Source organism: Streptomyces sp. NPDC088706 (assembly GCF_044752765.1).
Taxonomy (GTDB): domain Bacteria; phylum Actinomycetota; class Actinomycetes; order Streptomycetales; family Streptomycetaceae; genus Streptomyces.
Genome location: NZ_JBIVLW010000001.1, coordinates 626,512 through 741,854, shown reverse-complemented (window position 1 = coordinate 741,854; position 115,343 = coordinate 626,512). Strand labels below are relative to the sequence as shown.

98 protein-coding genes, 3 tRNA genes and 4 pseudogenes (2 of these 105 only partly in view) are annotated in these 115,343 nt (G+C 69.8%); 63 read left to right on the top strand and 42 right to left on the bottom strand.

The window, feature by feature from the left end; all coding sequences use genetic code 11:
* Positions 1 to 694, top strand: the 3' portion of a protein-coding gene (era, locus tag ACIQAK_RS03445; RefSeq protein ID WP_366387993.1) for a GTPase Era. It extends 281 nt beyond the left edge of the window; the window shows 694 of its 975 coding nt (coding positions 282-975); its start codon lies beyond the left edge, outside the window; it ends in the stop codon at positions 692 to 694.
* Positions 695 to 713: 19 nt separating this feature from the next.
* Here the strand turns inward: era and ACIQAK_RS03440 are convergent, their stop codons facing one another.
* Together ACIQAK_RS03440 and ACIQAK_RS03435 are read right to left on the bottom strand one after the other, a co-directional pair.
* The gene (locus tag ACIQAK_RS03440) at positions 714 to 983 is read right to left on the bottom strand and encodes a protealysin inhibitor emfourin (RefSeq protein WP_366387994.1); all 270 of its coding nucleotides are present in this window, start codon (positions 981 to 983) and stop codon (positions 714 to 716) included.
* A 59-nt stretch (positions 984 to 1,042) separates the two neighbouring features.
* Entirely contained in the window at positions 1,043 to 2,119 is a 1,077-nt protein-coding gene (locus tag ACIQAK_RS03435) for a M4 family metallopeptidase (protein WP_366387995.1), read from the bottom strand.
* A 293-nt stretch (positions 2,120 to 2,412) separates the two neighbouring features.
* Here ACIQAK_RS03435 and leuA point away from each other — a divergent pair, with 293 nt between their 5' ends.
* The 4 genes from leuA (at position 2,413) to ACIQAK_RS03415 (ending at position 6,821) form a co-directional block, all read left to right on the top strand.
* Entirely contained in the window at positions 2,413 to 4,197 is a 1,785-nt protein-coding gene (gene leuA / locus ACIQAK_RS03430) for a 2-isopropylmalate synthase (RefSeq protein ID WP_366387996.1), read from the top strand.
* Positions 4,198 to 4,402: 205 nt separating this feature from the next.
* Positions 4,403 to 5,107 (top strand): TerB family tellurite resistance protein, encoded by a 705-nt coding sequence (locus ACIQAK_RS03425; protein WP_366387997.1) that lies wholly within the window; start codon positions 4,403 to 4,405, stop codon positions 5,105 to 5,107.
* 59 nt (positions 5,108 to 5,166) lie between these two features.
* Entirely contained in the window at positions 5,167 to 5,913 is a 747-nt protein-coding gene (gene recO, locus ACIQAK_RS03420) for a DNA repair protein RecO (protein WP_366387998.1), read from the top strand.
* Between the two features lie 62 nt (positions 5,914 to 5,975).
* Positions 5,976 to 6,821, top strand: a complete 846-nt coding sequence (locus ACIQAK_RS03415; protein ID WP_366387999.1) for an isoprenyl transferase — start codon at positions 5,976 to 5,978, stop codon at positions 6,819 to 6,821.
* Positions 6,822 to 6,887: 66 nt separating this feature from the next.
* Here the strand turns inward: ACIQAK_RS03415 and ACIQAK_RS03410 are convergent, their stop codons facing one another.
* From ACIQAK_RS03410 to ACIQAK_RS03395, 4 genes are all read right to left on the bottom strand, one after another.
* On the bottom strand, positions 6,888 to 7,322 hold the full coding sequence (locus ACIQAK_RS03410) for a transcriptional repressor (protein ID WP_366388000.1): 435 nt from the start codon (positions 7,320 to 7,322) through the stop codon (positions 6,888 to 6,890).
* Between the two features lie 65 nt (positions 7,323 to 7,387).
* Positions 7,388 to 8,287 carry a metal ABC transporter permease gene (locus tag ACIQAK_RS03405; protein WP_366388001.1) on the bottom strand — a complete coding sequence of 300 codons (900 nt, stop codon included), beginning with the start codon at positions 8,285 to 8,287 and terminating at the stop codon, positions 7,388 to 7,390.
* A complete protein-coding gene (locus ACIQAK_RS03400) occupies positions 8,287 to 9,084 on the bottom strand; it encodes a metal ABC transporter ATP-binding protein (protein ID WP_366388002.1) in 798 nt (265 codons plus the stop codon). The genes ACIQAK_RS03405 and ACIQAK_RS03400 overlap by 1 nt, the downstream gene beginning before the upstream one ends.
* 29 nt (positions 9,085 to 9,113) lie before the next feature.
* Positions 9,114 to 10,115, bottom strand: coding sequence for a metal ABC transporter substrate-binding protein (locus tag ACIQAK_RS03395; RefSeq protein WP_366388003.1), 1,002 nt, complete (start codon positions 10,113 to 10,115; stop codon positions 9,114 to 9,116).
* A gap of 230 nt (positions 10,116 to 10,345) precedes the next feature.
* On the opposite strand from ACIQAK_RS03395, the gene ACIQAK_RS03390 reads away from it, so the two are divergent.
* Positions 10,346 to 11,728, top strand: a complete 1,383-nt coding sequence (locus tag ACIQAK_RS03390) for a glycine--tRNA ligase (protein WP_366388004.1) — start codon at positions 10,346 to 10,348, stop codon at positions 11,726 to 11,728.
* A gap of 258 nt (positions 11,729 to 11,986) precedes the next feature.
* Positions 11,987 to 12,202, top strand: a complete 216-nt coding sequence (locus ACIQAK_RS03385) for a DUF6243 family protein (RefSeq protein WP_366388005.1) — start codon at positions 11,987 to 11,989, stop codon at positions 12,200 to 12,202.
* Positions 12,203 to 12,352: 150 nt separating this feature from the next.
* Here ACIQAK_RS03385 and ACIQAK_RS03380 read toward each other — a convergent pair whose 3' ends face one another.
* From ACIQAK_RS03380 to ACIQAK_RS03360, 5 genes are read right to left on the bottom strand one after another with little or no spacing between them, the layout of a single operon-like run.
* Complete coding sequence (locus ACIQAK_RS03380; RefSeq protein WP_366388006.1) at positions 12,353 to 12,739, bottom strand: hypothetical protein; 387 nt, start codon at positions 12,737 to 12,739, stop codon at positions 12,353 to 12,355.
* A complete protein-coding gene (locus ACIQAK_RS03375; RefSeq protein WP_366388007.1) occupies positions 12,736 to 13,173 on the bottom strand; it encodes a hypothetical protein in 438 nt (145 codons plus the stop codon). Before ACIQAK_RS03375 ends, ACIQAK_RS03380 begins: the two co-directional genes overlap by 4 nt.
* Before the next feature lie 24 nt (positions 13,174 to 13,197).
* The gene (locus tag ACIQAK_RS03370; RefSeq protein ID WP_366388008.1) at positions 13,198 to 13,587 is read right to left on the bottom strand and encodes a hypothetical protein; all 390 of its coding nucleotides are present in this window, start codon (positions 13,585 to 13,587) and stop codon (positions 13,198 to 13,200) included.
* On the bottom strand, positions 13,584 to 13,895 hold the full coding sequence (locus ACIQAK_RS03365) for a hypothetical protein (RefSeq protein ID WP_366388009.1): 312 nt from the start codon (positions 13,893 to 13,895) through the stop codon (positions 13,584 to 13,586). Before ACIQAK_RS03365 ends, ACIQAK_RS03370 begins: the two co-directional genes overlap by 4 nt.
* The gene (locus tag ACIQAK_RS03360; protein ID WP_366388010.1) at positions 13,892 to 14,155 is read right to left on the bottom strand and encodes a hypothetical protein; all 264 of its coding nucleotides are present in this window, start codon (positions 14,153 to 14,155) and stop codon (positions 13,892 to 13,894) included. The genes ACIQAK_RS03365 and ACIQAK_RS03360 overlap by 4 nt, the downstream gene beginning before the upstream one ends.
* A 104-nt stretch (positions 14,156 to 14,259) precedes the next feature.
* Here ACIQAK_RS03360 and ACIQAK_RS03355 point away from each other — a divergent pair, with 104 nt between their 5' ends.
* From ACIQAK_RS03355 to ACIQAK_RS03330, 6 genes are all read left to right on the top strand, one after another.
* A complete protein-coding gene (locus tag ACIQAK_RS03355; protein WP_366388011.1) occupies positions 14,260 to 15,099 on the top strand; it encodes a helix-turn-helix transcriptional regulator in 840 nt (279 codons plus the stop codon).
* Entirely contained in the window at positions 15,096 to 15,305 is a 210-nt protein-coding gene (locus ACIQAK_RS03350) for a DUF397 domain-containing protein (RefSeq protein ID WP_366388012.1), read from the top strand. The genes ACIQAK_RS03355 and ACIQAK_RS03350 overlap by 4 nt, the downstream gene beginning before the upstream one ends.
* 270 nt (positions 15,306 to 15,575) lie before the next feature.
* Positions 15,576 to 15,785: a DUF397 domain-containing protein gene (locus ACIQAK_RS03345; protein WP_366388013.1), complete on the top strand. Its 210-nt coding sequence runs from the start codon at positions 15,576 to 15,578 to the stop codon at positions 15,783 to 15,785.
* Positions 15,786 to 16,081: 296 nt separating this feature from the next.
* Positions 16,082 to 17,050 carry a glutaminase gene (locus ACIQAK_RS03340; RefSeq protein WP_366388014.1) on the top strand — a complete coding sequence of 323 codons (969 nt, stop codon included), beginning with the start codon at positions 16,082 to 16,084 and terminating at the stop codon, positions 17,048 to 17,050.
* Positions 17,051 to 17,292: 242 nt separating this feature from the next.
* Complete coding sequence (rph, locus tag ACIQAK_RS03335) at positions 17,293 to 19,893, top strand: rifamycin-inactivating phosphotransferase (protein WP_366388592.1); 2,601 nt, start codon at positions 17,293 to 17,295, stop codon at positions 19,891 to 19,893.
* A gap of 299 nt (positions 19,894 to 20,192) precedes the next feature.
* Positions 20,193 to 20,468, top strand: coding sequence for a hypothetical protein (locus tag ACIQAK_RS03330; protein WP_366388593.1), 276 nt, complete (start codon positions 20,193 to 20,195; stop codon positions 20,466 to 20,468).
* Between the two features lie 161 nt (positions 20,469 to 20,629).
* Here the strand turns inward: ACIQAK_RS03330 and ACIQAK_RS03325 are convergent, their stop codons facing one another.
* From ACIQAK_RS03325 to ACIQAK_RS03315, 3 genes are all read right to left on the bottom strand, one after another.
* The gene (locus tag ACIQAK_RS03325) at positions 20,630 to 21,163 is read right to left on the bottom strand and encodes a hypothetical protein (protein ID WP_366388015.1); all 534 of its coding nucleotides are present in this window, start codon (positions 21,161 to 21,163) and stop codon (positions 20,630 to 20,632) included.
* A gap of 378 nt (positions 21,164 to 21,541) precedes the next feature.
* A complete protein-coding gene (locus tag ACIQAK_RS03320) occupies positions 21,542 to 21,667 on the bottom strand; it encodes a hypothetical protein (protein ID WP_366388016.1) in 126 nt (41 codons plus the stop codon).
* Positions 21,668 to 21,702: 35 nt separating this feature from the next.
* Positions 21,703 to 25,038 (bottom strand): RHS repeat-associated core domain-containing protein, encoded by a 3,336-nt coding sequence (locus ACIQAK_RS03315; RefSeq protein WP_366388594.1) that lies wholly within the window; start codon positions 25,036 to 25,038, stop codon positions 21,703 to 21,705.
* Between the two features lie 386 nt (positions 25,039 to 25,424).
* On the opposite strand from ACIQAK_RS03315, the gene dusB reads away from it, so the two are divergent.
* A complete protein-coding gene (gene dusB / locus ACIQAK_RS03310; RefSeq protein WP_366388017.1) occupies positions 25,425 to 26,573 on the top strand; it encodes a tRNA dihydrouridine synthase DusB in 1,149 nt (382 codons plus the stop codon).
* A gap of 249 nt (positions 26,574 to 26,822) precedes the next feature.
* Here the strand turns inward: dusB and ACIQAK_RS03305 are convergent, their stop codons facing one another.
* On the bottom strand, positions 26,823 to 27,578 hold the full coding sequence (locus tag ACIQAK_RS03305) for a GntR family transcriptional regulator (protein ID WP_366388018.1): 756 nt from the start codon (positions 27,576 to 27,578) through the stop codon (positions 26,823 to 26,825).
* 254 nt (positions 27,579 to 27,832) lie between these two features.
* On the opposite strand from ACIQAK_RS03305, the gene ACIQAK_RS03300 reads away from it, so the two are divergent.
* From ACIQAK_RS03300 to ACIQAK_RS03265, 8 genes are all read left to right on the top strand, one after another.
* Positions 27,833 to 29,011, top strand: a complete 1,179-nt coding sequence (locus ACIQAK_RS03300; protein ID WP_366388019.1) for an extracellular solute-binding protein — start codon at positions 27,833 to 27,835, stop codon at positions 29,009 to 29,011.
* Positions 29,011 to 29,928: an ABC transporter permease subunit gene (locus ACIQAK_RS03295; protein WP_366388020.1), complete on the top strand. Its 918-nt coding sequence runs from the start codon at positions 29,011 to 29,013 to the stop codon at positions 29,926 to 29,928. The genes ACIQAK_RS03300 and ACIQAK_RS03295 overlap by 1 nt, the downstream gene beginning before the upstream one ends.
* Complete coding sequence (locus tag ACIQAK_RS03290; protein WP_401362594.1) at positions 29,916 to 30,983, top strand: ABC transporter permease; 1,068 nt, start codon at positions 29,916 to 29,918, stop codon at positions 30,981 to 30,983. Before ACIQAK_RS03295 ends, ACIQAK_RS03290 begins: the two co-directional genes overlap by 13 nt.
* Positions 30,984 to 30,989: 6 nt before the next feature.
* The gene (locus ACIQAK_RS03285) at positions 30,990 to 32,162 is read left to right on the top strand and encodes an ABC transporter ATP-binding protein (protein WP_366388021.1); all 1,173 of its coding nucleotides are present in this window, start codon (positions 30,990 to 30,992) and stop codon (positions 32,160 to 32,162) included.
* Positions 32,159 to 32,890 (top strand): HAD family hydrolase, encoded by a 732-nt coding sequence (locus ACIQAK_RS03280; RefSeq protein ID WP_401362591.1) that lies wholly within the window; start codon positions 32,159 to 32,161, stop codon positions 32,888 to 32,890. Before ACIQAK_RS03285 ends, ACIQAK_RS03280 begins: the two co-directional genes overlap by 4 nt.
* A gap of 340 nt (positions 32,891 to 33,230) precedes the next feature.
* Positions 33,231 to 35,942, top strand: a complete 2,712-nt coding sequence (ppdK, locus tag ACIQAK_RS03275; protein WP_366388022.1) for a pyruvate, phosphate dikinase — start codon at positions 33,231 to 33,233, stop codon at positions 35,940 to 35,942.
* 534 nt (positions 35,943 to 36,476) lie between these two features.
* Complete coding sequence (locus tag ACIQAK_RS03270; RefSeq protein ID WP_366388023.1) at positions 36,477 to 37,514, top strand: winged helix-turn-helix domain-containing protein; 1,038 nt, start codon at positions 36,477 to 36,479, stop codon at positions 37,512 to 37,514.
* A 143-nt stretch (positions 37,515 to 37,657) separates the two neighbouring features.
* Positions 37,658 to 38,068, top strand: coding sequence for a VOC family protein (locus tag ACIQAK_RS03265; protein WP_366388024.1), 411 nt, complete (start codon positions 37,658 to 37,660; stop codon positions 38,066 to 38,068).
* Between the two features lie 78 nt (positions 38,069 to 38,146).
* Here ACIQAK_RS03265 and ACIQAK_RS03260 read toward each other — a convergent pair whose 3' ends face one another.
* From ACIQAK_RS03260 to ACIQAK_RS03245, 4 genes and pseudogenes are all read right to left on the bottom strand, one after another.
* Positions 38,147 to 39,313 (bottom strand): alkaline phosphatase PhoX, encoded by a 1,167-nt coding sequence (locus ACIQAK_RS03260; RefSeq protein ID WP_366388025.1) that lies wholly within the window; start codon positions 39,311 to 39,313, stop codon positions 38,147 to 38,149.
* A gap of 137 nt (positions 39,314 to 39,450) precedes the next feature.
* A pseudogene (gene nirD, locus ACIQAK_RS03255) lies at positions 39,451 to 39,801 on the bottom strand (nitrite reductase small subunit NirD); the annotation flags it as partial.
* Positions 39,801 to 42,374: a nitrite reductase large subunit NirB gene (nirB, locus tag ACIQAK_RS03250; protein WP_366388026.1), complete on the bottom strand. Its 2,574-nt coding sequence runs from the start codon at positions 42,372 to 42,374 to the stop codon at positions 39,801 to 39,803. The gene nirB and the pseudogene nirD, both read right to left, overlap by 1 nt.
* A 1-nt stretch (position 42,375) precedes the next feature.
* The gene (locus ACIQAK_RS03245) at positions 42,376 to 43,581 is read right to left on the bottom strand and encodes an FAD-dependent oxidoreductase (RefSeq protein ID WP_366388027.1); all 1,206 of its coding nucleotides are present in this window, start codon (positions 43,579 to 43,581) and stop codon (positions 42,376 to 42,378) included.
* A gap of 147 nt (positions 43,582 to 43,728) precedes the next feature.
* Between ACIQAK_RS03245 and ACIQAK_RS03240 the strand changes: the two genes are divergently transcribed.
* Positions 43,729 to 44,520 carry a TSUP family transporter gene (locus tag ACIQAK_RS03240; RefSeq protein WP_366388028.1) on the top strand — a complete coding sequence of 264 codons (792 nt, stop codon included), beginning with the start codon at positions 43,729 to 43,731 and terminating at the stop codon, positions 44,518 to 44,520.
* 15 nt (positions 44,521 to 44,535) lie between these two features.
* Here ACIQAK_RS03240 and ACIQAK_RS03235 read toward each other — a convergent pair whose 3' ends face one another.
* From ACIQAK_RS03235 to ACIQAK_RS03210, 6 genes are all read right to left on the bottom strand, one after another.
* Positions 44,536 to 45,168: a class F sortase gene (locus tag ACIQAK_RS03235; protein ID WP_366388029.1), complete on the bottom strand. Its 633-nt coding sequence runs from the start codon at positions 45,166 to 45,168 to the stop codon at positions 44,536 to 44,538.
* Positions 45,169 to 45,329: 161 nt separating this feature from the next.
* Positions 45,330 to 45,875: a hypothetical protein gene (locus tag ACIQAK_RS03230; protein ID WP_366388030.1), complete on the bottom strand. Its 546-nt coding sequence runs from the start codon at positions 45,873 to 45,875 to the stop codon at positions 45,330 to 45,332.
* Between the two features lie 392 nt (positions 45,876 to 46,267).
* A complete protein-coding gene (locus ACIQAK_RS03225) occupies positions 46,268 to 46,726 on the bottom strand; it encodes a DUF5990 family protein (RefSeq protein ID WP_366388031.1) in 459 nt (152 codons plus the stop codon).
* A 322-nt stretch (positions 46,727 to 47,048) separates the two neighbouring features.
* Positions 47,049 to 47,870: an aminotransferase class IV gene (locus ACIQAK_RS03220; RefSeq protein WP_366388032.1), complete on the bottom strand. Its 822-nt coding sequence runs from the start codon at positions 47,868 to 47,870 to the stop codon at positions 47,049 to 47,051.
* 41 nt (positions 47,871 to 47,911) lie between these two features.
* Complete coding sequence (locus tag ACIQAK_RS03215; protein ID WP_366388033.1) at positions 47,912 to 48,451, bottom strand: hypothetical protein; 540 nt, start codon at positions 48,449 to 48,451, stop codon at positions 47,912 to 47,914.
* Positions 48,369 to 49,232: a MauE/DoxX family redox-associated membrane protein gene (locus ACIQAK_RS03210; protein ID WP_366388034.1), complete on the bottom strand. Its 864-nt coding sequence runs from the start codon at positions 49,230 to 49,232 to the stop codon at positions 48,369 to 48,371. The genes ACIQAK_RS03215 and ACIQAK_RS03210 overlap by 83 nt, the downstream gene beginning before the upstream one ends.
* On the opposite strand from ACIQAK_RS03210, the gene ACIQAK_RS03205 reads away from it, so the two are divergent.
* The 6 genes from ACIQAK_RS03205 to ACIQAK_RS03180 all read left to right on the top strand — a co-directional run bounded on the left by ACIQAK_RS03205 (position 49,231) and on the right by ACIQAK_RS03180 (position 53,563).
* Positions 49,231 to 49,392: a hypothetical protein gene (locus ACIQAK_RS03205; RefSeq protein WP_366388035.1), complete on the top strand. Its 162-nt coding sequence runs from the start codon at positions 49,231 to 49,233 to the stop codon at positions 49,390 to 49,392. The genes ACIQAK_RS03210 and ACIQAK_RS03205 overlap by 2 nt on opposite strands.
* Before the next feature lie 129 nt (positions 49,393 to 49,521).
* Positions 49,522 to 51,435 (top strand): ABC transporter ATP-binding protein, encoded by a 1,914-nt coding sequence (locus ACIQAK_RS03200; protein WP_366388036.1) that lies wholly within the window; start codon positions 49,522 to 49,524, stop codon positions 51,433 to 51,435.
* Positions 51,436 to 51,438: 3 nt separating this feature from the next.
* Entirely contained in the window at positions 51,439 to 51,885 is a 447-nt protein-coding gene (locus ACIQAK_RS03195; protein ID WP_366388037.1) for a S26 family signal peptidase, read from the top strand.
* A 60-nt stretch (positions 51,886 to 51,945) separates the two neighbouring features.
* Positions 51,946 to 52,563, top strand: coding sequence for an NAD(P)H-dependent oxidoreductase (locus ACIQAK_RS03190; RefSeq protein ID WP_366388038.1), 618 nt, complete (start codon positions 51,946 to 51,948; stop codon positions 52,561 to 52,563).
* Between the two features lie 62 nt (positions 52,564 to 52,625).
* Positions 52,626 to 52,967: a divalent-cation tolerance protein CutA gene (cutA, locus tag ACIQAK_RS03185; protein ID WP_366388039.1), complete on the top strand. Its 342-nt coding sequence runs from the start codon at positions 52,626 to 52,628 to the stop codon at positions 52,965 to 52,967.
* Positions 52,964 to 53,563, top strand: coding sequence for a gamma-glutamylcyclotransferase family protein (locus ACIQAK_RS03180; RefSeq protein ID WP_366388040.1), 600 nt, complete (start codon positions 52,964 to 52,966; stop codon positions 53,561 to 53,563). The genes cutA and ACIQAK_RS03180 overlap by 4 nt, the downstream gene beginning before the upstream one ends.
* Here the strand turns inward: ACIQAK_RS03180 and ACIQAK_RS03175 are convergent.
* Positions 53,526 to 55,407: pseudogene (locus ACIQAK_RS03175) on the bottom strand (molybdopterin oxidoreductase family protein). The gene ACIQAK_RS03180 and the pseudogene ACIQAK_RS03175 overlap by 38 nt on opposite strands.
* A 172-nt stretch (positions 55,408 to 55,579) precedes the next feature.
* Positions 55,580 to 56,320, bottom strand: a complete 741-nt coding sequence (locus tag ACIQAK_RS03170; RefSeq protein WP_401847758.1) for a vancomycin high temperature exclusion protein — start codon at positions 56,318 to 56,320, stop codon at positions 55,580 to 55,582.
* Between the two features lie 382 nt (positions 56,321 to 56,702).
* Here ACIQAK_RS03170 and ACIQAK_RS03165 point away from each other — a divergent pair.
* The 6 genes and pseudogenes from ACIQAK_RS03165 (at position 56,703) to ACIQAK_RS03140 (ending at position 64,327) form a co-directional block, all read left to right on the top strand.
* A pseudogene (locus tag ACIQAK_RS03165) lies at positions 56,703 to 57,586 on the top strand (sirohydrochlorin chelatase).
* 53 nt (positions 57,587 to 57,639) lie between these two features.
* Positions 57,640 to 58,998: a deoxyguanosinetriphosphate triphosphohydrolase gene (locus ACIQAK_RS03160; protein ID WP_366388041.1), complete on the top strand. Its 1,359-nt coding sequence runs from the start codon at positions 57,640 to 57,642 to the stop codon at positions 58,996 to 58,998.
* Positions 58,999 to 59,123: 125 nt separating this feature from the next.
* Positions 59,124 to 60,383 carry an FAD-dependent oxidoreductase gene (locus ACIQAK_RS03155; protein WP_366388042.1) on the top strand — a complete coding sequence of 420 codons (1,260 nt, stop codon included), beginning with the start codon at positions 59,124 to 59,126 and terminating at the stop codon, positions 60,381 to 60,383.
* Positions 60,384 to 60,460: 77 nt separating this feature from the next.
* Positions 60,461 to 61,000: a helix-turn-helix domain-containing protein gene (locus ACIQAK_RS03150; RefSeq protein ID WP_366388043.1), complete on the top strand. Its 540-nt coding sequence runs from the start codon at positions 60,461 to 60,463 to the stop codon at positions 60,998 to 61,000.
* A gap of 143 nt (positions 61,001 to 61,143) precedes the next feature.
* Positions 61,144 to 63,063, top strand: coding sequence for a DNA primase (dnaG, locus tag ACIQAK_RS03145; RefSeq protein WP_366388044.1), 1,920 nt, complete (start codon positions 61,144 to 61,146; stop codon positions 63,061 to 63,063).
* Between the two features lie 148 nt (positions 63,064 to 63,211).
* Positions 63,212 to 64,327, top strand: a complete 1,116-nt coding sequence (locus ACIQAK_RS03140; protein WP_366388045.1) for an RNA polymerase sigma factor — start codon at positions 63,212 to 63,214, stop codon at positions 64,325 to 64,327.
* Between the two features lie 17 nt (positions 64,328 to 64,344).
* On the opposite strand, the gene ACIQAK_RS03135 is transcribed toward ACIQAK_RS03140, so the two are convergent.
* From ACIQAK_RS03135 to ACIQAK_RS03120, 4 genes are all read right to left on the bottom strand, one after another.
* Positions 64,345 to 66,273 (bottom strand): ABC transporter ATP-binding protein, encoded by a 1,929-nt coding sequence (locus ACIQAK_RS03135; RefSeq protein WP_366388046.1) that lies wholly within the window; start codon positions 66,271 to 66,273, stop codon positions 64,345 to 64,347.
* Complete coding sequence (locus ACIQAK_RS03130; RefSeq protein ID WP_366388047.1) at positions 66,273 to 68,006, bottom strand: ABC transporter ATP-binding protein; 1,734 nt, start codon at positions 68,004 to 68,006, stop codon at positions 66,273 to 66,275. Before ACIQAK_RS03130 ends, ACIQAK_RS03135 begins: the two co-directional genes overlap by 1 nt.
* A gap of 145 nt (positions 68,007 to 68,151) precedes the next feature.
* The gene (locus tag ACIQAK_RS03125; RefSeq protein ID WP_366388048.1) at positions 68,152 to 69,597 is read right to left on the bottom strand and encodes an FGGY family carbohydrate kinase; all 1,446 of its coding nucleotides are present in this window, start codon (positions 69,595 to 69,597) and stop codon (positions 68,152 to 68,154) included.
* Positions 69,598 to 69,657: 60 nt separating this feature from the next.
* Positions 69,658 to 69,960 carry a YtxH domain-containing protein gene (locus ACIQAK_RS03120; RefSeq protein WP_366388597.1) on the bottom strand — a complete coding sequence of 101 codons (303 nt, stop codon included), beginning with the start codon at positions 69,958 to 69,960 and terminating at the stop codon, positions 69,658 to 69,660.
* 181 nt (positions 69,961 to 70,141) lie between these two features.
* On the opposite strand from ACIQAK_RS03120, the gene ACIQAK_RS03115 reads away from it, so the two are divergent.
* The 3 genes from ACIQAK_RS03115 (at position 70,142) to ACIQAK_RS03105 (ending at position 70,638) form a co-directional block, all read left to right on the top strand.
* Positions 70,142 to 70,214: transfer RNA gene (locus tag ACIQAK_RS03115), tRNA-Asn, on the top strand.
* A 5-nt stretch (positions 70,215 to 70,219) separates the two neighbouring features.
* Positions 70,220 to 70,292: transfer RNA gene (locus tag ACIQAK_RS03110), tRNA-Asn, on the top strand.
* A gap of 269 nt (positions 70,293 to 70,561) precedes the next feature.
* Positions 70,562 to 70,638, top strand: a tRNA-Ile gene (locus ACIQAK_RS03105).
* Between the two features lie 116 nt (positions 70,639 to 70,754).
* On the opposite strand, the pseudogene xerC reads toward ACIQAK_RS03105, so the two are convergent.
* A pseudogene (gene xerC / locus ACIQAK_RS03100) lies at positions 70,755 to 72,271 on the bottom strand (tyrosine recombinase XerC); the annotation flags it as partial.
* Positions 72,272 to 72,678: 407 nt separating this feature from the next.
* Between xerC and ACIQAK_RS03095 the strand changes: the two are divergent.
* The 3 genes from ACIQAK_RS03095 to ACIQAK_RS03085 all read left to right on the top strand — a co-directional run bounded on the left by ACIQAK_RS03095 (position 72,679) and on the right by ACIQAK_RS03085 (position 74,654).
* Positions 72,679 to 72,942: a helix-turn-helix domain-containing protein gene (locus tag ACIQAK_RS03095; protein ID WP_401847757.1), complete on the top strand. Its 264-nt coding sequence runs from the start codon at positions 72,679 to 72,681 to the stop codon at positions 72,940 to 72,942.
* Positions 72,939 to 73,175 (top strand): hypothetical protein, encoded by a 237-nt coding sequence (locus ACIQAK_RS03090; protein ID WP_366388050.1) that lies wholly within the window; start codon positions 72,939 to 72,941, stop codon positions 73,173 to 73,175. Before ACIQAK_RS03095 ends, ACIQAK_RS03090 begins: the two co-directional genes overlap by 4 nt.
* Positions 73,176 to 74,114: 939 nt before the next feature.
* Positions 74,115 to 74,654 carry a hypothetical protein gene (locus ACIQAK_RS03085; protein WP_366388051.1) on the top strand — a complete coding sequence of 180 codons (540 nt, stop codon included), beginning with the start codon at positions 74,115 to 74,117 and terminating at the stop codon, positions 74,652 to 74,654.
* A 615-nt stretch (positions 74,655 to 75,269) separates the two neighbouring features.
* On the opposite strand, the gene ACIQAK_RS03080 is transcribed toward ACIQAK_RS03085, so the two are convergent.
* Both ACIQAK_RS03080 and ACIQAK_RS03075 read right to left on the bottom strand, forming a co-directional pair.
* On the bottom strand, positions 75,270 to 75,683 hold the full coding sequence (locus ACIQAK_RS03080; protein WP_366388052.1) for an NUDIX hydrolase: 414 nt from the start codon (positions 75,681 to 75,683) through the stop codon (positions 75,270 to 75,272).
* Complete coding sequence (locus ACIQAK_RS03075) at positions 75,680 to 76,339, bottom strand: NUDIX hydrolase (RefSeq protein ID WP_366388053.1); 660 nt, start codon at positions 76,337 to 76,339, stop codon at positions 75,680 to 75,682. Before ACIQAK_RS03075 ends, ACIQAK_RS03080 begins: the two co-directional genes overlap by 4 nt.
* 408 nt (positions 76,340 to 76,747) lie before the next feature.
* Here ACIQAK_RS03075 and ACIQAK_RS03070 point away from each other — a divergent pair, with 408 nt between their 5' ends.
* The 7 genes from ACIQAK_RS03070 (at position 76,748) to ACIQAK_RS03040 (ending at position 82,025) form a co-directional block, all read left to right on the top strand.
* Positions 76,748 to 77,257, top strand: a complete 510-nt coding sequence (locus ACIQAK_RS03070; protein ID WP_366388054.1) for a nucleoside-diphosphate kinase — start codon at positions 76,748 to 76,750, stop codon at positions 77,255 to 77,257.
* A gap of 80 nt (positions 77,258 to 77,337) precedes the next feature.
* The gene (locus ACIQAK_RS03065; protein WP_366388055.1) at positions 77,338 to 77,637 is read left to right on the top strand and encodes a hypothetical protein; all 300 of its coding nucleotides are present in this window, start codon (positions 77,338 to 77,340) and stop codon (positions 77,635 to 77,637) included.
* 164 nt (positions 77,638 to 77,801) lie between these two features.
* Entirely contained in the window at positions 77,802 to 78,386 is a 585-nt protein-coding gene (locus ACIQAK_RS03060; protein WP_366388056.1) for a CYTH domain-containing protein, read from the top strand.
* A 40-nt stretch (positions 78,387 to 78,426) separates the two neighbouring features.
* Complete coding sequence (locus ACIQAK_RS03055) at positions 78,427 to 79,191, top strand: hypothetical protein (protein ID WP_366388057.1); 765 nt, start codon at positions 78,427 to 78,429, stop codon at positions 79,189 to 79,191.
* Positions 79,192 to 79,193: 2 nt separating this feature from the next.
* Positions 79,194 to 80,588 carry a hypothetical protein gene (locus ACIQAK_RS03050; protein WP_366388598.1) on the top strand — a complete coding sequence of 465 codons (1,395 nt, stop codon included), beginning with the start codon at positions 79,194 to 79,196 and terminating at the stop codon, positions 80,586 to 80,588.
* A gap of 59 nt (positions 80,589 to 80,647) precedes the next feature.
* Positions 80,648 to 81,385 (top strand): methyltransferase domain-containing protein, encoded by a 738-nt coding sequence (locus ACIQAK_RS03045; RefSeq protein ID WP_366388058.1) that lies wholly within the window; start codon positions 80,648 to 80,650, stop codon positions 81,383 to 81,385.
* Between the two features lie 13 nt (positions 81,386 to 81,398).
* Positions 81,399 to 82,025 carry an ATP-binding protein gene (locus ACIQAK_RS03040; protein WP_401847756.1) on the top strand — a complete coding sequence of 209 codons (627 nt, stop codon included), beginning with the start codon at positions 81,399 to 81,401 and terminating at the stop codon, positions 82,023 to 82,025.
* 118 nt (positions 82,026 to 82,143) lie between these two features.
* On the opposite strand, the gene aspS is transcribed toward ACIQAK_RS03040, so the two are convergent.
* Complete coding sequence (aspS, locus tag ACIQAK_RS03035) at positions 82,144 to 83,460, bottom strand: aspartate--tRNA(Asn) ligase (protein WP_366388059.1); 1,317 nt, start codon at positions 83,458 to 83,460, stop codon at positions 82,144 to 82,146.
* A 643-nt stretch (positions 83,461 to 84,103) separates the two neighbouring features.
* Between aspS and ACIQAK_RS03030 the strand changes: the two genes are divergently transcribed.
* The 3 genes from ACIQAK_RS03030 to ACIQAK_RS03020 all read left to right on the top strand — a co-directional run bounded on the left by ACIQAK_RS03030 (position 84,104) and on the right by ACIQAK_RS03020 (position 93,164).
* Positions 84,104 to 87,322, top strand: coding sequence for a helicase-related protein (locus ACIQAK_RS03030; protein ID WP_366388060.1), 3,219 nt, complete (start codon positions 84,104 to 84,106; stop codon positions 87,320 to 87,322).
* A gap of 122 nt (positions 87,323 to 87,444) precedes the next feature.
* On the top strand, positions 87,445 to 90,198 hold the full coding sequence (locus tag ACIQAK_RS03025; RefSeq protein WP_366388061.1) for a hypothetical protein: 2,754 nt from the start codon (positions 87,445 to 87,447) through the stop codon (positions 90,196 to 90,198).
* Between the two features lie 8 nt (positions 90,199 to 90,206).
* The gene (locus ACIQAK_RS03020; RefSeq protein WP_366388062.1) at positions 90,207 to 93,164 is read left to right on the top strand and encodes a DUF499 domain-containing protein; all 2,958 of its coding nucleotides are present in this window, start codon (positions 90,207 to 90,209) and stop codon (positions 93,162 to 93,164) included.
* Between the two features lie 342 nt (positions 93,165 to 93,506).
* On the opposite strand, the gene ACIQAK_RS03015 is transcribed toward ACIQAK_RS03020, so the two are convergent.
* The gene (locus ACIQAK_RS03015) at positions 93,507 to 95,051 is read right to left on the bottom strand and encodes a caspase family protein (protein WP_366388063.1); all 1,545 of its coding nucleotides are present in this window, start codon (positions 95,049 to 95,051) and stop codon (positions 93,507 to 93,509) included.
* Positions 95,041 to 95,424: a hypothetical protein gene (locus tag ACIQAK_RS03010; protein ID WP_366388064.1), complete on the bottom strand. Its 384-nt coding sequence runs from the start codon at positions 95,422 to 95,424 to the stop codon at positions 95,041 to 95,043. The genes ACIQAK_RS03015 and ACIQAK_RS03010 overlap by 11 nt, the downstream gene beginning before the upstream one ends.
* Before the next feature lie 1,203 nt (positions 95,425 to 96,627).
* Here ACIQAK_RS03010 and ACIQAK_RS03005 point away from each other — a divergent pair.
* The 9 genes from ACIQAK_RS03005 (at position 96,628) to ACIQAK_RS02965 (ending at position 106,189) form a co-directional block, all read left to right on the top strand.
* On the top strand, positions 96,628 to 96,813 hold the full coding sequence (locus ACIQAK_RS03005) for a hypothetical protein (protein WP_366388065.1): 186 nt from the start codon (positions 96,628 to 96,630) through the stop codon (positions 96,811 to 96,813).
* 256 nt (positions 96,814 to 97,069) lie between these two features.
* Positions 97,070 to 97,834, top strand: coding sequence for an FAD-dependent thymidylate synthase (gene thyX, locus ACIQAK_RS03000; RefSeq protein WP_366388066.1), 765 nt, complete (start codon positions 97,070 to 97,072; stop codon positions 97,832 to 97,834).
* A gap of 19 nt (positions 97,835 to 97,853) precedes the next feature.
* Positions 97,854 to 98,414: a TIGR00730 family Rossman fold protein gene (locus tag ACIQAK_RS02995; RefSeq protein WP_366388067.1), complete on the top strand. Its 561-nt coding sequence runs from the start codon at positions 97,854 to 97,856 to the stop codon at positions 98,412 to 98,414.
* A gap of 17 nt (positions 98,415 to 98,431) precedes the next feature.
* Positions 98,432 to 99,484 (top strand): 2OG-Fe(II) oxygenase family protein, encoded by a 1,053-nt coding sequence (locus ACIQAK_RS02990; RefSeq protein WP_366388068.1) that lies wholly within the window; start codon positions 98,432 to 98,434, stop codon positions 99,482 to 99,484.
* Between the two features lie 165 nt (positions 99,485 to 99,649).
* Positions 99,650 to 100,864 (top strand): MFS transporter, encoded by a 1,215-nt coding sequence (locus ACIQAK_RS02985; RefSeq protein ID WP_366388069.1) that lies wholly within the window; start codon positions 99,650 to 99,652, stop codon positions 100,862 to 100,864.
* Between the two features lie 60 nt (positions 100,865 to 100,924).
* Positions 100,925 to 102,160, top strand: coding sequence for an ATP-grasp domain-containing protein (locus ACIQAK_RS02980; protein ID WP_366388070.1), 1,236 nt, complete (start codon positions 100,925 to 100,927; stop codon positions 102,158 to 102,160).
* 2 nt (positions 102,161 to 102,162) lie between these two features.
* The gene (locus ACIQAK_RS02975) at positions 102,163 to 103,449 is read left to right on the top strand and encodes an ATP-grasp domain-containing protein (protein ID WP_366388071.1); all 1,287 of its coding nucleotides are present in this window, start codon (positions 102,163 to 102,165) and stop codon (positions 103,447 to 103,449) included.
* A 50-nt stretch (positions 103,450 to 103,499) separates the two neighbouring features.
* On the top strand, positions 103,500 to 104,723 hold the full coding sequence (locus ACIQAK_RS02970) for an ATP-grasp domain-containing protein (protein WP_366388072.1): 1,224 nt from the start codon (positions 103,500 to 103,502) through the stop codon (positions 104,721 to 104,723).
* 122 nt (positions 104,724 to 104,845) lie between these two features.
* A complete protein-coding gene (locus ACIQAK_RS02965) occupies positions 104,846 to 106,189 on the top strand; it encodes a solute carrier family 23 protein (RefSeq protein WP_366388600.1) in 1,344 nt (447 codons plus the stop codon).
* Positions 106,190 to 106,221: 32 nt separating this feature from the next.
* Here ACIQAK_RS02965 and ACIQAK_RS02960 read toward each other — a convergent pair whose 3' ends face one another.
* A complete protein-coding gene (locus ACIQAK_RS02960) occupies positions 106,222 to 107,238 on the bottom strand; it encodes a LuxR family transcriptional regulator (RefSeq protein WP_366388073.1) in 1,017 nt (338 codons plus the stop codon).
* A gap of 284 nt (positions 107,239 to 107,522) precedes the next feature.
* Here ACIQAK_RS02960 and ACIQAK_RS02955 point away from each other — a divergent pair, with 284 nt between their 5' ends.
* Both ACIQAK_RS02955 and ACIQAK_RS02950 read left to right on the top strand, forming a co-directional pair.
* The gene (locus tag ACIQAK_RS02955) at positions 107,523 to 108,287 is read left to right on the top strand and encodes an alpha/beta hydrolase (RefSeq protein WP_366388074.1); all 765 of its coding nucleotides are present in this window, start codon (positions 107,523 to 107,525) and stop codon (positions 108,285 to 108,287) included.
* A 191-nt stretch (positions 108,288 to 108,478) separates the two neighbouring features.
* Positions 108,479 to 109,756, top strand: a complete 1,278-nt coding sequence (locus tag ACIQAK_RS02950) for an MFS transporter (RefSeq protein WP_366388075.1) — start codon at positions 108,479 to 108,481, stop codon at positions 109,754 to 109,756.
* Positions 109,757 to 109,761: 5 nt separating this feature from the next.
* On the opposite strand, the gene ACIQAK_RS02945 is transcribed toward ACIQAK_RS02950, so the two are convergent.
* Positions 109,762 to 111,231 carry a carboxyl transferase domain-containing protein gene (locus tag ACIQAK_RS02945; protein ID WP_366388076.1) on the bottom strand — a complete coding sequence of 490 codons (1,470 nt, stop codon included), beginning with the start codon at positions 111,229 to 111,231 and terminating at the stop codon, positions 109,762 to 109,764.
* On the bottom strand, positions 111,221 to 112,726 hold the full coding sequence (locus ACIQAK_RS02940; RefSeq protein WP_366388077.1) for an AMP-binding protein: 1,506 nt from the start codon (positions 112,724 to 112,726) through the stop codon (positions 111,221 to 111,223). Before ACIQAK_RS02940 ends, ACIQAK_RS02945 begins: the two co-directional genes overlap by 11 nt.
* A 164-nt stretch (positions 112,727 to 112,890) precedes the next feature.
* On the opposite strand from ACIQAK_RS02940, the gene ACIQAK_RS02935 reads away from it, so the two are divergent.
* Positions 112,891 to 113,322, top strand: a complete 432-nt coding sequence (locus ACIQAK_RS02935) for an Lrp/AsnC family transcriptional regulator (RefSeq protein ID WP_366388078.1) — start codon at positions 112,891 to 112,893, stop codon at positions 113,320 to 113,322.
* Positions 113,323 to 113,567: 245 nt separating this feature from the next.
* On the opposite strand, the gene ACIQAK_RS02930 is transcribed toward ACIQAK_RS02935, so the two are convergent.
* Positions 113,568 to 115,181 (bottom strand): GAF domain-containing protein, encoded by a 1,614-nt coding sequence (locus ACIQAK_RS02930; protein WP_366388601.1) that lies wholly within the window; start codon positions 115,179 to 115,181, stop codon positions 113,568 to 113,570.
* Between the two features lie 48 nt (positions 115,182 to 115,229).
* On the bottom strand, positions 115,230 to 115,343 hold the 3' end of the coding sequence (locus ACIQAK_RS02925) for a rod shape-determining protein (RefSeq protein WP_366388079.1). 924 nt of this gene lie beyond the right edge of the window; only the last 114 of its 1,038 coding nucleotides appear in the window; its start codon lies beyond the right edge, outside the window; it ends in the stop codon at positions 115,230 to 115,232.

Genomic DNA, 115,343 nt, shown 5'->3' with positions numbered 1-115,343 from the left:
GAACGACGTGGTGCGCACCACCTGGGCCGAGGTCGACGTCATCGGCTTCTGCCTGCCCGCCGACCAGAAGCTCGGTCCGGGCGACAAGTACATCGTCAAGGAGCTCGCGGGGATCAGGAAGACCCCCAAGATCGCCATCATCACCAAGACCGACCTGGTCGAGTCGAAGGCGCTGGCCGAACAGCTCCTCGCGGTCTCCGCGCTCGCCGAGGAGCTCGGCTTCGAGTGGGCCGAGATCATTCCGGTGTCGGCGGTCAAGGACCAGCAGGTGAGCCTGCTGGCCGATCTCATCGCCCCGCTGCTCCCCGAGAGCCCGCCGCTCTACCCGGAGGGCGACCTCACCGACGAGCCGGAGATGGTCATGGTCGCGGAGCTGATCCGCGAGGCCGCGCTGGAGGGCGTACGCGACGAGCTGCCGCACTCCATCGCCGTCGTGGTCGAGGAGATGCTGCCGCGCACGGACCGTCCGGCGGACAAGCCGCTGCTGGACATCCACGCCAACGTCTACATCGAGCGCCCCAGCCAGAAGGGCATCATCATCGGCCCGAAGGGCAAGCGGCTGAAGGAGGTCGGCACCAAGTCGCGCAAGCACATCGAGGCGCTGCTCGGCACACCCGTCTTCCTCGACCTGCATGTGAAGGTCGCCAAGGACTGGCAGCGCGATCCGAAGCAGCTGCGGAAGCTGGGCTTCTAGCAGAGCCCGGGGGCCGGTCTCACGCGCCCTCCTTGAGGACACGTGAGACCAGCGTGCGCTGGGCCCCGGTCAGATCGGGGTCAGCGCAGTACACGGTGCGGTCGCCGACCGTGATCGCGTACCGGAATCCGTCCGGCACACCGGACGGCGGTGGTGCGTCCGGGGTGGAGGCGAGGAGTTCCTCGACGAGCGACTCCCACTCGGCGGCGTCCTCCCGCTCCTCGGTGTCGACCTCGTGCTGGCGGGAGATGCCGGCGAAGCCGCCGGTACGGGTGACCTGAATACGCATGGGGTCCCATCTGGCCGGGGCCGGTCGAACGCTCAAGGATGCCTCGTGAGCCTGCCCTGCTACACGGTGGGTACGCCCACCTCGGACCAGGCCTTCAGGACCGCCTCCCTCTCGCCGCGCTCCCCGAAGCGGGCGCCGGCCGCCGCGACCGTCAGCCGGGCGAACTCGGCGAAGTCGGCGGTGGCCGACAGCTCGCCGCCGGTCAGCACGTCGAACCAGATCTGTCCGGCCCGCTCCCAGGCGTTGCCGCCCAGCGCGGTGGCCAGCAGGTGGAAGGCGCGGTTGGGGATGCCGGAGTTGATGTGGACCCCGCCGTTGTCCTCCTCCGTCTCGACGTACTCCTCCATCGACGCGGGCTGCGGGTCCTTGCCGAGCACATCGTCGTCGTACGCCGTGCCGGGGGCCTTCATCGAGCGCAGGGCGTCGCCGGTGACCCGGGGCGCCAGCAGCCCCGCGCCGATCAGCCAGTCGGCCTGCTCCGCGCTCTGGCCGAGTGAGTACTGCTTGACCAGCGAGCCGAAGACGTCGGAGACGGACTCGTTGAGCGCGCCCGACTGGCCCTCGTAGCGCAGGTTGGCGGTGTACTGGGTCAGGCCGTGGGCCAGTTCGTGGGCGATGACGTCGATGGCGTAGGTGAAGTCGAGGAAGATCTCCCCGTCCCCGTCCCCGAAGACCATCTGCTCGCCGTCGAAGAACGCGTTGTTGTACTCGTGGCCGTAGTGCACGGAGCCGACGAGGGGCAGGCCCTTGCCGTCGATCGAGCTGCGCCCGTAGGCGGAGAGCAGCAGTTCGAAGGTGGCGCCGAGTCCGGCGTACGCGCGGTTGACGCTGGCGTCCGAGGTGGGCTTGTCGCCCTCGTCGCGGACCTGGGTGCCCGGCAGGGAGGTGCCGTTCTCGCAGTCGTACAGGGTGCGGTGGGGCCTGGTGGGGACCGCGCCCGCGGTGGGGGCGGCGGGCGTCGCGGCCAGGGCCGTCAGCCGGCGGCGGGCGCGGCGGAGGCCGTCGGCCTCCAGGGTGCGGCGGGCCGGACCGGCCAGCCGGGGGTCACCGGAGTGGGACAGCTTGTCGAGGAGGTGGGGCGGCACGATGGTGCAGAAGACGGGGTGGCGCCCGTCCTCATCGGTTCGAGGGTGCATGGAGACAACTGTGGCACTCCGTCACCGCGCTGTCACTGGTTGCGACGATGATTGACGAAATGGAGTGATGAGTCACCGTTTTCCCCTCATCGATGCCCGGTCCCGCATACTGATACGGACCGACACCCCGGGCCGCCCTCGGCTACGCTCGTCGCATCATGCGTTTCGGGCTGCTTCTGCTTAGCTGCCGCGGCGAGGGCCTGTAGTCGTAGGCCGACCCCCTCCCCGCGGAGTGTGGTGGTGCAGCGACACCGTCGGCCGACCCCATGTCGGACCCCCAGGAGCCCTACGTCATGACCACCGTGAACCCCGCCGGTAACGCTGTCGGCCGCCCCACGCCGATCACCAACGCGACGCAGCTGCAGAAGCCGTCCGGGATGCCGGTCCACAAGTACCGCGGTTACGAGGCCGTGGACATCGCCGGCCGCACCTGGCCCGACAACCGGATCACCGCGGCGCCCCGCTGGCTGTCCACCGACCTGCGCGACGGCAACCAGGCGCTGATCGACCCGATGTCCCCGGCCCGCAAGCGCGAGATGTTCGACCTGCTCGTACGCATGGGCTACAAGGAGATCGAGGTCGGCTTCCCGTCCTCCGGCGAGACCGACTTCGCCTTCGTCCGCTCCATCATCGAAGAGGGCGCGATCCCCGAGGACGTGACGATCTCCGTCCTGACGCAGGCCCGCGAGGAGCTGATCGAGCGGACCGTGGAGTCGCTGGCCGGCGCCCGCCGGGCCACCGTCCACCTGTACAACGCCACCGCCCCCACCTTCCGCCGCGTGGTCTTCCGGGGCTCGAAGGAGCAGGTCAAGCAGATCGCGGTGGACGGTACGCGGCTGGTGATGGAGTACGCCGAGAAGATCCTGGGCCCCGAGACGACCTTCGGCTACCAGTACAGCCCGGAGATCTTCACCGACACCGAGCTGGACTTCGCCCTGGAGGTCTGCGAGGCGGTCTGTGACGTCTGGCAGCCCGAGGAGGGCCGCGAGATCATCCTGAACCTGCCCGCCACCGTGGAGCGCTCCACCCCCTCCACCCACGCGGACCGCTTCGAGTGGATGTCGCGCAACCTGACCCGTCGTGAGTTCGTCTGCCTGTCGGTCCACCCGCACAACGACCGGGGCACCGCCGTCGCCGCCGCCGAGCTGGCCGTCATGGCCGGCGCCGACCGCATCGAGGGCTGCCTGTTCGGGCAGGGCGAGCGCACCGGCAACGTCGACCTGGTCACCCTGGGCATGAACCTGTTCTCGCAGGGCGTGGACCCGCAGATCGACTTCTCGCAGATCGACGAGGTCCGCCGCACCAGCGAGTACTGCAACCAGATGGAGATCCACCCGCGCCACCCCTACGCGGGCGATCTCGTCTACACCGCCTTCTCCGGCTCCCACCAGGACGCCATCAAGAAGGGCTTCGACGCCATGGAGGCCGACGCGGCCGCCCAGGGCAGGACGGTCGACGACATCGAGTGGGCCGTGCCGTACCTGCCGATCGACCCGAAGGACGTCGGCCGCTCCTACGAGGCGGTCATCCGGGTCAACTCGCAGTCCGGCAAGGGCGGTATCGCCTACGTCCTGAAGAACGACCACAAGCTGGACCTGCCGCGCCGGATGCAGATCGAGTTCTCCCGGATCATTCAGGCCAAGACCGACGCCGAGGGCGGCGAGGTCACCCCGCAGCAGATCTGGTCCACCTTCCAGGACGAGTACCTGCCCAACCCCAAGGACGCCGCGGCTCGTTGGGGTCGCGTCCAGATCCGCTCCGGCCAGACCACGACCGACACCGACGGCCAGGACACCCTGACCGTCGAGGCCACCGTGGACGGCACCGACACCGTGCTGACCGGCACGGGCAACGGCCCGATCTCCGCGTTCTTCGACGCGCTGCAGGCCATCGGCATCGACGCCCGGCTGCTGGACTACACCGAGCACACGATGAGCGAGGGCGCCAGCGCCCAGGCCGCCTCGTACATCGAGTGCGCGATCGACGGCAAGGTGCTGTGGGGCATCGGCATCGACGCCAACACCACCCGCGCCTCGCTGAAGGCGGTCGTCTCCGCGGTCAACCGCGCCTCCCGCTGACCCGGCCGGACGCCCTCGCGTACGGACGTCCGCTTTGACCCCGTACGGGACCTGCCCGCGAACCCCGACCGCCCGCTCCGGGCGGTCGGGGTTCGGCCATATCCGAGGGTTGTGACCTCCGGGATACTGACGCCGCCTCGCGCATGTGGCTAACATCACGTCCAACACACGGCAGTGTTGCCGGAGCGTTACGGAGGTGTGCGACGTGCGGTCAGCCAAAGGACAACGCGCTCTGAGGCCGGTCCTCTGCGGCATCCGCACGGTCTGGGACGCCGTCGGCGACGGCGCCTTCTTCTGCTCCGGCTGCGGAGGCGACCGCAACTACCGCCGCCTCACCGGCCGCCGCCGCCTCACCGTCCTCGGCATCCCGCTGGCCCGCCGGGGCGAGACCGGGCCCGTCGTGGAGTGCACCGCCTGCCGCGCCCGCTTCGCCCCTGACGCCCTGGACCACCCCACCACCACCCGGTTCTCCTCGATGCTCCGGGAGGCCGTCCACACCGTCACCCTGGCCGTCCTCGCGGCCGGCGGGACCACCTCCCGTACGGTCCTGGACACCGCGGTCGGGGTCGTCCGCGACGCCGGGCTCGACGACTGCACCCAGGAGCAGCTGTACACCGTGGTGGAGGTGCTCGCCGCCGACACCGGGTACGGCTCCGGGTCCGGCCCGGCGGCCGAGGCGTGCGGCCCGACCCTCGCCATCGAGCTGCACGAGGTGCTGGCCCCGCTCGCCCCGCACCTGGCCACCGGGGGCCGCGAGTCGGTCCTCCTCCAGGGCGCCCGGATCGCGCTCGCCGACGGCCCCTACAGCCCGGCCGAGCGCGAGGTCCTCACCACGGTGGGCGGCGCCCTGAAGCTCCCCGCCGACGACACCGCCCGCCTGCTGGCCGCCGCCGCGCGCACGCCCTCCTAGAGGGCCCATAGGACCTCCTGGAGGCGTACAGGCGTCCGGGTGTGGGCGACAATGGGCCCATGAGCTTGTTCCGGGACGATGGCGTCGTACTGCGTACGCAGAAACTGGGCGAGGCCGACCGGATCATCACGATCCTGACCCGCGGCCACGGCCGGGTCCGCGCCGTCGCCCGGGGGGTGCGCCGCACCAAGTCCAAGTTCGGCGCCCGCCTGGAGCCCTTCTCCCACGTCGACGTGCAGTTCTTCGCCCGGGGCAGCGAGCTGGTCGGCCGCGGCCTGCCGCTGTGCACCCAGAGCGAGACGATCGCCCCGTACGGCGGCGGGATCGTCGCCGACTACGCCCGGTACACGGCCGGCACCGCGATGCTGGAGACCGCCGAGCGGTTCACCGACCACGAGGGCGAACCGGCCGTCCAGCAGTACCTGCTCCTCGTCGGCGGCCTGCGCACCCTCGCCCGGGGCGAGCACGCCCCCCACCTGATCCTGGACGCCTTCCTGCTGCGCTCGCTCGCGGTGAACGGGTACGCGCCGAGCTTCGAGGACTGCGCCAGGTGCGGAATGCCGGGTCCGAACCGGTTCTTCTCCGTCGCGGCGGGGGGCGTCATATGCGGTGACTGCCGGGTCCCCGGCAGCGTCGTACCCTCGGCACAGGCCCTGGGGCTGCTGAGCGCGCTGCTCAGCGGCGACTGGGCGACGGCGGACGCGTGCGAGGCGCGTCATGTCAGGGAGGGGAGCGGGCTGGTGTCCGCGTATCTGCACTGGCATCTGGAGCGCGGCCTGCGCTCGCTGCGGTACGTCGAGAAGTGACGCGGTGCGTCGGGCAGACGACGCGGCGCGTGGAGAAGTGACACAGGGAGACTGAGAAGCTCATGGCAGTACGCGGGATCCTCGGCGGCCGTAACCGGCGCACGTACAAGACCCCCGAGCCGCACCCCTCGGGCGCGACACCGCCGAGGATCCCCGGCGAGCTGGTGCCCCAGCACGTCGCCGTCGTGATGGACGGCAACGGCCGGTGGGCCAAGGAGCGGGGTCTGCCGCGCACCGAGGGCCACAAGGTCGGTGAGGGCGTCGTCATGGACGTTCTCAAGGGGTGCATCGAGATGGGCGTCAAGAACCTCTCGCTCTACGCCTTCTCCACGGAGAACTGGAAGCGCTCGCCGGACGAGGTGAAGTTCCTGATGAACTTCAACCGCGATGTGATCCGCCGCCGCCGTGACGAGATGGACGAGCTCGGCATCCGCATCCGCTGGGTGGGCCGGATGCCCAAGCTGTGGAAGTCCGTCGTCCAGGAGCTCCAGGTGGCCCAGGAGCAGACCAAGGACAACGACGCGATGACGCTGTACTTCTGCGTCAACTACGGCGGCCGCGCCGAGATCGCGGACGCCGCGCAGCGCATCGCGCAGGACGTGGCGGCCGGGAAGCTCGACCCGTCCAAGGTGAACGAGAAGACGTTCCAGAAATACATCTACTACCCGGACATGCCGGACGTGGACCTCTTCGTGCGGCCCAGCGGCGAGCAGCGCACCTCGAACTACCTGATCTGGCAGAGCGCCTACGCCGAGATGGTCTTCCAGGACGTTCTGTGGCCGGAATTCGACCGTCGGGACCTGTGGCGGGCCTGCCTGGAGTACGCCCAGCGCGACCGCCGCTTCGGCGGGGCGGAGGCGGTGGAGGCCGCGAAGGCCGCCGAGGCCGCCGAGGCCGCCAAGAAGTGACGTAAAGGATGACGTGAAAGAGGGCCCGGTAGGCATACCGGGCCCTCTTTCCGTGTGTCTGCTCGCCTACGCCTTGGTCTCGGCGCACTCCACACAGGTGCCGAAGATCTCGACGGTGTGCGCGACGTTCACATAGCCGTGCTGGGCGGCGATCGTCTCGGCCCACTGTTCGACGGCGGGACCCTCGACCTCCACCGCCTTGCCGCAGAGCCGGCAGACCAGGTGGTGGTGATGGTCACCGGTCGAGCACCGCCGGTAGACGGCCTCGCCCTCGGTGGTGCGCAGGACGTCGACCTCGCCCGCGTCGGCGAGGGACTGAAGGGTCCGGTAGACCGTGGTCAGGCCCACGGAGTCGCCGCGGTGCTTGAGGACGTCGTGCAGCTCCTGGGCGCTGCGGAACTCGTCGACCTCGTCGAGGGCCGCCGCCACCGCCGCCCGCTGCCGGGTGGACCGGCCGCGTACCGGCGCTGCGTTCGTGCCACTGATCGGCGCCGTGGCCACAGGTGCCTCCTCGTGTCGCCCGTACATGTGTCGGGCCATTGTGCCAGCCCGCCCGGGCGCCGCACTCAGACGTGCACGTCACCCGGGGACCGGCGGGCCGCCGGTACCTCCAGGGTGCACTCCGCCCCCTTCGCCGCGCTCGCCCGGGCCCGGCGCCTGGCGAGCGGAGCGGCGAGCGCGGTCAGCGCGACGAACACCGCGATGGCCAGCAGCACGATCGTCGCGCCCGGCGGAACGTCCTGGTAGTACGAGGTCACGGTGCCGGCCAGGGTCACGGCGGTACCGATCACCACGGAGAGCACGAAGGTCACCTTGAAGGACCTGGTGATCTGCTGCGCGGCCGCCACCGGCACCACCATCAGCGCGCTGACCAGCAGCAGCCCCACGACCCGCATCGCGACGGTCACCGTCACGGCGGCCACCACCGCGATCAGCAGGTTCAGCACCCGCACCGGCAGCCCGGTGACCCGGGCGAACTCCTCGTCCTGACTGACCGCGAACAGCTGCCGCCGCAATCCCACGGTGACCAGCACCACGAAGGCGGCCAGCACGCAGATCGCGATGACGTCGGACTCGGAGACGGTGGAGAGCGAGCCGAAGAGGTACGAGGTCAGGTTGGCGTTGGAGCCGGTGTCGGACAGGTTGATCAGCATGACGCCGCCCGCCATGCCCCCGTAGAAGAGCATCGCCAGGGCGAGGTCGCCGCGTGTGTGCCCGTACCAGCGGATCAGCTCCATGACGACCGCACCGGCCACCGCGACGGCGGTGGCCATCCAGACGGGGCTGGTGGAGAGCAGGAAGCCGAGGCCGACGCCGGTCATCGCGATGTGCCCGATGCCGTCGCCCATCAGGGCCTGCCGGCGCTGCACCAGGTAGATGCCGATGGCGGGCGCGGTGATGCCGACCAGCACGGCCGCGATGAGCGCCCGCTGCATGAAGGGAGGGGTGAGGAATTCGAGCAGCATCAGGTCAGCAGTCCCGTCCGTACGGGCTCGGCGGCCGCGTGGGGGTGTACGTGGTCGTGGCCGGGCAGGGCGTGCTGGCCGAGCGCCTCGGGCGGCGGCCCGTCGTGCGTGACGCAGCCGTCGCGCAGGACCACGGCCCGGTCGATCAGCGGCTCCAGCGGGCCCAGCTCGTGCAGCACCAGGAGCACCGAGGTGGTCAGGGCCACCTGCTCGCGCAGGGTCGCCGCCAGGATCTCCTGGCTGGCCAGGTCCACCCCGGCCATCGGCTCGTCCATGATCAGCAGCTCCGGCTCGGCGGCCAGGGCGCGGGCGATCAGGACCCGCTGGTGCTGGCCGCCCGACAGAGCGCTCACGGAGTCCTTGGCGCGATCGGCCAGGCCCACCAGCTCGATGGCCCGGTCCACGGCTCTCCGGTCCGCCTTCCCGGGCCACCGCAGCCCGGTACGGGCCAGCCGGCCGGAGGCGACGACCTCGCGGATCGTGGCGGGGACACCGCCGGCGGCCGTGGTGCGCTGGGGCACGTAACCGATCCGGCCCCACTGGCGGAAGCGGCGCAGCTCGGTGCCGAACAGCTCGACGGAGCCGCCGGTCAGCGGGACCTGGCCGATGGCGGACCGTACGGCGGTGGACTTGCCGGAGCCGTTGGCGCCCAGCAGGGCGACGACCTCGCCGCGGTGCACGGTGAGGTCCACCCCGCGCAGCACGGGGCGCGCGCCGAGGGTGGCCGTGGCGCCGCGCAGGCGGACCACGGGCTCGGCGGCCACGGGCTCGCGGGTGGTGCTCTCACGCTCCGGCATGAGCGCCTCCGATCGGAATGTGGTGCGGATCACTTCGTGCCGAGCGCCTTCTGCAGCGCGGTGAGGTTGGACTCCATGACCTCGATGTAGTCAGCGCCCCGGGACTTCTCGGTGATTCCCTCCAGCGGGTCCAGGACGCCGGTCTTCAGCCCGGTGTCCTGCGCCAGGGTCTTCGCCGTCCTGTCGCTGGCGAGCGTCTCGAAGAAGACCGTGGTGGCCTTCTCCTTCTCCGCGACGGTGTGGATCTCCTGAATGCGTGCGGGGCTCGGCTCGGCCTCGGGGTCGATGCCCGCGATGCCCTGCTGGGTGAGTCCGTAGCGCTCGGCGAGGTAGCCGAAGGCGGAGTGGGTGGTGATGAAGGTCTTGGTGGCGGTGTTCCGCAGCCCGGTCTCGTACGCCGTGTTCAGCTCGTCCAGCTCGCCGACCAGGGCCTCGGTGTTCTTCCGGTAGTCGGCGGCGTGGTCGGGGTCGGCCTTCTCCAGGGACTTGCCGACCCCCTTGGCGACCTCGGCGTACTTCACCGGGTCCAGCCAGATGTGCGGGTCGGCGCCGCCTTCCTCGCCGTGGTTGTGGCCGTCGCCCTCCGCGTGCTCCTCGTGGCCGTGCTCCTCCTCGCCCTCCTGGCCGTGGCCGTGGCCGCTGACCTCGGAGCCGTGGTTCTCCAGGGTGGTGAGGGTCGCGGCGTCGACGGTGTTCTGCACCCCGGACTGCGCGATCGCGTCGTCCACGGCGGGCTGGACGCCCTTGAGGTACAGCACGTGGTCGGACTCGCTGATGGAGCCGATCTGGCGGGGGGTGAGCTCCAGGTCGTGCGGCTCGACGCCCGGCTCGGTGAGGCTGGTGACGGCGACATGCTCGCCGCCGATCCGCTCGGCCAGGAACTGCATCGGGTAGAACGACGCGGTCACCTTGAGCTTGTCGCCGCCGTCCCCGTCCGCTGCGTCGGAGGTGGAGCAGGCCGGGAGAGCGGTCAGACCGAGGACGACTGCTCCGGCGAGGGCGGTGGTGGGTATGAGGCGGCGTACGTTCATGACAGTCATTTTCAACAAAAGTGGAAACGATTGTCAACAAGGCTGATGAGATGCCCGGAAGGTCACATAGCGGCAGCGGGGGAACCCCCCGCGCCCCCATCGATTTGATCCTGGGGGTGCGCCCGCCGGTAATCTGAGTCATTCGCCCGCCCGTCTCCCGATCACCACCCCCCACCGAGGCGCTTCGCGCCGCACCTTTCCCCATTCCATCGTCGTATGAAGAGAGCACCGTGGCCGCCGACAAGATCGACAGCATCGTCAGCCTGAGCAAGCGCCGTGGCTTCGTCTACCCCTGCAGTGAGATCTACGGTGGCCAGAAGGCCGCCTGGGACTACGGGCCGCTGGGTGTGGAGATGAAGGAGAACCTGAAGCGTCAGTGGTGGCGCTACATGGTCACCGCGCGCGAGGACGTGGTCGGCATCGACTCGTCGGTCATCCTGGCCCCCGAGGTCTGGGTCGCCTCCGGCCACGTCGCCACCTTCTCGGACCCGCTGACCGAGTGCACCTCCTGTCACAAGCGCTACCGCGCCGACCACCTGGAGGAGGCGTACGAGGAGAAGCACGGCAAGCCGCCGGTCAACGGCCTCGCCGACCTCAACTGCCCCAACTGCGGCAACAAGGGCACCTTCACCGAGCCCAAGCAGTTCTCGGGTCTGCTCTCCACCCACCTCGGCCCGACCCAGGACTCCGGCTCGGTCGCCTACCTGCGCCCCGAGACGGCCCAGGGCATCTTCACCAACTTCGGCCAGGTGCAGCAGACTTCCCGCAAGAAGCCGCCGTTCGGCATCGCGCAGATGGGCAAGTCCTTCCGGAACGAGATCACTCCGGGCAACTTCATCTTCCGGACCCGCGAGTTCGAGCAGATGGAGATGGAGTTCTTCGTCAAGCCGGGCGAGGACGAGGAGTGGCAGCAGTACTGGATGGACCAGCGCTGGAACTGGTACACGGGCCTCGGCATGCGCGAGGAGAACATGCGCTGGTTCGAGCACCCGCAGGAGAAGCTGTCCCACTACTCCAAGCGCACCGCCGACATCGAGTACCGCTTCCGCTTCGGCGGCAGCGAGTGGGGCGAGCTGGAGGGCGTCGCCAACCGCACGGACTACGACCTCAAGGCGCACTCCAAGGCCTCGGGCACCGACCTCCACTACTACGACCAGGAGGCCGGTGAGCGCTGGACGCCGTACGTCATCGAGCCCGCGGCCGGTGTCGGCCGCGCGATGCTGGCGTTCCTCCTCGACGCGTACATCGAGGACGAGGCGCCCAACGCCAAGGGCGTCATGGAGAAGCGCACCGTGATGCGCCTCGACCACCGCCTCGCGCCGGTCAAGGTCGCGGTCCTGCCGCTCTCCCGCAACCCGCAGCTGTCGCCGAAGGCCAAGGGCCTGGCGACGGACCTGCGCAAGAACTGGAACATCGAGTTCGACGACGCGGGCGCGATCGGCCGCCGCTACCGCCGCCAGGACGAGATCGGCACCCCGTTCTGCGTCACGGTCGACTTCGACACCCTCGACGACAACGCGGTGACCGTGCGCGAGCGCGACTCGATGAAGCAGGAGCGCGTCTCCCTGGACCAGATCCAGGCGTACCTCGGCGCCCGCCTGCTCGGCTGCTGACGGCTCCCGTACGCTTCTGCGCGCGCGTGAGGCCCCCGGTTCCGGGTACGGAACCGGGGGCTTCGTCGTCCACCGGAGCCCCCGCCGAAAATCTGGTGCGGGGTGCTCCGGGAGCGGGGTACCGTTTCGGCATGTATTCGTTCTTCCAGATCTACGAGTGAGAGCGCGGCGGGGGTCCGACCGCCCGCCGCCCACCGGATCGATCTCGATCACCCGATCACTTCCTTCCTCACTTCTCACCACGCATGGGAGAACGCCGTGGCCAAGAGCCGCAACAACCTTCTCGGCGTCGGCGGACAGCGCAAGAAGCTGTCCCGCGCCGAACAGCAGGGCGCGGGTTCCGCGCGAGGCGCCGACCGCAAGGCCGAGGACAAGAAGCAGGAGCTGGTGCGCAAGATGCGCGAGCGCGCCGAGGCCCAGGCGGCCACGACCGCCGAGCCGGCCGAGCAGGACCCGAAGCCCGCGCAGAGCTGACGCCTGACGCCCCAGCAGCACCCCGTACGACGGTGGGCCCGGATCATCCGTGATCCGGGCCCACCGCCGTACCCGGTCGCTACCGGGGGCGCGCCTGGTGAGGACCCTCCCTGCTCCCGGCTGGTCGATCGCACCCGCCGGTGATCCTGCTCAGCCCCCGCCTCCCTCCCTGTGCTCGGGGAACAGGTGGGGGTGCTGCTCCGCGAGGGCCCGCGTGATCGCTGCGTCGGTGGGGTCGGTGACCTCCCAGCTGTGCGCGGGCGGGTGCCCGGCGAACAGCTCGCAGGCCGCGTCACGGGTGTCGAGGGCGGAACACCAGGGGAACGGCACCAGTTGGGTGCGCTCGGTGTTCCACCGGGCCCAGACGGCACTTCCGGGGCGGCCGCCCTCGTCCCAGAGCATCGCTGCGTGATCGCCCTCGTGTTCCTCGCCGAGTTCGCAGAGTACGTGCGCGGGTTCGGGGCGGTCGCCGGGGACCGATAGGGCGACCACGTGGTCAGGGGGCGGGAGCAGTACGACGGCGGTGCACTGGTTCACGATGGGGGCCGCCTTCCCGGGTCGTCGGTGGCGTCGTCGGAGGCCACCGGCCCGGCGATCAGGTCGCCGAGCGGGTCGGTCACCCCCCAGGAGTGGGACGCGGCGTGGCGGTCGAAGAACGCGCACTGCAACACGGCGCCGGTAGCGAAGTTGCGGAGGACGGCGGGGCACCAGGGCACGGTGACGACCCGGTGAACGCGGTCCTCCGGGCCGTCACCGGTCCAGAAGAACCACAGGGCGGGCTTGCTGGGCACCTCGGCCGGCCAGAGGAGCGCGGCGTGCTCGGTGCGGGCGTCGTGCTCACCGAGTTCGCACAGGAGGTAGTAGGTCAGGGCGAGGGCCTGCGGCGGGTCGTCGGGCCCGCCGTCCATGGTGACCAGGGCGTCCAGCACGTCGCTGAGCGGAACCCGGGTCACGGCGGTGCATTGCAGCACGTCGGTCTCTTCTTCGGAGGGGGCCTACGGGCCGGCCGCGGAACCGCGCCACCCGGCGAGGCTCAGGCTCAGCCCGACTGCCGGGTCGACTACGGTGAACAGCAAGGGAAAGCCTGCTTCCAGGGCGCGTATCGCGTCGTCCTGCTTCCGGCCGTCGGTCGCCCAGAACCGCAACTCCTCCGGTGCGTCGGAGCCGTGGAAAAGGACGGGCCGCACGTCGCCGGGTGACTCGTCTCGCACGGTGTGCCCGTGCCCGTGCCCGTGTCTGTGCCCGTGCCCGTTGGCGAGGCGGAGCGCCTGCCGCCGGAGCCACAGGAGTACGAGACGCCGGTTCCGTACGGTGACACCGCCGAGCGAGGCGACCCGCTGCCCGTCCGACACGGTGACCTCGGCGGCGTAGCCCACGCGCGTCATGCGGCACGCTCGTGGTCGCCGGACCGGATCAGGTACCGGAGCCGTTCGGCCGCCGACTCGATCTCCTCCACCACGGCGGTGCGCGCCGCCAGCCGGTCTTCGAGCGCCGCGTCCAACGCGGCGCAGAACAGGGCCCGGTAGGCGGGGTCGGACTCGATGCGGACGAGTTCGGCGAAGGGCGGGTCGGGTCTGGCCGGGCCCCGGGTGAGCGCCCCCACGAGGCGGGGGAGCCGGAGCCGCAGACGGACCTCGGCGGCCCCCAGGGCGAGGACGAGCCGAACCCGTGACCGGACGAGAAGACTGCTCACAGCACCTCACCCCGGCTGCGTGCGTTGGCCCGCGCGGTACGGGCGCGCAGCTGCTCCATGAGCAGCGCGGGCCGTACGTGCCGGGGCTCGACCTCCCACTCGATGCCGCCGCCCACGGGCCGGAGGGACCAGTAGAGGCCGGCGACCCCTCGGAACTCACCGACGCGGTTGTTGCGGCTGGTGTCGACCAGGAGAGTGCCGGGGGCGGGCAGGTCAGGGGATGGTTCCTCGGGATTCGGACGAACGTTCACGCCGTACACCTATCGCTCCTCTCTGTAGCTGAATGGCTACCGGGGCGATTCAGAGTGACCTACCGTGAAGAACCCTTCAACTGACTGAAGTTGAAGGAAGAATAAGGAGCGGCATGGTCAACATCAAACAGCTGAACCCCGACAGCAGCCCGCAGGCGGCCTACGGTGCCCGTATCCGGCGGTACCGGGAGGAGCGGGGGTGGAGCCAGGATGTGCTGGCCCCGAAGATCGGGTACTCCAGTCAGCACATTTCGGCCGTGGAAACTGTTCGCAAGCCGCCGACTCTGCGGTTTTCGAGGAAGTCTGACCAGGCATTTGGTACGACGGGCACGACTGATTCGTTCGAGCGCGAATGGGCTGAGCTGCGGAACGGCTCGCTGCTGGAAGGCTTCCCGGAGTACGTGGGGTACGAGGGCCGCGCGGTGGAGATCAGGCTGTTCGAGGTCGGGCTCATGCCTGGGCTGTTACAGACGCCGGACTACGCGCGGGCCGTCGCCTACGGAGACGTGGAACGCGGGTCCATCACCTACGAACAGGCCGATGAGCGCGTCGCGTTCCTGGAGCAGCGGCAGGCGGCCCTGGTGCGCTCGCAGCCGCCCATGATGTTCGTCGTCATGGACGAGAGCTGCCTCCATCAGGCTGTCGGCGGTCCGGAGGTCATGAACGCCCAGCTCCGACGGCTGGAGGAGATGGCCGCGCGGCCCAACTGGATCATCCAGGTGGCGCCGTTCAGCCTGGGCGAGCGCAGGGCGTTCGACCTGCCGGTCAACCTGCTGACCATGGTCGACCGGTCCATCGTCGCGTATGCCGAATCGCAGGCGCAGGGCTATGTCGAGCGCGAAACATCGGTAGTAGCACCCATGTTCACGGCCTACCATCAACTCCAGGGCGAGTCGCTGTCGAAAGCGGCGTCTGCGGCCAAGATCAGCCAGTTGCGAAAGGGCACTCCGTGAAGACCGAATCCCCCCGTTGGTTCAAGTCCTCGTACAGCTCGAACGGCGGCAACTGCATCGAGGTGGCCGTCAACTTCGTCGCCTCGCAGGGCATCGTCCCGGTCCGCGACTCCAAGAACGTGGACGGGCCGGTCCTCGGCGTCCGTACCGCCGCCTTCTCCGCGTTCGTCGCGGGTGTGCAGGCCGGGAAGTTCGACGCGGTCTGACGAGCCGAAGAGCAGGGCTGCCCCGCCGTGCCGCGCATGGTGGGGCAGCCTGCTGTCCGGGGAGAGGGGAAGCGCGCTGATGCCTACCACGGACACCGACGGGCGGCCTTCGCGGAGGAGCGCCGTCCCGTAGAGGTCAACGAGATGGTCCTGGACGCGGCGGCCTACGTCCTGGAGTACGACTCGACGCGTGACGACCCTGGTTGGCCCTCTGGTACCCACCCCGCCACGGCATGCATGCTGGACCTTCCTGCTACGAAGGGGCACCCCGTGAAGACCGAATCCCCCCGTTGGTTCACGTCCTCGTACAGCGCGAACGGCGGTGACTGCGTCGAGGTGGCCGCCAACTTCGTCGCCTCGCGCGGCGTCGTCCCGGTCCGTGACTCCAAGAGCGTGGAGGGCCCGGTGGTCGACGTTTCGGCCGCCGCGTTCACCGCGTTCGTCGTGGGTGTGCAGGCCGGGGAGTTCGGCGTCGTCTGACCAGCCGGACAGCGGGCCGCCCCACCGTGCCGCGCATGGTGGGGCGGCCCGCTGCCCGGGTCCGCCCGCTGTCAGAGGCTGCTGGCAGCATTGTTTCCATGCGTCTGCGGCTGTACATCTGCCCGAGCACCGAGGGCCGTCCGCACACCGACCTGGTCCGGTGAGCCGCGTCCCGGGGAGCCTGACGCCAGGGGCTTCTTGGTCGCTCCCGGGGGCCGGTCAGACTGGGGGCACCCGCCCGGTTCGACCTCGCCCGCTCCGGGGCCTTCTCGCTCACCTCCCCGTCAGGAATCGCCGTGTCCCACACCTCCGCCGCCCCTCGGGCAGCCAACCCGGCTCCGCGCGCCGGCTCCCACCGCTTCAGCGCGGTGATCAGCCGCATCGCCGAGGAGATGGCCGAACTCACCGATCGCGGCACCCCCGCCGACTACATCCCGATGCTCGCCGGTGCCGACCCCCGGCGGTTCGGCATGGCCGTCGCGGAGCCGGACGGGACCGTCTACGGTGTCGGCGACTGGCGGCATCCGTTCTCGACGCAGTCCATCTCCAAGGTCTTCGCCCTCGCCCTGGCACTCTCGCTGGACGGCGAACGGATATGGCGGGGCGTCGGCCGCGAGCCTTCGGGCAACCCCTTCAATTCCCTGGTGCAGCTGGAATACGAGAACGGTGTGCCACGTAATCCGTTCATCAATGCCGGCGCCCTGGTGGTGACCGACCGGTTGCAGGCTCTGACCGGGGATGCTGCCGGTCAGGTGCGGGAACTGCTGCGCTCGGAGAGCGGCAATGACGCCATCGACTTCCTGCCGGAGGTGGCCGCTTCCGAAGCGGCCTACGGTGACCGCAATGCCGCGCTGGCTCATTTCATGGCCTCCTACGGCAACATCACGCTCCCGGTCCCCGAATTGCTCGCCGCCTACTTCCGGCAGTGCTCCATCGAGGCGTCGTGCGCGGCCCTCGCCCTCGCCGCCGGGTTTCTGGCCCGGCACGGTGTCCGGGCCGACGGGTCCGTGCTGCTCACCCGCAGCCAGGCGAAGCAGGTCAACGCGGTCATGCTCACCTGCGGGACGTACGACGCGGCCGGAGAGTTCGCCTATCGCGTGGGGTTGCCCGGCAAGAGCGGCGTCGGCGGGGGGATCATCGCCATCGTGCCCGGGGTGTGCACCTTGTGCGTGTGGAGTCCGGGCCTCGACCGGCGCGGGAATTCGGTGGCGGGCGTGTCGGCGCTCGACCGCTTCACCACGCTCACCGGGCTTTCCGTCTTCTGACGGCGGCACAAAGCAAAGGCAAGGAGAACTCACGCTCTCCCTGCCCTTCTCAACTTATAGCGCACAGGGGGGCTTGCCACAAGGCCCGGGGCACGGCGCAGAATCGTCGGCCGATGCCACAACGTGCGGGAGAAATCAGGAATGACGACGTGTTCGACAAGAAGGCCGACAGGCCGCGAGGCGCCGGTGACGCGGTGGGCCGGCGCGGTGGCGTGGAGCGCGGGCGCCTCGGAGGTGTCGGCATGAGCGGGCCGTACGTGCTGGACCTCCGGGAGGTCGACGAGACGCAGGTCGCCGTCGTCGGCGGCAAGGGCGCGCACCTGGGCGGGCTGTCCCGGATCGACGGCATCCGCGTGCCGGACGGCTTCTGCGTGACGACGTACGCCTTCCGGCGGGTCGTGGCGCAGGCGCCGTCGCTCGACGACCGGCTCGATCAGTTGTCGCGCCTGGACCCGGACGACCGGGAGGCGGTCCGCACGCTGAGCGCGGACATCCGCCGAGCCGTCGAGGAGGCCGCGATCCCCGGTGACCTCGCCGCGGAGATCACCGGTGCGCTCACCCGGCCCGGCGAGCGGACCGCCTGGGCCGTCCGGTCCAGCGCCACGGCGGAAGACCTGCCGACGGCCTCCTTCGCCGGCCAGCAGGACACGTACCTGAACGTCATCGGGCCGGCGGCGGTCCTCCGGCACATCAGCCGGTGCTGGGCATCGCTGTTCACCGAGCGGGCCGTGACCTACCGTCGGCAGAACGGCATCGACCACCGCACGGTCCACATGGCCGTGGTCGTCCAGCAGATGGTCTTCCCGCACGCGGCCGGGGTCCTGTTCACCGCCGACCCCGTCACCGGCAACCGGCGGACCGCCACCGTGGACGCCGGCTTCGGCCTCGGCGAGGCGCTGGTCTCCGGGCTGGTGAACCCGGACGTCTTCACCGTACGGGAGGGCGAAGTCGTCGCCAGGACGATCGCCGCCCAACAGCGTGCCGTGCACGCCCTGCCGGGCGGCGGTACGCGGGAGGTGGTGGTCGACCCGCGGCGGCAGGAGCAGCCGGCGCTGACGGATGCGCAGGCCGTGCGGCTCGTGCGGCTCGGACGGCGGATCGAAGCGCACTTCGGCCGCCCGCAGGACATCGAATGGTGCCTGGTCGACGACGACTTCCGGATCGTCCAGAGCCGGCCGATCACGACACTGTTCCCCGTCCCCGAGGCCGGTGACCAGGACCATCACGTCTACGTCTCCGTCGGCCACCAGCAGATGATGACCGACGCCATGAAACCCCTGGGCTTCTCCATGTGGCAGCGGACGGCCTTGGTGCCGATGCACGAGGCCGGCGGGAGGCTGTTCGTCGACGTCACCGGGCGGCTGGTTTCGCCCGCGTCCCGCGCCGCCCTCCTGGACGCCGTGGGAAGAGGCGATCCGCTGGTCAGGGATGCTCTGGAGACCGTCCTGGACCGGGACGACTTCGTCCCGTCGCTGCCGGGTACGGGTCCTGAGGTGCCGCTGGCCGGCAGTGCGTCCCGGCCGCCGGCCCAGGCCGATCCGGCGATCGTCGCGGAGCTGGTGGAGCGCAGCCAGCTGTCCGTCGCCGCCTTGGAGCGCGACATCCGGACGAGGAGCGGACCGGCGCTGTTCGACTTCCTGCTGGAGGCCTTCGAGGAGCACAAGCGCGTGCTCGGCGATCCGTTGAGCATGCAGGCGATCACGGCGGGGACGGAGGCCACCTGGTGGCTCAACGACAAGCTGGGGGAGTGGCTGGGCGAGAAGAAGGCGGCTGACACGCTCACGCTGTCCGCCCCCGGCAACATCACGTCGGAGATGGGACTGGACCTGCTCGACGTGGCGGACGTGATCCGCCCGCACCGTGAGGTGGTGGCGTTCCTGCAAGGGGTCGAGGACGAGGGCTTCCTGGAGGAGCTGGGGAAGCTGCCCGGCGGCACCGGAGCGCGCGACGCGATCGAGACCTACCTCGACCGGTACGGCATGCGCTGTGTGGGCGAGATCGACATCACGCGGCCGCGCTGGCGCGAGCGTCCCTCCACGCTCGTCCCCCTGATCCTCGACAACGTCAGGAACTTCGAGCCGGGCGCCGCCGGCCGGCGCTTCGAGGAGGGCCGGCAGAAGGCGGAGCAGAAGGAACAGGACGTGCTGTCACGCCTGCGGGCCCTGCCGGACGGGGACCGCAGGGCCGACGCGGCCAAGCGCATGATCGACCAGGTCAGGGCCTTCGCCGGCTACCGGGAGTACCCGAAGTACGGCATCGTCAGCCGGTACTTCGTCTACAAGCGGGCCCTGTTGGAGGAGGCCGAGCGCCTGGTACGGGCCGAGGTGCTCACCGAGAAGGAGGACATCTTCCACCTCACGTTCCAGGAGCTCGAAACGGCCGTGCGATCGCACCACGTGGACGACCGGCTCATCGAGCGCCGCAAGGACGCGTTCCGGTCGCACCACGCGCTCACCCCGCCCCGGGTGCTCACATCGGACGGCGAGGCCGTCACCGGGGCGTACCGGCGTGAGGACGTACCGGCCGGCGCCCTGGCCGGCCTCGCGGTCTCCACCGGGACCGTCGAGGGGCGGGCCCGCGTGATCCTCGACCTGGCGGACGCCGATCTCGAAGCGGGCGACATCCTGGTCACGACGTTCACCGACCCCAGCTGGTCGCCGCTGTTCGTCGGCGTCGCGGGCCTGGTGACGGAGGTGGGCGGCCTGATGACCCACGGCGCGGTGATCGCCCGGGAGTACGGACTGCCCGCCGTCGTCGGCGTGGACCGGGCCACCCGGCTGATCCGGGACGGACAGCGCATCCGCGTGCACGGAACCGACGGGTACGTCGAGATCCTGCCCTGAACCGGCCGAGCACCCGACGGAGAACCCCGCCCGTAGTCCCGGGCGCGTGCCGCAGCCCTCGGTGCGGCGGCCTCCGGCGTGTGTTCGAGCACACCAACCTCTGGCTGGGCCCGGTGAGTGGGCCGCGCCTTGTCAGCTACCCGCCGGCGGACCAGGAGACCCGTACCGGGCCGGAGCGGTTGCACCGGATCGCCCTCGCCGCCAAGTGGCTGTGTCAGCAAGGGACTTCGGGGTATCCGAGGGACAGGCCGGTCCGACTCGGGACCGGGTCTCGAGCGACCGTCCCGAAGGAGTGGCAGATGACTACGCAGTACGGCAACCAGCCGACCGGGCAGCAGCACCACGGCGCGCCTCAGCGCGGGGCGAACAGCAGCAACGTGCTCAGCATCATCGCGATAGTTCTGGGCGTGATCGGCTTCATCTTCCTGCCGATCGTCTTCGGTCTGGCCGGTTTGGTGCTGGCCGTCGTCGCCAAGGCCGTCCGGCACGAGCGGCTCTCCACCATCGCCATCGTCGTCAGCGCGATCGGCCTGGTGGGTGGCATGATCCTCGGCGCCGTCCTCGCCAACGCGTGACGAACGTGACCTGAGCCCGCGACACCGGTGACCCTTCGGCCGGTGGTTGTGCCCCACCGCACGCGTGGGGCACAACCACCGGCCGAAGTGCTGGGCGAGCCCGGTCCGCCGACGCCCCGCGGCCCCGGGCGCGGCTGCCTCACCGTCGGCCGATGAGGCGGTCAGCCGTCGGTACCCCCGCCCTCGTACCCTTCGGCGTCACTCCAGTCCGGCCCGCCCGGCGGCGCGTCGCGCCTCTCGCGCTGCTCCGCACGGCCAACCAGTACCGCAACGGCGACCAGGCTCGCGGTGGTGGCCAGCAGATGGGCGGGCACTCCCATGGACACCACCGAAAGCGCCTCGCCGAAGAGGTCATGCCCGGTGGTCATCAGGATCATGGCCATGAGAAGGAACGTAACGGGGAAGAACATGCAGACGACTACCAGGGCAAGCCCCGCCGGGGCACTGTGGCACTCAGCCAGGTCCCTGGAGTGCGCGTTGCCGCCGGGCCACATCACCACCGCCACCGCGAACGTCTGGCAGAGGCCGCAGGCCGCCAGGGTGACGCCGAACCCGGTGAGCGTGGCTCCGTACAGCCCTGAGTGCAGACAGGCGTACAACGCGGCGAGCCATCCCGCGCCATTGCCGACCCACACCCATGCCTCGCGGGACTCCAGCGCCCCGAGGCAATCGTCCAGCCACGCCGTCACCTTCACTCGGTCCTCCAACCGGCCTGCCTTTGAGGGCACTTCACATCATGCCCGCCTCACGGGGCCCTGGAGGAGTACGCCTTGTCGTCCGGCATCCGTCGGCACGGTGTCGCGGCCTGCCCACCGTGGCACGGGGAACCTTCGGCAAGTCCCGCATGTCCGTGGGTGACTGTTCAGTTGTCCACACCGAGGCCGGACATGAACGCGGAGCGTAGATGTGGGCTCGGTGAAGTGACAGCCTGTCACTTCGCCGAGCCCACGAGGCCGGATCATACGAGCACTTCTCGGACTTCGGCCGGCGGGGCCGGGGGTCCGCCGCAACACCGAAGGCTGGGCCCCGCGCTCCGCGGGGCGAGGCCGGGTGCTCACCGCCCTACGAGGGTGCTACTTCTTGCGCGCCTTGGACACCAGGAACGCTATCCCGACAATGACGATCAGGATGACGGCGATGATCCAGAAGGACGGGGTGCCCTGCCCGGCGCCCTTCGCCAGGAAATCGTTCTGCCACACTGTTTTCTCCTGTCGGTCGAATATCGCCTCGGTGCTCAGCCCAGAGCGCTTGCTGCGGCCTTTTCGCCCAGTTCGCCCGCGCCGTACCCGACAGCGAAGCAGGCGGCCCCGACGGCCAGCCCGCCCACACCGGCAGTCGGAGCGCTGACAGCGACCGCGACCGCGCCACACCCGGCCTCACCGGCGGCACCCGCCGCCAGTCCGGCACCGGTCGCCAAGGCGTCCTTGTAGTTACCCTCGGACACGTCCTTGGCCATGCTGCCGATGTCGTACATGTCGAAGGCCTTGCCGACCTTGTCGAAGAACGCGAGCCCGGTGGGGTCGATGCGGTTGACGGGGTCGCCTTCGGCGTAGAGGTAGGGGTTCTTCTCCTGGCCGGAGGGGTCGGGGGTGGTGAAGCGGCCGATGTTGGGGTCGTAGTAGCGGGCCGCGAAGTGGTAGAGCCCGGTCGGGTCCTGATAGCCACCGGCGAAGCGGTAGGGCTGCGGGACCTGTTCCGTGGTGGTGCGCTGGACGCCGCGGGGGCTGTAGGCGTACGTGTTGACCTTGGTACCGGCCTCGTCGGCCAGGACGACCACGCTGCCGAGTGCGTCGGTCAGGTAGTAGTAGTTCTTCCCCCCGCGGGTCATGGAGTTCAGCTTGCCCCCGGGTTCGCGGTTGAATCCCGTGTCCACTCCGGCCGTCGAGGTGGCGGAGAGGCCGAGCGGCCCGTTGTGGAAGAACGTGTCGCCGAGCTTGACGCGCTCGGACTGGTCGGTGGAGCCGTACTGGCCCGCGTACGTCTTGCCACCGGTGGTGATCGACGTCATCTGCGAGTAGTCGGTCCACTTGACCCCGGTCCGGGTGCCCTCAGGGGTCGAGGCACCGGCGGTCTCGTTGCCGATCTTGTCGTAGGACCAGTTCGTGGTGGAACCGTCCTTCGCGGTGACCTGCTGGGCGTCGTTGATCGTGTAGGTGGTGCCGCGCGGGCAGCCCTTGTCGACGCCCTGCGAGGTGAGGTTCCCGGCGAGGTCGTAGCAGTACTGCCAGGAAGCGTTGAGCGTGCTGCCCTTGTTCTCCGCCGCGTACGAGAAACGGCCCGCGCTGTCGTACTCGTACGTGGTCTTCGTGCCGGCGAGCGCGTCCGTGTTGGTGCGGATCTTGCCGCCGTCCTTGCCGTCCTCCCTGGTGTAGGTGTAGGCCAGGTCGACCAGGGTGCCCTTGGGGCTGGTGGCCTTGATCTTCTCGGGGCGGCCGGACTTGTCCGGGGTGACCGTGTGCACCGTGTTGCCGGGGTAAGTGGTCTTGGTGCGGACGTCGTTCTTGTTGTACTCGTACTTCGTGATCTTGCCCTTGGGGTCCTTCAGCTCGGCGAGCTTGTTGACCTTGTTCCAGGTGTAGTCGGTCAGACCCGCCGGGTCCTTGTAGGTGTCGACGTTGCCCGCCGGGGTGTAGGCCAGCACCGTCTGCGAGCCGTTCTGCAGGGTGCGGACCGTCTCGCGGGAGAGCGGGTCGAACTCGTACGTGATGACACCCGTACCGTCGGAGCGCTGGGTGAGGTTGCCGTCGCTGTCGTACTCGTAGTCGACGGCCAGGTAGTTGGAGGAGTCGACCTTCTTGACCCGGTCGCGGTTGTCATAGGTGTAGACGACGGTGACACCGCGGGGGTCCTTCACCGTCTCCGGACGGCCCAGGTCGTCGTAGGTGTACGAGGTCGTGCCCAGCGGGGCCGGGGCCTTGACCGTCTTCAGGTTGCCCTTGGCGTCGTAGGTGAAGGTCGTGGAGACCGACTTGGAGGCCGACATCTTCGTGGTGACCTTGCAGACCTGGCCCTCGAAACCACCACACGTGGGGGTGGCGGGGTTGTAGTCGAGGGACTGATTGCCACCGCCGGTGCCCTCGACCGCGACGGACTTGGTGTTGCCCGCCGTGTCGTAGGTGTACTTCGCCTTCTCGTTGTCCGGCGTCGTCAGCGTTTCCGGCAGGTCCGCTCCCGCGATCGTCTGGTAGCCCCCCATCGTGGCCGTCGCGCCGGTGGGAAGCTCGGACGAGGTGGGGTTGTTGCGGGCGTCCCGGCCGTACTTGGTGACGTTCCCCGAGGCCCCGCCCACGCCCATGGCGTCGGTGGCTTCCTGCACGTTGCGGTTCGCGTCGTACTTCTTGGAGCGCGACTGCTCCTGCGCGTCGGTGACCTTCGTGACCTGGCCGTCGGCGTCGTGGTCGTACTTGGTGGAGTTCTTCTCCGGGTCGGTGACCGTCGTGCGGCCGGCCGCCGAGGGGGTGGTGGCGGAGTAGGCGTAGGTCCAGGTCGGGCCGGTGTGGCCGGAGCCCTCCAGCTCGGTGGCCCGGAGCATCGAGGTGACCCGGTTCTGGTCGTCGTAGGTGAAGACCGTCACCCGGCCCTTGGGGGTGGTGATCTTCGTCAGGCGGCGCGAGGAGTCGTATCCGAAGACCGTGGACTTGCCCTCGGTGTCCGTCGTCTTCGCCAGGTCGCCGGCCTGGTTGAGGTCGAGGACGGCGGTGCGGCCGCTGCTGTCCTTGGCCTGCCACTGGTTCGGGTACGTCTTGACCAGGTCCACCCACCGCCCCGAGCGGGTCTCGGTCAGCTTGAAGCCCTTGTGCTCCGAGCCCTCGTCGTGCTGGGTGACCGTGATGGTGCCGTTGTTCTTGTCGGTGACCTTCGTCAGCGTGCCGTTGGCGTCGTAGGTGTCCTTGGAGCCGGACTTGCGGTCGGTCAGCGTGTAGGTGCCGTCCGCGTTCTTCTTCAGGTCCTTGGAGTAGCCCTTCGGCGTGGTGAGCGCCCCGCCCGACCCCTTGGCGAAGCGGACCGCCGCCCCGGTGGCGTCGTACAGGACCACCTCGTCGGTGTTCGCCAGGTTCAGATAGCGCTCGTACTCCTGCCACCACCGCTGCGACACCTTGCCCCAGGGGGCGTCCAGCGAGTTGTACGTACGGGCCAGGCGCAGCTTCTGCCCCACCCCCGCGATCTCGAAGTCCGTACCCGCCAGCATCAGGTTGCCGTTGGAGTGGTTGACCCGGGCCACCAGCGAGTCGGTGATCCGGAAGTCGGAGATCTGGTGCCACGGCACCGAGCCCTGCCCCTCCGGGACGTACGCCGCCGCGGCGGCGGCCGAGGAGCGGGCGGCCTTACGGGCCGGCGCGGGCGGTGTCCCCGTCTCGGCCCGCTTCCTCTCCTCCTCCAGCCAGGCGGCCTTCTCGTCCGAAGGAGCAGCCTCCGCCTTGTTGCCGGCCGGCTTGTTGGAGCCGATCTTCACCGGCGGTATCTCGGCCTTGGGCCCGCCCGGCCCCCAGGCCGAGACCGGCGCCGGATCGTCCGCCGGAGTGGCCGGAGCGGCCAGGGCGGGCAGTGCGGAAGCACCGAGCGCGACCACCACCAGGGCGGCTGTCAGAGCACTTCTGCGATGTGTACGGGCACGCCGAAACGGCGTGCCGGAAGCACGCGAAACCATGCGATCCCCCCGCGGGATACGTAGACGCGGTGACCTCTCCGGCCACCGGAGCGGCACACGCTGCCACGGTTCCTTCACGCGACACGAACAAGTTCTCGACCCCACATGCGTAAACGTGCCAGAACAAGCCGACCTTGCTGACCGGTTACGTCCGAGAAAGCCCTTTCTCCTGGGACTTTCCTGCCTCGTATCACCTTGTTCGAGCGTCAACGAAGCGAGGCCGAAAATCGCCCCTACGAACGGACGGCCCCGACGAGCCCCGCTGCCGGGCCGGCCGTCACTCCTCCGGCGTACGCGACAATGGGGCAATGACCACGCTCGCCCCCGCCCTCCCGCAGCTCCGTATCGGCCCGCACGCCGTGCGGCCTCCCGTGGTGCTCGCGCCCATGGCCGGCATCACCAACGCCCCGTTCCGGACGCTGTGCCGGGAGTTCTCCGGAGGCAAGGGGCTGTTCGTCAGCGAGATGATCACCACGCGGGCGCTGGTCGAGCGCAACGAGAAGACCATGCAGCTGATCCACTTCGACGCGACCGAGACCCCGCGCTCGATCCAGCTGTACGGGGTGGATCCGGTCACCGTCGGCAAGGCGGTCCGGATGATCGTCGACGAGAACCTCGCCGACCACATCGACCTCAACTTCGGCTGCCCGGTCCCCAAGGTCACCCGCAAGGGCGGCGGCTCCGCGCTCCCGTACAAGCGGCCCCTGCTGCGGGCGATCCTCAAGGAGGCGGTCTCCAACGCCGGGGGCCTCCCCGTGACCATCAAGATGCGCAAGGGCATCGACGACGACCACCTCACCTTCCTCGACGCGGGCCGCATCGCCGTCGAGGAGGGCGTCACCGCCGTCGCCCTGCACGGGCGCACCACCGCCCAGCACTACGGCGGCACCGCCGACTGGGACGCCATCGCCCGGCTCAAGGAGCACGTTCCGGAGATCCCCGTCCTCGGCAACGGGGACATCTGGTGTGCCGATGACGCCCTGCGGATGATGCGCGAGACCGGCTGCGACGGAGTCGTGGTCGGTCGCGGGTGCCTCGGGCGGCCCTGGCTCTTCGCCGATCTGGTGAACGCCATGGAGGGCCGCGCGACCCGGCACGCGCCCACCCTGCGCGAGGTCGCGGACGTCATGGTGCGCCACGCGACGCTGCTGGGGGAGTGGATCGGCGACGAGGCCCGTGGCGTGATCGACTTCCGTAAGCACGTCGCCTGGTACCTGAAGGGCTTCGCGGTCGGCTCCGAGATGCGCAAGAAGCTGGCCGTCACCTCGTCGCTGGAGGAGCTGGGCGGTCAGCTGCACGAGCTGGAACTCGACCAGCCCTGGCCGGAGGGTGCCGACGGGCCGCGCGGGCGTACCTCGGGCAACAACCGGGTCGTCCTGCCGGACGGCTGGCTCAAGGACCCGTACGACTGCTCGGGCCTCAGCGCCGACGCGGAGCTGGACACCTCGGGCGGCTGAGGGCGGCGGACCGGCGGCCTGCGGTGGCCTTCCGGGGCGCCGGTGAGCTGGGCACCGGACCGTCGTCGGCGCGGCCGGCCGAGCGGCGCCCGGCGCCGGGGGACGCCCCTCGCGCTCCGTCGGTGTGCACAGGGTGCGTGCGCTGCGATCCCCGCCGGCGCTCGGCCGGGCGCCGGCCCTTGGCCGGCTGGCCGGCTGGGCGGGGTGGGACCGGGCGCCGTCGCCGCAAGGGTCCCGGCTCCCGACGCCTCACCCCGCCATGTCCGGTCCCGCTCGCCGTTCCAGTGGGGCCGCCGCCGCCGAGTTCATCACGTTGAAGACCACGCTGCCCGCCCGGTAGCGGTCGTCCGTCCACTCGATCGCCCGGCCCGCCGCCGTGTACGTCAGGTGGCGCTGGCGCAGCAACGGGCTGGCCCGGCGCACCCGCAGCAGCCGGGCGTCCTCGCTGCCCGCCGCGACCGCGTCGATCAGGTGCTCACCGTAGTGCGCGACGATGTCCGCCCGCTCCGCGATGCTGTCCATGATCGAGACGCAGTCCTCCGGCAGCGCCAGGACGGCCGGGGCCACCCAGCCCGCGTACACGGTCCGCTCGACCATCACCGGCTCCCCGTCCAGCCACCGCAGCCGCAGGACGTACAACACCTCGCTGCCCGGCTCCGCGTCCAGCCGCTCGGCCTCCTCGTCGGTCGCGGTCCGGGTCGTGCGGGTCAGGATCCGGCCGGCCACCTCGCACCCCATCGCCTGCGCCCACTGCGCGAAGCTGTTGAGTTGCCGGAAGCTCTGGTGGCGCTCCTGTCGCAGGACGACCCGCCGCGCCCCCTGCCGGGAGCCGATCAGCCCCTCGGATGCGAGCAGCGCCACCGCCTGGCGGACCGTGCCTCGCGAGACGGACCAGCGGCCGGCGAGGTCGCTCTCCGACGGCAGCCGGGAGCCGAGCGGATAGGCGCCGGTGCGGATGGCGTGCCGCAGCGACTCGGCGATCTCCCGATAGCGTGAATGACCCACGCGTCCCCCTGGCAGTGACTGGTTGTGTACAGGTCCGCTTCTGGGTGGCGGTCCTGTCGGTCACTCTAGCGTTGCCGCCCAGCGTTTCGATGCGCGGCCGTTACCTACCACAACCCCTGAACAGTCGGCTTTCCTCTTCCCGGGCTCTTGCGGCAGCGGACATGGGACGTTAACTTCCCGGCCACCTGACCCGGGCGAACTGGTGCCAGCTTGTATGAACAAGTGGCACTCACTTCGCTTCCGGGAGACACACCGTGCGCAGACCCCGACCCCGCCCCGACAACCGCGTCACCGGCCGTACGGTCGCCGCCGTCGCCCTTGGTACGGCCACCCTCACCGCCCTCACCGGGTGCGGCGCCGCACCCGAGCAGAAGGCCGCGACCGGTGTGAACGGGGTGAAGTCCACCGAGGCCACCTCGGTCGCCGACTTCGGCGGGCTGGAGAAGCTGGTCGCCGCCGCCGAGAAGGAGGGGGAGCTCAACGTGATCGCCCTGCCGCCGGACTGGGCGAACTACGGCGAACTGATCAAGACCTTCCAGACCAAGTACAAGGTCACGATCAAGAGCGAGAACCCGGACGGCTCCAGCTCCGACGAGATAGCCGCCGTCAAGTCCCGCAAGGGCCAGAAGCGCGCCCCCGACGTCCTCGACCTCGGTATCGCCTTCGCCCGCAGCGGCGCCGCCGAGAACCTCTTCGCCCCGTACAAGGTCGCCACCTGGGACAAGATCCCCGACAGCCAGAAGGACGCGGATGGCCGCTGGTACAACGACTACGGCGGCTACGTCTCCATCGGCTGCGACGCCGCCCGCATCAAGACCTGCCCCGAGACCTTCGCCGACCTGCTGAAGCCCGAGTACGAGGGCAAGGTCGCCCTCAACGGCAACCCGACCAAGTCCGGCTCCGCGTTCGGCGGCGTCTACGCGGCGTCCCTGGCCAACCAGGGCTCGTTCGGGGACATCCAGCCCGGCATCGACTTCTTCGGCAAGCTCAAGAAGAGCGGCAACTTCATCCCCGTCGAGTCCACCCCGGCGACCGTCGAGAAGGGCGAGACGCCGATCAGCATCGACTGGGACTACCTGAACGCCGGGTACGCCGACCAGTTCGAGGGCAAGGGCGTCGACTGGAAGGTCTCCGTACCGAAGGACGGGGTCTACGCCCAGTTCTACTCGCAGGCGATCAACAAGGACGCCCCGCACCCGGCGGCCGCCCGCCTGTGGATGGAGTACCTGTACAGCGCCGAGGGCCAGAACCTCTGGCTCAAGGGGTACGCCCGCCCGGTGCTGCTGTCCGCCATGACCGAGGACGGCACCGCCGACAAGACCTTCGTCGCCAAGCTTCCCGCCGTCGAGGGCACCCCGACGTTCCCCTCCTCCGAGGAGCTCGACAAGGCCAACGCCACGCTCTCCGAGAACTGGGACAAGGCCGTCTCCTGATGACCCCTTCCCACCCGACCGCCGCCCCGGGCCCCGGGGCGGCCGCTGTGAAGGCCGGAAGCCGTACGCGCCGTCGCCGGCCGCCCCGCGTTTGGCTCGGGGCCCTCCCGCTGCTCGTCTTCGCCGGACTCTGCTTCGGACTGCCCGCCGGCGCCCTGCTGTACGGGGCCATCACCCGTACCGACCCGGTCGCCGGGACCACCGAGTTCACCGGCGAGCACCTGACGCGCTCGCTCCAGGGGCCCTACCTCACCTCGCTCACCGGCAGCGTCGAACTCTCCGCGCTGACCGCCGCCATCGCCACCGTGTTCGGCGTGCTGATCGCCCAGGCCGTCGTCACCTCCCGGCGCGGCGCGCTGCGCGGGGCCGTGCTCACCGCCTCCGGGGTGCTCGCCAACTTCGGCGGCGTCCCGCTGGCCTTCGCCTTCGTCGCCACCCTCGGCATCTCCGGTGTGGTCACCCAGCTCGGCCACCTGGACGCGCTCGGCTGGAACATCTACTCCTTCACCGGCCTCACCGTCATCTACCTCTACTTCCTCATTCCGCTCATGGTGATCGTCGTGATCCCGGCGCTGGACGGACTGCGCCCGCAGTGGCGCGAGGCCGCCCGCAACAACGGCGCCACCGCCTGGCAGTTCTGGCGGTACGTCGGCCTGCCGGTGCTCGCGCCCTCGCTGCTCGGCGGGTTCGTCCTCCTCTTCGGCAGCGCCTTCGCCGCGCACGCCACGGCCGCCGCGCTGGTCGGCGGCTCCGTACCGCTGGTCACCCTGAAGATCGCCGACGCGCTCTCCGGGAACGTCCTGGTCGGCCAGGAGAACATGGCCCTGGCGCTGAGCCTCGACATGATCGTGATCGCCGGACTGGTGATGGCGGTCCATCTGCCCCTCCAGCGACGGAGCTCCCGATGGCTGCACTGACCACCACCACGCTCCCTGATGCCTCCGCCCCGGTGAAGGCGGTCCGCCGCTCCCGCCCGCGCTACTGGCGCGGTGCCGTCCTCGCCGTCGCCGGGCTCTACTTCGTCACCCCGCTCATCTCCTCGTTCGTCTTCACGGTCCACGTGCCGAACCAGGGCCTCACCTTCGAGGCGTACAGCGGCATCCTGTCGGCCGACGGCTTCACCGAGAGCCTGTTCCTCTCGCTCTCGCTGGCCGCCGCCACGATCGGGCTGGCCCTGGTGCTCGTCGTCCCCGCGCTCGTCGCGGTGCGGCTCGGGCCGCCCCGGCTGCGGGCCGTCGTCGAGGTCGTGTGCATGCTGCCGCTGGTGGTGCCGCCGATCGCCCTGGTCACCGGGATCGCCACCGTGCTGCGCTGGGGGCCCGACCACTTCTCGCGCACCCCGCTCTACCAGACCTTCCTGGCCGTCCAGAACGAGTCGTTCCCGGTGGTGCTGGTCCTCGCCTACACCGTGCTGGCGCTGCCGTTCGTGCACCGTTCGCTGGACGCGGGGCTGCGCGCCGTCGACGTACCCACGCTGGTGGAGGCGGCCAGGAACTGCGGTGCGAGCCGGTTGCAGGTAATCGTGAGCGTCATCCTGCCGAACCTGCGCTCGTCGCTCGCCGGGGCCTCGTTCCTGACCCTGGCGCTGGTGCTCGGTGAGTACACGGTCGCCTCGCTGCTGGGCTTCCGGCCCTTCGCGGTGTGGATCGTCACCGTCTCCGGCGCCCAGGCCCGGATGTCGGTCGCCGTGTCCTTGCTCTCCCTGCTCATCACCTGGGCCCTGCTGCTCGTCCTCTCGCGCGCCGGAACCGGGTCCTCCGCCTCTGCCACCGCGCTCCCGGCCGGTCCGGCCACGGTGACCCCGGCCGGTCCCGCCACGGCGCTCCCGACCGGTCCCGCCGCGACCCCGGCCGGTCCCGCCGCGACCCCGATCGCCGGAGCCGCTGCCTCCGTCCCGGCCACCGGAGCCGCTGCCTCCGCCCCGGCCATCGCCCCCGCTCCCGTACCCGTACCCGTACCCGGCAAGGAGTAGCCACCCATGTCAGCCCTGCCCGCCCCGCCCACCGCCACCGCCGGACGCCCCGAGCCGGCCAGGACCGCCGCGCCCGGGGGGCGGGCCGCCACCGGAGCCCGGGTGGAGTTCCGCTCCCTGCGCCGGGCCTTCGGCTCCACCGTGGCCCTCGACGGCCTCGACCTCACCGCCGAACCGGGCGAGCTCCTCGCACTCCTCGGTCCATCCGGCTGCGGCAAGACCACCGCGCTGCGGGTCCTCGCCGGGTTCGAGCAGCCCGACTCCGGGGAGGTTCTCGTCGACGGCGAGGACATCACCCCGGTCCCCGCCAACCGGCGCGACGCCGGGATGGTCTTCCAGTCCTACAGCCTCTTCCCGCACCTCAACGCCCGTGACAACGTGGCCTTCGGCCCCCGCATGCGGGGCGTCGCCACCGCCGAACGGCACGCCACCGCGGGCGAGCTGCTCGAACTGGTCGGACTGCCCGCCCACGGCGACCGCTTCCCGCACCAGATGTCCGGCGGCCAGCAGCAGCGCGTCGCCCTGGCCCGCGCCCTCGCCCTGCGCCCCCGGGTCCTGCTCCTGGACGAACCGCTCTCGGCACTCGATGCCAAGGTCCGGCTCACGCTGCGCGAGGAGATCCGCCGCCTCCAGCTGGCGCTCGGGATCACCACCATCTTCGTCACCCACGACCAGGAGGAGGCCCTCTCCATGGCCGACCGGGTCGCCGTCCTCAACGCGGGCCGCCTGGAGCAGTGCGCGCCACCGGCCGAGCTGTACGAGCGCCCCGCGACGCCGTTCGTCGCCGAGTTCGTCGGCACCATGAACCGGGTGCCCGGGCAGCTGACCGGCGACGGTTCGGTGGTCGTCGTCGGCGCCACGCTCCCCGTCGACGGTGACGTTCCCGCAGGCCGGGGCCCGGTCGACGTCCTCATCCGCCCCGAGAGCATCGGTGTCACGGCCGACGCGGACGGTACGGCCACCGTCGTCTCGGCCGCCTTCCTCGGCTCGGTCACCCGGGTCCTGCTCGACCTCCCGGGCGGCGTCGCGGTCAAGGCCGACCTCCCGTCGCGGGACGCCACGGAGCTTGCTCCCGGGGTACGGGCACGGGTCGCCCCGGTCCGGCGCCCGGTGCTGGTCGTGCCCGTACGGGAGACGGCGGCGCCGGAAGCCGCCTCCGACGACCGGGCGGACGCGTGAAGACACCCGCCCCCGCCGCCGTCCTCTTCGACATGGACGGCACCCTCGTCGACACCGAGGTGCTCTGGTGGGAGACGGCCCGCGAGGTCGCGGCCGGGCTCGGCCACCGGCTGAGCGACGCGGACGCTCCCGAGGTCGTCGGCCGGGCCGTCGCCGACACCGCCGCTCATCTGATCGGGGTGACGGGACAGGACCCCTCCGCGGCCCCCGGCACCGCCGCCGACCGGGCCGTCGCGCTGGAGCGCACCGCCGCCGAGCTGACCGACTCCTTCTTCCGGAAGGTCGACGCGGGCGCCCCGCTCCGCCCCGGGGCCGCCGCGCTGCTGGCTTCACTGGAAGCTGCCGGGGTGCCGTTCGCCCTGGTCAGCGCCTCACCCAGGAGCGTGGTTGACGCGGTGGTGGCCGGGTCGCTGGCCGGGGTGGGCTTCGCCTTCACGCTGTCGGCCGAGGACACCGTACGGACCAAGCCGCACCCGGATCCCTACCGGGCGGCGGCCGAGCGGTTCGCGGCGGACCCCGCCGCCTGTGTGGCGGTGGAGGACTCCCCGGACGGCACCGCCTCCGCCGACGCGGCGGGATGCGCGGTGCTGGTGGTTCCGTCGCTGCTCCGGGTCGCCCCGGGGCGGGCGCGGACGTTCGCCCGTAGCCTGGAAGAGGTGGACCTCAGGGTGCTGAGTGACTGCCTGAGGCGTCCGGATCCTGAAATCCGGAGTTCGAAACCAGCGTGATTCGCGCCACCCTTGATCGAAGGTGCGCTCAGATGAGCGATATGGTGGTGGCTGCACTTCTGGAAGACCTGGCACTCAGTGCCACCTAACAGTTTTCGGAAAGTGTACTCAGATGCGGAGTGGCGCGCTCACATGAGAGCCAACGGTCAAGAAATGGCCATGCTGACTTCAAGACCTGAACAGGGAACCGCACTCCACTCGGCGGCGAGATTCTTTAGATCTGCTGGCGGACGGGTGGTTGCGGTCGCATGACGACCAAGTGGACGTACCCATACACCTTCGATCTGGGTATGTTCCTGGCCGTCAGGGCAGCCACCGCGTCCTCGAGGAGTCGAGACCCGTGTCGGAAAACAAAGATCCCCAGAAGTTCGTCTACGACTTCACCGAGGGCAACAAGGATCTGAAGGATCTTCTGGGCGGCAAGGGCGCCAACCTCGCCGAGATGACCAACCTCGGGTTGCCCGTCCCTCCGGGCTTCACCATCACCACCGAGGCCTGCAAGGTCTACCTGGAGAGCGGCGACGCGCCGACCGCGCTGCGCGACGAGGTCAGCGCGCACCTCACGGCGCTGGAAGAGCGGATGGGCAAGCGGCTCGGCCAGGCAGATGACCCGCTGCTGGTCTCCGTCCGCTCCGGCGCCAAGTTCTCCATGCCCGGCATGATGGACACGGTCCTCAACATCGGCCTCTCCGACGCCTCGGTGGCCGGCCTCGCCACCCAGTCCGGTGACGAGCGCTTCGCCTGGGACTCCTACCGGCGCCTCATCCAGATGTTCGGCAAGACCGTCCTGGGTGTCGACGGCGACCTCTTCGAGGAGGCCCTGGAGGACGCCAAGGCGGCCAAGAAGGTCAGCGTCGACACCGACCTGGCCGCGGCCGACCTCAAGAAGCTCGTCAAGCAGTTCAAGAAGATCGTCCAGGACCAGGCCGGACGCGAGTTCCCGCAGAACGCCCGGGAGCAGATGGACCTGGCCATAAACGCGGTCTTCGACTCGTGGAACACCGACCGCGCCAAGCTCTACCGCCGCCAGGAGCGCATCCCCGGCGACCTCGGCACGGCCGTCAACGTCTGTTCGATGGTCTTCGGCAACCTCGGCCCCGACTCCGGTACGGGCGTCGCCTTCACCCGCGACCCGGCCAGCGGCCACCAGGGCGTCTACGGCGACTACCTCCAGAACGCGCAGGGCGAGGACGTCGTCGCCGGTATCCGCAACACGGTGCCGCTCGCCGACCTGGAGTCGATCGACAAGAAGTCGTACGACCAGCTCATGCAGATCATGGAGACGCTGGAGAACCACTACAAGGATCTCTGCGACATCGAGTTCACCATCGAGCGCGGCCAGCTCTGGATGCTCCAGACCCGGGTCGGCAAGCGCACCGCCGGTGCCGCCTTCCGGATCGCCACCCAGCTCGTCGACCAGGGCCTGATCGACGAGGCCGAGGCCCTCCAGCGCGTCAACGGCGCCCAGCTCGCCCAGCTGATGTTCCCGCGCTTCGACGACCAGGCCAGGACCGAGCTGCTCGGCCGGGGCATCGCCGCCTCGCCGGGTGCCGCCGTCGGCAAGGCCGTCTTCGACTCGTACACCGCGATCAAGTGGTCCCGCTCGGGCGAGAAGGTCATCCTGATCCGCCGCGAGACCAACCCCGACGACCTCGAAGGCATGATCGCCGCCGAGGGCATCCTGACCTCGCGCGGCGGCAAGACCTCGCACGCGGCGGTCGTGGCGCGCGGCATGGGCAAGACCTGTGTCTGCGGCGCCGAGGACCTGGAGGTCGACACCAAGCGCCGCCGGATGACGGTGGGCGGAAAGGTGATCGAGGAGGGTGACCTCGTCTCGATCGACGGCTCCACCGGCAAGGTCTACCTGGGCGAGGTACCCGTCGTACCGTCCCCGGTCGTCGAGTACTTCGAGGGCCGGATGCACGCGGGCGCCGACGACGCCGACGAGCTGGTCGCCGCCGTGCACCGGATCATGGCGTACGCGGACCGGGTGCGCCGGCTGCGGGTGCGGGCCAACGCGGACAACGCCGAGGACGCCCTGCGGGCGCGCCGCTTCGGCGCCCAGGGCATCGGGCTGTGCCGCACCGAGCACATGTTCCTCGGTGAGCGCCGCGAGATGGTCGAGAAGCTGATCCTGGCGGACACCGACGACGAGCGCGAAAGTGCGCTCGCGGCTCTCCTGCCGCTCCAGAAGGCCGACTTCATCGAGCTGTTCGAGTCGATGGACGGGCTGCCGGTCACCGTACGGCTGCTGGACCCGCCGCTGCACGAGTTCCTCCCCGACATCACCGAGCTCTCGGTCCGCGTCGCGCTCGCCGAGTCCCGCAAGGACGCCAACGAGAACGACCTGCGCCTCCTCCAGGCGGTCCACAAGCTGCACGAGCAGAACCCGATGCTGGGTCTGCGCGGGGTGCGCCTCGGGCTCGTCATCCCCGGTCTGTTCGCCATGCAGGTACGGGCGATCGCCGAGGCGGCCGCCCAGCGCAAGAACGCCAAGGGCGACCCGCGCCCGGAGATCATGATCCCGCTCGTCGGCACGGTCCAGGAGCTGGAGATCGTCCGCGAGGAGGCCGACCGGGTCATCGCGGAGGTCCAGGCGGCCACCGGCACCGACCTCAAGCTGACCATCGGCACCATGATCGAGCTGCCGCGCGCCGCGCTGACGGCGGGCCAGATCGCCGAGGCCGCCCAGTTCTTCTCGTTCGGCACCAACGACCTGACCCAGACGGTGTGGGGCTTCTCCCGCGACGACGTGGAGGCCTCGTTCTTCACCGCGTACCTGGAGAAGGGCATCTTCGGGGTCTCCCCGTTCGAGACGATCGACAAGGACGGCGTCGGCGCGCTGGTCCGCAGCGCCGTGGAGGCCGGCCGGGCCACCCGGCCGGACCTCAAGCTCGGTGTCTGCGGCGAGCACGGCGGCGACCCGGAGTCGGTGCACTTCTTCCACGAGGTGGGTCTGGACTACGTCTCCTGCTCGCCGTTCCGGATCCCGGTGGCGCGTCTGGAAGCGGGCCGGGCGGCCGCGCAGTCGCGTGGGAGCGACAGCCGCTGATGCGGTACGCATGACCAACTCCGGGGGTTTATAAGGGAATTGGGTGGGCCCCTCACCGGCCCGTCATCCCGGCGAGATCCCCGGAACACCCGAGAAGCGGCGGCACCCTGTGCGGGGGTGCCGCCGCTTCGCCTTGCCCGCGGAATATGTGCCGTAGATCGGCCCGGAGCGGAATGTGCGCTACCGATGTGGCGTGGCACACATTGCTTCGTTTAATGCGCAAAGAAATCGGGATGGCCGTCCGATGGACCGGGGTGCGGTCCATGGATCCCCACCCATGGACCGCACCCGGCTTACCCCCGTCGGGTACGGAGCCGCACCGTCGCCCGCCGCCGCCGAACACACAAAGCCCCCCACGGCCTTCACGTGCTCATCCGGCGGGCACCGGATGCGTACCCGACGTCGTACAGCTTTTCGGGTGAAGCGGAACGGGGCGAGACGTTTCACTTCTGGCCGAAACCCCGTGGTGACCTCCTGTGACGGTCCGCATACCCTTCGGTGGGGGCAATTGCGGATGCAACAGGTGGGGGAGTAGTGCTGCGGATCCATGTGTCCAGGCTGGACCTTTCGCGGGTGCGGATGGCCACGAGGCCGGACGCGATGTGGGAAACGATTCTCAGTTTTCACCGGCTGAGGGACCGGCGGGCTTCCACGGTGTTCGGGAAATGGCGGACAGAAACACGAGCGAGGCTGCATGGTGAAGCACAACTGCTGGCGGCGGTGGTCCCGCCCCGCGGCTATTTCCCGGATTTCCTGACGCCCTCGCAGGAAGGCGGCGAACCCTTCGGGCTGGACGTGGGAATGGAGGCCCTGCGCGACACCCCGGCCGACCGCATCCGCCGCGAGCTGGTCCTGATGGCGGCCGGACGGCGGCGGCAGCGGGGCGCGCGCGGGTCCGCCTGCCCCGACGCCGGCGCCGGGCGGATCGCGGCCGCGCTGCCCGCCGCGCTCTCCGAGGGCCGCGCCGAACCCCTCGCCCGGCTGATCGGCGCCCTGCGCAGCTACCACGACGCCGCCGTCGAGCCGTACTGGCCGCACATCCGGGCCAGCATCGAGGCCGACCGGGCCGTGCGGGGCCGCGCGCTCCTGGACGGCGGGACCGACGAGCTGCTGGCGACCCTGCCGCCGATGATCCGGTGGCGGGCGCCCGTGCTGGAGGCCGACTACCCCGTCGACCGCGACCTGTATCTCGACGGGCGGGGACTGCTGCTCCAGCCCTCGTTCTTCTGCCGGGGCACCCCCGTGGTCTACCGCGACCCGTCGCTGCCGCCCGTGCTCGTCTACCCGGTCACCCACCCCGGCGCCCCGGAGTTCGCCGAGCCCGGGCCCTGGCTCGGCCGACTCGTCGGCCACACCCGCTCCGCCGTCCTGCAGTCCATAGGCAACGGCTGCACGACGAGCGAACTGGCCCGCCGGGCGGGGGTGTCGCTCGCCTCGGCGAGCCAGCACGCCTCCGTGCTGCGCGAGGCGGGCCTGGTCCTCACCTTGCGACACGGCAGCTCGGTGCTGCACACCCTGACCCCGCTGGGCGGCTCCCTGCTCCGAGGAGGGGCCCCGCTCGCCCTGTCCTGACCCTGGACGCGCGGCTGCCCGGAATCCGTGGGAATCCCTCCGCGGTACGGCGATGAGTTCCGGGCGGCCCCGCCGTCTACCCCTTCGAAAGCGCCGGACGGACCGCCGCGGCGCGCGACGGGACAGAGGAAGAGGCAACGACCATGGCTCAGATGATCTTCGTGAACCTGCCGGTGAAGGACCTGGAGACCTCGAAGGGCTTCTTCGAGAAGCTCGGCTGTGCCATCAACCCGCAGTTCAGCGACGACAGGACCGCGTGTGTGGTCCTCAGCGACACGATCTTCGTCATGCTGCTGACGGAGCCGCGCTTCAAGGACTTCACCGAGAAGGACATCGCGGACGCCTCGAAGACGACCGAGGTCATCCTCGCCCTCAGCGCCGACAGCCACGAGAAGGTCGACGAACTCGTCGACGCGGCGCTGGCGGCCGGCGGGTTCCCGGCGGGTGAGACGCAGGACATGGGCTTCATGTACGGCCGCTCGTTCCAGGACCCCGACCGCCACGTCTGGGAGGTCATATGGATGGACCCGGCCGCCGTCGAGGGCGAGAGCTGAACCCGCCGGACGTACGCCGGGACCGAGTGGCAGGGTGTGCGCCGGGGCCGCCGGGGAGCCCCGGCGCACACGGGGGCGTCAGCTGCGGAACGGTCCCGTCACCTCGTAGGTGATGCCGCCGGACGAGCTGCCGCTGGTGCCGCGCTGCGAGGAGAAGTAGAGCCGCTTGCCGTCCGGCGAGAACGCCGGACCGGTGATCTCCGAGCCGGACTGGCCGGTGATCCGCAGGAACGGAGCCACCGTGTCGGCCGGCGTGATCAGGCAGATCTCCATGTTCCCGCCGTCCTCCGCCACGTACAGGTCGCCGGAGCCGGCCCGGGTGACGTTGTCGACACCGGTCAGCGGGGCCGCCCCGCCCATCACCAGTGAGTCGTCGTACGTCAGCGAGATCGACGAGGTGTTCGCGTCGTACGCCCACACCCGGTTGTCGCCCTTGGTGGTGAACCAGCAGGTGCCCGCCGCGTAGAAGCAGCCCTCGCCGCCGTTGAAGACCTTGGCGCCGGAGACCTGGTGGCGGGTCTGGGTCGAGGAGGCCGCCGGGTCCGGGACGTTCGCCCAGCTCACCGGCCCGGAGGTGCCCGTACCCGCCACCAGGACCTGGAGCGTGCCGCTCGACAGGTTGCCCCAGGTGGTGGGCCGGAAGCGGTAGAAGCAGCCGTCGGTCTCGTCCTCGGTGAGGTAGATGTAGCCGTGGTCGGGGTCGGCGGCCGCCGCCTCGTGCTTGAACCGGCCGAGCGCGGGCCGCCGCACGGAGGCGTTCACGCCCCACGGGTCGGTCTCGAAGACGTACCCCCGGGTGACCTCCTCGCAGGAGAGCCAGGTGTTCCACGGGGTGGAGCCGCCCGCGCAGTTGTTGTTCGTACCCGACAGGATCCGGTACGCGGACGTCACCGTGCCCGAGGAGTTGAACCGCACGGCGCTCGCCCCGCCGCCGCTGCCCGAGGAGACCTCGGCGTTGGAGACGTAGATCCAGCCCGAGCCGTCGGCGTAGGTCGCTCCGCCGTCGGGGGCGCTGTGCCACCGGTAGGAGGTGCCCGCCACGGTCTGGCCCGAACGGGCGATGACACGGCTGGTGAAGCCGCTCGGCAGCTGGATGCCGTTGCCGTTGGCCGCCTGCAGCGCGCCGTACGGGCCGGGGGCCGGCTGGGCGGGTGCGGCGGAGGCGGCGCCGCGCCACAGGGTGCCCCCGAAGGCCGCCGCCGAGCTGCCGACCACCGCCGTGCGCAAGAAGGTCCGACGTTCCACGATCACTCCACGGATGAGTGAGGGCCCGCCGCTCCGGACGGACCGGCGGGTCGCGCGTCAGGACTGTAGGAGCACGTAGTTGACGGATCGTCAATTCTGGGTGAACGGAGAGTGGATGAGGGCGGTCCGGGGCGTCGCTCCACCCGCACCGCGTACACCGGCACCGCGGCCTCCTCGTCGTCCAGGCACACCCCCGTGGCCAGGTCGAAGCGCTGCTTCAGCAGCGGCGAGGCCACGAACGGCCGCCCGTCCGCCGAGCCGAGCAGCCCGCGGGAGAGGACGTACGCGCCGGTGAACGGGTCCCGGTTGCCGATCGCGTGCACCCTCCCCGAGCGGTCCATGAACAGGGCCGCCTGCCCACCGTCCGGCAGCAGCACCGCGGCGCCGCGCCCGGGGCTCAGCCGGTCCAGGTCGCAGACGTCGAGCCAGCCGTCCGTGTGGGCGATCCGGACGACGGTCACAGGGGCGCTCAGCGTGTCGGTGGTCATCAGGACGGGGTCCCTTCGAGGGTGCGGACGGTGAGCACGGGACCCGCGAGCAGCCCCAGGTCCGGCTTGATCTGGTCCCGCTCGGGGACGAACCTCACCGAGGGATCGGGGGCGTCGGGGGCGTTGACGAAGGTCACGAACCGCCGCAGCCGTTCCGGGTCGCCGATGGTCTCGGCCCACTCGTCGCGGTAGCCGGTCACATGGTCGGCCATCAGCCTCTCCAACTCGTCGCACAGGCCCAGCGAGTCGTGGACGACGACGTCCCGTATGTGCTCCAGACCGCCCTCGATCCGCTCCAGCCAGGCCGAGGTGCGCTCCAAGCGGTCCGCCGTACGGATGTAGAACATCAGGAACCGGTCGATCAGCCGCACCAGTTCGGTGTCCGAGAGGTCCTGCGCCAGCAGGTCGGCGTGGCGCGGGGTGGCACCGCCGCTGCCGCCGACGTAGAGGTTCCAGCCGCCGGCGGTGGCGATGATCCCGAAGTCCTTGCCCCGGGCCTCCGCGCACTCCCGAGCGCAGCCGGAGACCGCCGACTTCAGCTTGTGCGGGGAACGCAGGCCCCGGTAGCGCAGCTCCAGATCGATCGCCATGCGTACGGAGTCCTGCACGCCGTAGCGGCACCAGGTCTGCCCCACACAGGACTTGACCGTGCGCAGCGACTCCCCGTACGCGTGCCCGGACTCGAACCCCGCGTCCACCAACCGGGCCCAGATCACCGGGAGCTGGTCGACCCGGGCACCGAAGAGGTCGATGCGCTGGCCGCCGGTGATCTTCGTGTAGAGGCCGAAGTCGCGGGCCACCTCGCCGATCACGATGAGCTTCTCCGGGGTGATCTCGCCGCCCGGGATGCGCGGCACGACCGAATAGGAGCCGTTGCGCTGGAGGTTGGCGAGGAAGTGGTCGTTGGTGTCCTGGAGGGACGCCTGCTCCCCGTCCAGCACGTAGCCGCTGGCGCCGACGGTCGGGGCGAGCGAGGCGATGACCGAGCCGACCGTCGGCTTGCAGACCTCGCAGCCCTCCCCACCGCGCGCCTCCTCGCGGCCGTGCGAGTCGAGCAGGGCGGTGAACGAGGTGACGCCCAGGGTCCGGACGATCTCGTACAACTCGGCCCGGCTGTAGGAGAAGCAGCCGCACAGACCGGTGTCCTGGCTCTGCGGCAGCAGCTGCCCGATCACCTTGACGCAACTGCCGCAGCCCGTTCCCGCCCGGGTGCACTTCTTCACCTCGGGCAGCGTGGAGTGCTCGCAGATCGCGCCCTTGGTCACGTTGTGGCAGGAGCAGATGACGGCGTCGTCCGGCAGCGAGGAGGGCCCCAGGGTCACCGGCCCGTCCGCACCGGCGGGCAGCACCAGCTGTTCGGGGGAGACCGGCAGGACGCTCCCCGTCATCGGCCGCAGGGTCCCGTAGCTGTCGGCGTCCCCGACCAGCACCCCGCCCAGCAGGGTGCCGTCCGCCCCGACGACCAGCTTCTTGTAGACACCGGAGCGGGAGTCGGCGTACACGACGTCCAGCGCGCCCTCCGCCGTCCCGTGCGCGTCACCGAACGAGGCCACGTCGACACCCAGCAGCTTGAGCTTGGTCGACATGTCCGCCCCGGTGAATCCGGCCTGCCCCCCGGTGAGCACCTCGGCCACGGCCTCGGCCATCTCGTAGCCCGGCGCGACCAATCCGTAGACCCGCCCGTCCGAGGCGAGCGCGCACTCGCCGATCGCGAACACCGCCGGGTCGGAGGTCCGGCACTGCTCGTCGACCACGATCCCGCCCCGCTCCCCGACCGCGAGCCCGCACTCCCGGGCCAGCTGGTCGCGCGGGCGCACGCCCGCCGAGAAGACGACGAGATCGGCGGCGAGCGTGGAACCGTCGGAGAGCGCCATCCCGTTCACCGCCCCGTCCGCGCCCGCGGTGACCTCCCGCGTACCGACCCCGGTGTGGACGGTCAGCCCCATCCCCTCGATCGTCCGCAGCAGGGCCGCGCCCCCGCCGTCGTCCACCTGCACCGGCATCAGCGGGGGCGCGAACTCCACCACATGGGTGCGCAGTCCGAGCCCCTTGAGCGCCCCGGCCGCCTCCAGGCCGAGCAGCCCGCCCCCGACCACCGCGCCGGTCACCGCCCCCTTCGCGTACTCCTCGATCGCCAGCAGGTCCTCGATCGTCCGGTACACGAAAGCGCCCCGGGCGTCCTTCCCCGGCACCGGCGGCAGATACGGGTACGAGCCCGTCGCCAGCACCAGCGTGTCGTACGCGAACACCGCCCCGGACCGCGCGGTCACCGTCCGCCCCGCCCGGTCGATCCGCTCGGCCGGGTCGCCGACGTACAGCTCGATGCCGTGCCTCTCCATGAACCCCGGCTCCACCAGCGAGAGCTCCTCGGGGGAGCGCCCGGCGAAGTACGAGGTGAGCTGCACCCGGTCGTAGGCGGGCCGGGGCTCCTCGCAGAGCACGACGACCCGGGCCCGCCCGGCGGCCGGGGTCAGCCCGCGCGCGGCCAGCGACTCCAGGAACCGCTGGCCGACCATGCCGTGCCCGACGAGGACGTAGGTGGGGGTGGTGTTCGGGCTGGTGGGTTCCGGCATCTCAGTGGCCTCCGTCGGTGAGCAGGTGGAGCAGGGACATGGCGGCGGGCAGCGGTTCGTCGTCCTGCCAGGTGCGGGCCAGGCTGGAGACCGCGCCGAGATCGCCCAGGAGCACCCCGCCGGCCAGGCGCCCGTCACGGACGACGACCGTGCGGTACGCGCCCCGGGTGGCGTCGGCCAGCCGGATCACGTCGTCACCCGGCAGCGGACGGGCCTCGCCGAAGGCGGCCCGGGCGAGGGCTGCCAGGGGGACAGGGGAGCGCAGGGTCAGCCGGGTCAGCGCCCGGGTGCCCTCGTAGCGGGCGGGCCGTCCGGCCAGCACATCGGCCAGCACATCGGCCTGTTCCAGCGCGGGCCCGGCCAGTCCGTAGAGCGTGGAGCGGTGCTCGGCGCAGTCGCCGAGAGCGTGGACGTACGGGTCCGAGGTGCGCAGTTCGTCGTCGACCACGATCCCCTTGCGGACCTTGAGGCCGGCGGCCCGGGCGAGCCCGGCCCGGGGCCGCACCCCGCAGGCCAGCACGGTGACGTCGGCGGCGAGCTCGTAGCCGTCGGTGAGCTCGACGGCCCGTACCGCCCCTTCCGCGCACCGCAGTCCGCGCACCCGGCACTCGGTGTGCACCTTCACCCCGAGCGCTTCGAGGTGGACGCGCAGCAGGGCGGCCGCCTCCGGATCGAGCTGGCGCTCCATGAGGTGCTCGCCCTGCTGGGCCAGCACCACCTGGGCGCCGCACTCCGCGAGCGCCCGGGCCGCCGACACCCCGAGGAGCCCGCCGCCGATGACGACCGCGCGCACTCGGGGGCGTACGGCGGCGCGCAGGGCCAGGGCGTCGTCGAGCGTGCGGAAGGGGTGCACCCCCTCCGGCAGGGTGGGGCCGAGCCCGCGCAGTGGCGGCAGCACCGGGTTCGAGCCGGTGGCCAGGACCAGGCGCCCGTAGCGCAGGACGCTGCCGTCGGCGCAGTGGACCAGCCGGTCGGCCCGGTCGATCCGGACCGCCCGCACCCCGCGCCGTACCTCGGTGGCCGGCAGGGCGATGACGTCCGGGGCGTACCGCCCGGCCAGCACATCGGCCAGCAGCACCCGGTTGTAGGGGGCGTGCCGCTCCTCGCCGATGACGGTGGCCCCGGGGACCCGCGCGGCGAGCCGGGCGCCGGCCATCCCGGCCCCGATCACCACGACGGGCGCGGGACTCTCCGTCTTCTTCCTCATGGGCAGGAGCATGTGCGGCGGGTGTTACCCAGCCGCATCCCGCCGGTTTCCCGGGCGGAACCGTGCGCTCAGCGCCGGGCGGCGGCCCCTGTGAGGACGGTGGCCCCTGTGGAAACCGCCGACAGGCCGCCCTTTAGTGTCAAGGACATGCCGGACATCACCCTGACCACCCTGGTTCTCCTCTGCCTGGCCGCGGCAGCCGCGGGCTGGATCGACGCGGTGGTGGGCGGTGGCGGGCTGCTGCTCCTGCCCGCGCTGCTGCTCGGCCTGCCGAACGTCCCGGCGGCCCATGTCCTCGGCACCAACAAGGCCGTGGCGATCGTCGGCACCTCGGGCGCCGCGATCACCTATGCACGCAGGGCCCCGGTCCAGGTGGGGCTGGCGGTACGGGTGGGGCTGATGGCGCTGGCCGGCTCGATGGCCGGGGCGTTCTTCGCCGCCGGGATCAGTAGCGAGGTGCTGCGCCCGGTGATCATGGTGGCGCTGCTCGGGGTCGCCGCCTTCGTCCTGCTGCGTCCGTCGTTCGGCACGGCGGCGCCGGGCGACACCGACGCCCGGCCGGTCACCCGGGCCCGGATCGTCACCGCGGTGGTCCTGGTCGGCGGCGGGATCGGCTTCTACGACGGCCTGTTCGGGCCCGGCACCGGCACCTTCCTGGTGCTGGCCCTCACCGCCGTGCTCCACCTGGACCTGGTGGCCGCGTCGGCCACCGCCAAGATCGTCAACGTGTGCACGAACGCGGGGGCGCTGGCGATGTTCGCGTACCAGGGCACGGTCCTATGGCAACTGGCCGCCCTGATGGCGCTCTTCAACCTGGCGGGCGCGATGGCCGGGGCGCGGATGGCGTTGAGCCGGGGCAGTGGTTTCGTCCGGGCGGTGCTGCTGACGGTGGTGTTCTCGCTGGTGGCGAAGCTGGGCTACGACCAGTGGACGGCGTAGGTACTCTCCACGGGCTCACCGCACATCGGTGAGATGGGCGTACGCCACCACGTTGCCCTGGTAGCCGGTCTCCTCCGAGAAGCCGCCGCCGCAGGTGATCAGCCGCAGCGAGGCGTGCGGGGAGTCGCCGTAGACGCGCTGGTCGGGGAAGTCCTCGTTGTCGTACACCTCGATGGCGTCGACCGAGAAGACCGCCGTACGCCCGTCCTCGCGGACGACCTCGACCCGGGTGCCCTTGGTCAGGGCGCCGAGGGCGTAGAAGACGGAGGGCCCCTCGGCGTTGTCGACGTGCCCGGCGACGATCGCGGTGCCCCGGGCGCCCGGCGGGACCCCGTCGGCGTACCAGCCGGCCAGATTGCGGTCCTCGTCCGGCGGGACGTCCAGGCTGCCGTCACGGCCGAGGCCCAGCCGCATCATCGGCGCGTCGACCTCGATGCCCGGGATGCGGATGCGGACCGGGTCGGAGGGGCGCAGCGGGTCGGCGACCGGCGAGCCGGGCTGGAGCTCGGGCCCGGCGGCGAAGGCCTGGGCGCTGGAAGGCTGCGGCGGGATCAGCTGGTCGCCGGAGCCGTTCTGGACGAGCCAGACGCCGCACAGCACGGCGATGCCCACCAGCCAGCCTTTGGCCTTCTGCGCGCTCTGGGACACGTCGTCGTCCTCGTCAACCAGATGGGTCTCGGATCGAGGGTGGGCCGGGCGCGCTCGGGGACGCGCCCGGCCCGGTCGGGGCGGGGGAGCGGCCGGCTCCCCCGGGCCGGGTTCTGGGTCCGGGTCCTGGGGTCGAGGCCCCGGACCTCGCGGCCCGTGCCTCAGCTGCCCTCGGTGGACTCGGTGCGGCGGCGCAGCAGCCACAGGCCGCCGACGGCCGCCATGCCGATCACGCCGACGCCGATGGCGACCCGCGTGGAGTCCGGCTCGACGCTGCCGCCGACCCCGGTCCGGACATGACCGGACGGGCGGTCGTGGTCGGGCTTCTCGTGCTTGCCGCCGCCGACCACCTTGAGGTCCCCGACGGCGTCCTTGCCGTCGTCGCAGGAGACGACGATCTCGTAGACGCCGGGCCGGGTGTCGTGCGGCACGGTGAACTGGCCGACGAGCACCTCCTTGTGCGTACCGTGGCGGACCTCGAAGTCCCCGGCGTCCAGGGAGTTCGCGTCCCCGATGCCCGAGCCCTTGGGGCCGCAGGCGGTGGTGTTCACGGTGACCGTGGAGCCGGGGGGCGCCGTCGCCGGGGTGATCTCCAGCCGGCCGAAGTCGTCGCCCGCGTACGCGGGCGGGGCGGCGGTGAGACCGAGCGCTATGACGGTGACCGCGGCGGAGGCGGTACCGGTCACGAGGCGGGCAGGACTGCGCATGGGGATTCCTCCGGGCAGACGGCGCGAACGGTTGTGTCCTGCACCTGACCTAACGGGTGGTCGGCGCCGCACGCCTCCTGACGCCAAGTCAGCTTTCACCCGTACGGACCGGCGTGGCACCGTTGCCGCGAGGGGTCGGTGCAGGTCACGGCGGTGCGACTGGGCCGTTCGGTCCGTGCGGACGGACCGGGTGCCGATCGGGTGAGCCGACAGCATGGTGTGATGTGCGTCACATGCATGGGCTTTCGGGCCGGGGGCACACGACAGAACAGCTCCCCCCACGGGACGGACTCCCGCCCCCATGGCATCCGCCCCCACCCGGCCCGCCCCCCCCAGGCCCGGTGGGGGCGGTGTCGGGTCCGGACCGGCGGCTCCCCCTCGCCGGACCGGCTTCAGGGCGCCGTCGCGCTCCACATGATCAGCGGCGGGCGTACCCGGGCGCACAGCGGCTGTCCCTTGGCGTCGGCCAGCCCCAGTCGCCCGGTGAGATGCCCGGAGTCCGCGGCGGCTTCGAGGACCTCGGGTCCGACGTCACAGAACATCAGCTTGGCGCGCCGGAACATGGTGAAGAGCCCGGCGTCGTCCACCGTGCCCCATGACAGATAGACGAACCGCCCGCCCAGCCGGTTCTGGATGTACGGCCCCGAGATCTCGACCCCGTCCGCCGTGGCCTTCACCGCGCAGTCCAGGGTCCAGGCGGCGGCCGGGGCGTCCCCCGGGACCAGGCCGAGCAGTTCGCCGGGCCGGTCCTTGCGCTGGACGCCGACGTGGATGTTCTCGAACCCGGGAAAGTCGGAGTCCGGCCCGCAGGTGCGGCCCGGGAGCGCTGAGGCCTCGATATGGATCTGCATACTCCCCATGGTCCGTCACGGCGGCCCGGGCCGGTCGCCCCGGGCCGGCCTTCCGGAGAGGCTGCCCGGCCGACCGTCCCGGCCCGCCTTCCGGAGAGGCTGCCCGGCCGACCGTCCCGGCCCGACGCCGCACGCGGCCCGCCGACGCGCTTCCTTACGCGATCTGTCGGACGCGGCCCGACGACGCGCTTCCGTACGCGATCTGTCGGACGCGGCCTGCCGACGCGCTTCCGTACGCGATCTGTCGGACGCCGCCCGCCGACGCGCTTCCGTACGCGATCTGTCGCACGCCGCCCGCCGACGCGCTTCCGTACGCGGCCGGTCAGACGCCCTCCGTGGGCGCACTCCCGTACGCGGCCTCCAGCCGGGCCATCACTCCATCCGCCTCCCCGTCGACCGCGAACTCCACGGCGTCGATCCGCCGCACCGGCGCGATCCCCTGCGAGTTGCAGAGGAAGGCACTCCGGTACACACCCAGCCCGTCCAGCGTCACCGCGCGCCGGACCGACGGCTCCCCGGCCGCCGCGAGGCCGCGCTCCAGCAGCGCCATGGTGATGCCGATGAGCGCGGGGGCGTCCGGCCACACCACTGAAGTCCCGTCCCAGAACCCGATGTTGGTGATCGCGCCCTCGGTCACCACACCGCCCGGGGCGGTCAGCAGCGCCTCGTCGAACCCGGCCCGTGCGGCCAGCATCCCGTAGTACGTCTGCCCGAACTCACCGGGCCGCTTGATGTGCGGCACCGCCCGGGCGTACGGCACCGACATCAGGCTCCGGGCTCCCGGCGCCATCGCGGCGGGCTCACGAACGGTGACCATCACCCGCGTACGGTTCTCCCCGGGCGGCAGAAACCCGTGCACCCGCACCGAGGCGTCCCGCAGCCCCGTACGGTCCAGGGCGTGCCGGATCAGCTCCCGCACCCGGCCGCCGTCCAGAGGAAGCCGGAACAACTCCCGGTTGGCCGCGTCCAGCCGGTCGAGGTGCAGCCCGAGCCCCCGCACCGCCCGGTCCCGGACCTGCAGGGCGGTGAAGTGCCCGAACCCGAAGAGGGCGGGCACGCGCAGGTCGTCCTCGGTGGCGGGGCGGCCGTCCATCTCGACGTGGGGGAGGGGCGGGGGTGGTGCGGTCGGCGGGTGGCTCGTCATACGGCCACCGTAATCGGGGTGGCGGACGGCGAAGGTCCGGCTCAGCCCACCGGGGCGGGGACCGGCAGCTTTCTGGCCTTGATGTTGCTGGCGACCAGCGTTCCCGTGGCGTCGACGATGCCGAAGACCGGGTACCCCTCGATCCGGAACGCCCTCTCGGTCGGGCCCTCGTGCGGCGCGTCCTCGACCACCACTTGCCCCACGGTGCGCAGTGGCTCCGCCAGCGCGCGTGCCTCCTCCGCGTCCCCGTGCACGAAGGTGACGACGGGCCGGCCCAGCGCCCGGTGCTGCTCGGCCACGTCGAGGAAGTGCGGAAGCTGCTCCTTGCACGCCGAGCAGGTGGTGGAGACGAAGCCGATCAGCGCGTTGCGCAGGTTCTCCTGCGAGATCCGGCCACCGTCGAGCGTGTCGGCGGCGAAGGCCGGGACCGCCGAGCCGTTGGGCAGCATCAGCCCCGGGTCGTCCCCGGCGTACGGCTCGGCCCGCTGGACCCGGAGCTTACGGATGACGCCGAAGGTGAGCAGGAGGTTCAGCAGGCACAGCACCGCCAGTATCACGACGGCGGCGATCAGGAACGGCATCGGTTCTCCTGGTGGGTGAAGCGGGCTCGGAGAGCAGTGCGGCGAGTTCGTCGGTGCCGAGGACCAGCAGTATCCCGGCGAGCGCCGCGAACGCGGCGGTGGCGAGCCCGCCCGGGTGTGCGGGGAAAGCGGTTGCCCCGGCCGGCGCCGCGACGACTCCCAGGGCCACGGCTGCGAGCAGGGCCCCGTTACGTACGACATGGTGGCGGCCGATCGGGGTGTCGGACGACCCGAAACAGGCGCAGGAAGTCTGCGTGCCCTGGCGCAGGGCATGGATCAGACCCAGGGTGAGAGCGGTCAACAGCGATCCGGCGAGAAGGAATCCGGCCAATCCACCGGGCCGGGTCAGAAGCAGGAGCGGAATGGCGCATTCGGCGGCCAGTACCGTCCCGGCGACCGTCCGCAGGAATCTCCTGGGAACCCCCATAGCCAGGGTTGACGCCTCGAATCGCAGGAATGCCGACCGGCCGCGCAATTTGCTCACGGCGGAGACCACGAAGATCCCGCCGATCAGAAGACGGCAGGCCAGCAAGGCGTAGCCCATCAACTCCCCCATGCTCGACGTGCACTGACGCAGGGCAATGTAGCCCGCCGCGCGCCCGCTGTGCATGCTGTTCCGAATGGGCGGAGAAAATATCTCGGTGTCTGCGTAAACGCTTGACACGCCGAAAAATTCGTGAGGGGTGGGAGGAGAAACGGAACTGATACCTCCTCTGGTGTGCGCGCCTTCACGCGGCATACAGTGCGCCTGTTTTGAACTCCCGACGAAAGGAAACGTCATGCTCGGAAAGCTGAGTGACAAGGTCCTGAGTCTCGTGCTGCGCGAGGAGCGCGCGGGCGCCTGCATTCCGGAGCACGGCCAGCTCTGCTACTGCCGGGGCGGCTACCGCTACCTCTTCAACTGCAACGGCATCTGTAAGAAGAGCAGCGTCAAGTGCTGAAGCCCGACGGGTACACATCCGTCCGCTGACGCGTAGCGGTCTTGAGGAAGCGCTCTCGGGCGAATCCGTGCGACGCCCGAGAGCTGCCCCGCCCCGAGGGGCCGGGGCCGATCAGTGAAGAGTGCAGCTGTGCCCGACACACCCGAGCAGGACCGGACACCCGAGCAGGACCGGTCGGTGCTACCGGGCGAACCGGAGGCGCCGGACGCACCGGACGAACCCGGCCTGCGCCCCCACGCGCGACTGCGCCTGAGCGCGGCGCTGACCTGCGTGGCCCTCCAGTTCCGAGCTACGCGGACCGGCACCTCGGCCATGTTCGCCGCCGCCGTGGTCGCCGGGCTGCTGCCCGCCCTCGCCGCCTGGCTCAGCAAGCTGCTCTTCGACGAGATCAGCCGCGGGAGCGCGGCCGACGTCGGGCACGCCACCCTGCTCGCGGTGGTGCTCGCCGCCGTCGGAGCGGCCACCGCCGTCACCCAGCAACTCGCCTCCTACCTCGACGAAGTCGTACGGCAACGGCTCGTCGTGACCGTCGAGGACCGCCTCTTCGCCCGCGTCAACCACTTCCGCGGCCTGCGGCTCTTCGAGACGCCGGCCTTCCACGACCGGTTGCGACTGGCTCAGGAAGCCGCGCAGGACGCACCCCACAACATCACCATGTTCAGCCAGACCGCCGTCCAGGCGTGCGCGTCCGTGGCCGGGTTCACCGGGGTGCTGCTGGCCGTGTGGCCGCCCATGGCCGGGCTGCTGGCGCTGGTGGGCGCCGCGGCGCTGGTGGCCCGCCTCCATCAGGCACGACGCCAGGCCGAGGTCTCCGAGCTGGTGTCCGGCAAGTACCGCCGCCGGATGTTCTACCGGGGACTGCTCACCGACCCCCGGGCCGCTCAGGAGATCCGCCTCTTCGGCCTGGGCGGGTTCATGCACGGCCGGCTGGTGCGCGCCCTCGGCGACGCGACCGATGCCGAACTGCGTGTGGCCCGCCGGGGGATGCTCGTCCAGTCCGGCTTCGCGCTCCTGAACTCCGCGGTCACGGGGCTCGGCACCGTGGTCGTCGCGGTCGGGGCCGCACACGGCAGGTTCGGGGTCGGTGACGTGGTCCTGTTCGTCGCCGCCGCGGCAGGGATCCAGGCGACCACCGGCGGCATCGTGGCACAGGCGGGCATGGCGGTCGAGGGCACCCGGCTGTTCGGTCACTTCCTCGACCTGATGGAGACGCCGGACGACCTCGCCTCCGGCGACCTCCCCGTCCCCGCGCTGCGCGACGCCATCGAGCTGCGCGACGTCTGGTTCCGCTACGACCCCTCCGGGCCCTGGGTGCTGCGCGGTGTGAACCTCACCGTCGAGGCCGGAACGGCGGTCGGACTGGTCGGCAGGAACGGCGCCGGGAAGAGCACCCTGGTGAAGCTGCTGTGCCGCTTCTACGACCCGGTGCGCGGCCAGATCCTCTGGGACGGCGTGGACATCAGGACCATGGACGTGACGGAGCTGCGCCGCCGCATCGGCGTGACCTTCCAGGACTACATGGCGTACGACCTCACCGCGCAGGAGAACATCGGCGTCGGCGACCTCCCCCGGCTCGCCGACCGCGAGGGTGTGCGGGAAGCGGCCCGCGAGGCGGGAGTCGACGAGCGTCTCACCGCCCTCCCCGAGGGGTACGACACGCTGCTCAGCCGGGTCCAGGTCGACGACTACGACGCCCGGCCCGGCACCACCCTGTCCGGCGGACAGTGGCAGCGGGTCGCCCTGGCCCGCTCGCTGATGCGCGGGCAGGCGGACCTGCTGATCCTCGACGAGCCCAGCTCCGCGCTGGACGCCCAGGCGGAGCACGACGTCCACCTGGCCCTGCGGCGGCACCGGTCGGACCGGACCAGCGTGCTCGTCTCGCACCGGCTGAGCACGTTGCGGGACGCCGACGTCATCGTGGTCCTGGACGGCGGATCCGTCGCGGAGACCGGCACGCACGATCGCCTGATGGGCCGACAGGGCCGGTACGCGGCCCTGTTCGCGGTGCAGGCGGCGGGATACCAGGACACGAGGGTGGTGTGAGCGATGCCCGGTGCGACACGGGCGCGGTTGCTGTGGGCGGGCGCCCCGGTGGGGGCGGTGTGCCTGGGGGCGGTGCTGCTGCGCGGGAAGCTGGTGCTGATCCGGGTCACCGGCTCCAGCATGGCGCCCTCCTTCGGTGATGGCAGCACCCTGCTGGTCCGCACGGGCGCGCGGGCCCGGCTCCACGACGTGGTCGTCTTCCGCAACCCGCTGGCGGAGCACAGCCCGGACCGGCTGGAGTGGCTGGTCAAGCGGGTAGCCGCACTGCCGGGCGACCCGGTGCCTCCCGAGGTGCGCGAGAGAGTGGGGGCCCGCCCGGGCGACCCGGTCCCGGCCGGCCGCCTCGTGGTCCGCGGCGACGCCGAACGCACCCAGGACTCACGGCACTTCGGTTACGTCCCCGCCGCCTCCGTCCTCGGAACCGTCGTCGGCGGGCGACGCCGGAGGTGACCGGGGCAATCCGCACGGCGACTTGACCTCAACCTTGGTTGAGGCTGAATGCTCGAAGCCATGGACACCACACCTGCACCCACCACATCCCCCGCTCCCCTCAAGCCGCTCAAGGTCGCCGTCATCCTCGGCAGCAACCGCGAAGGCCGCTTCGGTCCGGTCATCGCCGACTGGTTCCTCGGCCGGGCCGCCCGCCACGAGGGCATCGAGACCGACCTCATCGACGTCGCCACCGCCCGCCTCCCCGACGCCCTCTCCTTCAGCCCCGCGCCCGAGGCGGCCGCCCGGGTCGAGGCGGTCTCGGCCCGGCTGGCGGCGGCCGACGCGTTCGTCGTGCTGACCCCCGAGTACAACCACTCCTTCCCCGCCCCGCTCAAGAACCTCATCGACTGGCACCGCGCCGAATGGCAGGCCAAACCCGTCGCCTTCGTCTCGTACGGCGGCAGGTCCGGCGGGCTGCGGGCGGTCGAGCAGCTCCGCCAGGTCTTCGCCGAGATGCACATGGTCTCCGTCCGCGACACCGTCTCCTTCCACAACGCGGGCGCCCTCTTCGACGACGAGGGGAACCACCGGGACCCGGCGGACGCCGAAGGGGCGGTCAAGGCGCTCCTGGACCAGCTGGCCTGGTGGGGCAACGCCCTGCGCGACGCCAGGAACCGGCATCCGTACAGCGGCTGACCGGCACTGGGCCGACAATCGGTGCAGGGGCGAGAGCCCGCCGTACTTGGAGGAGACCGACGATGACAGCGCCGCCGGCATGGCTGACCGTACTGACCACGACCGACAGCGAGGCGAAGGCCCACGAGCTGGCGCAGGGGGCGGTGGAGGCCCGGCTGGCGGCCTGCGCGCAGATCTCCGCGCCGGTCACCTCCGTCTACCGGTGGCAGAACGCCATCGAGTCCTCCGAGGAGTGGCAGGTGCTGTTCAAGACGGCGGCCGAGCGCTACGACGAGCTGGAGGAGTACCTCCAGGAGGCGCACGACTACGACACGCCCGAGATCATCGCGATCCCGGTGATCCGGGGCAGCGCCCGTTACCTCGGCTGGGTCACGGCGGAGACGGCCCCCGCAGCCGCCCTGTGACGGCGGCCATGAGCACCCTCGACCCAGGCTCCCCGCCCACCGGCGAACTGCCGTTCTTCGTGTACGGGACGCTGCTCCCCGGCGAACCCAACCACGACCTGTTCCTCCGGGGCCGTACGTCGGGGGAGCGGGCGGCCGTCCTGCCCCGGGCCCTGCTGTACGAAGGGCCCGGCTACCCGTACGCCATCGACGGCCACGGCCGCGTCCACGGCACCCTGCTCACCGCGGCACCCGGTGTGTACGGGGAACTGCTCGGGCTCCTGGACCACTTGGAGGAGTACCTCGGGCCCGGCCACCCGCGCAATCTGTACGAGCGGGTCGTCCGCGAGGTCGAACTGCCGGGGGAGCGCGGACCGGGGCAGGCGGAGCCGGGCAACAGCGGGCCGGGGCAGGCGGAGGCGGGGGAGCGCGGACCGGGGCAGGCGGAGCCGGGCAACAGCGGGCCGGGGCAGGCGGAGGCGGGGAAGACCACCACGCGCGCCTGGGTCTACCTCGCCGCGGCCGCCGTCACCCGGTCCCTGCGTACCGGCGGCAGCCTCATCGCCGAGGGGCGGTGGGTCACCGGACGGCCTCCAGGCGGACCGCGCACACCTTGAACTCCGGCATCCGCGACACCGGGTCCAGCACCGGGTTGGTCAGCGTGTTGGCCCGGCCCTCACCCGGCCAGTGGAACGGCATGAACACCGTGTCCGCCCGGATCGCCCCGGTGATCCGGGCCGGCGCCACCGCCCGCCCGCGTCGGGACACCACCGCGACGAGCCCACCCTCTGCCACCCCGATCCGCTCCGCGAGGCGCGGGTGCAGTTCCACGAACGGGCCCGGGGCCGCCGCGTTCAGCTCGTCCACCCGGCGGGTCTGGGCGCCCGACTGGTACTGCGCCACCACCCGTCCGGTCGTCAGCACCACCGGATACTCCCGGTCCGTCTCCTCGGCCGCCGCGCGGTGCACCACCGGGACGAAGGAGGCCCGGCCGTCCTCCGTCGCGAACCGGTCCAGGAAGAGCCGGGGCGTTCCCGGGTGGTCCGCGGCGGGGCAGGGCCAGAACACCCCGTCCTCGGCCGCGATCCGCTCGTAGGTGATGCCCGCGTAGTCGGCCGCGCCGCCCGCCGAGGCCCGCCGCAGCTCGTCGAAGACCTCGGCCGGGCCGGCCGGGAACCCCTTGCCGTGGCCCAGCAGTCCCGCGAGGCCGTGCAGCACCTCCAGATCGCTGCGCACCCCCTCCGGAGGGTCCAGGGCCCGCTGCCGCAGCAGTACCCGGCCCTCCAGGTTGGTGGTGGTCCCGCTCTCCTCCGCCCACTGCGTCACCGGCAGCACCACGTCCGCCAGCTCCGCCGTCTCGGAGAGGACCACATCCGCGACCGCCAGGAAGTCCAGCGACGCCAGCCGCCGCTCCACGTGCGAGGCGTGCGGGGCCGAGACCACCGGGTTGGAGCCCATCACCAGCAGCGCCCGCACGTCCTGGCCGAGCGCGTCCAGCAGCTCGTACGCGCTCCGCCCCGGCCCCGGCAGGCTGTCCGGGTCCACACCCCACACCCCCGCGACATGGCGACGGGCGGCCGGGTCGGTCAGCTTGCGGTAGCCCGGCAGCTGGTCGGCCTTCTGGCCGTGCTCCCGGCCGCCCTGCCCATTGCCCTGCCCGGTCAGACACCCGTACCCGGACAGCGGCCTGCCCGCCCGCCCGGTGGCCAGGCAGAAGTTGATCCAGGCACCCACCGTGTCCGTCCCCTTGGCCTGCTGCTCGGGGCCCCAACATCCCGAGTGCCAGGGCCAGATCGGTGCCGGGGCGGAGCGCCAGGTGCAGGTCGGCCTGTTCGGCGGTGCGGGTGCGGCGCGGGTCGATCACGATCAGCCGGCCCCCGTTGGCCTTCAGCTCGGTGAGATACCGCAGCGCGGGCGGCATCGTCTCGGCCAGGTTCGACCCGACCAGGATCACGCACCCCGAGCGTGGGATGTCCTCCAGCGGGAACGGCAGCCCCCGGTCGAGCCCGAACGCCCGCTGGTGCGCCGCCGCCGCCGAGGACATGCAGAAGCGGCCGTTGTAGTCGATCTGCGACGTGCCGAGCACCACCCGGGCGAACTTCCCGAGCGCGTACGCCTTCTCGTTGGTCAGCCCGCCCCCGCCGAACACACCCACCGCGTCCGCCCCGTGCGCCGCCCGCACCCCGCCGAGCCCCTCGGCGATCCGCCCCAGCGCCTCGTCCCAGCCCGCCTCCTCCAGCGCACCGCCGGGCCGCCTCCGTACCAACGGGGAGGCCGGCCGGACCCCTCGGCGCAGCACGGCGGGCGCACTGCGGCCCTTGCCGCACAACGCCCCCCGGTTGACGGGGAATGAGGTGCGCTCCACCACCTCGGCCACCGCCCCGCCGGCGACCGGGCGCAGGGTCATGCCGCACTGGAGGGCGCAGTAGGGGCAGTGGGTGGGGGTCTCGGCACCGGTCATGGGGCCCAGCCTGCGAGAGCGGTATTACGGGGACGGGGGCACCCGGTTACGCCCCGGGAACGCCCACCTCAGCCCGCAGCCCACGCCCCTGTGAGGTCCCGGGTCAGCTCCCCGGCCCACCTCCCGGTGAGCTTCTGCTCGGGGCGCCGAGATCCCGCGGCCCCCAGGTCCGTCAGCCCGCCGCCGAGGCCAGCGCCTCCGTCACGCCCGCCTCCCGCGGCCCCAGGAAGCGCGGATCCGGCCGGAGCAGGGCGTCCAGGGCCGCCTTCCCCGACGCGGCGAGCTCCCGGGCGCCGCCGTAGTACCAGGTCGCGTCCCGGGGCTCGACGGCGATCCCGTACGCGTCGATCCCGGCGGAGCGGCACAGTGTGGTCGCCCGGTGGATGTGGAAGCCCTGGCTCACCAGCACCGCCCGGTCGACCCCGAATATCTTCCTGGCCCGCACGCAGGAGTCCCAGCTGTCGAACCCGGCGTAGTCGCTGACGATCCGGTCGTCCGGCACCCCGCGCTCGGTGAGGTACGTGCGCATCGCGTCCGGCTCGTCGTACTCCACCCGGCTGTTGTCCCCGGTGACCAGGACGACCTTCACCTTCCCGGTCCGGTACAGCTCGGCCGCCGCGTCCAGGCGGTGGGCCAGGTACGCGGTCGGTCGGCCCTGCCACAGACCGGCGCCGAACACCAGGGCGACCTCCCGGGCCGGAGCGTCCGCCGTGGTCCCCACCCGGGCGTCGGCGCCCACCCGCATCCAGGTCGCGGGCAGCAGCGCCAGCACGCAGAGCGCCATCAGGCCCTGTACGGCGAGCCGCTGGGCCCGGCGGGACCGCGGCAGCCGCAGCCGCAGCCGCAACCGCAGCCGCAGCCATGGTCTGCGCTTCTCCGCGCCGGCCTCCGACGCCACCCGTGCCCCTCGCATCCCCCGCACGGGAACCCCCTCGTCGTTCGTACCGTCGTTCGGTCTCACCCCACCTGACGAGCGAAACGTCCGAAAGGTTCGCCGACGGGCAGAAACGGGTGCAGGCCCCCGCACCGCACACCGGCCACCACCCCTCCGTGAGGCGGCGGAAAACCCCCGTGACCCTCGCGCAACGGCCCGGCAACCTGCGCCCGGCACCATCGGTCCATGACGGAGCCGTCCATACAACAGCCTCGCCAGTCACCGCTTCCGCCCCCCGACAGCACGGCGCCCCCCCAACAGCACGGCGCCCCACGACAGCACGGCGCCCCCCAACAGCACGGCACCCCCCAACAGCACGGCACCCCCCAACAGCACGGCATCCCCCGGCGGCCACGGCGCCGTGCCCCTCGACAGCACCACGCAGCTGCTCATCCGCATCACCGCCCAGCTCGGCACCCAGCTCAGCCTCGTCTCCCGGAACGGAACCCGCAGGCCCATGCCCCGCACCCCGCCGCGCCCCGGCCCCCCACCGCCGCAGGCGTCCCGCCCACCCTGGTCGTGGTCGCCCACGGCAGCCGCGACCCGCGGGCCCTGCGGACCGTCCTCGCGCTCCTGGACCGGGTCCGCGACCTGCGCCCCGGCCTCGACGTCCGCCTCGGCCACATCGAGCTGAACCGGCCGCTCCTCCCGGACACCCTGGACGGCCTGCGCGGAGCCGACGCCGTCCTCGTACCGCTGCTCCTGGGACGCGGCCACCACGTCAAACACGACCTGCCCGCCGCCGCGGCTGCCGCCCCCGCCGTACGGACCCGGAGCGCCGCCCCCCTCGGGCCGCACCCGTTGCTGGTGGAGGCGCTGTACGGGCGGCTCGTGGAGGCGGGCTGGGACCCGGCCGACCACGGGGGCCGCCGTGCCGCCGTGGTCCTGGCCGCCGCCGGGTCCCGCGACCCGGACTCCGCCCAGGACACCCGGCGTACCGCCCGGATGCTGGCCGAGCGCCTCGGCGGGGTGCCCGTCGTCCCGGCGTACGCCTCCGCCGCCACCCCCACCGTCCCCGCCGCGCTGCGCGCGCTGGCCGCCCGGGGCCGGCACTGTACCTTCGTCGCCTCCTGCTTCACCGCACCGGGCCGCTTCGCGTCCGCCGCGGCCGACGCCGCCCCCCGGACCACCGCCGTTCCGCTCGGCGCCCACCCCGCGATGGCCCGCCTCCTCCTGCACCGCTACGACCAGGCACTGTCCCTCACGGCCCCCTCCGAAGCCGTGAGGTTGCTCGCTTCCGCCTGACTCCCCGGCCCGCTCACGACACGTTGTCCGTCCCGGTCGCTACTGTCGGGACCATGGACGGCACACAGGGCGTACGCGGGGCGGGACAGACACACGGCACGGACGGTGCGCGCGGCACACGGCGCGGGGCGGGACCTGTTCCGTACGGGCCAGCCGACACCGAGCGCTTCGACACCGAGCCGGACAAGCGCCCCGGCCGCACCGCCTTCCAGCGCGACCGGGCCCGGGTGCTGCACTCCGCGGCGCTGCGCCGGCTCGCCGGCAAGACCCAGGTCGTGACGCCCGGCACCCGCTCCCTCGTCTGGGACGCCAGCCCCCGCACCCGGCTCACCCACTCCCTGGAGTGCGCGCAGGTCGGCCGCGAGCTGGGCGCGGTCCTCGGCTGCGACCCGGACCTGGTGGAGACGGCTTGCCTATCGCACGACATGGGCCACCCCCCGTTCGGCCACAACGGCGAGCAGGCGCTCAACGACTTCGCCTCCGACTGCGGCGGCTTCGAGGGCAACGCCCAGTCGCTGCGGCTGCTGACCCGGCTGGAGCCGAAGCGGTTCGTCCGCGACCCGCGCACCGGCGACCTGGCCAGCGTCGGCCTCAACCTGACCCGCGCCGCCCTGGACGCCGCCACCAAGTACCCCTGGCCGCGCGGCGCGCACCCCACCGACCCGCACTCGGTAAAGTTCGGGGTGTACGCGGACGACCTCCCGGTCTTCGAGTGGGCCCGCAAGGGGGCGCCCGAGGACCGCACCTGCTTCGAGGCCCAGGTGATGGACTGGTCCGACGACGTGGCGTATTCGGTGCACGACTTCGAGGACGGGCTGCACGCCGGGCACATCGACCCCAACTGCCTCTACGCCGAGCCGGAGCGCCAGGAGATCTGGGCCGTCGCCATCGGCCGGTACGTCCCCGCCGACACCGACCCGCAGGAGCTGGCGGAGGCCCTGGACCGGCTGATCGACCAGGAGTGGTGGCCGCACGGCTACGACGGCTCCGCCGTGGCCCAGGCCCGCCTGAAGGACGCCACCAGCCAGCTCATCGGCCGGTTCTGCACCGAGGCCGAGACCGCCACCCGGGAGGTGTACGGACCCGGCCGCCTCACCCGGTACGGGGCGGAACTCGTCGTTCCGCGCACGGTCCGCAACGAGTGCGCGGTGCTCAAGGCGGTCGCCGACCGTTACGTGATGCAGCGCGCCGAGCAGGAGACCCTCCGTGCCGACCAGCGCGTCGTCATCGCCGAACTGGCCGCCGCCCTCACCGCCCGGGCCCCCGAGGGGCTGGAGCCGCACTTCCGGGCCCTGTTCGACCAGGCGCCCGACGACCACACCCGTAAGCGCGTCCTGGTCGACCAGATCGCGGCCCTGACCGACGCCTCCGCACGATCCCTGCACGCCGCGCTCACCGCCCGCCGAGGCTGAGAGGCAGACTGGAAACTGACCACTGGGGGTGACCTGTCCGGGGCACACCCTCTTTCGTCATCACGCTGCGTGCGGGACGCTCGCAGCCGGGGGCGCCGCGCAGCACAGTACTGAGGAGGCATCAAGTGGTCGACGCACATCGGACATTCGTCATCGTCGGAGCGGGACTCGCCGGGGCGAAGGCGGCCGAAACACTCCGCGCGGAGGGGTTCACCGGCCGGGTGATCCTCATCGGGGACGAGCGCGACCACCCCTACGAGCGGCCGCCGCTCTCCAAGGGCTACCTCGGCGGCAAGGAGGAACGCGACAGCGTCTTCGTGCACGAGCGCCCCTGGTACGCGGGCGCCGACATCGAGCTGCACCTCGGCCAGCCCGTCACGGTCCTCGACCGGTACGCGAAGACCGTGCAGCTCGGCGACAACACCGTCATCCACTACGACAAGCTGCTGATCGCCACCGGCTCCGAACCGCGCCGCCTCGACGTCCCCGGCACCGACCTGGCGGGCGTCCACCACCTGCGCCGCCTGGCCCACGCCGACCGGCTGCGCAACGTCCTGGCCGCCCTCGGCCGCGACAACGGTCACCTGGTGATCGCCGGAGGGGGCTGGATCGGCCTGGAAGTCGCCGCGGCGGCCCGGGGATACGGCGCAGAGGTGACCGTCGTCGAGTCGGAGCCCACTCCGCTGCACCAGGTCGTCGGCCCCGAGGTGGGCCAGATCTTCACCGAGCTGCACAGCTCGCACGGCGTCCGCTTCCACTTCGGCGTCCGCCTCACCGAGATCATCGGCCAGGACGGCATGGTGCTGGCCGCCCGCACCGACGACGGCGAGGAGCACCCCGCGCACGACGTGCTCGCCGCGATCGGCGCCGCCCCGCGTTCCGCGCTCGCCGAGGCCGCCGGGCTGGAGCTGGCCGAGCGGGCGCACGGGGGCGGCATCGCCGTGGACGCCTCGCTGCGCACCTCCGACCCGCACATCTACGCCGCCGGGGACGTCGCCGCCGTCGCCCACCCGCTGCTCGGCGTCCGGCTTCGCGTCGAGCACTGGGCCAACGCCCTCAACAGCGGACCGGCCGCCGCCCGCGCCATGCTCGGCCAGGACGTGACGTACGACCGGGTGCCGTACTTCTTCTCCGACCAGTACGACCTGGGCCTGGAGTACTCCGGCTGGGCGCCGCCCGGCTCCTACGACGAGGTGATCATCCGGGGCGACGCGGGGAAGCGGGAGTTCATCGCGTTCTGGCTCAAGGACCGCCGCGTCCTGGCCGGGATGAACGTCAACGTGTGGGACGTGACGGACACGATCCAGGAGCTGATCCGGGCCGGTCAGCGGCACGACCCGGAAGCACTGGCCGACCCGTCGGTGCCGCTGGAGTCCCTGCTCTGACCGCCCCCGGGGGGCGAGGGCCGGCCACCCGCGCCCCTGGGCCGGGTCCGCTCTGCCACCGGCATACGCTGCCGCGCGTGGAGCACGACGACGCCGAGCTGGACAGCCTCGTACGCCAACGCATCCGCGCCCTGCGGGTGGCGCAGGGCTGGCCCCTGGAGGAGCCGGCCGGCCGGGCGAACCTCGGCCAGTCCTCGCCCAGCCGCATCGAGAACGGGCAGCGCCGCCTCGCCCTGGACCAGCTCGTCACCCTCGCCCGCGCCCTGGACACCTCGCTCGACCAGCTGGTGGAGACCGCGTCCGACGACGTCGTCACCAGCCCGGTGATCGACGCCGCCCACGGGCTGATGCGCCGGCCCGTGCAGGGCGACCCCGGCATGACCGTCGTACGGCAGCGGATGACCGAGCCGCCCCCCGACAACCCGTCGCGGATGCGCGCGCACCCCGGCCGGGAGCGGCCGGTCGTCCTCTCCGGCACCGCGGTCCTCATGCTGGGCCACCGCCGCTTCCGCGTCGAGACCGACCAGGCGGCCGATTTCCCCACGATGCTGCCGCACGTGATCGGCGCGGAGGGCGGCCCGTGCGGCAGCATCGTGGGGAACTCCGCACAGGCATGACCGCCCTGGCGTACGCACCGTACGCACCGAACGCGCCGTCCGGGCCGCCCGCCGCACCGGCTGACCCCCGGCCGGCCCCCGAAGCGGCAGAGGTGGAGCCCTGCGGGCGCCGGGTTGTCCGAGCCCACCCGTAGACTTCATGCGTGGCTGGCAGGATCAACGACGACGACGTGAAGGCGGTACGGGACGCGGTCCCGATCGACTCCGTCGTGTCCGAATACCTCCAGCTGCGCAGCGCGGGCGGCGGAAACCTCAAGGGACTCTGCCCCTTCCACGACGAGAAGTCCCCCTCCTTCCAGGTCAGCCCCGGCAAGGGCCTGTTCCACTGCTTCGGCTGCCAGGAGGGCGGCGACACCATCGCGTTCGTGATGAAGATCGACCACCTCTCCTTCTCGGAGACGGTCGAGCGCCTGGCCGCCAAGGCGGGCATCACCCTGCGGTACGAGGAGGGCGGCTACAACCCCTCCCACCAGCGCGGCGAACGCATCCGGCTGATCGAGGCCCACCAGGCCGCCGCCGAGTTCTACGTCCGCGCGCTGGAGAGCCCCGAGGCGGAGATCGGCCGGAAGTTCCTCGCCGAGCGCGGTTTCGACCAGGACGCCGCCTCCCACTTCCGCGTCGGCTACAGCCCGGCCGGCTGGGACCACCTCACCCGTTATCTGCGCGGCAAGGGCTTCAGCGACAAGGAGCTGATCACCTCCGGCCTCTCCCAGGACGGCCGCCGCGGCCCCATCGACCGCTTCCGCGGCCGGCTGATGTGGCCGATCAGCGACACCGCCGGCGAGATCGTCGGCTTCGGCGCCCGCAAGCTGCGCGACGACGACAACGGCCCGAAGTACCTGAACACCCCCGAGACCCCCGTCTACAAGAAGTCCCAGGTGCTCTACGGCATCGACCTGGCCAAGAAGGACATCGCCAAGGCCAGCCGGGCCGTCGTCGTCGAGGGCTACACCGACGTCATGGCCTGCCACCTCGCCGGGGTCACCACCGCCATCGCCACCTGCGGCACCGCCTTCGGCAACGACCACATCAAGATCCTGCGCCGCCTCCTCATGGACAACGGCAGCGCCCGTGTGATCTTCACCTTCGACGGCGACTCGGCCGGTCAGAAGGCCGCCCTGCGCGCCTTCGAGGACGACCAGAAGTTCGCCGCCGAGACGTACATCGCCATCGCCCCGGACAACATGGACCCGTGCGACCTGCGCCTCGCCAAGGGGGACGACGCCGTACGCGACCTGGTCGAACCGCGCACCCCGCTCTTCGAGTTCGCCCTGCGCCAGATCGTCGGCCGGTACGACCTGGAGACCCCGGCGGGCCGAGCGGCCGCGCTCGACGAGGCCGCCGCCGTGGTCGCCAAGATCAAGACCAGCAGTGTGCAGCGCGAGGTGGCGGTCCAGCTCGCCGGGCTCGTCGGCATCCTCGACCAGGAGTTCGTCGTCCGCCGCGTCGCCCAGCTCGCCCGCTGGGCCCGCGACAAGGGCGGCGACGCGCGCGGCGGCCGGGGACCGGGGCCCCAGGACCGGCGCGGCGGCCCTCCCCAGCAGGCCGTCCAGGCCCCCACCGCCCCTTCCGGCCCCGCGCTCAACCTCCGCAGCCCCGCCCACCGCACCGAGCGCGAACTGCTCAAGCTCGCCCTCCAGAAGCCCGCCCTGGTCTCCCCCGCCTTCGACGCCTACGGCGTGGACGAGTTCACCGCCCCGCCCTACGCCGCCGTGCGCCGGTGCATCGCGGAGGCGGGCGGCGCCGAGCGCGGCCTCGGCGACGACCGCGAGTATCTGGTCGCCGTCATGGACGCGGCCCCCAACAACACCGTGCGCAGCCTCGTCACCGAGCTCGCCGTCGAGGTCTTCATGGGCCGGACGATCGACGAGACCTACGCCGGCATGCAGCTCGTCCACGTCCGGCTGCGCGCCGTCGACCGCCGGATCGACGACGTACAGGGCAGCCTCGCCCGCCTCGGCAGCCACGTCGCCCCCGACGACCTGGCCGCCGCGCAGAACGAGGTCTGGGTGCTCCAGCAGTACGCGCAGTCCCTGCGGGCGAGGGGCGCCGACGCGCTCTGAGCGCGCACCAGGACCTCCGGGACCAGTAACCGCCCGGTGACCGACCGGAATCAGAAAGTCCCCGCACGCCCCTCGTGGCAACCCTGTGCCGTGCCCCACACTGGGGCTTCCAGCGTCATCCGGCAGCGATCACCTGGAGGCCGCCCCCGTGCAGACCCGGACCGTGACGACCACGACCGAGCACATGTCGGCGATCCCGGTGCAGCACCGGGCCGTCCACCACCCGGAGAATCCCTCGGGGAACCCCCCGGAGACCGCGGCCCGCCCGCCCGCGAGCGCACCCGAGGCAGTCATGGAGGAAGCGGAGCACGTCCCCGAACCCCGGGAGGCGCGGAGCCGGACGGACAACGGTGGCCCCACCTCCGACCTCTTCCGGCAGTATCTGCGCGAGATCGGCCGCATCCCGCTGCTCACCGCCGCCGACGAGGTCGAGCTGGCGCGCCGGGTGGAGGCCGGACTCTTCGCCGAGGAGCGGCTCGCGGGCACCCCGGACCTGGACTCGCGGCTCGCGGTCGACCTGGACCGGCTCGTGGTCATGGGCCGCACGGCCAAGCGCCGGCTCATCGAGGCCAACCTCCGCCTGGTCGTCTCCGTCGCCAAGCGGTACGTCGGCCGGGGGCTGACCATGCTCGACCTGGTCCAGGAGGGGAACCTCGGGCTGATCCGGGCCGTGGAGAAGTTCGACTACGCCCGGGGCTACAAGTTCTCCACGTACGCGACCTGGTGGATCCGCCAGGCCATGTCCCGCGCCCTGGCCGACCAGGCCCGCACCATCCGCGTCCCGGTCCACGTCGTGGAGCTGATCAACCGCGTGGTCCGCGTCCAGCGCCGGATGCTCCAGGAGCGGGGGTACGAGCCGACCGCCGAAGAGGTCGCGGCCCAGCTCGACCTGACCCCGGAGCGGGTCACCGAAGTCCTGCGCCTGGCCCAGGAGCCCGTCTCCCTCCACGCCCCCGTCGGCGAGGAGGACGACGTCTCCTTCGGCGACCTCATCGAGGACGGCGACGCCGCCTCACCCGTGGAATCCGCCGCCTTCCTGCTGCTGCGCGAACACCTGGAGGCGGTCCTCTCCACCCTCGGCGAGCGTGAACGCAAGGTCGTCCAGCTCCGCTACGGCCTGGACGACGGGCGGCCCCGCACCCTGGAGGAGATCGGCCGGATCTTCGGCGTGACGCGCGAACGCATCCGCCAGATCGAGTCCAAGACCCTCAGCAGGCTGCGGGACCACGCCTTCGCCGACCAGCTCCGCGGCTACCTCGACTGACCCCGGGCGCCGACGCCTCAGTCCACCTCCGCCAGAGCCTGGGCGAACTGGGCCGCGTACAGCCGGGCATAGGCACCCCGGGAGGCCAACAGCTCCTCGTGCGTGCCCTGTTCGACGATGGACCCGTTCTCCATGACCAGGATGACGTCGGCGTCCCGGATCGTGGAGAGCCGGTGCGCGATCACGAACGACGTACGCCCGTGGGCCAGGCGCGCCATCGCCTTCTGGATCAGCACCTCGGTCCGGGTGTCCACCGAGCTCGTCGCCTCGTCCAGGACCAGGATCACCGGGTCCGAGAGGAAGGCCCGCGCGATGGTGATCAGCTGCTTCTCGCCCGCGCTGACCCCGGAACCCTCGTCGTCGATCACCGAGTCGTACCCGTCGGGCAGCGTCCGGATGAAGCGATCGGCGTGCGCGGCCCGGGCCGCCTCCTCGATCTCTTCCCGGCCGACCTCGCGCGCAGCGCCGTACGCGATGTTCTCCGCGATCGACCCGCCGAACAGCCAGGTGTCCTGGAGCACCATCCCGATCCGGGAGCGCAGATCGTCCCGGGACACCTTCGCCACATCGACCCCGTCGAGCGCGATCCGCCCGCCGGTCACCTCGTAGAACCGCATCAGCAGGTTGACCAGCGTGGTCTTGCCCGCGCCGGTCGGACCGACGATGGCGACGGTCTGCCCCGGCTCCACACCCAGCGACAGACCCTCGATGAGCGGCTTCTCCGGCTCGTAGCGGAAGGACACCTTCTCCAGCGACACCCGGCCCGACAGCTTCTCGGGCAGCTCACCGCGCTCCGGATCCGGCCCCTGCTCCTCCGCGTCCAGCAGCTCGAAGACCCGCTCGGCCGACGCGACCCCGGACTGCACCAGGTTCGCCATCGAGGCGACCTGCGTCAGCGGCATCGAGAACTGCCGGGAGTACTGGATGAAGGCCTGTACGTCACCGATCGACAGGGTGCCCGAGGCGACCCGCAGACCACCGACGACGGCCACCAGCACGTAGTTGATGTTCGAGATGAAGAACATCAGCGGCTGCATCAGCCCGCTGGCGAACTGCGCCTTGAACCCGGCCTCGTACAGCGCGTCGTTCTGCTCGGCGAAGTCCCGCGCGGACTCCTCCTGCCGCCCGAACACCTTCACCAGGTTGTGCCCGGTGTACATCTCCTCGACGTGGGCGTTGAGCTTCCCCGTCACCCGCCACTGCTGCACGAACTGCGGCTGCGACCGCTTGCCGACCTGCGTCGCCACGACCACCGAGAGCGGGATCGTCACCAGCGCGACCAGGGCCAGCAGCGGCGAGATCCAGACCATCATGATCAGTACGCCGACGATGGTCAGAGCTGAGTTGATGAGCTGGCCCATCGTCTGCTGGAGCGTCTGCGAGATGTTGTCGATGTCGTTGGTGGCCCGGCTCAGCACCTCACCGCGCTTGGCCCGGTCGAAGTACGACAGCGGCAGCCGTGCCAGCTTCGTCTGGAGGTCCTCCCGCAGCCGGAAGACGATCCGGTTGATCACCCGGATCGACAGCCGGGTGGAGACCAGCATCAGCGCCCCTGCGGCCACGTAGATCACCAGCACCGCCAGCAGGACACCGCCCACCGCGCCGAAGTCGATGCCCTGCCCCGGGGTGAAGTCCACCCCCGAGAGCATGTCGGCCATCGAACCGCTGCCCTCCTGGCGCAGCCCCTCGATCGCCTCCGCCTTGGTGGTGCCCTCCCGCATCTGCCGGCCGACCACCCCCGCGAAGATCAGGTCGGTCGCCTTCCCGAGGATCTTCGGCCCGGCCACCGACAGCGCCACGCTGATGGTCACCGCGCCCAGCATCAGATACAGCGAGGCCTTCTCCTGGCCGAACCGTCTCAGCAGCCGCTTGCTCGACCCCTTGAAATCCATCGATCGCTCGGTGGGAGCGCCCCCGGCCATCATCCGTCCGCCCGGACCGGCCATCACGCGGCCTCCGCTTCCGTCAGCTGGGAGAGCACGATCTCCCGGTACGTTTCATTGCCGTCCATCAGCTCGTGATGGGTTCCGCTGCCCACGACCCGCCCCTCGTCCAGCACCAGGATCCGGTCGGCGTCGCGGATGGTGGAGACCCGCTGCGCCACGATCACCACCGTCGCCCCGGCCGTCTCCCGGGCCAGCGCCGCCCGCAGCGCGGCGTCGGTCGCGTAGTCCAGCGCCGAGAACGAGTCGTCGAAGAGATAGATCTCCGGCCGCTGCACCAGCGTCCGGGCGATGGCGAGCCGCTGCCGCTGACCGCCGGACACATTGGTGCCGCCCTGCGCGATCGGCGCCTCCAGCCCGTGCTCAAGACCCGCCACGAACTCCTTGGCCTGCGCCACCTCCAGCGCGTGCCACAGCTCCTCGTCGGTGGCGTCCGGATTCCCGTACCGCAGGTTCGTCGCGACCGTCCCGGAGAAGAGGTACGGCTTCTGCGGCACCAGGCTCACGGTCTTCGCCAGCAGCACCGGATCGAGCGTCCGCACGTCCTCGCCGTCGACCAGCACCTCGCCGTCCGTCACATCGAACAGCCGGGGTACGAGACCGAGCAGCGTGGACTTCCCGCTCCCCGTCGACCCGATGATCGCGGTGGTCTCCCCGGGGCGCGCCACCAGATCGACCGCCCGCAGCACCGGCTCCTCGGCGCCCGGATACCGGAACTCCGCACCGCGCACCTCCAGATGCCCGTGCCGCCGCAGCTCGGTGACGGGAGAGACGGGCGGCACGACGCTCGACTCGGTACCGAGCACCTCCTCGATGCGCTCGGCGCACACCTCGGCGCGCGGCACCATCATGAACATGAAGGTGGCCATCATCACGGCCATCACGATCTGCATCAGATAGGCGAGGAACGCGGTCAGCGCACCGATCTGCATCCCCCCGCTGTCGATGCGGTGCGCGCCGAACCACACCACCGCGACGGACGACAGGTTGACCACCGTCATCACGGTCGGGAACATGAGCGCCATCAGCCGCCCGGTCGCCACCGACACATCGGTCAGCTCGGTGTTGGCACCCCGGAACCGCTTCTCCTCGTACGCGTCGCGGACGAACGCCCGGATCACCCGGTTGCCGGTGATCTGCTCGCGCAGCACCCGGTTCACCGTGTCCAGCCGCTCCTGCATCGTCCGGAACAGCGGCCGCATCCTCTTCACGATGAGGCTCACCGAGATCCCGAGCACCGGCACCACCGCCAGCAGCACCGCCGACAGCGGCACGTCCTGCCCGAGCGCCATGATGATGCCGCCGACACACATGATCGGCGCCGACACCATCAGCGTGAACGCCATCAGCACCAGCGTCTGGACCTGCTGGACGTCGTTGGTGGTCCGGGTGATCAGCGAGGGCGCCCCGAACCGCCCGAGCTCCCGGGCCGAGAACGACTGCACCCGGTCGAAGACGGCTGCCCGCACGTCCCGCCCCAGCGCCGACGCGGTCCGGGCGCCGTAGAAGACGGCCCCCACATTGCAGAGCACCTGGAGGACGCTGACGGCGATCATGAGACCGCCGAACTCCAGGATGTAGCCGGTATCGCCCTTGACGACACCGTTGTCAATGATGTCCGCGTTCAGGCTGGGCAGATACAGGGTGGCGCAGGTCTGGAGCAGCTGGAGGAGGACCAGCAGCGCGATGGGTTTCTTGTACGGGGCCAGATGGGCCCGCAGGAGTTTTATGAGCACGCGTGTCTCTCGGAGTCGGCGGAGGACAGAAGCCGACCCAGTTTCGCGTACGCCGTACTCGGAGGGCGAACGGTTTTCCGAACTCCGGACGAGGCCGGGACCCGCGTACAGGTGCACGCGGGCCCACCCACAGGGGCCGGTCCTCCTACTGAGCGCCGCCGAAGGCGCCGGGGTGGACCTGGTCCCGCGTCGCCCCGTACTGCTGGCGCACCGCCCGCCCGACCGCCAGCTCCTCGCCCGGCTCCAGCACCTGGGCGGCGGCGCCCTGCCAGGCCGGGGGAGTGCGCGGGTCGAGGGTGCCCTGCGACACCCCGAGCGCCCACGCCGCCTGCCGGGCCGCGCCGATCGCCGCGTACTGGGCGGGCTGCGGTACGACGACCTGCGTGCCGAACAGCGCCGGAGCCATCGCCTGTACGGCGGGGAGTTCGGCGGCGGCCCCCAGCAGGAACACGCGCCGCACCTCCACCCCCCGCCCGCGCAGCACGTCCAGGGCGTCGGCCAGCGAGCAGAGCATCCCCTCGAACGCGGCCCGCGCCAGGTGCTCCGGCTTCATCGACTCACGCCGCAGCCCGCTGAGGGTGCCGGCGGTGTGCGGGAGCTGCGGGGTGCGCTCGCCTTCCAGGTACGGCAGCAGCACCAGCCCGGAGGCGCCGGGTGTGGACTTCAGCGCCAGGGCGGACAACTCCTCCAGCCCCTCCACCCCGAGCATCTCGGCCGTCCCGCGCAGCGCCCGTACGGCATTGGAGACGTGCACCACCGGCAGGTGCATCCCGGTGGCGTCGGCGAAGGAGGTGATCATCCCGCTCGGATCGGCCAGCGCCTCGTGGTGCACCGCCATCACGGACCCGGAGGCCCCCAGCGACACCACCGCGTCGCCCACCGCGACCCCGAGCCCGAAGGCCGCGGCCATCGTCTCGCCGGTCCCGGCGGAGATCAGGAGCCCCTCGGGCGTCATGCCGGCGGAGTCGGCGGGGCCGAGCACCTCGGGCAGGGCGGCCGCGTGACCCAGGGCCAACTCGACCAGATCGGGCCGGTAGGCGGCGGACCCGGCCGACCAGTAACCGGTCCCCGATGCGGCGCCCCGGTCCGTGGTCCGCCGGGCGGGCCGGCCGAGCAGCTGCCACACGAGCCAGTCGTGCGGCTGGAGCACGGCGGCGACCCGCTGCGCGTTCTCCGGCTCGGCCCGCGCGAGCCACCGCAGCTTCGCCACGGGCTGCGCGGCCTGCGGTACGGCTCCGACCGCCTCGGCCCAGGCCTGCCGTCCGCCCAGCGCGTCGACGAGATCGGCCGCGGCCACCTGGGCCCGCCGGTCGTTGCCGAGCAGCGCCGGACGGACGAGGTTGCCCTGCCGGTCCAGCGGGACGAGCCCGTGCTGCTGGGCCGAGACGCCGATGGCCTGCACGCCTTCGAGCAGCCCGCCGGAGGCCGCCTCACCGAGGGAGAGCAGCCAGGCCTGCGGATCGACCTCGAAGGCCTTGGCCTCGACCGGATGGGCGGCGTACCCCTCCCGGAGCACGCCGCCCGAATCCGTGTCGCAGACGACGATGTGAGTGAAGGCGGAAGAACTGTCCAGCCCCGCGACTATGCCCATACGCAGATTCTGCCGCACCGCGGGACGTTCCCGGTAACCGCCGCCTACCCGAGGAGCTTCCTAGGTGTTGGTGGTCCCCCAGTCGTCCTCACCGTTCTGGCTGCTGCGGTCCCGCAGCGTCCGGACGCGCTCGGCCACGGAGGCGGGCACCTTGTCCCCGACCTTGTCGCTGACCGAGTGGTACGCCTTCCCGGCGATGTCCCGGCCGCTGTGCGCGGCGCTCTCGGCGGCGTTGCGCACGGCGGGGTTCTCCGTGAACCGCCGGGCCGACTTCTTCAACTGCTCGTAACGCTCGCGCCCGGCTCGCGTGCCGAGCACGTAACCGAGGGCCACTCCGGCGATGAACGTGAGCCGGTACCGCATGGCTGCCACCCTTCCTACGCTTGGTGCGACGTGTGCAGCCCGCCTACCCGCGAGCACCCGAGATCACCCCGGGCGATACCGATTGGCGGAGCACCCCCCTGCTTGCGCTAATGTATGTGTCGCAGCGAACGCGCGCCGCTCGGCAGCCGCCAGGCAGGTACGATTCGAGGCAACGCAGCAATCCCCTGTAGCTCAATTGGCAGAGCAGCCGGCTGTTAACCGGCAGGTTACTGGTTCGAGTCCAGTCGGGGGAGCGCGATCCCCTGTAGCTCAATTGGCAGAGCATTCGGCTGTTAACCGGAGGGTTACTGGTTCGAGTCCAGTCGGGGGAGCGGAACGGAAGAGGACCCTTCGGGGTCCTCTTTCGCGTGCCCGGCCGATCCCCCTCACAGGCTTCGGACGGGCCCCGGGTCCGGTCCCCTCACGGGCTTCGGAGGGACCCCGGAGTGACTCTTTCGGGTCTCCTTGATCCCGCCTGCAACCGGGCAGCACGCAGCGCCGTCCTCAAGATCAGGCGAAGTCGACCATCCGAAGCGAGAGATCGTATGACCGGCTATGCTGCGGCAGACGGGGCGCACACTTGTACGCGCCACGCCGAAACGGGGCGGTAGCTCAGCCGGTTAGAGCAGCGGACTCATAATCCGTCGGCCGTGGGTTCGAGTCCCACCCGCCCCACCACGCAGTTGGTCCGCAGAAACGTTGTGACCAGCGACTTTGGTGCCTCGCCCGGGCTTCCTGGGTCGGGGCGCCTTCTCGTTTCCGGCCTCGTGCGTGAGCGATGCGTGAGCGGCGGTGTCCGGAGCCCCTGCCGCGCGTGCCCGAGGAACGAGCCTTGCAGCCGCCTCCGCCACCTCCTTATCGATCTCGGGCAGCAGGCTCGTGTACGTGTCCGAGGTGAGCGTGATCGTCGAGTGCCGAAGGGTCTCCTTGATGGTGTGAAGGTCCCCGCCCCCGGCATGCGTCAGCGTCGCCGCGACGTGCCGTAGGTCACGCAGACTGATCGGCGGCAGGTTGGTGGTCGCGCAGATCCGGCGGAAGGTGTCGGACACCATCTCGGGATGCAGCCAGGACCCGTCCTCCTGTGTGAACACCTTCCCTGTGTCCTGCCACGCCTGACCGAACCTCAGCCGCTCCCGGTTCTGCCGCGCCCTGTGGGCCCGTAGAACCTCGACGGTTCCGCTATCGAGGGCGATGGTGCCCGCACTGCCGTCCGTCTTCGGGGCGGACTCGTACGGCTCCCAGTTGTCCGCCACGATCTCCTTGGCCGGCGTCAGCAGCCCGGCCTCTAGGTCCACGTCGGTCCAGTCCTGCCCCACGCCCTCGCCGCGCCTCAGCCCGCGGAACGCGATCAGGTGGAAGAAGGCGTACAGCCGGTCGCCCTCGGCCGCGTCAAGGAAGATGCCGAGCTGCGCTGGCCTCCACACCATGACCGCGCTCGGCTTCACGCCCGTCTCGCGCCACCGCTCCACCCGCTCGTCGGTCCACAGCAGAGCCTTGGGCCGCTTGCCGGACTCCAGCTCCACGTGCGCGGCCGGGTTGAGGCCAGGAACTGCTGGGCGATCGCCGAGTTCAGGGCGGCCCGCAGCGTTCGCCGGATGCTCTGCCGTGTCGCGGGCCCGGTGATCTTCCGAAAAGGCTTCATCGCGTCGAGCTTCGCCCGTTCCTCGGCCAGTCGAGCCCGCTCCGCAGCCGGGGGTCTGCTGCTTCTGCCCCATTTGCAGCGGGCGGCCTGCTCGCGCCGCGCCTGGTTCTCGGCGGCGATCACCTCGTTGTCGTCCGCGATGGCGTCGAACATCTCGTGGAGATGACCGACATTGAGGCGGTCGAGGCGGACCTGCCCGATCCGCGGCTGGAGGTGCACGCGGATGTGTGAGCTGTATCCGTTGGTCGTCGTCCTGCGGGTCTTCTTGCCCGCGAGCCACATGTCCAGCCAGTCGCTCACGGCCAGGCGGGACGTGAGCTTCTGTCCGGTCACGAACCGGCGCCTCGTCTCTTCGAGGCCGGGAAGCGGTCCCTTCTCGTCGGCCACGAGCTCCAGGAGCTCTGCGATGTGCCGACGTCCCTCCTCGTCGTCCGCATCCGGCAGTGCCAGCAGCGCCCGTATCTGGTCGAGGTCGGCCTGCGCGGCGGCCTTCGTCTCGTACCCACCCCGACTGAACGACCGCCGCCGGCCGTCCTCATGCGGGGGCAGCTCCTGCCGTAGCGAGTAGCTGCCGTGACGCCGCTGCTTCAGCTTCGGGCATTTACTGCCGAGGGGTCTTCCCGTCTCGCCATCCCGGCAATGGCAGCGACGGTAGGTCGAGCCCTTCATTCGTTGTCTCCTTGCTGGCTGGTCTGCAATCTGTGACTGTTGGAAGTCGCCGCTGTCCGGCATTGACTGTCCTTGGTTTCCCTTATTATTCCCTGTCTGTCCGAATTTGTGACACTGATCTATAGCGGGGCCGCCAGCGTGGTTCCTGGCTGTCTCTGTGGTAGGTGGCTGTCGTAGAGATGTGGGGTTCTGACCTGGGCAAAGTGCCTCCCATGGCGTTGATCATAGGCAAGGAAGCGGCAAGCTCAAACCACGCTGAAACCGCTGGTCCGCTTTCCTCGCCGGGCCCTTAATGAGGCCCACTCGGTGAATCATTTTGATGCCGTCGACCGTGCGCTTCGATGCAGCATTCTTCGCTCCCCGTCGCTATCTCCGTGCGGCAGTGGAAACTTTGAATTCGGAAAAACATGGGTTACGTTTTGGCCATGATCAAAGCCGACGTTCTGATTCTTTCCCGCGTCAGGGAAAATGCGGCATCGGGTGCGGCACGCCGTACTCGGCTAGCGGCACGGCTGTCCCTCACCGAGATCGCAGCCCTCTGCGGGGTCGATCCGTCCACGGTCTGGCGGTGGGAGCAGGGCAAACGAGCTCCGCGAGGTGAGCCCGCGCTCTTGTACGCGCAGGTGCTGGGCGATCTGACAGCCCAGGTCTCAGCGGAGGCCAGTCGGTGAGCCGAGCGGCCCTCACCCGCGACGAACTGCTGGCCCTGCCACCCGTCATCGACCTTGAGACGGCAGGGCGAGCCTTCGGGCTCAAACGCAGCACGACCTACGACCTCGCCAAGCGGGGCGAACTACCGGTGAGCACCCTGCGCCTCGGCAGAGCACAGCGTGTGCTCACCGCCGAACTTCTCGAAGTCCTCGGGATCCAGCCGGACGCGACCAACAGCGCGGCTGCCGCGTAGAACCGGCCGACGGCGCGGGGTGCAAACGACCAAGCCCGCCCTGCGCCGCCGTACCGGAGCCCTTCATGACGAAGCCTAACCACACATCTTCAGTGCGCCTCCATGCCGAAGGGCGGGGACCCCAGTGACCCTCGACGCCATGGACTGGGTCTGGAACCACTCCACTTCCCAGGGCATCGCCCGGACGGTGCTGCTGGCCATTGCCGACAAGTGCACCGGCGCTGCCTGTACGGCCTACGCCGGCACGGCCATGCTTATGCAGCGCACCAACGCCTCCCGCTCAACCGTACGCAGATCCGTAGACAAGCTGATCGAGGCGGGCGAGCTCGCCATCCTTCCCGAGAGCCATGGGCCGCGCGGCGAGACGATATACCAGCTGTCCTTGGCGGTTGGGCACGTTCGAGGCCAGAACCGGGGGGCCGATTCCAGGCCCGGGTTCATTCCCGGCCCGGGCTCAAGACGAGCCCCCAGGGGGTCGGCGATGAACCCGATGGTGGGCCCAAATCGAGCCCCAGGGGGGACGGAGGTGAACCCCCAGAACACAAGAAACCATAGGCAACGCAAGGAACAGCAGCCACGCGCGAGCTCCCTCGGCCGCCTGGGCAGTGAACCCGTGCGTCAACTGGCGCTCGCACTCGAAGCCGAGGAGCTGCCGGCCCATTGGAACCTCGGAGTCGGCGAACAGCGTGACCTTGAGCGCCTCATTCAGCACCACGGCATCGCCGCCCTGGTCGAGGTCGTAGCCCGTCGAACCGCACCAGGGGATGCTCCCAAGCCGGGCCCGCTACTGGCTCCGCGCCTGGACGGACCTCAACCACCACCCAGCACAGTCCACCTCCGCCACGAATGTCGTTCCCCTCGACCGATCGACCCGCGGCGGTCACACGGCTGCGCTCATGGGCGGACTCGCCCTTCTCACCCAGGACGGAGGCGCCTGAATTGAATCTCAAGGAGGTCGCCGCGCTTCTCAACCACGCCGGAACGATTGACAGTCGCCTGCGCCGCCTGATGTCCACACAGCAGCAGGCTGCCGAGACCATCAGGTCTTGGGGCAATGCCCTCGCTGGCGTCCCTGCGACCGTTGAAACCGTCCGCTGGGACGCGGCTCGCGCCGTAGACAGCTTCTACGAGCAGCAAGGAGGTGACCGCACAGCCCAATACCGGTGTGTGGAACTGACCGACATCCTTGGCGCCTGGTCCCGCCGCCGTGCCGAGCTTCTGCACCGGCACATCGATCCGGTCCCGAACGTCGACCCCGATAACAGCGCAGCGTACCTGGCCAAGCTCCGGGCTGATCGTCAGGCAGTGGCATCGGGCAGCGCCCCGCCGACCGATCTGCCCCAGTTGACTGGCTGGCAGAGGGAGGCGGAAATCGCCGCACGAGTGGCAGCCACTGGCAGCCCGATCCCTGAACACATTCGTCGCGAGCTCGCCCCGTACAGGGTGCTCCAAGCGCGTCGTGACTCCACCGCGGCCTAGACGCGTTGGGCTGGTCGTCAGGGTCCTTGCGGCGCGCGAATTGAACGTTTCCTCTTCTGCCCATTTTCCCATCGTGGGGGACCGGTCCTTGTCCCATCTGCCCGCCCTGACGAACGACTGCTTCCGGACCGCAGGCAACCTGCGGTCCGGAAGTAGACGCCGGTCACGCATCGACTGAATCGGCAAGGGTTGCCGTAGGGGTGGCCTCTGCACCTGCTGGCTTGAAGGCCCGGCAGTGCTTCAGGCCTGTGGGCGAGCCCGCCCGACGATCGCAGCCGACGGACGCGGGTTAGGCCTCCGGTGTTCCGTCTGCCGAGTCAGGGCGAAAGCAGAGGTATGGGAAGAGGGGTGGGGGATGGACGAGGAAGCCGTGCTGCTGCCACCGTTCGAGGAGAGCGGCCACGGTGCGGCCGATGGGGAGACCGGAACTGGGAATCCCGATCGACGTAGCAACCGCGGCGGCCCTCGCCGGTCGAGACGACGCGTCGGTGGACCGCCCGCTCGCAGATCCGAAGTGTCTGTGGGCGCGCACCTCGACGAAAACAGCAACCCCCGGCGTACCGTGCCAGCGCCGTCCGCGCCTGCGGTATGGATCCCGACACCGGATGGCCGGCGTCAGCGATGGAGGGCGGCGTCCAAGTGCTCCTGCACAGGCTCGAACAGGCCGTAGGGGACGTACTGCGGGATCTCGGCATGGGTGACCCAAGCGAGTTCCGCCAGTTCCTCGGTGTCCGCGACGTGTGCATGGCCGTCGACCACCTCGCAGGCGGTGTAGGACATCAGTCGGCTGGTGGCGGGGTGAACCCGCTCGCCGAGCAGCTTCACCGCCTTCACGGTCAGGCCTGTCTCCTCCTGGGTCTCACGTACGGCGGCGTCCTCGCGGGCCTCGCCGGGCTCAACCTCGCCAGCCGGGAACTGCCAGGAGAGCTGGCCCTCGCTGACCCGGCGCCGCACCATGAGCACGCGTCCCTCGTGCACCACGATGGCCGCGGCGATGCCCGGCCGCTCGTCAGAGTTCTGCTGCGTCACGTCTGCTCCTCCAAGACAGCCAGGATGGGTGGGAAGATCGTATCGACGGGGATGAACCGGGTGAGTGAGTTTTTCGGAACCCACATGACGTCCGCGTTCTCCGCGGCGTCGGCGTTGGCGGCCTCGCCTGCCAGGTACTCGCACAGGAAGTACTCGCACAGCACGCCGGTCACAGGGTGTAGGCGACTACCCAGGTGCTGACGTACGGCGCAGTGGACCCCCGTCTCATCCAGGGTTTCCCGCACCGTGGTGGTCTCGGCCTTGCCTCCGGGCTTGATCACGCCGGCGGGGAACTGCCACGTGATGCCGGACGCATCGTCGTGTCGCCGGCACACCAGCAGGACCTGGTCGTCGCGGGTGACCACGGCAATGGCGACCCGGAGTGCCTGCGCGCCCGCCGGACTGGGCGCCGCCGCCCTGCGCTCGTTCGCGACCAGGAGGGCGAACCGCTGGCGGGCTGTCGACGGCGCCCGTTCATGCGCTGAGTCGAGGAGCTGCTGCATCTCCTTGCGCGGTACGACGGCGGCGTCGGAATGCCAGGCCGCGACGGTTCGGACGGCGATGCCGAGCTGGGCAGCGAACTGTTCGTTGGTGAGCCGGAGCGCGGACTGAAGCATGCACGCGTACCGCCCGCTCCAGAGCTCGATGACCTCCACACGCCGCCCCTTCGTCGTCGCCGCTCTCGGTGCAGGAACCCGCGTGCGCTGAAGGTGCACTCCAACTGCACTGGCGCTTCATGGTCGTGCAAGGCGCGCCCCGGAAGAATCGGAGTTACCGGGGCGGAAATCACCTGATCAACATTCCGGATCCGGGGCCCGACGGAGATGTACACAGGTGCCGGACGACCACAGGGACATTTTAGATGCGTGCTCGATCTGGATAGGGGGGACAGGAAAGTTGGCTCGATTCGATTCCTTGATCCAGTACCCGCAGAGGCCGTATCCGCCTCTGACTGCCGCAGGACACCGCCGCCCGGCCTGGCCGGTTCGCCGACGCCGGTAACCTCAGCGGGTGACGGCTGATTGCCCGTCATCTCCGGTTGCTAGCAAGGCGAAAGGGAGACAATGCCCGAGGATCAGGCACACACCGTAGAGCGCACGCTCGTCCTGCTGAAGCCCGATGCGCTGGCGCGTGGCCTGGCAGGCAGGATCATCACGCGGTTCGAGGACGCCGCGCTGAAGATCGTCGGCACCAAGATGAAGTGGATGGACGCGGAATTTACTCGCCGCCACTACTTCGACCTGGAAGAACGGCTCGGATCGGAGGTCTATAACGTCACCTCCACATTCATGCAGCAGGGGCCGGTAATCGCCCTGGTGCTGGAGGGCTACGACGCCATCGCCACGGTCCGCAAGATCGTCGGAAGTACCTACCCGAACCAGGCTCCGGCCGGCACCGTACGAGGTGACCTCTCGCACTACAGCGCCGCGGCCAGCATCGCCTCCGGCAAGGCAGTCGCGAACCTAGTGCACGCCTCCGGCAACGCGGAGGAGGCCAAGCAGGAGGTGGAGCTGTGGTTCGACAAGGACGAGCTGCAGGACTACAAGACGCTGGCCGAGATCTACACGTACTGACAGCGGACTACGGCGTCACCGGTGGGACGCCGACGCGTTGAACAGCACTGGGGTACGAACGTTTGATCTGAGAGGGCACCATGACCAACCAGACCCGCCTGGCGTCCGCCGACGAACTGGAGTCGATCTTCCAGCGCGAGCTGGTGAGTGACCGCTGGGCGGCGGCCGAGACTGCCTACGCCCTGGCAGTGCGCCACCGCGACCTGGGTGACTGGCCCGCGTCGCGTGAGTGGGTGCAGCAGTGCCTCCGTCTCCTGGAGGGTTTCCCCAGCGAGACGGAGGAGCAGGTCGCCACAAACCGCCCGTCGGTGGGTGGCGTCCATCTGCCCACGTACCTGCACTCAGGTGTGGTCCAGGCCCGCTTCGGCGACCTGGGCTGAAACGGCATAGATCTACGAGTGGTGTGGCTGGGCCCTACCCGGCCACACCACCCAGCCCCACCCCATCCTGAACGTCAATTCCACAGCGCCTGGCCAACCGGACAGGGCCCCTTTGGCAGGGTCCGGCTGGCTTCGCCATGCCTGAAACGAGGAGGCGCCACCCCGTGGCTGTCGAGATCGAGATGCGAGCCCGCTTCACCAAGGAAGCACACGCCCAGCTGGCCACCCGCCTGAAGGTGGACGGCGAGGACCTGGGTAACGACGACAAGCACATCTACTTCTACGTGCTGCCGGACCAACTGCTGAAGGTCACCGACAACACGGCCGCCGGCACCGCCAAAATCACCCTCAAGGGCAGCAAGATCGGGCAGGGTGCCGCCTTCGCGGAGACCGAGTTCGCGATCTCCCCCGCCGACGTACCGGCCGCGGTCCGCGTGTTCAACGCCCTTGGCTTCGAGATGGCCATGCACCAGGCATTCAACTTCCGCCACAACTTCCGCTTTGACGGTGTCGAGATCGCGGTCAAGTGGAGCGAGGCATGGGGCTACCACGCCGAATTCGAGCTGCTGCTCGACGACGGCGCCTCGGACGCAGCCCGAGACGAGGCGCAGGCCAGGATCACGGACGTGGCCGTGAAGCTGGGCGTCACGCTGATGTCCGAGCAGGAGCTGGCCGACTTCACCGCTGCCTTCGAGGCCGCTGAGCAGGAGCGCAAGGAGCGTGAGCAGCAGGCCGCGCCCCTCAGGTAGGAGCACGTCACCGCGGAGACCACCAAGGGGGTGGGCACAGATGAGCACGACCCCAGCAACCGCAACCCTGATCGACCAGGCTGCCCGTCGGCAGCTGCCGCTCCACCAGTACATGGATCGGGCCACCGTCGAGTGGATCGAGGAGAACCGGCCCGACTTCACCGAGTCGGCGCCGCTGGCCTTGGCCCCGGCCGCGCAGACCCTGATCGAGCAGTCGGCGTTGCCGGCCGCATGGATGGTGACACCGCGCCTGTACACCTCGATCCATGGCGTTCGCCACAGCATGCGCACCGCTGCGCTGACCGCCGTGCTCGCCGAGATTGGTGGGCTCGACGACGCCGACACCGCCACGGTGGTCGTGGCCGCGGCCGTCCACGACTGCCAGCGCCGTCACGACAAGGACGACCAGGGGCACGGCGCCCGGGCAGCCACCTGGCTCGCCGCGAACGCGGACACCGTGTGGGGCCACTTCGGCCTCGCGGCCAGCCCCCGCCGGATCGTGCAGGCGGCGACCGCCGTCCGCCTGCACGACGTCCCGTACGACGCCTTCACCGCCTACGACTGGCACGACCACTCGAAGGTGGAGTCGCTGGCGGACATCCTGAAGGCCGCCGACGCCCTCGACCGGTACCGGCTCCCGAAGGCCACCTGGTGGCCGGACGCCCGGCACGTCCGCGAGCCGGCCTTCGACCAGTACCGCGGCCTGGCCTTCGACCTGGTCCTCACCTCCGAGAAGGCCCACCTGGCAGGGGCCAGCAGTCCTGAGGCCGTCCGCTTCGCGCTGGCCGAGGCAGGGCTGGTGTGACCATGGAGTTCCTCGACACCTACCACCTGTGGGGCGATGCCCACGCCTTCTACGGCAGCGGCCTGATCCCCAGCCTCGTCGATCCCGTCGACCCGCTCACGGCCCAGGCCGCCGCATGGGACCAGCGCCTCGCGGAGGGCACCCCGAACGGCCGGCTGCTGCGCCACAACTCCCTCTTCGACGCCCTGAGCAGCGAAGGCAAGCTGCACCTCCTCCACGTCACCCACGCGCTCGAGGAGATCAACCAGGAGGGCATGCTCTACCCTTCCGGCGGCTGCCTCGTCGGAAGCATCTACTGCGCCCCGCTCACGCCCACCGAGCAGGGCTTCCGCATGCACAACCTGGCCGCGTACGTCCTGACCAGGGAGGCACCGGCCTTCCTGGCCAAGCTCGGCGTCACCGACCGCAGGCCCACCCCACTGATCATCGAGATCGACACGCCGCCGGAGTCGTACCGGGGGCTGGCCGGCATCGACTACCTCCGGCTGGGCGTCATCCATCTGCAGATCTACAGCCACCTCGAGTACCTGCTCAGCAAGAACGAGCGTCACCAGCTCCGCGAGACCGTCGTGGCCCGCGTCAAGAACTCAGCCGCCTTCCTCGCCGCCGCCGCCGCCGTGGCCTATCAGGGCACAGCCATCGCCCCGGAAGCATTCCTCCGGCAGCTCGACGAGACCATTCCCCGCCTGCCGATCCTCGGCTACCTCTACTTCGAAGCGGTGGCGGAGTACCTGATGCTCCACTCCACGTCGCGCCACACCCGCCGCCTGGCGGAACTGGGGGAGCTGAACAACTGGCTCTACAAGGAGCTGCTGTTTGCCTCCTTCCCTGCCCTGTCCGGCAAGTTCGACCTCGCGAAGTTCCGCCCCCGGCCCGACGAGTTGGCCGCGCGCCTTCGCCGTGTCGATCCCGCCATCAACCCCAAGCACGCCGCCACGTACCTCGTCGAGCGCATCAGCCACCTCGTGGCCGCGCGGCTCTTCACCCACGGCGAGATCCCTGAAGCCTGGCACCACACCCGCTGGGAGTTCGACGCCCTCGTCACCCAGCTCGGCCCGCTCCTGGGCCACCTCATCCACCGGGAGCTGCGTACCTTCGGCCGCTACCCCGACTTCTACTTCTACTTCGACCAGTACAAGGCGCTGCAAGCCTGGAACTACTGGAACCACATGGACATCGTGGCTCCGTTCAACGGCACGATGCCCAAGGGCGAGATCGGCATCAACCCGGCTTACCCCAACCTGGCCTACCGCATCTGGCGCGCCGAGCAGGACGACACCGGCCACCTCCACCCGGCTGAGGAGCTCTCCCTCACCATCGCCCCGCGCCTGGTGGACATCAAGTACACGCTGATGCGCAACAAGCAGTGGACCGCTCCGGCGCCCAGCGCCGCGTAGTCCACCACGTCACCCACAGCACCACCTCACTCAGACCCTTCATGATCAGGAGCCCTGTCATGTGCATCTCCGGCATGCCCTCGGTCGACCTCCTCGGCGAGCAGATCGCCTCTCTCCTCGACGACCCGGCCACGACTCACGGGCTCGCCCGCGGCCTCCGCGCCGCCGCCCGCGAAATCGAACTGCACCGCTACCACCACACGAGCCGGCGCGCCTGGCCCAACGGCCGTATCGACCACAAGCCCGCCAATGTCCAGATCGGTGGCGGTGCTCACCGGATCGACGGCTTCTTCAACATCGACGCTGTCCCGCCGGCCGACCTTCTCTGGGACGTCCGCGAGGGCATCCCGCTGCACGACAACACCGCCCAGACGCTGTTCTCCGAGCACTTCCTGGAGCACATCGACTACCCTCGCTCGGCCAAGCAGTACGCCGTCGAGGCCCACCGTGTTCTCGCGCCCGGTGGCCAGATCATCACGGGCGTCCCCGACGCCGCCTTTGCCCTCAGCCGCTACCCGGGCTCCCTCGACGCCTTTGCCGAGATGATCGAGCGTTGGTACGCGAAGCGGAACTGCCTCGGCGACATCAACACTCAGCTCGATCTCGTCAACCTTGTCTTCCGCGACCAAGACGATGACCCCACGTACACCCAGCACCTGTGGGCCTACGACGACGAGAAGCTCGTCCAGCTCTTCACCGAGGCGGGCTTCACCACCGTCGAGCCGTGGACCTTCGACTCCACCATGGCCAACCCGAAGCGTCGCTGGGGCAGCGTCTACGTGATCGCGACGAAGTAGCCCTTGAGAGCCGATGAGCCCCCGGGAGGCGCCCCTCCCGCCGCCCGGGGGCCGTCTCTGCCCACTATCCACGGCACACCGCACCCCACCCGGCCACGCCGCCGAGGGAGCCACCCGCATGAGCCAGCCCCTCCCAGCCGTCAGCGATCTCATGCTCGCGGCCACACCCAACGCCGTAGCCTGGCCCCGCCGCCACACGGTCGACGTCCTCCGAAGCTGGCGCTTCCCGGCCGAAGGAACCGAGGTGGCCCGTCTCCTCGTCTCGGAGCTCGCCACCAATGCCATCCGCCACGCACGCTCACCAGGCACCGCAGCCCCCGACTCGGCAGTTCCCGGCACGATCCTGCTCAGGCTCTGGCCTGCCAACGCAGGGGTAGTTCTACTCGTCGGCGACAGCGACCCCCGCCCGCCAATGCCCCGCGCGCCGAGCGACAGCGCCACCGGAGGTCGCGGACTCCTCCTCACTTCAGCTATGGCCAGCCGTTGGGGCTACTACTCCCGGCACCCGCACCCCGGGAAATTCGTGTGGGCCGAGATCCCGGCCCGGCCGGTAGGGGCCCTCGGTGAGCAGCGCAATGGCCAAGAGGAGACGAACCCGCTGCTGCTGGGGCAGGTCCTGACAGCACTTCGGGAGCTCTAGGCGCGGCGCACTGGGACGGGACCGACGGGGCCACACAGCAAGCGACAGCAGCAAGTCCATGGCTTCGGTGGCAGCGCCTCGACCGGTCCCGAACCCTATGCAGCGTGCACGGCTACGGTCAGGGGGTGAGGCGGTTCGGTCCCCGGAATAGGAACGCGGCCTCGCGGATCGAGTCCAGGCCGAGCATGACCATCAGGATCCGGCCCAGGCCGGCGCCGAGGCCGCCGTGGGGCGGGCACCCGAAGCGGAAGATGTTCATGTAGTCCTGCATCGGCTCGGTGTCCATGCTCTTCTCCTCCGCCTGCTTGAGCAGCACGTCGGAGCGGTGCTCACGCTGGGCCCCGGTGGTGATCTCCAGGCCCTTCCAGAGCAGGTCGAAGCTGAGCGTGAGGTCCGGCCGGTCCGCCGGACGCATGTGGTAGAAGGGCCGGATGCTGGCCGGGTAGTGCGTGATGAACACGAACTCGTGGCCCGTGAGCTCCTTCATGCGGGCGGCGATGGTGCGCTCACCTTCCGGGTCCAGGTCCTCCTTGACGCCTTCAGGGTCCCAGCCGTCGGCCCGCAGGATCTCCTGTGTCTCGGCCATCGTGATCCTGGGGAACGGAGTCTCCGGCACGACGCTGTCGATACCGAAGACCTTCCGGATCGCCTCACCGTGAACCTCGGCGACCTTCGCGATGGCGTGGGCGAGCATCCGCTCCTCGAACGCCATCACGTCCTCGATGTCGTCGATCCATGACAGCTCGACGTCCACGCCGGTGAACTCGGTCGCGTGGCGTGAGGTGTACGACGGCTCGGCCCGGAAGACGGGACCGATCTCGAAGACCCTGTCGATGCCGGCGGCCACGGCCATCTGCTTGTAGAACTGCGGTGACTGCGCGAGGTAGGCCGAGCGGTCGAAGTAGCCGAGCTTGAACACCTCCGCGCCGGACTCCGAGGCGGTGCCCATCAGCTTCGGCGTGTGCATCTCCGTGCAGCCGTTCTGCATGGCGTACTCGCGCAGCCCCTGCTCCAGGGTCGTCTGCGCGGCGAACACCATCTGCGCGGTGGCCCGCTTGCGTACGTCGAGGAAGCGCCAGTCGAGCCGGTGCTCGGGGCCGGTGTGCTCGTCGATCGGAAGTGGCGTCTCCGCCCGGTTCAGCACCTCGATCGTCTCGGGGACGATCTCCAGGCCACCCAGGTTGACCTGGGCCGCCTCTACGACACGACCGGTGATCCGGACGGCGGACTCGGGGGTAAGCGATTCGATGACGGCTTCGAGACGGCCGCCGTCGCGCTTGTGGGTCACCTGGGCCATGCCGGAGTGGTCGCGCAGGATGACGAACTGCATCTTGCGCTGCAGCCGGAGTGCGTTCACCCAGCCGGAGACGGTGACGGTCTGGTCGCGGTGTGCCCGTAGGTCGGAAACCAGTACGCGGCTAGTGGTGTGGATCATCGCAGCCCTCCAGGGGCGTCGTCATGATCCCTTGGAAGCGTGGGCGAGAAGGGTACTCGCGGTGCCACCACGCCTTTGCCGCCGCCAGACAGCGGCGTCCTCATTCAGTCCGATGACGGGGGCAAACCGGCGGGGCATTGGGCCCGAGGGCCTTTCCTCCCCGCGCTCGGGAGGGTCTTCACCATGGGTGCGAGTCCGCCTTCACAGCTGCCGGCGGCTCTCTCTGCTCGCGTGATCCGTGGCTACTCGTCTCCGTCGACGCGTTGGTCACGAGGATATGGACACGATCAGGCTCCTGCAACGCAATCACGGGGATGGCGGAAGACCTGACTGGATGGCGTGCATGATCACGGATCGGTCAGCGCAGGAGCACCGACGGCGGCAACGGTTCCGGTACTGCGGCCACACGCTCCTCCGCCGTCTTGCTGAGAGAGCGTCACCGCCGTGGCCCGCCCGCCGGGCATCAATGTGATCGCTATCTATGAAGTAACGGGACGAGTCGCTACGTCTTTGGAATCAAGCCCAACTGGAACTGGTACGCAACCAGGTAGTCGCGGCTAGGCTCTCCCTGGTCAGGGCGCTCGTCGTGGGGGCAGGTCGCCGAACGTAGTGGCCTGATGCTCGAACGGCGCTTAGGGGGAACATGGCAGTCGCATTGCCTGAGAAGGGTCGACAGGTGCGCGTGGACGGCGCGCTAGTCACCGTTCGCGATGCTGACCATGCCGGTGACGGCACTGTTGAGCTGTTCGTGGTAGACGCAACTGGGTCTCCCCAGCGCGTCCTGCTGACGGCCTCCCAGCTGGAGGCTGGCCTGATCCCGGTTAATGATCGAGGCGGCGATCCAGACAGGGCCTTGACTGGCTTATGGGGCCGCTGGATGCAGCACGCGGTACCTCGTATTCGGTCCGCAGTGTTGGCGACTCGCCCCCTTAAGCCGTTCGCCCACCAGGATGAAGCTGTCCACGGGCACATGCTTACTCAGCCGCGTCTTCGGTTTCTGCTCGGTGACGAGCCCGGAACCGGTAAGACGATCATGGCTGGGATGTACTTAACCGAGGGGCGTCGGGTCGGCCTTATCCAGGGCCGTGCCGTGATCATCGTGCCTGCACACTTGGTCACGAAGTGGGAGCGAGACCTCCAGCGCCTCTTCGGGGTAACGGCCAAGCGCATCACTGCAGCCGTCGCAGCAGACCCGGCCGATCTGGACCCGCGCTATGACACCTGGCTTGTCTCTCTGGACCTCTTCACCCATAACGGTGAGGTTCGCCGCAAGGTAGCCGGCTCACACAGTTCCTGGTCCCTGGCGATCTTTGACGAGGCCCACCGACTCACTCCGACCAGTCAGTTCCTCGCCGCGGCACGCCAGGTTGGCGACTGCTCCCACCACCTACTGCTCATGACGGCCACGCCGCATCGCGGCAAAGAGCACTACTTCCGCGCTCTGATGAATCTGCTCGACCCCACGCTGTACCCGTGGGAGCCGCGCAAGACTGACTACGAAACGTCGCTCATTCCTTCGAAGCTGTCGTTCCTACGTCGCATGAAGGAAGACCTGGTCGGACACGACGGGTCGAAGCTGTTCAAGCAACGGTTCTCCGAAACCATTTCGGTGGATCTGAACTCGTATGAATCAGCGGTGTACGACGCGGTCATGGACTACGTAGAGATCTTCTACGCGGACTCCGCAACGTTGGCACGCTCGATCTACGGCAAGCGAGCTGCATCGTCGCTGTCTGCCGTCGCTGCGACGCTGCGTCGTCGTCAGGCTGCTCTGATGGGTGCCGCCCATGAGCGTACCCAGCCTGTCCTTCCGGAGGGGCTCCTCACAGCGCACGGTCTCGGTGCTGCGGCAGATGATGACGAAGCATGGGCGCGAGCAGAGACGGCGCTCGTGTCCGCGCGAACCAAGGACAAACCTCGCGAGCTCTCAGAAGTCGCCGCCATCCTCGAAACGTTGAGCAGGGCTGAAGCCGCCCAAGCGCCAGCGAAGTGGTCCCATCTGATGCAGCTCATGGAGCGCCATGGACTTCGTCAGGGCGAGGGTCAACTACTCGTCTTCAGCGAGTTCTCTGACACTGCGCGATGGCTCCAGGCACGCTTCGAGGAAGCGGGCTTCAGTTCGAGAATCCTTGAAGGATCCGTCGATCACGCAGCCCGAGACGTGCTGCAGGAAGACTTCCTGGCGGGTGAGTTCCAAGTCCTGGTATCCACCGATGCCGGCGGTGAGGGGATTGATCTCCAGTCCGCTCACGTGATGGTTGACTGGGACCTACCTTGGTCGATGGTCCGTCTTGAGCAGCGAATGGGTCGACTCCATCGAATCGGACAAGAGAACCTCGTTTACGTCTATCACCTGGTCGCTCCGCACACGAGGGAGGGCCGCGTACAGCAGGTGATGCTGACCAACCTGGAGAACGCGGGAAAGTCTCTCGAAGGCAAGGTCTACGACCTCCTGGACGCCACGGCCGATCGCGCCGGCTTCGACTGGGGCAAAGCCATGCTGGATGCTCAGGCTGGCCGAGAGGTTGTCGTTCCTGACACACAGACACTGATCGCTTCGGCACAGGCGCTCGTCGCCGAGGAGCGGAGTCTGGCCACACCAGCCAACATCTCGGAAGCCTTGGAGCGGTTTGCAGCAGACCGGCTGGAGGCCATCAACCCGATCATCGTCGAGGCGATGGTGGAGCAGGTTGCTCGCACCGAGAGTTGGCGAGTAGGGCCGGGACCAGCCAAGGGCATCCGGGAAGTGGCCGCGACCGTCGCACCATTACCTCAGGCGTTGGGTGGTATGTGGCACGCCTATGTGGCTGCGGCCGGTGACTCGGTGCGGCAGGCGATCAACGACGGTGCAGCTGGCCTGGATGACGTGATCGTGCTCGGTCCTACAGAGGAGCCCTTTCAGGAGCTTGTGGCACATGCACTCTCCCTCGGTGAAGCGGATCTTGTCCGCGGATCGACGCTGGTTGACAGTGGTTCGCTGACTTCGTACGTGCTGACCCTGTTTGATGCAGACATCCAGGTTCACGACGGCCGTACCAGGATCATCCGCAAGGCTCCGTTGCTCATCCGGTGTTCTCTTGGCCAGGCGATACCCGTCGCCTGGGACTCGCTCATGAAGCTCCGCGCACCAGTCGTCGAGGACCCGGGTCCAGGAGGCCCTGATTCCCTGCCGCCCGCGGTTCGTCACGATGCCCATGAGGCCGCCCGGGAAACCCTGCGCGGCCAGGTTGAGGCCCTCACAGAGGAGCGAAGGGCCTGGATTGTTGCTGCCCGTTCTCAACTAGACGCCACTCAATACCGATTTGAGGAGTCGATCGCGGACCGCCTGCTCGACGAGCGCCGCGCTCTGCTCGAGCAGTTCGCCGTGGCGAAGTCGTCGCGGGAGGCCGTGCTCGACGAGATCGCCGGCGTGAGCGCAAGTTCCGTACGGCTGGTCGGCTGGGTGAGTGTCACTGGTGGAGCGCGGGTCGAGACGCTGGGGTACGACCCGGACGCGGAACAAGTTGCCATTACCACCGTTGTCACAGAGCTCGAACGTCTGGGTTACGACGTTGATGATCGGCAGAGCTCCGGATTGGGCTACGACCTGTACGCCCGCCACCGGGTGACCCGGGAGCAACGGCTCATCGAGGTAAAGGGTCAGAGCGGTCCCCTAAGGGCCATCTGGCTCGAACAAAACGAGTGGGCGCAGGCCCAACAGCGCACGGATGCGTACTGGCTCTACGTCGTCGTTACCTGCGCGACTCGTCCATTCGTCGTTCTGCGGCAGCAGGATCCCGCCGCTGTCCTGAGTAGGCACCGGCGCGTCGAACGCTTTCAGATTCCGCTCTCTGAGCTCAACAGACTGATTGGAGACCAGTAGTGACTGCTGGCTCTGTCGTGAACGCGACGATGGGCACTGCTGGTGCCGCAATGACGGTGCATGCAAATGCTGTGCCAGATGCAACGGCACGAATGATTGACACCTGGTTTCCTTGCACTGAGGTGGACGCAGCCGTCACCACGCCGGCAGGCTCAGGCCGCAGTGAAAAGGCTCTGTTCACCTGGTTCGCGTCGAGGCCAATTGCCCAAGCGCGAGCTGCAGTGCTCTGCGCACTGCTCCCAGACACGCCCCAGAACCGGACCGATGTCAGGCTTGCAGTGCAGTCTGGTGAAGCGGGTGCGTTGGCGCGATTGCGTGAACAGGTTGCGGCTGAGTATCCAAATAAGCCCCCTGTTGTGCTCGACATGTTTTCGGGTCGTGGCATCATTCCGCTTGAGGCGGCCAGAGCTGGGGCGACCGCTGTTGGCACGGACCTTTCACCCGTGGCTACCTTGGCAGGCAGGCTGCTGGCCGATTACCCCCTGCGTGATTGGAGTGAGGAGCCGCCGATCTTGTTTGGCGGCGATTCTGGTCGGCGATGGCCTGCACCGGATAGGTCGACCCAGGCCGGAGAGGGGCAGGGATCAGAGACCCTGGCTCTCGACGGGATTTCAGTGGAGGAGCCTCGACTGCTGGCCGATGTGCGGTCTGTGCTGGCTGAAGTCGGCCGGCGGGTTGCTGTCGAAGTCGCCCCCTTGTACCCGGGAAGTCCGACTCGTGAAGGCGCGCTGCTATGGGCGTATCTCTGGGCAGTCACGATTCCGTGCGACGGCTGCAGGCGACGTTTCCCGCTGCTCGCCTCAATGGCGCTACGTCACCCATATGTGCGCACCGGTGACCAAGGGCAGGCCATGCGCCTATTTGGGGATGGTGACGCCTGGAAGATTGAGATCCACAAGGGAGTGCCGTCACAGAAGGGAACTTTCACAGCCCCGGAAGGCAAGCGGGGTAAGTCCGCGCGCTGTCCTTTTTCGACGTGTGGCCATGTGCACACGCTCGATGTGATCAAAGCAAAGGGATTTGCCGGCCAGTACGAGGATGCAATGCTGGCCGTAGGTGAGACCGACCCTGAAAATAATCAGAAAATCTTTCGGTTGCCGCGTTCCGAGGAGGTTGCGGCCGCGGCCACCGCTGATCCTGAGATTCTTTCTCCCATCAACGGCCATCGTGCTGTGCCGGATGAAGCCATCCCGGATGGAAATAAGGACAATGTGCGTGGAAGTGGCTACGGCTACTCGACGTACGGATCGCTAATGAATGACCGCCAGGCAGTATTGTTCGCCACTACGGCGCGCGTCATATCTGATATCCATCGAGACCTGTCCAGTGTTGTATCAGGTGACTATGCTGCCGCGCTAGCGAGCTACGCGGCAAGCAATATCATGCGTCAGATTCGGCGCAGCACCAGAGGTGCCGGCCTGTTGTCCCATGGGAATGGGCGCGGGACGGCGCAGAACCGCTGCCAGGCTGATCATATTTTCTCTTCACAGTCAGTTGTGAAACATCAATTTGACTACCTCGAAGCTGGACCCGGGGGAGGGCCTGGCACGTGGTCCTCTGTCTCTGCCAGCCTGGTAAATGCACTCAAGAAGATCCTGGATGAGACGCATGCGTCGGGTCGGCCTGGCCGATTTCGGCGGGCATCAGCAGTGGCCCTGCCGTTCAGAGATGCCACTGTAGATGCATTGGTGTGCGACCCCCCGTATTACGACATGATCGCCTATGCGGATTCGTCGGATCTTTTCTACGTGTGGTTCAAGCGTGCGCTGGGGAATGCGATGCCAGAACTGTTTGATGGCAGAGCAGATGGTCCTGACAGGCTGCAAGACAAAGCCGAAGAGATCATTGTGAAGGGCCGGGGTGCCAAGGGGGCCGGAGACCACAGGTCGAGCGAGAAGCGTTATGAGGCGATGCTGGCCAGGTCGTTCACCGAGGCGCGCCGCGTTCTCAAGTCTGACGGACACCTGACGGTGATCTTTGGACATTCGGACCCAGAAGCTTGGAAGAGGCTGCTCACTGCGCTGACAGATGCCGGGTTCGTCGTAACGTCTTCGTGGCCTTCGAGGACGGAGACCGCGGTCACGGGCGTAGCCACGATCTCCGTCACTGTGTCGATCGGTGCCCGTGTCGCACCGAGTCGCCGGCCAATCGGAATCGCTGCTCAGGTCGACGCGGACGTGGTTGCTGACGTCAAAGCCCGCTGTCGAGGTTGGGACATCGATGGACTTGCGCTGGAGGACCAACTCATGGCCTCATACGGGGCGGCGCTCGCGATTGTCGGCCGCTATGAGCGGGTGATCACCCCAAGTGGCGAGCGGGTCGCGCTTGAGCACTACATGACTCTGGCACGTCGGGCGGTGCGGGACGCAGTCGCTTTGCGGCTTGATGAGTTGCCTTTGGAGACATTCGACCCGCACACACGCCTCGCGGTCTTCTGGCATGAGCTTTATGGGCGCGCGGACGTACCGAAGGGCGAAGCTCGGTTCTTCGCCCAGTCGGACGACCTTCGTCTTGAGGATCTGCGGGGCCCGATTCTCCTGGAGACCAAGGCGGGGTACCGGCTGCGGCACGATGCCCCAGAGAAGGTCACACCGTCATCGAGCGTGTACGAGGTGATCCGCGCGATGGCGGCCCGGTGGTCGTCAGGCACTGAGGCTGTTGCAGCCGTTGTTGCTGACGCAGAATTGTCACCGACCGACGCACATCTGTGGGCAGTTGTCGACTGGGTTGCTGCCAAACTCCCCGGTTCGGACCCCGTCGCGGTTGCCCTCGCCGCCATCAAACGGAATCGCGGCACGGTGCAGGCATCCGCCGCGACCACGCCCACAGCACCAGCTGTTGTGCCGCACAGCCGCAATCAGATCAGCCTCTTCTAGGAGATGACGTGACCGCTATTACCCCTCCCGTCGCTCACTGGGCCGAGGTTCTGACGCTGCGGGACGAGGTTCGCCAGACTGAAGGGTCAGTAGGCGAGCTGCAGATGAGTCTGGCGAAGGCGGTCTATCAGACTGTCCCCGTGCCGTACGCAGACTCCACCTACTACACGGACATCACCCAGCCAACTCCAAAGCTTGTAGGGTTCCTGGGCCGAGTCGCGCGCCGTCTTGGCGTGAGCCATCTCGAAGCGCAGGCGTGCTTTCATCTCGATCAGGGGATGGGTGGCGGTAAGAGCCACGCACTGGTCGGAATCTGGCACATGATTAGTCGTCCTGAGGTCTTCTTCTCATCCGAGCTTGGTCAGGCGGTGAGCGTGGAGGCCAGTGCAGGTCGGAACGCGGTCGACCTGTCCCGAGTGCTTCCGGTCATTTTGACCTGTGACGGGATGTCGCCGGGAAAGACGGATCCTCGCTTTGGCCCCGCTACGGATCTATTTGGCCGCTTCCTGTGGCTGTTGTTCGCGGAAAACCCGGACAGGATGGCACGCTACCAGCATTACAGTAATCTGGGGGCGAACAAGGCGACCTTGCAGGCGGCCTTTGCCGAGGTTGATCGACCGGTTTTGGTTCTCATCGACGAACTCATGGACTACGCCATGGCGCTCACCGATGAGAGCGCTATCGGTGGGATGCCTGGCGAGCAGGCATTCCTGAATGCCCTGACCGACGCTGTGGATGATCAACCCGGCGTGGCTCTTGTGATCGTCATGATCAAGAGTGAGGAAGATCGGAGCGGCTATCATCCGGCAGCCGTAGCCTTTCGCGACTATTTGAGTCCGCGACTGCAGCGGAATGGGGAGACGGTAACGGTAACCGAGCCGTCCGACTTCGCGCAGATCATTCGCCGTCGTCTGTTTATTCAGGCCAAGACTGATGATGCAGAGGTTTCTACAGCTGCTGCTTTCACGGCTGCTGGTCAGCAGGGGGCGTGGAAAGATCAGGTATACACGCCGCTCGGTAGCAAGCGCACTCTGGCTGGGCTATCAGATCGGGTTGCTGAAGCCTACCCGTTCCACCCGGATCTTTTCGCTCTGGTAAGTAAGGAGTGGACCGTCGTTCAAGCCTTCCAGCGAGTGCGCTCGACTGTTTCGATCTTTGCTCGTACGGCTCTTTTCTGGAGTAACGAGCATAAATCGGGGCGCTGGGCTCCTGCCCTCATCGGCGTGGGTGATATACCGCTTCACACCAGCGCACTGGAAGCACTTCTCTCGAGTGGTGTGCTTGCAGGTAATGACCGGGCGATTCAGGGCTATCGAGCTGTGGCAACCACTGACATCGTCAACACTGGCGCCGGCGGCGGTACAGCATTTGTCCTTGATGCCGCGCTGAAGGCTAATGGAGTTGATGCCGGACAGCCAGTGCCGGCATTGCGGATGGGTACCGCGTGCCTAGCCTACAGTCTGGTACCTCGGCCTCGCGCGGTCCGGGGAGCAACCAAGGCTGAATTGTTGGCCGCGGTTGCGGGGCCTGGCGTTGACTATTCAGCGGCTGAAGAAGTGTTCAACGCCCTCGTGGCGAGCCCGGCTGAGGGAGGGCTTGGTGCCCTTGAGCGGAGCCGGCAAGGCAGGGGGCCTGAGCGTTTCTATCTGTCCATCAAGCAGACGCTTAACATGTACCACGCAAATGCTCTGTCGATGGTCAGTGGCGAAGGTTCGGTAGACATGGTATGGGTGCGTGCGCAAGCACTGGCGGAGAAGCACAGCTTCACCGCTCTCCACAAGTTGGTGCGCCCTGAACATGAAGCTTCTGCAGCCGCCGCTTTTTCTGGACTGGATTCTCAGCAGACGAGGCTCGTTGTCCTCGACCCGCGTCGCTGGACCCTGCTCAATGGTCGAGACCAGGCAACTCGGGCTGACATCGACGTCGCGTACGGAATATCCCCAGGGCTGCCCAGTACTTTTGCGGCTTCGATGGTGATGGCTGTGGCCACCACCCAACGACGGGACCGGGCGAAGGCTTTCGCCCGCGACTATCTAGCCTGGAATCAGGTTGTCGCTCAACTAGGCGAGGACAGCGAAGAGCTTGTCGAAGCACGCGCGCGCCGTGACCAAGCTAGTCGGAAGCTGGATGAGGCTGTCGTTTGGGCGTACCAGCACTATGCGTTTGTGTTGAGGACTGACAGTGGCCTCGCAGTGCAGTACAAGACGCTACCGGAGCCGCAGACATCGCTCTCTGGTCGTCATGTATGGACTGCCCTGGTAGCGGACGGCCGGGCCGTCCAAATGAACCAGCTCTCCGCCGAGTATGTGGCGCAGCTCATCACGTCGGGTCAGTATGGGCGGGACCTGACCCCTAAGGAGCTGTTCGCGCACCCCTACAGCGATCCGACCTGGCCGCTGATTCAAACGGACGAAGAGATGCGTCTGGCGCTGTTCAAGCTGGTCACGTCCGATGAATGGATGCTGACCGACAGCGACGGCGTGGAGATCCGTCCTGCGAGCGCGGCGCAGATCCAGGCAGCAACTCTGCAGCAGCAGCTCCGGCCGCGACTGCTCCTGACACCGCCGGGGCAACGGCACGGAGAGGAAGCTGACGCCGCTCACAGTAGTGCGGCCGCTGCCGGGGTGACCTCCGAGCGAATCAGTGAGTGCGGCTCGCCGGTTCCTGGCAACGCCGCGGTCACTATCCCGGTTCAGGATGGCAGGCCGTCCGAGCCATCGTTTGAGACCACGGTCATCAGCATCCCTCTCTCGTCGGTTACTGACCCTGTGAAGCGGGAGCAACTCTGGCATATGTTGCGCGAGGTGGCGTCGCTCGTTGACCCCGCGAAGTCGGGGCAGAACGATCTCCAGATGGTTGGCCTGCAGATCACGATTTCGGCCGGCACTGGAGAGACACAGAGCATGCTTGGCAAGGCATCGCAGGTACACGGTTCCAGCTCCGGAACAGAGCAGGACGACCTCTAAGGCGCCGCGTGTCGCGTACTGGCCCCGGGCACCCGTGTACCAGGCCGGACGTGTTGAGTGGATCGCGCGTATTTCGCTCGCGCGATCTGCTATCACCGCCGTGGTCTGTACACCAGACGGTCATCCAGCAGTCGGTGGATCAGGTCAGTCATCGACTGCGAGGCGGCTCATGCGGCGGACGCCCACCACGCTTCGACTCCGCGGTATTCAGGGAGCAGAGAACGGTCCGCCTGAAGCTATGGCGGCCTGAGCATGTGAACCAATGACCTTGGCATCATGCACCAGGCCGCACTCCACGGCGCGGCCATCTTTATTCGGGCCGCAGGTGACCAAGTAGGGGGCCTAGTACTCGTCGTCGGGGGGATCGGCGACTTCGTAGACGTCGGGTACAGCCCCCATCGCGTCCCTGCCCACGTAGTAGCGGATGGCGCTAGGGTATCGAGCCTCCTGCTCTCGGTACATCAGGACCCGTCCCATGAGGGCGCTGATTTGCCAATTGTCACCCAGGTAGGCGGCGAGCAGGCGGAATGCGCGGTCGGCAGAGAGAGGGCCCTCGGGGATGGTAAGCCGAATCCCGTCGATGTCGGCCCCTTGGTGCGCAAAGCGGAAAACGTAAGGTAGTTCTTCCTTCAGGTAGATGGCCAGCTCATGCGGCGTCAGATGAAGGGCCGGACCGTCAGTGCGAAGGGGCCACGACAGGTCAATCGGATGGAGAACGTCGAAGTGGTGGCTGTCGAGCCGGGTGAAGTCTCTCGCCCGTCCGGCGTCCCGGTTGCCGAAGCCGTTTTGGTTCCAGGGCGGAGTGAGCCCCTGGGCGCGAAGTCGCCGGATAACGAGGGATTCCGGTGCGACGTAGCTGAGGTCGTCGTCCAGTTTGAGGTAGCTGAACGAGAGGTCGCGGGAGTCGACGTAGCAGCGTCCGTCGATCTTCCTCAAGTGTTGTTTGAGACGGGAGGCGAGTGAGCGATCGCCTCTCCCGACGTAAACGATCTCCGGGTCGTCTCCGGGCCCTTGGTGGAGGAGGCAGACACCAGGCCAGTCCTCCAGCTTGTCGATGCTCGGGAGCGTGAGTTCGTGGCGCGGCTGCGCGGCGAGGATCTTGAGGAACAGGTCCTCGTGCTCCCGGGGTACCAGCCGGAATCCCGTGCCTCCGGTATATGCGACGTTGCGACTGAAGGGGTAGGACTCGACGGTATCCGTTCCACGCTGATTGGGTTCGGGGAGACCGCATGCTTTGAGTGTGTGCTTGAGGTTCGGGTAGATGTCGCTCAGGGCGAGCATCGGTGGGGCGCCAGGGATGCCATTTCGGACGATGTCGCGCAGGGCCCCGGTGAAGGACGTACAGGCAGTCTTCTGTTCTTCCGGCGGCGGCACGTGGGCGGCCTGGTCGGCCGCCGTGAGCGTGTAGACACCGCGGATGTCGGCGGCGTCCGCGAGGTGGCTCTCGTCGGCGCCCGCCAGGCCGTGGATGACACGGCCCGAGTAGCAGCAGTCGAGGATGACCAGCTTCACCTGGGCTGGTGAGTCGAGCAGGGCGCTGCGGATCTTGTTGTACTCCAGGCCGGTCAGGTCGGGGTAGCGGAGCTGGGTATGGCCGGTGGTCAGGCAGAGCGCGCCGGTCTTGGTGACGACCCCGTGGCCGACGAAGTAGATCAGCAGTGTGCCTGTAGTCTCCTCAGCCAGGCGGTGGAGCTGCAGCGCCAGCTCGGCAGCTCCGGCGGGATCCTCCACCACGAGTACCCGGTCCTCGGACCAGCCGCACAGGTCGGGGTTCGTGAGTAGCCGGTGCATTGCGTGGAGGCTGTTGAGCGCCGCGGGCACGTCGGGGAGAGATGCATCACGGTACCGCGAGACGCCGATCAGGACGGCGGTGTCGTCAGACGCCATCGGCGTCGTCGCCCAGGAAACGCTGGATCAGGGCCTCGGCCTCGGAGGTGTCGCCGGTCTCGAGTTCTAGGGTGCGGTCACCCCGGGTGATGGTAATGCGCACCTCGGTCGGAGTGCGGCGGCTCTGCAACCATGTAGCGAGGGACCCGGCAAGGACGGTCGCGATGCCGCTGGAGCCCAGCGAGACGGTCAGGAGATCGAGGCCGGCGCCGAGCTCGCCCTCGGCGGGGGCGGCATGGGCAATGCGAATACGTCCCTGGAGGCCCCGTTCGTGGCGGAGCCACTCAGTCAGAGCCAGGTGGTCGTCGAGAACGTCGCCCGAGGCGAGCGTGATCTGGACGTTCCTCGTGTCAATGTCCCCGGTGCCTTGCATTGCCTGTCCCCACCCCTGCGTGCATCTCGTGCCCGGAACTCCCGGACTGGTATGAGGAATCACCCTACGCGGCCTGGCCCCTGTTCGACCTGGATCGGGCGAACAGGAGCCAGGTGGGCGGCTGCGGTCAGAGGCGCTGACAAGTGATCGGGGGTGTTGAGTGGGGCGGCGTCGATGCGCACAGCGAAATTGATGCCCTTGTGCGCACGGATCACCAAGCAGTTGCCGAAGCGCAGCATCCGGTAGTAGCCAGGCTGTTCAGCGGGTACTCCCAGCCGCGAGCCTGCGCCGGAGTGAGGTATTCGGTGCAGCCGGATCCAAGCTCCATAGCCGACTACATGTGGACTAGGCCAGCGGGAAGGGCTGGCGGCCTGGACGATGATCGGCCCAAGGGAGTCCAGCAGGCTGGCCGCGGTGATCGGCGGCGTCAGAGACGTTGGTTCGCTTCACAGGCTCGTATGCCAGGCGGCAGCGCCCCGATCCCATTTCGTTGAAGGGGGACGCTCCGGAGTGGACGCGGATCAGGAGACTCAAGGGCAGCTGGGCCTGCGTGAGCGATGCGTGAGCGGACGGGCTCGGACGAACGCGGTCCGAGCCCGTCGGAGCTTACTCAGCTGGACGATGGGAGGCTGCTGACCGGGCAAGTAAGGACGGGTGAGTCTCAGGGTTGATCATCCTGGACGATCCCCTCGGGACTCATAATCCGTCGGCCGTGGGTTCGAGTCCCACCCGCCCACTACCGCAGGTCAGAGAAACGTTATGACCTGCGGAAACGCAACGTTCGAAGGCGCGAGAGCCTCGAACCGGCGAGTCGCTCGTGCGGCGTCGCGCCAGCCCCTCGACCTCTACAGGCCTGTGACCTGGGGGTTTTGGTCGGCTTCTTGACGGGACGGGTGGTGGGGTCGCCCACCCGCCCCCAGTTCACGCCCGTGGTGACCGGCCTGCCGGAAAGCGCGGGCAGGTGCTGTCCGCGGCCCATCCGCGCGTCGGGCGCTGTCCCACGGTCTGTGCGCCGGGTGCGGACGCGGCTCCCCATGACGACCCGCTGAACTCACCCCTCTGCTCCGGGGCCCCGTGCTGGCGCCGGAGTTGGGTTCCGATCTGTGCACTGCACAGGTGTGACCTTATTGCGCCCCTCTGTTTGGCGAAAAATCAAACCCGGGGGGACAGCCCCCGTGCGAAGTATTCGAGGGGGACCGAAAGATGCGTCAGCAGAGATACGTACGGCTGGTCAGTACCGCCCTGGCGGCCGCGAGCGTGGCCGTGGTGAGTGCGCTGCTGGTGGCAGGGGGAGCCGTCGGCGAGAGCGAGGCGCCGGCGGACGCGTCGACGTCGGTACAGATCGCCGCCGACCTTGCTGACCACGGCTGGGATGCACCGACTCCGTAGCGCCCGCTGGGATGCACCGGCTCCGTAGCGCCCGCTGGGATGACCGGCTCCGTAGCGCCCGCTGGGATGCACCAGCCCTGTGGCGCCGATGGCGCTGGGACGCACCGGCCCTGTAGCGCTGACGCCCGCTGGGACGCACCGGCCCCGTAGCGCTGAAGCCGCTGGGACGCACCGGCCCCGCAGCGCCGACGGACTCCGAGTGCCTCAGTGGCTGTCGTAGATCGTTTTCATAGGAATTTCCAGGAGGAACGTCACCATGACGATCAGTTCACTCACCCCGACCGAATTCACCGATGACGGTGCGATCGGGCCGGAGATCGAGCTGCGGAGCAAGATTTCCGTCGAGCTTGTCGATCACACCGCATCGGACCTCGGCGTGGTGCGGGCGGCTCGTGTTTCCACCGCCGGTGAGGAGGCTCATCGGGAGGAGCGCGGCGACAACTATATGGCCGGGCTCATCCAGTACCTGATGCGCAGCCGGCACGGCAGCCCGTTCGAACACAACTCGATGACATTCCTGGTGAATGCCCCCATCTTCGTGATTCGCCACATGATGCGTCACCGGATGTGGTCGTTCAACGAGGAGAGCGCACGCTACAAGAACCTGGAATCCGTCTTCTACGTGCCGGACAGCGACCGGCTGCTCAAGCAGGAAGGCAAGCCGGGGCACTACAAGTACGTGCCCGGCAGCGAGGAGGACTACGAGCTGCTGTCGCTGTCGGCGAGCACGGCCTACCGGGCGGCGTTCCGCGAGTACCAGCAGATGCTCGATGCCGGGATCGCCCGTGAGCTGGCCCGGATGGTCCTTCCGGTGGCCACGTTCTCGACCGTGTACGCGACGTGCAACGCGCGGTCGTTGATGCACTTCCTCGGCCTCCGTACCAACCGTGAGGACGCCACCTACGTGTCCCACCCTCAGCGCGAGATCGAGATCGTGGCGGAGCAGATGGAGGCCGAGTTCGCGCGCCTCATGCCGCTGACCCACGCGTCCTACGAGCGCTGCGGCCGCGTCAGCCCCTGACAGGCGGAGGAGTCATCGTATGCGCGTCACTGTGTACGCGGGATCAGCACTGGGCAACCGCGCCGTCTACCGCCAAGCCGCGGAACGGTTCGCCCGGGAGCTGGCGAGCGCCGGACACGAGATCGTCTACGGCGGCGGAGCCGTCGGCCTGATGGGAGTGGTGGCCGACTCCGCCCTGGCCGCGGGTGGGCAGGTGACCGGTGTCATTCCCAAGTCCCTCGTGGACGCGGAGGTGGCCCATCCCGGACTCACCGACCTGCGGATCGTCGACAGCATGCATGAACGCAAGCAACTCATGGCCGATCTGGGCGACTGCTTCGTGGCGTTGCCGGGCGGCGTGGGCACGATCGAGGAAATCCTCGAGGTATGGGCCTGGCTGGTGCTCGGTCACCATGACAAACCCGTCGTGCTGCTGAACATCGACGGCTATTGGGACCGCCTCCTGCGAATGACGAACCGGATGTCGGTGAGCGGATTCCTCCGTCCCGAGGAAGCCGGCACGCTCGCCTCCGTAAACGATTCCGCGGAATTGTTCGAAATGATCCAGCAGTGGAAGCCCCCGCCGCCCCGGTGGGGTTGACAGGAGAGGTGGTAGCGATGTCAGTCATGGAAGAAGAGATACGCGATAAAACCGCGCTCATCACCGTCGTGGACGGATATGTTCCGGTCATCGACCTGAGCGGATCCCGTTCGGAATCCGCCGACTCCCGGAAGCAAGTGGCCGCAGCCGTCGACAAGGTGTGCCGCACCAGCGGATTCCTGGTCATCGTCGGACACGGGGTTCCGGAGAAGGCCATCTCCGACATGTACCGGGCCACCCGGGAGCTCTTTTCGCTGCCGGCCCGGGAGAAGGCCGAACTGCTGGCGGATCCCGGGGATCCGCTGATGCGGGGCTTCGGCCGGCAGGGCAGTCTCGCCGCTTCGAACGAGGACGCGGCGGTCGAACGGGAGCGGGCCCTGCCGGACATCTCCGAGACCTACACGATCAACCGTCTCGGCGAGCGTGACGGGGCGCGCTCCCTGCCCGCGCACGTCGACCCCGCGCTGCGCTCCCCGAACCGCTGGCCTGCGCTGCCGGGCTTCTTCGACGCCTACCAGGCCTATTACGCGGCGATGGAGGACCTGGCCGGGCACATCATGCGGCTCTTCGCCCTCGGCCTCGGTCTTCCGGAGGACTGGTTCGACGACAAGATCGACCAGCACATGACCAACATGACGGCCAACTACTACCCGGCCCAGGAGACACCGCCCGAGCCGGGCCAGTTGCGCAAGGGTGTGCACAGCGACTGGGGCAGCCTCACCATCCTGTACCAGGACAACGGCACCGGAGGGCTGCAGGTCCAGTCGAAGACCGGGGCCTGGCTCGACGTTCCTGTCATCGACGGTTCGTTCGTGGTGAACATCGGTGACCTGATGGCCAACTGGACCAACAACCAGTGGGTGAGCACGGTGCATCGGGTCGTCAACCCGCCCGCGGAGCTCGCCGGGGCCGAACGGTACTCGATCCCCTTCTTCCACCAGCCCAACTTCGACGCGGTCATCGAGTGCATTCCGACCTGCACCGGTCCGGAGAATCCGCCCAAGCACCTGCCGGTGCGCTCGGGCGAGTACATCACCGGTAAGTTCCGCAAGGCCTACGGGGCCCCGTAACTTCCGCACCCGCCGGGAACGGCGGCGGTCACGCCGAGCTTGGCCCGGCCCATCCCTCCTGTCACCAGAAAGGCCTTCGCCATGCCCTCGGCCGCCGCCTCGCCCCCCGCGAGCAGACTGTCCCGGTTCGGGTTCCCCGAGATTCGCGGTTCGGGAAACTTCCTGTTGGCGAGCTTGATCCAGGGAACCGGGAACGGTCTGCTGCTCGCCTTCCAGCTGGTCTACTTCACCGCCACCACCACGATGTCCGCGGTGGCGGTCGGTACCGCGCTCACCCTCTCCCGACTGATCACGCTTCCCGCGCCGGCCGTGGTGGGGCCCCTGATGGACCGGTACGGGGCGCGACGCGTCGTCATCATCGGCAACGCCCTGTGTGCCGCGGCCTTCTTCGCGTTCCTCTTCGTGGAGAACTCCTGGCAGGTGGTGGCGACCGGGGTGGTGGTGCAGTTCGGCACCGCGATGTTCTGGACCGCCAACAGCGCCCTGGTCTCGATGGCCGCCCACCAGGGAGACCGCACCCGGTGGTTCGGCCTGATCCGGGTCATCCGGAACGTCGGGCTGGGCGTCGGTGGTGCGGTGGCCGCGTTGGCGACCAGCACCTCGGGGACCGCGGGCCTGCGCGCCCTGGTGATCGGCTGCGCATTGTCCTACGCAGTGGCCTGCCTGCTCATCGCCACGTGGCACCCGCGGGAACCGGGTCAGGGTGCGGCGGGCTCGCACTCCGAGGAGCGGACGCCCAAGGCGAGCTACCGCCTGCTCCTTCGGGACCATGTCTACCTGCGGCTGGTCGCGGTGAACGTGGTCTTCGTCCTGGCCGCGATGGTTCTCAGTTTCCTGCTGGCCATCTACGTGGTCGACGCGCTCTCCGCCCCCACCTGGCTCGTCGGCGTACTGCTCATCGTCAACAGCGCGCTGGTGATCGGCGCGCAGTCGATGGCCACTCGGCTGATCGAACGCCACCCCCTGACCAAGGTCATCGCCGTCGCCTCCGCGCTGGACGCCGTGGCCTTCGGCATCTACGCCCTGCTGGACGGCATGCCTCAAGGGGCCGTCATCGCCGGCCTGTTCCTGGGCATGATCATCTTTACGGCCGGAGAGATCCTGGCCTCGCCCGGCCTGGGAGAGCTCAGCGTCGCGCTGGCGCCCCCGCACGCCCTCGGGCGCTACCTGGCGGTGTTCCAGCTCTCCTGGACGCTCGGCATGGCACTGGCCCCGTGGCTGTTCACCACGCTGCTGAGCGCGGGACCCAGGACACCCTGGCTGGTGCTCTGCGCGCTCAGCGTGATCGCCATCCCCGCCGTCCGGAGCCTGCCGCAGCAGCGCACCCCGCAGGAGCAGCCGACCGGACAGGACGCTGTCCCCTCCGGCGCGGCCGGCTGACGCGACACCCGCACCGCCCGCACATCCATCCCATCGATCCCGAAACCGGGGTAACCCATCGTGACCAGAGGTGTCCTGCTCTTCGGAGCGGAGAGCAGTGCGGCGGAAGACGTCGTCGACGCTGCCCGCGACTTGGGGGTGTCCGTCCACCTGGCCACCCACCCGGAGGTGTACGACCGCTACACCGACGCCCTGAAGAAGAAACTCGCCGGCACGGTCTTCACCGACTTCCGCTCCCCGTGGACGGCTCTCGAGGAGCTGGAGCTCTACTGCACCACCCACGGCATCTGCGGGGTGCTCGTCGGCTGGGAGTTCCTCTCTCCGCTGGCCACACGACTCGCTTCGCGGCTGGGACTGCCCGGCCACGACGCGGATCGGGCCGACGCGGTACGTAACAAGCGGGACATGGCGGACCTGTTCGGCAAGTACGCCGTACCCAGCCCTTGGTGCATCGCAGCGACGTCGCTCGATGCCGCGGTCGCGGGCATCAGCGCCGGCCGGATCGCCTTCCCGCTGGTGGTCAAACCGGCGGAGAACGCGGGGTCGGTGGGCGTCGCGGTCATCGATTCCCTGGACGAGCTGCCGGAAGCGTTCAAGCGGGCACAGCGGTGGTCGCACGAGTTTCCCTACGGCATCGCGCTCGACACGACGGTGCTGGTCCAGGAGTACCTCGACGGACCGGAGTTCAGCATCGAGACCGTGGCGTTCGAGGGCGCCTTCGACCATCTGGCGATCACCCAGAAGTTCACCACCGGCGGAGGGATCTGCGAGGAGACCGGACACACGGTGCCGGCCCAGCTCGACTCCGCGGCGCAGACCTCGATCCTCGACGTCGTCGAACAGGGGCTGACCGCTCTCGGTGTGCGCAACGGCGTCGCGCACACCGAGCTCAAGGTGACCCCGGCCGGCCCCCGGATCATCGAGGTCGGGGCGCGCCCGCCGGGCGGACACATCATGAAGGTCGTCGAGCACGCGACCGGCGTCAGCGAGGCGCGCGGTTACGTCCAGGCCGCCATCGGCCTGCGGCCGGACACCCGCCCGCTGCGGACCGGTGCCGCCGCCATCCGCTTCATCAGCACCGCGAAGCACGGAGTGTTCAGCGGCCTGAGCGGCGCCCACTCCGTCAGGGGAGTCGTCGCCCTGCAGTCCTACGCGGCGCCCGGCGACCGGATCGGCAACGACTACGAGAGGTTCACGCGCATCGGGCACGTGATCGTCAGGGCGAGCTCGTCCGCTGAGGCCAACCAGCTCGCCGACGACGTGGTCGCTGGAATTTCCGTCGATCTGGAGAACTGAACATGTCACGCATCGCCTTCCTGCGCTCCATCGAGGTCCAGCAGGCAGACCCCTATCTGAACGAGCTGCGGGACCGGCTCGCACGTGACGCGATCCACGTGAAGATCTACTACACCGACGGGCACTGCGGTCCCGGCGACTTCCCCGGCGAATCGGAGAAGGTGGACCCCGCCATATCCCCCGGGGCGCTGGTCGACACACTCCTGAAGTGGCGCCCCGACGCGGTGATCTCCCTGTCCATCCCGGACGAGAACGCTCTGCGCGACGCCGTCGTCAAGCGGGAGCTCGCCCGGCACGACATCCCGATGATCATGCACGATCTGGAAACCGTGAACCTCCTGTCCAACAAGTGGGAGACCAAGCAGCTCGTCGCCGCGCACGGACTGACCACTCCGCCGGCGATCCTCACCGACGGGGACCTGCTCAACGACCGCAACCTGGTGGTCCCCGCCTACCGGGACGTCGTCCTGCACCGGGCCCGGGCACTGGGCTTCCCGCTGATCACCAAGCCGCTGTGGGACTGCCTGGGCAACGGCATGCAGGTGCTGCGCGACGCGGCGGACCTCCGCGCGTACCTGGACCGCCCCTACGACGGCAATCTCATGCTGGAACGATTCGTCACCGGCGAACTGTGTTCCGTGGAGATCGTCGGAGCCCCGGGGCGCTACGTGGTCCAGCCCATGCTCTGGATGGGCCCCGCGGGCGACGGGCCGGCGGCGACCTTCGGCCGACTGCGGTACGTGGCACCGCGCGAGGAGGCGGACCAGGCGTTCCGGCCGGTCGCCGCCTCGCTCGTGCGGCTGTGCGAGACGCTGGGGATCACCGGGGCGATCGATCTCGACATGATCTACGTCGACGGTGAGTACCACGTCCTGGAGATCAACCCGCGCGTATCCGGCGCCACCACGCTGTCGATCGCCGGATCCGGGCTCAACACCTACGACTGCCTGATCTCGATGGCACACGGCGACTGGCCCTCCTCCCTCCCTGCGGACCCGGGAGCCATCCGCAGGATGGCGCTGCAGTTCCCGGTGCGGGCCCTCACCGAGGCGCTCAAGCGCGACATCGCGGCGAACCTCTGCCTGGTCCGCGCGATCGACTACCACATCGGCGATGCCGTCCTGCCGAACATCGTGATCACCAGTGAACTCGGCGAGGCACACCGGCTCCCGGCCACCTTGAAGGCGCTGGACGCCGAGCACGACTTCATCGAACCCGCCGTGCTCGACCAGATCATCTCCGTGGTGCACCGCGAGCGTCCGCGCGCCGCGACGCCGGCAGCCGTCTGACCTCACCCCGGCCGCCCGCCGGGTCCTATCCGACCAACAGGAGTCTCAGCGTGCGTAACACCGTGCTCGTCATCGGATCCGGCTACCAGGAGTTCCGACAGTACGTACTCGAGGGGCTGGCACACCACTGCGACGTGCTGCTCCTCAACCGCGGCGAGGTGGACTGGCAGCGTCCGTTCGTCACCGACCACCGCGTCGCCGACCTCGACGACCCCGAGGCCGTGGGCGCGGCCGTCCGTGACCTCGTGCGCGGACGCACCGTGACGGGCGTCCTCACCTGGGAGGAGAAGCTCGTCGTGCTCGCCGCCACGGTCGGCGCCGAACTGGGTGTGCCCACCATGCCCGTCGAGGCGGCACGAGCCTGCCGGGACAAGGCCGTGCAGCGGACCGTCTTCGCCGCCCAGAACGTGCCGTCCGCCAGGTTCCGGTTGGTTTCCACCGCCGAGGACGCTCTCCGGGCGGCATCGGAGCTCGGTTACCCCGTGGTCGTCAAGCCCCGCGCCCAGGCGGCCAGTATCGGGGTGCAGGTGGTGCGTTCCGAGGCCGATCTGCACGCCGCGGTCATGCTGGCCCAGGACTCGGAGTTCAGCTCGGTCGTCGACCGGCAGGTACTGATCGAGGAGTTCCTGGTCGGCGAGGAGATCAGCGTCGACAGCTGGGTGCTCGACGGTGAGGTGCACCCGTACGTCACCGCACTCAAGCGGACCGGCTACCCGCCCTTCTTCGAGGAGGTCGGGCATGTCGCCGGTCCGGTGCTGGATCCGGCGACCCAGCGCGCTGTGCGGGACGTGGTGGAACGGGCCAATCTGGCGCTCGGCGTGGACCGGTCCGTGACCCACACCGAGCTCATGCTCACCGCCGACGGCCCCAAGGTCATCGAGGTGAACGGCCGGCTCGGCGGTGAACTGATCCCGTACCTCGCGGAGCTGTCGGCGCCGGGCCTGTCCGCGGGCGAGATCGCCGCCTCCGTGGCCTGCGGTACCGCACCGCGATCCGTGCAGCCCACCGACCAGCTGGTGGGCATCCAGTTCCTCTACCCCCCGCGGGACCTGGTGCTGGAAGGCATCAGCGTGGCGGGGGAGCTCGCCGACTCCGCGTGGCTGCGCACCGTCCGGCAGGTACGGGAACCGGGCGCACAGCTTCGGCTGCCGCCCCGTGAGTTCCTGGGCCGGGCCGGCTTCGGGATCGTGACGGGCGAGGACGTGCCGACCGTGGACCGACGGCTGGCCCAGGTGGCGGCCCAGGTCACGGTCAGCGGCCGGCCGCTCCGATGACCACGACGCCGACCGGTACCGCCATCCTCGACAAGGGACAACTGGTGAAGCTGACAGAGAGACTCGGCCTCGGCTGGCGTCTGCACGGCGACGGAAGCGCCCCCCTGCCGGGGGCGGCGGTCATGCCCGACGAACGGCTGTCCTGGCCCCGCACCCTGGGCTTCGGAGCTCAGCACGTGGTGGCGATGTTCGGTGCGACCTTCGTCTTCCCGGTGGTCATGGGTCTGGACCCGAACCTGGCCATCCTGATGTCGGGGGTCGCCACGATCATCTTCCTGCTCGTCGTCCAGGGCAGAATTCCCAGCTACCTCGGCACGAGCGCGTCCTTCGTCGGCGCCGTCGCGGCCATCAAGGCGTCCGGAGGCAGCACTGCCACCGTCACCGGTGCCATCCTGGTCGCCGGCTTGGTGCTTGCTCTCGTCGGCGTGCTGGTCCATCTCGCCGGGCCCGCGGCGGTCAACCGCGTGTTCCCGCCCGTGGTCAGCGGCGCGGTGGTCCTGCTCATCGGACTCAACCTGGCTCCGGTGGTGGCCGAGATCTACTGGCCGCAGGACCAGTGGGTGGCGTTGACGACCATGACCGTGGTCATCGCGGCAGGAGTGCTCCTGCGCGGCTTCTGGAGCAGGCTGGCCGTGTTCATCGGCCTGGTCCTGGGCTTCGCCCTGTCCTGGGTACTGGACAGGCTGTCCGGCCCGATCACCTCCGCGGGGCCTTCGGGGAAGATCACCGAGCACTTCCGGGTGGACCTCGCGGGTGTCTCCTCCGCCGAATGGTTCGGTCTCCCCACCCTGACCGCACCGACCTTCACCACCTCCGCGATCCTGCTCGTCCTGCCCGGGGTGATAGCGCTCGTCGCGGAGAACACCGGGCATGTCAAAGCGGTCGGTGAGATGACGGGGGCCGACCTCGATCGCAGCCTGGGCAGAGCGATCTTCGCGGACGGACTGGCCACCGCTGTCGCCTCCTCCGTGGGGGGCGCGCCTACGACGACCTATGCCGAGAACATCGGAGTGATGGCGGCCACCCGGGTGTACTCGACCGCCGCCTACTGGATGGCCGCGGTCACGGCTCTCCTGTTCGGACTGTGCCCCAAGTTCGGCGCACTCATCGCCGCGACCCCGGGCGGAGTACTCGGCGGGATCACCGTCGTGCTCTACGGCATGATCGGACTGCTCGGCGTCAAGATCTGGATCAAGGCAGGCGTGGACTTCGCTGTCCCGGCCAACCTCGTCCCCATCTCGGCGGGCCTGATCGTCGGTATCGGCGGGGTGTCGATCAGCGTGACCGACGACTTCTCCGTCAGCGGCATCGCACTCGGCACGGTGGTGACCGTGGTCGGTTATCACGCGATGGCGCTGGCTCTAAGCACTGACCCTGTTCGTCCGGCGGGCGCCCTGGCCGCACCGCCGCCGTGCGCGACCGCGACCACCGAGCCGGCCCGCGCCAAGGACACGGTCTCCGCGTGACCCGTGGCAAGGCGCCGCGCCCGGGGGAATTCTCATGAGTCGCCCTTCTCCCTCCTGGCCAGGGAGTACCCGAGTTGGAAGCGCGTCTCCACGCCGAACTCCTCCTTCAGCTTCGCCAGATGCGAGGCGTACGCGCGGGTGCTCAATCCGATCCGCTTGGCTATCTGGCTGTCGCTGTCTCCGTCGATGAGGCACCGGATGATGGTCTCGCGCAACGCGGAGCTGATCTCCATGGACTCCTGCGGGGTGCGGGATCCCACGAACACCTTGGCCCGCAGCCAATTCCGGTCGAAGAGATCCGACAGGAACCGCACGATGGCGAGGTCACGGATGACAACCGCGCGATCCCTGCCCGCATCCGCGGGGATGAAGGCGATGCGCCGGTCCGCGATGACGAGCCGGTCGAAGAATTCGTCCAACGTCCTCACCTCCGCACCGAGTTCGGTCACCTCCGAGACGTAATCCCGCGTCGGGCGGTCATGCCATGCTGTGTGCTGATACAGCGTACGTACGGATACTCCCCGGTCGAGCAGGGAGACCGTCTCCGCCCGTATCGCCGACAGGGTGGCCTTCGCGCGGCCACCGCCCGGCTGTGCGGTGAGGAGTTCCTCGCCGCACTGGTTCACGGTGTTGCTGATGAAGGAACTGATCACCGCCTTCCCCTCCAGGTGGACGATCGGCTCACCGGAATGCGCAACGGTGGATTCCCGGGCAACAGCGATAAGCGGACTGAGGAATTCCGAAAGGTCGGCGGCCTGCTCCAGCAGAAGCAGGGCCTTCGAACGCAGCGCGGCACCCATGCGCGCTTCGACGATCTGGGGATCCACCACACTGAGCTGCTTGGGGCTCAGTCCGGACTGAGCCACCAGCCCCGAGGCGATGAGTTCCCGCGCCACCGCTCCATCGCTTTCCTCCGCCGTTCCGGAGCCCGGTGATTCATCCCTTTCCGCCCCTGCCTGCTGTAGCAATCCGATGTACATCGAACGAGCTTCGTCGCTCAGAGCGATGGGTTCCGTGTCCGCCGCAGTGGTCAGGGAGGGGTGGTGCACGCTTACTCCTCATCGGACGAATGTCGTGAATTCGCAGGTCCAGGACTGGGCCTAAATCCCGAATCATGAACAATAGGCATGCGGCTGGTGTCGGCGGTAGTGGGATTCTCGCAGGTCACCGCCTGGGACCGGCTTCCGATCACGGCACTGGACCCTGCGGGCGTCAAGACCCAGCCCGTTCCGGCCCGCCCGTCCTGCGGCGACGGGGGCCGAAAACGACAGTCGCGGCGTACCGGCAAGTAGCCTCGACATTCCAACGAGTTCGAGAACGGGAGATCAAGGCTGTGCGCAGCGCGAGTGTGACACCTGGCGGTGACCGGATGCGGTGGGTCGAGTTGCCGGGCGCGGACCCCTCCCGCGTCTACGTCCACGGGCTCGGCGCCACATCACCCGCCTACTTCACCGAGAGTGCGGTCCACCCCCTGCTGGCGGGGCGCCGTTCACTGCTGATCGACATGCTCGGCTTCGGGATCAGCGATCGCCCGGACGGTTTCGATTACACCCTGGAGGCGCATGCCGACGCGCTCGCCGCGGCGATGGCGGCCGCCGGCGTGGCAGGGGCCGAGGTGATCGCGCACAGCATGGGTGGCTCGGTGGCCATCGTCCTGGCCGCACGGCACCCGCGTCTGGTTTCCCGACTCGTCCTGATCGACGCCAATCTCGACCCGGTCCTCCCCGCTCCCGGTCCGGGGAGCGCGGGAATTGCCGGATTCACGGAGGCGGAGTTCCTGGCGGGTGGCTGGACGGAGGTATGCGACGCCGTCGGCGCCCATTGGTGGTCCACGATGCGACTGGCAGGACTGGAGGCGCTGCACCGCAGCGCCGTTCACCTGGCGCGCGGGACTGTTCCGTCCCTGCGCACACTGCTTGCCGAATTGGAGATTCCGCGTACGTATGTGTTGCCCGAAAGCAGCGGTCCGCTAGCCGGTGCCGAGCTGCTCCAGGCGGCGGGCGTGGCGGTGGTGCCGATACCCGACTGCGGGCACAACATCATGCTGGACAACCCGGAGGCGTTCGTCCGCGCCACCGCGACCGCACTCGCGGGGTAACCGGGGCAGAGGCGGACCCGAACTGCGGACATCTCTTCGAGCACGCCATGGGCGCCCCCCCCGCGTACCTGTCGCGTCCCGTCGCCCCCGGCGGACGCCTCGGCTCCAGGACAAGCCGGCGACTCGCCCAGGTGTTCACGTGGGGCGGAATCCGGACCCATGAACAGGGGTGGGCGTGACTACCATCCCCTGTGACCGAAACGACCGAGCCGCCCGTCCACCGCCCCCGGATATTCGCCGACCTCACCCCCCTGCGGGTCTCACCCGACTACCGCCGGCTCTGGTTCGGGAACACCGTGTCCTGGATCGGGCAGGGGATGACGGCCCTCGCCGTGTCGCTCCAGGTCTACGACATCACCGGGTCCGCGTTCTCCGTGGGGCTCATCGGGTTCTGTTCGCTCGTGCCGCTCGTCGTGTTCGGGCTCTACGGCGGGGCCGTCGCCGACACCGTCGACCGGCGCAAGCTCGGCCTGTTCAGTGCCGCGGGATCGTTCCTCCTGGCCCTCGTCCTGATGGCGGCCACCTTCGTGGGGATCGAGCACGTCGGCCTGCTGTACGCGATCGTCGCCCTTCAGGCCGTCTGCTTCGCGCTCAACGCCCCGGCCCGCTCCTCGATGATCGCCCGGCTGCTGCCGCCCGAACAGCTGCCCGCCGCCAACGCGTTGGGCTCCATGACCACGACGACGGGTGCGCTCGTCGGGCCGATGCTGGGCGGGCTGATCGTCGGCTGGTGGGGATACCGCGCCGCGTACACCGTCGACGCCGTCACCTTCACCGCCTCCCTCTACGCGATGTGGCGGCTGCCCTCGATGCTGCCCGACCGGAGCGAGGCGGACGGCTCCGGCAAGGCGGCGAAGCGGGCCTCCGTACTGGACGGGCTGCGGTTCCTCGGCACCCGGCCCAACCTGCGGATGACCTTCTTCACCGACCTGTGCGCCATGGTGCTCGCCCACCCCCGGGCGCTGTTCCCGGTCGTCGCCGTTCTCTGGTACGGAGGTGACGCCCGCACCACCGGACTGCTCGTCGCCGCTCCGGCCTTCGGGGCGCTCCTCGGCGGAGTGTTCTCCGGCTGGCTCGGCCGCATCCGGCTGCACGGCCTCGCCGTCCTGCTCGCCGTCGCCGGCTGGGGCGCCGCCATCGCCGTCTTCGGGCTCACCCGCCACCTCTGGCTCGGGCTGCTCTTCCTGGCGCTCGCCGGGTGCGCCGACACCATATCCATGGTCTTCCGCAACACCATGCTCCAGGCGGCCGTCCCCGACGACATGCGGGGCCGGCTCCAGGGCGTCTTCATCGTCGTCGTCGCGGGCGGGCCCCGCCTCGGCGACTTCCTGGCCGGTTCGGTCGCCGACCTCACCTCGCCCGCCGTGGCCGTCGTCGGCGGAGGCGCCGCCTGTGTGGTCGCGGTCTCGCTGCTGGCCCTGAAGTGGCGCGGCTTCGCCCGCTACGACGCCCGGGACCCGCAGCCGTAGCCGCCCTACGTGACGATCGAGCGGGCGATCCCCAACTCCACCAGATCCTGTGGGCGCAGGCGGAGCTGGTCGGCCGTGGCGCCCGTCTCCTGCGGCGGCCGCTTGAGGATCGCCGCCGCCAGTTCGGGGGCGATGACGGAGAAGTAACTGTCCGCCGTGACGTGGGTGTTGCCCGGCGCCGCGAGGGCCAGCGCGCCGCCCGAGCCGCCCTCGCCGATCACCAGTGTCGTCACCGGGACCCGGGCCGCCGCGATCGCCGCGAAGGTGTCCGCGATGGCCGCGCCCGCGCCCGCCCGTTCCGCCTCGGCGTCGTTGGCGGCGCCCGGGGTGTCGACCAGGGTGAGGACGGGGACGCCGAGCCGGTCCGCGAGCCGGATCGTGCGGGCCGCCGCGCGGTACCCGGCCGGGCGGGTCGGGGTCCCGCACTGGGCGACGTACGCGACCGGCTGCCCGTCCGCGCGCAGCCCGAAGCCGCTCAGCAGTCCCGGGTCGCTGCCGCCGCACCGGTCCCCGTGGAGGGGGAGCCGTACGGCGAAGTAGTCGGCCAGATACGCCTCCGCGCGCGGCCGCCCCGCAGCCCGGGCCCGCTCCACCGCCTCCCGGCCGGTCTCCGGCAGCCCGGCGGCCGACGCCCCCTGGGCGTGGGGGAGCGGGGCGGCGGTGGACCCGCCCGCAGCGGCGTCCGACCCGTCCACGGCGCCGGTCACCTCGTGCGTGCCCGCAGCGCCGGTCGCCTCGTGCGTGCCCACAGCAGCCGCCCCATGCCCCCCGAGCGCCCCCGCCGCACCCGACCCCAGCGCCCGCAGCCACAGGCCCACCGTGCCCGGCAGCTCCCCGGCCGGGACCACCGCGTCCACCTGGCCCGCCGCGAACTGGCCCTCGGCGCTGTACGCGTACGGGTCCGCGTCCGGCGGTCGCACCCGGGACCCGGCGAACCCGACCTGGGCGCCCGGCAGGGCCAGCACCACATCCGCGCCCGCCCCCACCGTGGCCCAGCCGCCGCCGGTCGTGGGGTCGCGGACCACCGCGATCTGCGGGAGCCCCGCCGCCCGCAGCCGGGCGGAAGCGGCTGCCACCCGCTGGAGCTGGGTGAGCGCGACCATGCCCTCCTGCATCCGGCTGCCACCCGTGGCGACGAGCGCGACCAGCGGGAGGCGCCGGGTCAGGGCCAGTCCGTACGCGGCCTCCAGGCGGTCACCCGTCAGCTGACCCAACGAGCCGCCCAGGAAGCCGAATTCGAAGGAGAGCAGCACGCACTCCCGCTCGCCCACGACCCCGGTCCCGTACACCACGGACTCGTCCTCGCCCGTGCGTTCCGCCGCCCGCTCCCGCGCCGCGTCGTACCCCGCCCAGCCGAGCGGGCCGTCCTGCGGCAGGGTACGCGGCGGCGGGCGGTGCTCGGTGAAGCCTGCCGCGCCGGTGAGCAGGGCGATCGTCTCCCGGGCCGTCATCCGGGCCGAAGGCTCAGCGGACATGGAGCGACCTCTTCATGATCTTGCCCAGGTCGTTACGGGGCAGTGCGTCCAGGTAGTGCACCGTGCGCGGGCGCTTGTGCGGAGCCAGCTGGGCCGCCACATGGTCCGCCAACTCTTCAGCCGGGGGAGGAGAGTCGGGGTTCGCCGCGACCACCCACGCCACGACCCGCTCACCGAGGTCCGGGTCCGGCTCGCCGGTCACGGCCGCTTCCCGGACGCCGGGGTGGGCGAGGAGCACGTTCTCGATCTCGCCCGCACCGATCTTGTAGCCGCCGCTCTTGATCAGGTCGGTGGCCTTGCGCCCGACGATGGTCACGTATCCGTCCTCGTCCACCGTGCCGACATCGCCCGTACGGAACCAGCCGTCCGCCGTGTGCGCGGCGGCCGTGGCGTCGGGCCGGTTCAGGTAGCCGGTGAACAGGTTCGGGCCCCGGACCTGGATCTCGCCGATCGCCTCCGGCTCCTCCAGCACCGTGCCGTCCTCCTCCGCCAGACGCAGCTCGACCCCGGCGAGCGGCGGGCCGACCGTCCCCGGGCGCGGCACGCCGTCCGCCCGGATCCCCGTGTTCATCAGGGTCTCCGTCATCCCGTACCGCTCGATCACGCGCCGCCCGGTCGCCGCCGCGATGCGTTCGTGGTCGTGCACGGGGAGCGCCGCCGAACCGGAGACCAGCAGCCGCGCCCCCGCGAGCGCCCCGGCCAGCGCGTCCCGCTCCACGCCGCCCGCCGGCGCGTCCCGCTCCGCCTCGCCCGCCGGGGCGTCCAGCACTTCGGCCAGCCGGTGGTACATCGTCGGTACGCCGAACAGCATCGTGCCCCCGGACCCCAGCTCACGGGCCACGCCCTCGGGGGAGAACCTCCCCAGGTGGCGCAGGGAGCCGCCGCGGCGCAACGGGCCGAGGACGCCCAGGATCAGGCCGTGGACGTGGAACAGCGGCAGCGCGTGGACCAGGACGTCGTCGCCGGTCCACCCCCAGGCGTCCGCCAGTGCGTCCAGGGAGGCGGCGATGGCCCTGCGGGGCAGGACGGCCCCCTTGGGCGGGCCGGTGGTGCCGGAGGTGTAGACGATCAGGGCGGGGGCCTCGGCTGCGCCCTCGCGCACCTCGTACCCCTCCGGGGCCTGAGTCTCCGTCCGCGCGTCGACCGTCACCCGTCGCAGCTTCTCCAGCGCGGGCGGCAACACCTCGTCGGGGCCCGCCAGTACGGCCGTGGGCTCGCTGTCCGCCAGGATGTGCGCCAACTCGCGTTCGCCGGTACGGGGGTTGAGCGGCACGGCCGGCACCCCGGCCCGCACCGCCGCCACCACCGCGATCGCCGTCTCCGGCGTCGGGGTGGCCCAGACGGCGACCCGGCCCGCGTCCGCGATCCGGGCGGCGAGGGCTGCGGATGCGTCGGCCAGCCGGCCGTAGGTCAGGGAGAGATCACCGAAGCGGACGGCCTCCCGGGAGGCTGCCGGGCCGGTGGGGGACTGGAGCGCGGGAAGAAGGAGGGTCACGCCGGGAAGCCTAGGGCTTGGGGGCGGGCCCCGCCGGACCCCGTCTGCCGATGAGGGCAGCGTCACCATCGGAAGCCCCCTACCGCAGGGGGTGCCGGACCGCACCGGGTGGGCGACAGGGCGCTCCCTCAGCCGATATCGCCGCAAGCTGGGACAATCGCGGTATGGATCGGCTGGACAGGGAAATCCTCAGCATTCTCCAGGAGGACGCCCGGATCTCGTACCGGGATCTGGGCGTACGGGTGGGGCTCAGCGCCAACGCGGCCGGCGACCGGGTCCGGCGCATGCGCCGGGACGGGGTGATCCGCGGCTTCACCGTCATCGTGGACCCGGCCGCCGACACCCGTTCGGGCCTGGTCGTCTTCATCGATGTGACGCTGCGGCTCGACACGACGAACGAGGAGTTCGAGCGCTCGGTGCTGATGCTGCCCGGGATCACGGAGGTGGTGCACGTGACGGGCGGCCACGACTACCTGATCCGCGCCACGGCGGCCGACCCGGTGGCGCTGGACACCCTGCTGCGCCGGCTGAAGCGGGAGGCGGGCGTCGCCCACTCCACCACCCGCATCGCCCTGCGGGCTGCCCCGAAGCACTGACCGCGACGGCTCGGCGCGTCACAGCGGCGGCCCGGCGCCGGCCGCGCGTGCCCCCAACGGAACGGCTCGGCGCGGCACCGACCGCGCGGCCCTCACCGGATCGGTTCGCCGCCGCACCGACCGCCCGGTCCTCACCGGATCGGGTCGCCGCCGCACCGACCGCCCGGCCCGCCGACCGTGCGGGCCCCCACCGGTTCAGATCGCCTCAGCGCCTGACCGCGCGGGCCCATCCGGCCCCCACCCGATCAGATCGGCGCCTGCCAGGTCACCGTCGTCGACTGGCCGCCCTCCTCCTCGCGCCCGTCGTCGGTCACCACCAGCCGCACCGCGCTCCGCCCGTCCGGCGACCGGACCGTCGCGTCCACCTCCACCTCGATGGCCGAGACGCCGGGCCTGCGGTGCGCGGCGGCCAGGGCCCCGCGCAACGCGGTCAGCAGCTCCCGCCCCACCTCCTCGCCCACCAGCGCGTCCACCGCCCCCGTGAAGTGCACCGACGGCGGAAAGCCCAGCAGCGCCGACGCGCCCCCGGTCTCCCGCAGCACCCGGCCGCGGAACGTGCTCGGGGCTTCGGCGGGCGGCTGCTGGAGGGCGAAGATCGCGGTGCGGACCTCCTGGATGGTGGAGTCCAGCTCGTCCACGGCCCGGCCGATCAGCTCGCCGGGCCCCTCCTCCGCAGGGTCGCCGGGCCCTTCCTCCGCAGGGTCACCGGGCCCCTCCTCCGCAGGGTCGCCGGGCCCTTCCTCCGCAGGGTCGCCGGGCCTCTCGCCCGTGGTCCGCCGACGCGTCGACTCCAGCATCATCTCGGTGGCGAAGAGCCGCTGGACCACCAGATCGTGCAGGTCGCGGGCGATCCGGTCGCGGTCCTCGTACACCGCGAGCTGCTCCCGGTCCGCCCGCGCGTCGGCCATCACCAGCGCCAGGGCGGCCTGCGAGGCGAACTGGGTCGCCAGCAGCCGGTCGACCGCCGTGTACGGGGGTGCGCCGCGCCGCCGGGGCAGCGCGAGGGTACCGATGAGCCGACCGCCGCTCTGCAACGGCAACATCATGCTGGGCCCGAACCGGGACCGTACGTCGGTGGTCATCCGGGGGTCGGTGGCGGAGTCGTCGATGAAGACCGGTTCGCCGCCGAGCAGATGGACCAGGACGGGGGAGCCGGGCGCGATGGTCGTGCCGACGAGACCCGCCGGGTCGTCGAGCGTGGAGGCGGTCACGATCTCCATCCCGCCCTCCTCGGTCGGCTGGAGGATCACCCCGGCCGAGGCGCCGGCCAGCACCCGGGCGCTCTCGGCCACGGTCATCAGGGCGTCGGCCGCGTCGCTGCCGGTGAGCAGGGCCGTGGTGACCGCGGCCACGCCCTCGATCCACCGCTCGCGCTGCCGGGCGCTCTCGTAGAGCCGGGCGTTGCCGATCGCGATGCCGGCCTGGGAGGCGAGGACGTGCAGCAGCGCGCGGTCCGTTTCGGTGAAGGCGCCGGTGCTCTTCTCCGCCAGGCACAGGTGGCCGAAGAGCTCGGTGTGCACCTGGATCGGAGCGATGAGGAAGGGCCGCGCGAGCGGCCCGCCCGCCGCCCCGCCGCCCTCGGGCAGGAGCCCCGCGCCGCCGCCCGCGGGCGGGAGCCCCGCGCCACGCTCCGGGAGGAGGTGATCGATGCGCTCCCGCTCCGCCGGGGTCATCCCGGTGGTGTGGAGCGCCTCGGTCCGGTCCTGGTCGGGCTCCAGCACGCCGAGCGCGCCGTAGCGGGCCCCGGTCAGGGCGGTCGCGGTGTCGACGATCTGCTGGAGGGTGGCCCGCAGCCCGAGGTCGCTGCCGATGCTGAGGACGGCCTCCAGCAGGATCGGCAGCCGGTCCACGGGCGACAAGCCCTCGGGCGGGTCCGGCGGATCGTGACCGGGTCCGCCGGACACGCCCTAGCCCGCCGTGGGGTTGAGGACCATCGGCTGGATCTTGCCGTCCAGCATCGCGCCGAGACCGAGCACCGAGCACACGTCGGGGCGCTCGGCGATGTGCACCGGCATGCCGGT

Coding starts and splice junctions, on each gene's coding strand:
- ACIQAK_RS03010 (WP_366388064.1), bottom strand. CDS start 95,424: ATGCAAGGCACCGGGGACATTGACACGAGGAACGTCCAGATCACGCTC.
- leuA (WP_366387996.1), top strand. CDS start 2,413: ATGACCACCGTGAACCCCGCCGGTAACGCTGTCGGCCGCCCCACGCCG.
- dusB (WP_366388017.1), top strand. CDS start 25,425: ATGACCACGCTCGCCCCCGCCCTCCCGCAGCTCCGTATCGGCCCGCAC.
- aspS (WP_366388059.1), bottom strand. CDS start 83,460: ATGATCCACACCACTAGCCGCGTACTGGTTTCCGACCTACGGGCACAC.
- ACIQAK_RS03160 (WP_366388041.1), top strand. CDS start 57,640: ATGGACGGCACACAGGGCGTACGCGGGGCGGGACAGACACACGGCACG.
- ACIQAK_RS03125 (WP_366388048.1), bottom strand. CDS start 69,597: ATGGGCATAGTCGCGGGGCTGGACAGTTCTTCCGCCTTCACTCACATC.
- ACIQAK_RS03285 (WP_366388021.1), top strand. CDS start 30,990: ATGTCAGCCCTGCCCGCCCCGCCCACCGCCACCGCCGGACGCCCCGAG.
- ACIQAK_RS03225 (WP_366388031.1), bottom strand. CDS start 46,726: ATGCAGATCCATATCGAGGCCTCAGCGCTCCCGGGCCGCACCTGCGGG.
- ACIQAK_RS03190 (WP_366388038.1), top strand. CDS start 51,946: ATGGACACCACACCTGCACCCACCACATCCCCCGCTCCCCTCAAGCCG.
- ACIQAK_RS03230 (WP_366388030.1), bottom strand. CDS start 45,875: ATGCGCAGTCCTGCCCGCCTCGTGACCGGTACCGCCTCCGCCGCGGTC.
- ACIQAK_RS03015 (WP_366388063.1), bottom strand. CDS start 95,051: ATGGCGTCTGACGACACCGCCGTCCTGATCGGCGTCTCGCGGTACCGT.
- nirB (WP_366388026.1), bottom strand. CDS start 42,374: ATGCCGGAACCCACCAGCCCGAACACCACCCCCACCTACGTCCTCGTC.
- ACIQAK_RS03040 (WP_401847756.1), top strand. CDS start 81,399: ATGAGCCCCCGGGAGGCGCCCCTCCCGCCGCCCGGGGGCCGTCTCTGC.
- ACIQAK_RS03215 (WP_366388033.1), bottom strand. CDS start 48,451: ATGCCGTTCCTGATCGCCGCCGTCGTGATACTGGCGGTGCTGTGCCTG.
- ACIQAK_RS03395 (WP_366388003.1), bottom strand. CDS start 10,115: ATGAACGTACGCCGCCTCATACCCACCACCGCCCTCGCCGGAGCAGTC.
- ACIQAK_RS03030 (WP_366388060.1), top strand. CDS start 84,104: ATGGCAGTCGCATTGCCTGAGAAGGGTCGACAGGTGCGCGTGGACGGC.
- cutA (WP_366388039.1), top strand. CDS start 52,626: ATGACAGCGCCGCCGGCATGGCTGACCGTACTGACCACGACCGACAGC.
- ACIQAK_RS03405 (WP_366388001.1), bottom strand. CDS start 8,287: ATGCTGCTCGAATTCCTCACCCCTCCCTTCATGCAGCGGGCGCTCATC.
- ACIQAK_RS03045 (WP_366388058.1), top strand. CDS start 80,648: ATGTGCATCTCCGGCATGCCCTCGGTCGACCTCCTCGGCGAGCAGATC.
- ACIQAK_RS02990 (WP_366388068.1), top strand. CDS start 98,432: ATGTCAGTCATGGAAGAAGAGATACGCGATAAAACCGCGCTCATCACC.
- rph (WP_366388592.1), top strand. CDS start 17,293: ATGAGCGGGCCGTACGTGCTGGACCTCCGGGAGGTCGACGAGACGCAG.
- ACIQAK_RS02975 (WP_366388071.1), top strand. CDS start 102,163: ATGTCACGCATCGCCTTCCTGCGCTCCATCGAGGTCCAGCAGGCAGAC.
- ACIQAK_RS03210 (WP_366388034.1), bottom strand. CDS start 49,232: ATGACGTTTCCTTTCGTCGGGAGTTCAAAACAGGCGCACTGTATGCCG.
- ACIQAK_RS03435 (WP_366387995.1), bottom strand. CDS start 2,119: ATGCACCCTCGAACCGATGAGGACGGGCGCCACCCCGTCTTCTGCACC.
- ACIQAK_RS03135 (WP_366388046.1), bottom strand. CDS start 66,273: ATGGCCGGTCCGGGCGGACGGATGATGGCCGGGGGCGCTCCCACCGAG.
- ACIQAK_RS02995 (WP_366388067.1), top strand. CDS start 97,854: ATGCGCGTCACTGTGTACGCGGGATCAGCACTGGGCAACCGCGCCGTC.
- ACIQAK_RS03355 (WP_366388011.1), top strand. CDS start 14,260: ATGGTCAACATCAAACAGCTGAACCCCGACAGCAGCCCGCAGGCGGCC.
- ACIQAK_RS03400 (WP_366388002.1), bottom strand. CDS start 9,084: ATGCCGGAGCGTGAGAGCACCACCCGCGAGCCCGTGGCCGCCGAGCCC.
- ACIQAK_RS03440 (WP_366387994.1), bottom strand. CDS start 983: ATGCGTATTCAGGTCACCCGTACCGGCGGCTTCGCCGGCATCTCCCGC.
- ACIQAK_RS03295 (WP_366388020.1), top strand. CDS start 29,011: ATGACCCCTTCCCACCCGACCGCCGCCCCGGGCCCCGGGGCGGCCGCT.
- ACIQAK_RS03050 (WP_366388598.1), top strand. CDS start 79,194: ATGGAGTTCCTCGACACCTACCACCTGTGGGGCGATGCCCACGCCTTC.
- ACIQAK_RS03170 (WP_401847758.1), bottom strand. CDS start 56,320: ATGCGAGGGGCACGGGTGGCGTCGGAGGCCGGCGCGGAGAAGCGCAGA.
- ACIQAK_RS03095 (WP_401847757.1), top strand. CDS start 72,679: ATGGGTTACGTTTTGGCCATGATCAAAGCCGACGTTCTGATTCTTTCC.
- ACIQAK_RS02965 (WP_366388600.1), top strand. CDS start 104,846: ATGCCCGACGAACGGCTGTCCTGGCCCCGCACCCTGGGCTTCGGAGCT.
- ACIQAK_RS03195 (WP_366388037.1), top strand. CDS start 51,439: ATGCCCGGTGCGACACGGGCGCGGTTGCTGTGGGCGGGCGCCCCGGTG.
- ACIQAK_RS03240 (WP_366388028.1), top strand. CDS start 43,729: ATGCCGGACATCACCCTGACCACCCTGGTTCTCCTCTGCCTGGCCGCG.
- ACIQAK_RS03120 (WP_366388597.1), bottom strand. CDS start 69,960: ATGCGGTACCGGCTCACGTTCATCGCCGGAGTGGCCCTCGGTTACGTG.
- ACIQAK_RS03265 (WP_366388024.1), top strand. CDS start 37,658: ATGGCTCAGATGATCTTCGTGAACCTGCCGGTGAAGGACCTGGAGACC.
- ACIQAK_RS03205 (WP_366388035.1), top strand. CDS start 49,231: ATGCTCGGAAAGCTGAGTGACAAGGTCCTGAGTCTCGTGCTGCGCGAG.
- ACIQAK_RS03330 (WP_366388593.1), top strand. CDS start 20,193: ATGACTACGCAGTACGGCAACCAGCCGACCGGGCAGCAGCACCACGGC.
- ACIQAK_RS03065 (WP_366388055.1), top strand. CDS start 77,338: ATGACCAACCAGACCCGCCTGGCGTCCGCCGACGAACTGGAGTCGATC.
- ACIQAK_RS03005 (WP_366388065.1), top strand. CDS start 96,628: ATGCGTCAGCAGAGATACGTACGGCTGGTCAGTACCGCCCTGGCGGCC.
- thyX (WP_366388066.1), top strand. CDS start 97,070: ATGACGATCAGTTCACTCACCCCGACCGAATTCACCGATGACGGTGCG.
- ACIQAK_RS03290 (WP_401362594.1), top strand. CDS start 29,916: ATGGCTGCACTGACCACCACCACGCTCCCTGATGCCTCCGCCCCGGTG.
- recO (WP_366387998.1), top strand. CDS start 5,167: ATGAGCTTGTTCCGGGACGATGGCGTCGTACTGCGTACGCAGAAACTG.
- ACIQAK_RS02945 (WP_366388076.1), bottom strand. CDS start 111,231: ATGTCCGCTGAGCCTTCGGCCCGGATGACGGCCCGGGAGACGATCGCC.
- ACIQAK_RS03245 (WP_366388027.1), bottom strand. CDS start 43,581: ATGAGGAAGAAGACGGAGAGTCCCGCGCCCGTCGTGGTGATCGGGGCC.
- ACIQAK_RS03415 (WP_366387999.1), top strand. CDS start 5,976: ATGGCAGTACGCGGGATCCTCGGCGGCCGTAACCGGCGCACGTACAAG.
- ACIQAK_RS03055 (WP_366388057.1), top strand. CDS start 78,427: ATGAGCACGACCCCAGCAACCGCAACCCTGATCGACCAGGCTGCCCGT.
- ACIQAK_RS03070 (WP_366388054.1), top strand. CDS start 76,748: ATGCCCGAGGATCAGGCACACACCGTAGAGCGCACGCTCGTCCTGCTG.
- ACIQAK_RS03220 (WP_366388032.1), bottom strand. CDS start 47,870: ATGACGAGCCACCCGCCGACCGCACCACCCCCGCCCCTCCCCCACGTC.
- ACIQAK_RS02935 (WP_366388078.1), top strand. CDS start 112,891: ATGGATCGGCTGGACAGGGAAATCCTCAGCATTCTCCAGGAGGACGCC.
- ACIQAK_RS03370 (WP_366388008.1), bottom strand. CDS start 13,587: ATGACGCGCGTGGGCTACGCCGCCGAGGTCACCGTGTCGGACGGGCAG.